Genomic DNA, 115,343 nt, shown 5'->3' with positions numbered 1-115,343 from the left:
AGAAAACGCCTCGCACGAATTGCAGACTCCGCTGGCCATCAGCCTGAACAAACTGGAACTGCTCGCCGAGAGCCAACCCCTGCACGAAGAACAGTTGGTGCAGATTGGTTCAGTGATGGAGAACCTGGAGCGCCTTACCCGCTTGAACAAATCGCTGCTGCTGCTCTCCAAGATAGAGAACCGGCAGTTCGGGCAAGAAGAGGAAGTCTGCGTTTCTGCCCTTCTGCACAAAATTCTGGATGATTTCACCGATCAGCTTTCCTACAAAGGCATCTCCCCGGAGGTACACATCCCCGAAGAGGTTTCGCTCAGGGTGAACCCTGATCTGGCCGCTATGATGGTGCTGAATCTGCTCAAAAACGCCATCGTCCATAACGTGCGAGGGGGCTTCCTGCGGATAGATCTGTCCAAAGAAGCCTTGGTGGTAGAAAACTCGGGCCGGCCTCAGGCTTTGGATGAGGAGAAAGTGTTCACGCGGTTCCACAAAGAAGAGGCGTCAGTTACCTCAACCGGGTTGGGTTTGTCCATTGTGAAAGCCATTTGTGACCTGTACGGTTTCCAGGTAAAATACAGCTTCGGGCAGGGGCATAAGTTTACCGTTACCTTTTAGGGAATCCATTTCTTGTTTCAGGCTTCTTTTTCAGAAAACAGGCTGAAAGTGCGCTTCAATACTTTTTAAACGCAATTCAGCAAGAATTCCTCTGTAGTCTGGCCTATTAAAAAACTCCTGAAAAAAAATCCACTTCTTTTTAGATTCCCAATTCTTTCCTGTTTTGGGTCTGACCTTTGGCTTACAATAACTTGAAAACCGAAGCTTTAGACCTATGAAAACACTCTTTTTAGCCTTTCTGGCAACAAGTAGCAGCCTGTGGAGCTGCAGCCAGAATATCACCCCATCGCAGCTACCATCGCTGGTGCAGAACTCCCTGCAGGCGAAGTTCACCGGAGCCCAGTCCATTGACTGGGAAAAACACGGAAACCTGTACGAGGCAGAATTTGAGATGGCCCAGGTAGAGCACACCGTTCTGCTGGATGCCACCGGCCACATCATCAGCCATAAGCAAGACATCGCGTCTACGGAGCTCCCGGCACCTGTTTCCATGGCCCTGAAGCGCGACTATCCCGCTTTCCTGATGGACGATCTGGAGAAGGTGGAGAAAGACGGCCAGATGTTTTATCAGGTAGAGTTGGAGAACAACAACGAGGAGGTGCACAAGGTATATACTCCCAACGGTGCATTGTCAAACGTAACCTATTGGGAATAAGGCAAGTGATTAATTAACTGAATATCGGGTGGGCTGTTTTAAGCCCCATTTGTCTAAAACTGCCCTTAAGCCCCAAGAACATCTAAAAGTAAAAAGGCAGGAGAACGACTTTCCCGCCGAATGGCAATTTTCTAAAGAACCGAAACTATGAAACGCATTCAAATCCTATGTTTAAGCCTGCTGTTGTCCCTCACCACGCTGGCCTGCGACAACAGCAAAGCCCACGGTTTTGCCGATGAAAAACCCAAAAAAACCAAAAAAAAGAAAACCCCCGAGGTAGCCTCCACCGCCATACATGTGCAGCAGAAGTGGGAAGTGCCCGAGATTCTGAGGGAAGTATCAGGTATCGCTTTCCTGGGAGGCGGACGGTTTGCCTGCGTGCAGGATGAAGCCGGCGTAATCTTTATCTACAACACCGCCACCAATTCCTTGGAAAAACAAGTGACCTTTGGCGCCGCCGGCGATTATGAAGGCATCGCGTTGGTGGGCAGCACCGCCTATGTGCTCCGGAGCGACGGGCACCTGTTTGAGGTAGCCGACTGGCAGTCTCCTGTCCTCAAGATTAAGGAGCATGAAACCGCCCTGAACGAGGGCCACAACGTAGAAGGCCTTACCTATGACCCGCAGCATAACCGCTTGTTGCTGGCCATTAAAGGAGAAGAAACCAACGGCCCCGAGTACAAAGGCGTGTATGCTTTCGATCTCGGTTCCAAATCATTATCGGCGCAGCCTATCTTCAAACTGAGTTTGAAAGACCCTTTGCTGCCCCAGGGCACGGCCAAAACCCTGAGCAAAACCTGGCAACCTTCGGAAATCGCCGTCCATCCGGTGACCGGTGACATTTACCTGACCGAGGCCTCTAATCCGCAGTTGTTCATCTTAAACTCAGATGGCAGCATCAAACAGCGGCACAAGTTAGATGACGCGGCTTTTTACAAGCCAGAGGGAATTGCGTTCAGCCCATCTGGAGAGCTGTACATCTCCAATGAAGGCAAGAAAACCCCGGCCAACATCCTGCGCGTGAACCTGGCCCAAACAAACTAGGCACTCGGGCTGTTCTATTCCTCCAAACCGGCGCGTTATGATTTTAGACAGAAACCTGAAGTGGGAGGTCATCGTCCATTATACCTGGAAAAGCATGCTGTATTACCTGCTGCTTTCGGTGGTGGTGTACCTGCTCCACGATTATTTTGAGGTGCTGCAGCTGCATTTGCCCTTCAGTACCTTAACGGCTTTGAGTACCGCGCTGGCCATTTTCCTGGGTTTCAAGAACAGCAACGCATATGAACGCTGGTGGGAGGCCCGGCAGATCTGGGGACAGCTGGTGAACAGCAGCCGATCCTGGGCCCGCCAGGTTCTGACCATGATCATCCCCACGGATGAGCAGGATGCCGAGTTGGTAAGGAAGCTGCAGCACCGCATGGTGTACCGGCACCTGGCGTTTGTGCACGGGCTGCGGGTTTTTCTGCGCAAACCCAAGCCCTACAACAGCACCAAGCAAGAAGAGATCTTTGAGGAAACAAACGAATACACAGACACCGTGGCCTTTCTCCCGAAGGAAGAGTACGAGGCGTTCTGGCATAAAAACAACCCGCCTAACTTCCTGCTCAACGTGCAGGGCGATGACCTTCGGAAGGCCTTTGAGCGGGGCTGGCTCTCAGATTACCGGTTTGTGCAACTTGAACAGACGCTGGTGGAGTTCAACAACATTCAGGGCCGGAGCGAGCGGATCAAGAACACGCCTTTCCCACGGCAGTACAGCTTTTTCTCGCGGGTATTCGTGTTCATTCACGCGTCCTTGCTGCCTTTTGTGTTTGTGGAGGAGATTGGCTGGGCCAGTATCCCGGTGTCGGTGATCATCTCGTTTGTGTTCCTGTGCCTTGACCTGCTGGGCGAACGCATGGAAGACCCGTTTGAGAACCGCCTGGAAGACGTGCCGCTCACCCAACTTTCGCTCTCCATAGAAACCAACCTCAAAGAACATTGGGGCGATAAAAACTTCCCTCAGGCCAAAGACCTGAAAAAAGGCGTCATGTTGTAAGGCAATTCTGTTTTTACTTCGATTCGGCAAAAAGCAGTTTCCCTGTTTCAGGCCCGTTTTTTCTAAAATGGGCCCGAAACAGGGGAACTGCTTTTTAGGATGTCTAATACCCGGCTTCTGTCCGGTGAACCGTGCCCGGCGTCATTTTGGTCAGAATGGCTTGTCCTACAATCAGCAACCCCACAATGAAGTGCGGCTCCCAGATGTAGTCATGGAAGAAGAAAAGCCACGGAGATAAGGCCAGAAAGAAGCCAATAGCCAGATCGCTAATGATGTGCGCGGGCATGGGAATGATTTTCATAGCTCCGGTTTCATTACGCGTCATGAGGGCCTGTAGTAAAACCACAGCTCCTACTCCAATAGGAAAGTGGCTTTCAATGCCGCCGCGGTAAAAACCAAACAACCAGGGCGACGCAATCAGCAAGCCCGCGATAATATAGTCCATGATGCCATGGACACTGGTAGGGATAATCCGCATAAGAGCCTCCTTTCAGTTAGTAGAACAGTTATCACTCATTTTATACGCGCTTGGAAGAAGTTAGCTAATGGTATATATCCTGATTTTCAAGTATTTGTAAAAGTATTACTACCCTTTGTGAAAACAGGGTTTCCTTTCTCGGTTCTATTTCATATTTTAGGTGATATTAAAATGATATCAAATTAAATTAGATACTATGAAAGCAGAAAAAACATTTCATCCCGCCTCGGGCTATGCCATCCTCATGCTCGTGCTGCTCCTGATAGGGGCTGGGGCAGCCTCCATATATTATTTTGGGCCAGGAGTTCTGGCGCCGTTCTCGTTGGTTTTCGTTTACTTATGCAAGGGCTTCAAGATTGTGAATCCCAATGAATCCAGGGTGCTCACCCTTTTTGGGGAGTACAGCGGCACCATCCGGCAAAACGGGTTCTTCTGGGTGAACCCTTTTCTGGTGGCCAAAAGCATCTCGCTGCGCGCCCGTAACCTTGATACCACACCCATTAAGGTGAATGACAAACTGGGGAACCCTATCATGATTGGGGTGGTGTTGGTGTGGCGCGTAGAAGAGACCTTTAAGGCGGCTTTTGAAGTAGACAACTACGAGACCTTCGTGAAAATCCAGAGCGAATCTGCTATGCGCAAACTGGCCGGGGTATACCCCTATGACAACTTTGAGAACGATGCCGAGATCTCCCTGCGGGCCGGTTCGCAGGAAGTGAACGACGAACTGGAGCGGGAACTCATGGAGCGTCTGGCCATTGCCGGAATCCATGTGCTGGAAGCCAGAATCAGTTACCTGGCCTACGCCCAGGAAATTGCCAGCGCCATGTTGCAGCGCCAGCAAGCCACCGCCATTGTGGCGGCCCGCGCCAAGATAGTGGAAGGCGCTGTAGGTATGGTAGACATGGCCTTGCAACAACTCAACGACAAACGCCTCGTTACACTGGACGATGAACGCAAGGCCGCCATGGTCACCAATCTAATGGTTGTCCTTTGCGCCGACAGAAGCGTACACCCCGTGGTGAATGCCGGAACCTTACATCACTAGCCTATGGCCGAGAAAAAATCATTTGCCCTGCGCATGAACGCAGACATGATGAAAGCAGTGGAGAAGTGGGCCGCAGATGAGTTCAGAAGCACCAACGGGCAGATAGAATGGATTGTGCAGGAAGCCCTCCGGAAATCGGGCCGATTACCTGCCCCAGCACCTACCCCGGAAGAAGGAGAGTCCCCAGCTCAACCAGCAGATGCCTAGTTTCTGGCTTAAATTTTCTAAACGGGCTTAAAACAAGCACATTTCTGTCTGGTTAATGTCCCTGCCAGGCTTCCTTCAGGCTGCCGAACCTTGAACCCTGGAGAGGTTACTCCTTTTTCAGTAGAAATACGGCAATAAATAGCGTATATACATGAAGGCATTTATAGGAAATTCTATATCTTAAGCTTTGGTTTACCCTTAAATTAAAGACATCTATCCAACAAGTTTAAAGTATAGAACTATGGATTACCAAGTTAAGAACGCCGATGGCCGGCTGGGCATTTTGATGCCGGGCCTGGGGGCGGTGGCCACCACGCTGATCGCGGGGGTAGAGGCCATCAAGAAAGGCCTGTCGCAGCCGGTGGGCTCCCTCACCCAGATGGGCCGCATCCGGTTGGGCAAACGCACCGAGGACCGCCATCCCCTCATCAAAGAATTTGTTCCCTTGGCCGGGCTGGAGGACATCGTCTTCGGGGGCTGGGACGTGTACGCCGATAACGTCTTCGAGGCGGCCTCCACGGCCAAGGTGCTCGAGCCCATGCTGCTGCACGCCGTCAAGGCCGAGCTGGAGGCGATCCGGCCCATGAAGGCGGTCTTCGACCGGGCCTACGCCCGCAACCTGGACGGCACCCACGTCAAGGAGGGCGCCGACAAAATGGCTCTGGCCGAGATGCTCATGGACGACATCCGCGAGTTCAAGGAAGCCAACAACTGTGACCGCCTGGTGATGGTGTGGTGCGGCTCCACCGAGATCTACATCGAGGAGTCTGAGGTGCACCAAAGCATCGAGGCCTTCGAGGCAGGTCTGCGCAACAATGACCCAGCCATCGCGCCGAGCATGATCTATGCGTACGCGGCGATCAAGTCCGGGGTGCCCTTCGCCAACGGCGCCCCGAACCTGACCGTGGACATTCCCGCTATTGTGGAGCTGGCTAAAGAGAACGGCATCGCTGTCTCGGGCAAGGACTTCAAGACCGGCCAGACGCTGATGAAAACCATCCTGGCCCCGGGTCTGCATGCCAGAGCCTTGGGCGTGAAAGGCTGGTTCTCCTCCAACATCCTGGGCAACCGCGACGGCTACGTGCTGGACGCCCCTGAGAACTTCAAAACGAAAGAAGTGAGTAAACTGAGCGTGCTGGACGAGATCTTTAAACCGGAATCAAACCCCGAGCTCTACGGCGATATGTACCACAAGGTGCGCATCAACTACTACCCGCCCCACGGCGACAACAAGGAGAGCTGGGACAACATCGACATCTTCGGCTGGCTGGGCTACCAGATGCAGATCAAGATCAACTTCCTGTGCCGCGACTCCATCCTGGCCGCCCCGCTGGTGCTGGACCTGGCCCTATTTACTGATCTCGCGCAAAGAGCCGGCATGTCGGGCATCCAGGAGTGGCTGAGCTTCTACTACAAGTCCCCGCAGACCGCTGAGGGCCTGGCCCCCGAGCACGACATCTTCAAGCAGTTGATGAAACTGCAGAACACCCTGCGCCACATGATGGGCGAGGACCTGATCACCCACCTGGGCCTGGACTACTACCAAGACCTGGTCGACACGCTGTGATCACCCTATGGTTGCTGTAAGTACCCTATGATGCACCTACACAGACTCCTCTCCACCGGCCTGGGCATCGGGTACGTGGGCAAGGGCGGGGGCACGGTGGCCGCCGCGGCCGCCTGCCTTTGCTGGTACCTTTGGCAAGGGGGTGGGGAGGGGCTCGTGCTTTGGCAGGTCAGTGTGACTTTTCTGATCACCGCCATAGGCGTCTGGTCGGCCCATCAGGTGGAGCCCCTCTGGGGCAAGGACGACAAGAAGGTGGTCATCGATGAGGTGGCCGGCATGTGTCTTACTTTGATAGCTATTCCGGTTACTTTTCCGTACTTGGTGGCAGGGCTGGTGCTGTTTCGTTTTTTTGACATCGTAAAACCCCTCGGCATCAGAAAAGCTGAGGAGGTAAAAGGTGGTTGGGGAGTGATGCTGGATGATCTTTTAGCCGGTGTCTGCGCCAACCTCCTTCTTCAAATTTTGGTTTACGTAAAGCTATTTTAGATGCTCACATTTTTAAAGGCTCAGACTGCCTCTGTGGGCGCCACTGTGGTTGATTTTCTGGTGACCGTTCTGGCGGTAGAGTTGTTGGGGAGTTGGTATGTTTTGGCCACGGTGCTAGGTACCGCCTCGGGGGGTATCACCCATTTCGCGCTAGGCAGAGAGTGGGTTTTCAACGCCGAGGATTCCAGTCTGGTGGCCCAGGCCTTCCGGTATTTTATTATCTGGAGCGGCAGCCTGTTTTTAAACGCCGCCGGAGTTTACCTGATCACGCATCACACGGGCGTCAGTTATATTATCTCTAAGGTTATTACCTCGCTGGTGGTAGGAGTGGGGTATAATTACCAGATGCAGAAAAAGTTTGTTTTCAAGAAAGACACCACTTACAGCTAATCGTTTCACGAAGGGAAACAAATGGAAGCAACTGAAAAAATGGGCGTAGATTCTACGGTGAAGAATAAGAAAGCACCTGGCGAGAAAGCCTGGAAAGTGTTCCTGCAGCAGGGGATCTACAAGATTGTAAACCCATTCGTCCGGCTCCTGATCAGGCTGGGGTTCACGCCCAATGCCGTCACCACCACGGGGTTCATCATGAACGTGGGAGTAGCCATCATCTTTGTGATTGGCGGCGAAAGCGAGAACCACAATGATTTCTCCTACGTGGGCTGGGCCGGTTTCCTGATCATGATGGCGGGCCTCTTTGACATGCTAGATGGACAGGTAGCACGCATGGGCAACATGGGCTCCACCTTTGGGGCCTTATATGACTCGGTGCTGGACCGCTACAGCGAACTGGTGATGTTCCTGGGTATCTGTTACTACCTCATGTCGCACCATTACTTTCTCAGCTCGCTTTTCGCGTTTATTGCCATGATCGGGTCCATGATGGTGAGCTATACCCGGGCCCGGGCCGAAGGATTGGGTGTGGAATGCAAGGGAGGCTTCTTCCAGCGGCCTGAGCGGGTGGTGTTGATTGCCTTGGCGGGTATGTTCTGCGGGTTAACGGCCTCACTTATCGGGCCAGACTACAAGCTGTACGTGCCGGGTCTTCCGTTCCACATCTTCGAGACCATGTCTGTCTTCACCATTCCTATCACGGTGCTGGCCATCTTCACCAACATCACGGCCTTTACCCGGCTGATGGAAGCCCGGAAAGCCATTGAACTGAAGGAGCGGAACCAGGCTCTGAACCGATAAGCCACGTTTTTTCTGCTGATTTTCTAGAAAGCGTTTAGGGCCTGTTTTATTAAAAACAGGCCCTAAACGCTTTATTCCCCAACCTGCAAAGTTGATTTAAATAATTCCAGCATCGGCTCTCCCTGGCGTTTCGGAATGGGGAAGCCCAGAAGTTCGGCCATGGTGGCGGCCACGTCTACCTGGGAGCGTGGTTTGCTGGCGAGCGTTCCGGGTTGCACATCGGGGCCCAGCATCAGCAGGCTGATGTGGCGGCAACCCTCGCAGTTATCGCCGTGGTCCTGGAAGCGGCTACCCGTGTGCCGACCGTGGTCGTTGGTGACCAGCAGGGTGGTGGTGTTCTTGTAACCAGGCTGTTTTTGCAGCCATTTCCATAAATCGGCCACTAAACGGTCGCTTTGCCTGATGGCTTTGAGGTAGCCCTCCCAGTTGTCTCCGTGGGCCTCGGTGTCAGGTTCCCGGAGGTTAATGAGCACCAGTTTGGGCTTGTGCTTGGTGAAAATCTGCTTGGCGATCCGGATGGTGGTGGTGTCTGGACGATTGCCGCTTCCGATCCCGTTCTTCCCGCTGCTGGTAGCCGGCGCATAACGGGCCGCCGAGTCTGGGCTGTAGGTGCGGGCCAGTATCTCCAGTTTGTCTTTGCTGGTGATGATCCAGGCATCGGTTTCTGGAGCGCCGGTAAACTGCCGGTAGTAGTGGAAGACCGAGGGGAGCCGGGGCAGTTCGCTGCCGTTGTTGTTGATGTTCTGGTGTTGCCCCGTGGTCAGGGCCACGTGCCCCGGGTTGGTTTTGGTGACCCCTTTGTTAAAGAACTGCGGATGGAAAACCCCTTGAGGTGCCAGTTCGCGGGCCATGCGCGGGATGTTGGCGAACGTGGAGTCTCCCCAGGAATCTGAGTACCGAACTCCGTCAATCACCACCAACACCACATTCTTCGTGGCATACGGCCCGCCAGGCTTCTGCTGAGATACAGCAACCGTAGGCGTGGAGGTTGTAACCGCTGGGATTTTGCTGGTAATGGTAGAAGTTGAAGTAGATTGCTGGCAGGAACCCAAGCCTGCGGTGAAAAGAAAAGACAGAAAATGCAGCGAGAGACGGAGGACCATGTGTTCTGATGTATTGTGTGACCTGCCTACTACGGGTAAAGCAGGTATTTGGCTCTAACTTGTTTGAAATAAGAGAGTTCATCGGCCCAGGTCGATAAAATATCTTTGGGAGAATCACCAGCCTGCAGGCGCTGGCGTGTGACATCGGTTTTCCATAAGCCGTCCAGGCGAGTGTTCTTCCATTCCAGTTGGCTTGGGTAAAGCGTTTTCAGGGCGTGGATGATGTACAGCGTGGCCTTCGCCGATTCAAAATTAGTACGGTCCGTGACGATGGCCTGGGCTCCGGAACAGGTCTGGCCCACAAACTTGGGCGGATAGATCCGGATGCCGTCTATCACGCTGTCTGGTTTGAACTGCACGGGTTTAAAGGTGATGCCGGCCAGTTTGTAGCTGTTGAGTTGTTTGGTCAGTTTTTCGCCGTCAATCCAGGGAGCGCCAATGAACTCGAAGGGCTGCATGGTACCCCGACCCTCCGAAACGTTGGTACCTTCCAAAATGCAGGTGGCCGGGTACAAAGTAGCGGTGGTCAGGTTGATCATGTTGGGCGAGGGCTTGATCCAGGGCAAACCGGTTTGGTCAAACCACTGGCTGCGGGAGTAATGGCGCATGGGTACTACCATCAGCTCGGCTTGGGGAAGCTTTTTGGCAGCGCGTTCGCCGTTGAACATGCGGGCCAGCTCGCCCACCGTCATGCCATGGGTGATGGGCAGAAAGTTGGGGGTAAGTACGGGCTGCTTCGCATTTTTGCCCACGGCGCCATCCACGTAAAGCCCAGTAATTGGGTTAGGACGGTCCAGCACAATCATGGGTTTCTTGTTTTCGGCGGCGGCCTCCAGGACGGCCTGCATGGTAGCGATGTAGGTGTAGTAGCGGGCCCCTACATCCTGGATATCGAAGAGCAGTAGGTCTACATCTTTCAGCATCTCGGGGGTGGGTTTGCGCAGTTTTCCGTAGAGTGAGATTACCTTCAGACCCGTTTTCTGGTCCACGGCATCGGCTACGTGATCATCGGCCTCGCCCCTAATGCCATGCTCCGGGCTGAAAAGTTTCACCACCTTCACGTCGGGGCGGGCGTGAAGCAGATCCACTAGGTGGCCTTTGTCTGGCATCACGCCCGTGTGGTTGGTTAAGATTGCCACGCGCCGGTTCTGGATGAAAGGGAGAAACTCAGGGGTAATCAGGCGTTCAATACCAATGATCACCCGCTGCGCCGGGGCAGTTGTTTTCTGGTCCTTTTTTGCTTGCCCGAGGGCCGTTAGGTGCAGAAGGGAAAGAACTGCTAAAAGCCCGAAAAATGGGGAGGGGAGAAGTCGCTTCATTACAGCAATATAGCAAAAGAAGCAGAGTTTGTACACCCTATTTTATCGGCTGCTTTAAGCCCATTTTACCTGAAACATACCAGAAACAGAAAAGACTGCTACAGCCCGTCGCCGTACTTGAATTGTGAATTCACCGTGACTGGTAGCTTGCCCTGCGGAGAAATATCGCCCATGAGCATTCGGGCGGCGGCGGCCTGTACTGCCGGTAATTGCTGGTAACCTACCAAAAGGGCGGTGGCCTGGTCAATGTCCTGGAATCGGTTCAGGGTATAGGCGTTGTCAAAGAGAACCACTACGCTTCTTTTCTTGCGGATCAGTTCATCTACCAGGTTTCGTTCTTCGGTAGAAAACCCCAGGTTGTTGCTGGGCCTGATGCTGGGACCGTAAATACTGATGAGCAGGAGGTCGTATTTAAGCAGTTCCTTGCGGAGTTTCTCCAGGTATTTTTTGGAGCTTTTGCGGGGCAGGAAGAAGTCCTTGGTAGTGAGCCGGCTGCCCATCTGCTTCTGGAAAAACGTGGTCCTGACGCCGCCTACTGCCAAGCTCGCCACTTTCCGGCGTTTCTTCTCTTCCAGCGGAATCATTTTGCGTTTGTTCTGCAACAGTGTAAGAGAGCCTTCTGATAGCCGCCGCAGCATCTCGTGGGCATGCGGGGCGTGTAAATCCTGGTACAGGCTATCCAGGGGAATGGGCTGGTACTTGTTCAATCCTACCCAGAATTTGGCGGCCAGTACCTTTTTGCAACTGCGGTCAATCTGCTTCTGGCTTAAGCGGCCCTGCCGGATGGCGGCTTTGATGGCCCTTAAGGCCTCGGGTACGCTCACCAGACGTTCCAGCACATCGTTGCCGGCTTCCAGGGCCATGACCTCGGCCTCGCCGGGTTTAAAATACTTCGTCACGCCTTTCATGACCATGGCATCGGTGAAGATGAGGCCGCTGTATTTGAGCTCGTTTTTCAAAATACCCGTCACAATGGGTTTGGAAAGGGAAGCAGGCAGATTGGCGGTAGAGTCTAGCTTGGGCAGGTGGATGTGCCCTACCATGATACCGCCCACGCCGCTCTGGCTGAGGTGCCGGAACGGATGCAGTTCCATGGAATCTAGGCGTTTGCGGTCGTACGTGATGACGGGCAAATCATAATGCGAGTCAACTTCGGTGTCGCCGTGGCCGGGGAAGTGTTTGGCGGTGGCAATGATGCCGTTGTCCTGCATGCCCAGCATCTGAGCCAGGCTTTTGGAGCTGACATCGTCTTTGTTCTCCCCAAAGGCCCGGTAACTGATGATGGGGTTCTTGGGGTTATTGTTCACGTCTACCACCGGCGCGAAGTTGAGGTGCATGCCTAAGCGTTTGAACTCAAAGGCCATCTCGGCCCCCATCTGGTAGATAAGGCTGTCGTTGTTGATGGCCCCCAGCAGCATGGGCAAGGGGTACTGCATGGCGCTGTCCATGCGCATACCAATCCCGTTTTCGGCGTCCATGCCAATCCAGAGCGGAATTTTGGAAACGGCTTGCAGGCGGTTGGTCATCTTGGCTTGGCGCACGGGCCCACCCTGGAAGAAAATAAGCCCGCCCACTTTGTACCGCCGGATGAGCAGTTTCACGTCTTCTTCGTGCTGAGGTCCCTGGTTGGAGAATACCTCAATCATCATCAGCTGCGTGATGCGCTCGTCGGGTGACATCCTACGGAAGACTGAGTCTACCCACTTGTTTTTCCGGTTGAGGGTAGTGATGAGCTCATTGGGATACTTGATGGTATCTTCGGGCGAGATGGGCTCTGGTTTGAACACCACCGTTTCTTCTGCGTGCGGATCTTTCTTTTTACACGCCGGAAAAGCCAGTAAGGTCAGTACCAGCAAAAGGCTATACGTGCATACAAAAAAGTTTCGGGCAGAGGGTGTAAGCATGATGAATGGGCAATAGGTACAAGGCTTAGAGAAGACCCGGGGGATGGGTTCCGCTCTAAAAGCCTTTACCATACGGTATCTACCTGCCTTGGTTGGCGGCATGTTGGTAAACCTCTGGGGAGGACTACTTAAGTATCAATTCAGTTGGCAAGGTGTTACAACTTTAGGGCCATTCTGAGCCTCTTTTTGGAAAATCAGCTTCAAAACAACCTTCGGATTGGATTCTAAGAGAAAAGCCGCTGCGCGAAAGAATCTAGCAGCGGCGTTTCTAAAGAAAAAGTAGGAAGATGTTTTAGGCCTTCTTTCTGAAAATCTCGGCGAAAAACTGTTTCATGTCTTCCCAAGACCTACGGTCCGCGTCGGCGTTGTAAGCGGCTCCTTTGCTGATGTCAGAACCGGCATCTGGGTTGGTGAAGGCGTGTACCGCGCCGCTGTAGGCGTTAAACTGGTAATCTACCTTGGCGTCGTTCATTTCTTTGAAGAACCCGTCTAACTCAGCTTTGGGAACGAAGGGGTCAATGGCTCCGTGTGCTACCAGCACCTTGGCCTTGATGTTAGCCGCATCCGCCGGATTCGGGGTGCCCAACCCTCCGTGGAAACTCACGACCCCGGCGACATCGGCTCCGCTACGGGCCAGTTCCAACACCGTGGTTCCCCCGAAACAATACCCAATGGCCGCTACCCGCGAGGCATCTACGTTGGCCTGTTTTTTTAATTGGGCTAACCCGGCGTTTACCCGTTGACGCAACAGCGGAATGTTGTTTTTGTATTTACCGGCCTCGGCACCCATAGCCTCCGGTGTGGTAGGTCTGACTCCTTTGCCATAGATATCTGCCGCGAAAGCCACGTAGCCCATCTTTGCCAGTTGATCGCACCGTTTTTTGGTGTAGTCGCTGATGCCGTTCCATTCGTGCACGACCAGAACCGCCGGCAGCTTTCCTTTCTTAGAGGCATCGTAGGCCAGGTATCCTTCCAGGGTGGTAGAACCTTCTTTGTACTCCACCAACTGGGTTTTAATCTGTTGGGCCTGCGTGGAGAGGTGGGCCAGGAAAATAAGGGCCAATGCTAGCGTCAGCTTTCTCATAGGAATGTGGTTTTTGGTGTAGGGCAATAGATTGCTTCTTTACTTAAATCAAGTTGAAAAGATCGCCTAAGTCCTTACGAAGGTAGACCTAAAATTGGCTGTAAAACAGCTCAACCCCAGAAATGTTGCCCTAGGCCGTCTTACCTCCAAAATATCGGAATTTGCCGGCAAATAAAGGTCGGAGGCCTTAGAACGTAGATCGCCCCACTTTGCCGGGCTACATTCTTTGGTGCCGGGAAAAGTGGGGCGATTAAGATCTTTAACAGATTTTTGTCAGAACCGGAGGGAAGCATTTACCCCAGCCTGACCCTGCTGCCAGGATGGAGAGACAATCCAGTTGGGTTTCTTGAGCTGCCTTTTCAACCTCTGGAAACCCCAGTAGGTGGCTTTACCGGTGATGTACCCAAGGGCGGCTCCCGCCAGCACATCAGAAGCCCAGTGTTTGTTGTCATTGATGCGTGACAGGCCCACCAGGGTAGCTACGCCGTACGCGAGTTGAGGAACCCATTTGGTGTCTCGGTACACCGAGGCGATGGCCGTGGCCGCGGCAAAGGCGTTGGAGGTGTGCGAAGAAGGAAAAGAGGTGTTTTCGCCATTTCCGTCAGCCCCATCAAACAGGTGACTGTCTTTGGTTTCGCTGGGGCGATGACGCTGGAAGGCTTTCTTCAGTTTGTCGGTGGCCAGGGAGTTGAGGTAGAAGCTACCCAGACCCACAATGGCAGCTTCCCGCATCTTGGGGCGCTTGGCGAAAGCGCCTACCGCAAACATGGTCGCAAACGTGGCATGCAGTGGAACAGCCGTCCCGAAGGGTGACACCAAGCTGGCGGTTGTGTTTGACACAAGGGTACGTCTATCCTGGGACAGTTGCCGGATAGGTCGATCGAGGCGCTCGTAGGAGCTTATAAAAAGGCCTGCCACCGCCAGCGTGGCGGTTGACTTGAGCAGAAGTCGGTGGTGTTGGTGGACCCAGGAAGGTTTGGGTGCGCTTTGAAGGAGGAAAGTGTCTTGTCTTGCTTGTAAAGTATCGGGGGGCAGGAACGCGGCAAACACAGACGCTCTGCTCAAAAAGAGCAATGCTACAAGGAGCAGGATGGAACGCATAAAAGTTTAAAGTCTTAAAAGTCAAAGGGCTAGGTGTAGTAAGAAAGGGCAATTGGATCTTTTTAGTTTCCTGAGTTTTTGTTTTTTCGAGGAAAACCTGAAACAAGGCCACAAACGCGGGGAAATATCCGGCGGAGAGTTAGATAGGACGGCAGAAGAGGAGGGTTGTTTTGTTAACGGATTGACCTTTAAATAATTGCTTAAAAACAAGAAGCCCTTCCGGGTAGGGAAGGGCTTCTTGTTTTTGCGGGAGTTGCCTTGGCAGTTTAAAATCAGAGCTTAGTTATCGCCCTGCATTTTTTTCTGGATAGCTTCCTGCAACTCCATCATGTGGGGCTCAACCTTAGCCTGTCCAATCTGGGCGCTTTTCATAGTGATGGTAGACTGTTTGGCCGCCAGTTTTTTGCCCGTAGGCGTGAGGTAGAAAGTATTCATGTCCTTGAGCTCTTTCTCGGTGAACTCATCCATGTACAATTTAATCAGGTCGCCTTTGATGGCCTCCCAATTCATATATTTCGCGAAAAAGGACCGCACCTCCACCTCCGCAGATTTCATAGCGGGGACCTGTTCCATTTGCATGGTGAGCATCTGCTGAAGGTTGTCGTCAATGGTTTTGGGGCTGCCCATGGTCAGGAGCAGGGTTTCAGCCGCTTTGTAGTGGCTGCTCTGGGCTTGCGCCATGGCACTGCCTGCCGAAACCACCAGCAGAAAAGCCCAAAGAGAAAGTAATTTTTTCATTTTAGAAGCTTGATTTGTTTCATAGGTACGTATTGGAGGTCAGAAAAGCCAGTGAAACCCCTGATTTATTTTGGCCCGTTCTCTCCTTGAACCACCTACCTCAGGCTGCGTACCAGTGGTAGAAATAATTTTCCCAGAAGCATTCTTAGCCTATCCTTTTATGAAAATAACCAAGAAAGAAACTGCCTACCAGGGGCACTACCGCCTGCAGGTGTTTACCGTGGAAGACAAAGGAAACGAGTTTGAGCGCGAGGTGTTCCAGACCGGCAAGGCAGCGGCGGCCCTGGTCTATGACACCAAGAAGCAGAAATTCATTTTCGCCAAGCAGTTCAGGCCCGCGGTGGAGCAGGAAATGGTGGAGGCCGTGGCCGGCATGCTGGACAGCGAGGACGAGAAACCCGCCGATACCATCACACGCGAGATTGAGGAGGAGATCGGCTATGCCGTAGACCACCTGGAGCCCATCTATGAATTCTACCCTTCGCCGGGGGCTTTCTCAGAAAAGATCTACCTGTTCTACGCCGAGGTAAGTAAACAGGTAAGCGAAGGCGGCGGCAAAGACGACGAGAACGAAGACATCAAAACTTTGGAACTCACTCCCCAACAGCTAGCCAAACACTCCTTTATAGACGGAAAAACCCTGTTGGCGGTAGAGTGGGCTAAAGCCAACGTGCTGCCTAAACTGCTGGACCAGAAAAGCAAAGGAAAAGGAAAGTAAAGGTTTGCCTACCGGATATAAGAGCGACCCAACGTTCAAGTTCTGGAGCCGAAAGGCGTTTGTTTTAGGGTCAGTTTCAGGAAAACGGGTCAAAAGCTATCCAAAGCAAAGAAAGGGGGCACTTGCTTGTCAGGTCAACGGCAGGGAAGTGTCCCTTTCTTTTATATAGATGATGGCAAATATTTCAGAGAACAGTTGCCAATGCCGGGGCTTTTCCTCTACCTTAGAATCCTCTGACCAGGAAGAAACCTGGCGTACATTCCTCTGTTCTTTTCCATGAACAAAAGCTACTTTCTTAGTTGTGTGCTCCTTTTGGGAGGTTTAGTGACGGGTTGTGCCCTGCGGCAATCGGCCCAGACAAATAGAAACCAGATACTCGCCAGCACGGTGAACCCCTTCATCGGGACGGGTGGGCACGGACATACCTATCCTGGGGCGGTGATGCCCTTCGGGATGGTGCAACTCTCGCCTGATAACGGAACGCAGGGCTGGGACTGGTGCTCGGGCTACCATTATTCAGACAGCCTGATTGCGGGGTTCAGCCATACCCATTTAAGCGGCACCGGCATTGGTGATTTATGCGATATTTCGGTGATGCCGTATTATGTCGGAACGGTGGAGAAAAAGGAGCGGCAACGATTCAGCCATCAACAGGAAACTGCCACCCCAGGTCTCTACATCGTCACGTTGGAAAACAACATCAAGGTGGCGTTGACAACCACCGAGCGGGTAGGCTTTCACCAATACACTTTCCCCAAGGATTCTGTCAAAGCCATCAGCCTTGACCTGGGATTCGCCATCAACTGGGACAAACCCACCGAAACCCAGATCATGCTGGTCAATGATACGCTGGTCACCGGCTACCGAAAATCTAAAGGATGGGCAGACCAGCAGTGGGTCTATTTTGCGGCCGTTTTCTCCCAACCGGTGCAAAAACAGGTCTTGAAGCGAAACGGACAACGGGTGGCAGGCAAAGAAGTAACAGGGGAGAAGGCTTTGGCTGCTTTCTATTTCCCCCAAGGGGAAAAGCCCCTGCTTTTGAAGGTTTCCATCTCCAGCGCCAGCATAGACGGTGCCCTGCAAAACCTTCAAACTGAAATCCCTGGCTGGGACTTTAACCAAGTAGCGGCGGAGGGGAAAATGAAATGGCAACGGGAATTGCAGAAAATCCAGGCCTCTTTCCTGCACCCCGCCAGGGACACTGTTTTTTACTCGGCCCTTTACCACTCCTTCGTGGCGCCGTCTTTGTTTTCAGATGTAAAAGGCCAGTACAAAGGAAACGCAGACTCAGTGCGCACGGTGGGTTACAACCGCTATACCGTCTTCTCGCTTTGGGATACGTTTCGGGCGGCGCATCCTCTGTACACCATCACCCAACCCAACCGAATGCCTGATTTCCTGAATTCCCTGCTGAGTTCTTACAAAGAATTGGGGCTGCTGCCGGTTTGGGAACTGTCAGGCAACGAAACCAACACCATGACCGGCTACCACGCTGTACCCGTGCTCGCCGATGCCCTTCTGAAAGGGTACTTGCCTGAGAAGTCTGAAGAGATGTACCAAGCCATGGTAGCCAGCGCTTCGCAGAACATTCGGGGTACCGACCTTTACCGCACCTACGGCTACATCCCCGCCGACAAAGACGGCTGGTCGGTGACCAAGACCCTGGAGTACGCCTTTGACGATTGGTGCATTGCGCAAGTAGCCAAGAAACTGGGCAAGGAAGCAGATTACCAGAAATTCAGCAAACGGGCCGCCTCGTATCAACCTTTGTTCGATGCCAGGACGTTATTTATGCGCGGCAAGAACGCAGACGGAAACTGGAAAGCGCCTTTTGACCCCTTCCACTCCGAGCACGGCGAGAAAGGAACCTACATTGAAGGCACCGCCTGGCAACACAGCTGGTTTGTACCGCATGACGTGCAGGGGCTCATTAACCTGTTCGGCTCAGAGAAGCTGTTCGTGCAGCACCTGGATTCCACGTTCAATGTCACGTCTCAGATGACGGGTGAAAACGTGTCGCCGGATATCTCGGGCCTCATCGGGCAGTACGCGCACGGAAACGAACCAAGCCACCATATCGCCTATCTCTACAACTACGCCGGCCAGCCCTGGAAAACCCAAGAGAAAGTGCGCCAGATCATGGACCAGATGTACCGGAACCACCCAGACGGCCTCTCAGGGAACGAAGACTGCGGACAGATGTCGGCTTGGTACGTGTTCAGCGCGCTGGGTTTTTACCCCGTGAACCCGTCAGACGGAAACTATGTGCTGGGGAGCCCGCTGGTGAAAAAAGCCACAATCCAGGTGGGCGAGAAGAAAACCTTTAAAGTAACGGCCGAAAACAACAGCTACCAGAACATCTATGTGCAACAGGTATTCCTGAACGGCAAACCCTTGGCGCGTACGTACATCACCCACGCCGAGCTCATGCAAGGCGGCGACCTAAGGTTTATGATGGGGCCACAGCCCAACAAAGCCTGGGGAGCCGCGCCAGAGGCCTATCCTCCTTCCATGTCTGCGCAGAAGTAAAGGGCAGTCCAGACCTTAAACTTTCCCCTGAAATTAACTCTCCCGGTTTCCTCCCGTAAACAGGTACACAAGTTTGTTACATTTATTTTTAAACCTGACGATACTATGGAAGAGCAAAATAAGAACCAGGGAACGCCTCAGCAAGACGGATCAGGAAGCAACAACAGCCAGGACGGAAATCGCGGAGACGGGGTATTTGCGGATCATAACTATGGTACCAAAGCCGATGGCGGCAACACCGCCAACTATGACGCCGATGGCGATTTCGTGGATTTCAACGGCAAAGAAGACGGCGGAACCCCTCACGTAGATATTAACGGAGGCGGCGAAATCCAGGGCCGCAGAGGTGGCGGGTACGGTGAAAAAGAGCAGGAACTGGGCAAACACCCAACCGGCGACACCAAACAAGCCAAACATGACGCTGAAAGCGACAAAGACACCGGCTACGGAACACACGCCGGTGGTTTAAGCGATAGCCACAGCGGCTTCAAAGGAAATCACAACGGGAACGACGGTACCGGCGGCGGACGCAGCAGCGGACATGCCGGACACGGCGGTGACCCAGATGATGAGAAATACTCGCCTAACAAAGGCGGAAAAGATCAGAACAACGATCCAGACGTAGCGGGCCGCGGGGCCAGAACCAACTAATTGATTGCATATACCAACAGAAAGCCTGTCTCTCATAAAGAGGCAGGCTTTCTGTTTTTTAGCTGTTTCTGTGAAAACACCTTCTAAAACCGCATTTGGCTGAAATGTAGCGTAGAGCAGAATTCTTGCGTAAAAGGGCAAGACCATCATGAGGAAGGCATTTCGCTTTAGGCCTGCTTTTCTCAAATCTAACCTAAAACCAGACCCCACGCCTATGAGCCTCCTAGAACATAACCAGAAAGGCCATTCTAAGGAAAACCCTGAGCCAAAATCCCCTACCAAGGGGAGGGTAAAGAACCAGGAAACGTCGGCTGAGATGCCGCATGACATCGTGCCCATGACTGCCAAACTCACCGATGGTCCTTTTGATGACGAGAACTGGCTGTTTGAGGTGAAGTGGGACGGCTATCGGGCGGTGGCTGAGGTGGCGGAAAACCAGGTGCGCCTCTATTCCCGCAACGGAAAATCTTTTAAAGAGAAATACGCACTCGTAGTCAAAGCTCTGGAGAGTTTGCCGCACCAAGTGGTTTTTGACGGTGAATTGGTGATCCTGGGCCAAAACGGCAAAGCCGATTTCCAGGCACTGCAAAACTATCAGAATACCCCGTCGGAACACCTCTACTACTACATTTTCGATCTGCTGTACGCCGATGGCGAGGACCTTCAGCAATGGCCTTTGATCAGGAGAAAAGAGAAACTTCATGAAATTCTGTCTAAAGCAAAGGACCCGCTGCGCTACAGTGAGCACCGGGTAGGAGAAGGTACTAAGTTTTTCAAGGAAGCCCAGCAAAACGAATGGGAAGGCATTATGGCCAAGGCCGCCCAAAGCAAATACCACGTGGGCAAACGCTCTGACGAGTGGCTCAAGATCAAAACCCATCTACGGCAGGAAGCCATCATTGCCGGGTTCACCGAGCCGCAGGGCAGCCGCGTGCACCTAGGGGCGTTGGTGTTGGGCGTGTACGAAGGCAAAGAGTTGAAATATGTGGGCCAGAGCGGCAGCGGTTTCAACAAAGTAAGCCTGAAAGAACTCAAGGAGAAGCTGGAGCCGCTGGTGCAGGAGAAGTCGCCGTTCAAGGAGAAAGTGCCCCTGAGCCGCGAAGTCACCTGGGTAAAGCCGGAACTAATCTGCGAGCTTTCCTTCGCGGAATGGACCGCCGACGGGCAGATGCGCCAAGCCATCTTCAAAGGCCTGCGGGTAGATAAAAAAGCCAAAGACGTGGTACATGAACGCGCCGAGTCTGCCCAGAAAGTACATCAGGAAAAAACTGCCAAAAATCCGAAAATGAGCCCAAAACAGGAAAACGCCGATGAAACGCTGACTCTGGAACTGGACGGCCAGCAGATTCCTATTTCGCACCCAGATAAACTCTATTGGCCCGAGGAAGGCATCACCAAAAGAGACCTGGTGCTCTACTACCAATCCATGGCCGACGTTCTGCTTCCGTATCTCAAAGATCGGCCAGAATCCCTTTTGCGGCACCCCAACGGCATCACCAAACCGGGATTCTTCCAGAAAGACGCCGGCGAACATGCCCCGGATTGGGTACAAACCACGTCCATAAAAGCGGAATCAACGGGCAAAGATGTGGACTACATTGTGTGCCAAAACAAAGCCACGCTGGCCTACCTGAACAACCTGGGCTGCATTCAGCTCAATCCCTGGAATTCACGCCTGAATAACTTAGAGAAACCCGATTACCTGGTGCTGGACTTGGACCCCGGTGAGAACACGTATGATGAGGTGGTGGAAACGGCTTTAGTCGCGAAACAGATCTTGGATGGACTGGAGATTCCGGTGTATGTGAAAACCTCTGGTGCTACTGGTATGCACCTATATGTACCCCTGGCCGCCAAGTGGCCGTTCGAGCAGGTGAAAGAACTGGCTTATGCGTTGGCCCAGCGGGTGCACGAACAGCTTCCCAACCTCACCAGCCTGGAGCGCAGCCCCAAGGAACGCCGAAACCAGATTTACATTGACTTCCTGCAGAACGCCATCGCGCAGACCATTGCCGCGCCTTATTGCGTGCGGCCCAGAGAAGGGGCTACCGTTTCCACGCCGCTTCAATGGAAAGAAGTTAAAACCGGATTGCACCCTTCGCAGTTTACCATAAAGAACGTGCGGCAACGCGTCCAGAAATTGGGAGATCTTTTCAGCCCGGTGCTGGGCGAAGGAATTGATGTGGCCACCTACCTCAGAAAACTGAAAAAATAAGACCATGCAACAGAAAACCAAAACCTCCCTCTTATTGGGCGGGGCCGCAGTGGGGGCTTTACTTGCCCTGCGGTCCTATTCGCGTCGCAAAAAGGAATTCTCTTTTACAGATCGCACCGTGCTGATCACGGGCGGGAGCCGGGGTCTGGGCCTGGTGCTGGCCCGCATGTTTGCCGAACAGGGCGCCAACATTGCCATCTGCTCCCGCACGCAGCATCAGTTGGACGCCGCCAAGGCCGAACTGGAATCTGGCGGAGCCACGGTGCTGGCGTTCAATTGTGACGTAAGTGACCGGGGGCAGGTACAGGCCATGATCGGGGAGATAAAAGATCGGCTAGGCCCCGTGGAGGTGCTCATCAACAATGCTGGTATCATTGCGGCGGGGCCCTTGGAAGAGATGCGGGTAGAGGATTTCGAGGAAGCCATGAAGGTGCATTACTGGGCCTCGCTGTACACCATGCTAGAGGTCCTTCCGGATATGAAAGCCCGGGGCGAAGGCCGGATCGTGAACATCGCCTCCATTGGAGGCAAGGTGAGCGTTCCGCACCTGGTTCCGTACAGCGGCAGCAAGTTTGCCTTGGTGGGCATGTCTGAGGGATTCCGGTCTGAGTTGCTGAAAGACGGCATTTATGTTACTACCATCAACCCAGGCCTCATGCGTACTGGCAGTGCCCGCAACGCTTTCCTGAAAGGCCAGAACGAGAAAGAATACACCGCCTTCGCTTTGATGGACGCCAACCCCATGATCTCTTTGGCCGCAGACAACGCTGCCCGCAAAATTATGGACGCCTGTCGCTACGGTAAAGCCGAAGTTACCCTAGGCTTGAACGCCAAATTCATCAGTACCCTGCATGGCCTCTTCCCGGGCACCACCGCTGATCTGATGGGGCTGGTGAACATGTTTCTGCCCGGTCCGGGAGGAATAGGTTCGGAAGCCGTGCGGGGTTACGAAAGCGAGACCGAACTCACCCAATCTCCGCTGAATGCCCCCAACCAGAAAGCGGCCAGGGAAAACAATGAAATGTAAGGTTTAGCAAAATTTTTCTTTTAGTCTGATGACCGGCTTCCATTTCTCAGGCCAGGCAGCAGAAAATAATATGTTTCCATTCATCCTCTAACCCATTTCTTTATGAGTGATACCACAGTAACCAAAATTGACGGCGCCTATTCCCCTAAAGGCGAAGACGGCGAGAAATACCTGGCCTCGGGAAAAACCGTGTCCATGCGCCTTTGGGAAAAAGAACAACCCGGCGAGGCAAAACCAGAAGTACGCCGGGAGTACGAGACCGTTGGCTACGTGATCGCCGGTCGGGCAGAGTTGTTGGTAGAAGGCCAGACGGTGATTCTGGAACCCGGCAATTCGTACGTGGTGCCCAAAGGATCTTCGCACACCTATCGAATTCTGGAAGAGTTCACCGCCGTAGAAGCCACTGCCCCGCCCGCCCAGGTAAGAGGCCGTGACGAAGGCTGAGTTTCCCGCAATAACTTCTGAAAGACAAATCTTCCGTTTTATACCTAGCTTTGGTCCGGAAGCAGGCCTCGGGATGGTTGAAACCAACCATCCCGAGGCTTCAAAGGTTGGGTCTGCTTAGTTTGTGTGGTTTTCCCTGGTAAAATGAATAACAGAGAGCAGGAAAATTTCTTTGAAAGCATAGGACGGCTCGATTTTGAGCAGGCCCGGATCAAGCATGTCCTGTTTAAATCAAAGCTGAGGGCCCTGCTTTACGGCGCCTCCATTGACACAGAGCCTGTGCTCTCCACCAGGCAATGCTCGTTGGGCAAATGGATCTATGACGTAGCCATGCCGCGCATTGGGCACCTGCCCGAAGTGAGAGAACTGGAAAGAGTCCATGACGAGATGCACGTGATTGCCCGAAAACTATGGCAATTACACCAACAGGGGCAGGAAGAAAAAGCCTTGGCGCAACTCTCCCAGATAGACGAGACCGCCCAGCGGCTTCTGCGCCTTTTAGACAAAATTGAGCGCAAAGCCGCTGCCTGATTTTCTTTCGATAAACCTTTGAAAGAGCCTTTGGCTGGAAAGCCCACTTTCTTGCAAGAACCTTTTACCTTGGCTTTAGTAAAAGAAGGCAGACCCCGCGTAAAATGGGGAAGATGTTCCACTAACGAAAGACAGACATGCCAGATAACGTAAATAACCCCGGCCCCGACGAAACCAACAACTCGGCAAACAAAATGGAGCAAGGCAAACAGTCAGAGCACCAGCGTCAATACGTCAGTGACAGTGACAGTTACCGCAGATCCATGACCGGATATGACTCCACCAAGCAGGACGAGAATTTCTCCGGAACCGAGAAGGCTGGCGGCGGTAATACCATTGACGAGCGTGACACCAATGACGGCGATTCTAACCAGGAGAATAACTATTAATTAGCTTAAAAAAAGCCTTTAGAAACTTCCTCTAAGGGCTTTTTTGTGTCCTCTCTGGAACTAAAAAAATATTTTCGCTACATCCTCTTGAGGCCGTGTTTAAAGGCTCACTTTTCTAAAACTGGCAGAAAACTTGCTATTAGATAAACACGCAATGATTTGACACGATCAGCGTTGAATCAAATAGCGTGTTCTTCTGTTATAAAACTACATGGAAAAGCATATGAAAAAGGTTCTTTTATCAGTACTTACCGGTCTTTTTCTGACCGGTGCCTCGGTGGCAACACCGGCTGTGGCTGAAACGAAGGGAGGAGCTGCAACCGCATATGCAGCGCCTGCCGCAGTAGGGGCCAGAGATATCATCACTGAGATTATTGACGTGGTTGGGCTGAAGCCTCGGTTCGAGGTGCGCGCGGCCAACGTGCCTAACGCTGCCGCCGTGATCATGAACGGCAAGCGGTACATTCTTTACAACGAAAACTTTGTGAGCACGCTGAACAACGCCCTTCGCACTGACTGGGCCGGGGTAAGTATCCTGGCACACGAGATTGGGCACCACCTGAACGGGCACACGCTCTCTCAAGGCGGCAGCAACCAGCAAGACGAGCTGGAGGCCGATGAGTTCTCAGGGTTTGTGCTCCGTAAAATGGGAGCCAGCTTAAGCGAAGCCCAGGCAGCCATCAAAGCCTTAGCCGAGGAAGAAGATTCGTACACGCACCCGGGCAAAAGTTCCCGCCTTACTGCCATCAGCAGAGGCTGGCGCAATGCCCAGGAGCAGATTTTGGCCAGCGCCAAAGCAGGTACCCCTAACCGTACCGTAGCAGGTGTCAGCCGCCCGATTACTTCTCCCGAGACTATGACTGCGACCACCACCGCCAGACGTTCTTCCTCTACTGGCTCAAGAATGTCTGGGCAGAAAATACTACGTCAGGTGAAACTGCAGAGTGCTCCGCAAGAGCGTATCTACGTGACCACTGCCTATAACCTGGTGCGGGAAACATCAAATGGCCTGGAAGTGATTGGCAAGCTGCAGAAAACAAAAAGCAGCAAATTCCCTTACGTGCTGGAGAGCCGGTACTTCTCTTACCTGTTCGTGAGCACCGACGGATTACTCCTCAACGAAGCCGGTCAACGCGTAGGTGTGTTAACCACCACCTAAGCTGCCGCTTCAGTTTAATATTTACAGAACAGCCACCTTCCTAAAAGAACGGTGGCTGTTCTGTTTTAAGCCGTTTTTCCTGAAAACAGGCCCTAAAACATATAGCTTGTTTTACCTTAGTAAGAACTTCGTTTTTAAGTGTTGCTTTAAAATCCTATCTCGATGAAGGGCATTTCTAAAACCTTCAAATCCCAACTAAGCTTTTCGACTTATTTCCTGAAAAGAGGTCAAAAACGATGCTTTAAAGCTGGGCCGTACAACATTCCAAATTTTGCCGTACCTTTTCACCATGAAGCGTTTTCCTTTTCTGCGTTGCCTGTGTTTGGCCGCCCTTAGCGTAAGTACCCTCAGTTTTACTTCCTGTGCCCAGGAAGTGTATCAACCCAATCAGGTTCTGAAAGATGTAGAAATCCTTTCCGCTGATTCTTTGGGCGGGCGTCTACCTAACACTCCCGGACACGCCAAAGCCCAGCAGTACTTGGTGAAACGTTTCCAGAACATCGGGCTGAAGCCCGTGGGTACCCAGTACCAGCACGTTTTTACCTTCACCCAGCGCAATTCCGCCACCTCGGTGCCTGGCGTGAATCTGGTAGGTATGATTCCGGGGAAATCAGACAAAATCATTATCGTATCCGCCCATTATGACCACGTGGGCACCCGTGACGGAAAGGTCTTCAACGGGGCTGATGACGATGCTTCAGGTATTGGCGCTATCCTGGCATTAGCCACCCACTTCCAGAAACAAAAGCCGCAGCATACGCTGGTGTTTGTGGCTTTCGATGCCGAGGAACAGGGTTTGCAGGGCTCAAAGGCTTTTGTGGCCAACCTGCCCTTCGCCAAGGAGCGCATTCTGCTGGACGTGAACCTGGACATGGTGAGTATCTCCGAGAAGAACGAATTGTACGCCTCAGGTACCTACCACTACCCTGCGTTTAAGCCCCTTCTAGAGCAGGTGAAAGTTCCGCAAGGCTTGAACCTGCGCCTGGGCCATGACCGCCCTGAGCAGGGCCACGACGACTGGACCAAGCAATCTGACCACGGCAGTTTTCACGCCGCCAATATCCCCTTTATTTACTTCGGGGTAGAAGACCACCCGCACTACCACCAGGAAACCGATGAGTTCAGGAACATCCACCAATCCTTTTACCTGAAGGCGGTAGAGACTATTTCTCAAGCGGTACAGCTCCTGGACAAGCAATTGCCCTTGTAAGAACTACATCCCCAGAGGGTTATCTGGTTAACATATAATTCCTTTTTTGACTCATTTGATGAAAATGCGTCAAAAAAGGAATTTTTTATTTACGTGCAATTATTGCTTTAAAGAACATAGGGCAAGTTCTGGCATATAATGTGCTTAGAAGGCCTAATAAATCTAAAATTGTACTAATCAAGGAAAGACAACCCTGTAAAATATAAACCGTTTAAGACCTAGTACCTAAAACGATGTTTCACCAACAACGAAAGCATGGTCAAGAATCAAACGTATGGACTCTTTCTTTTAATAATTTTACCTTTTCTGAAAGAAATTTCAGGATCTACCACGCCGGCTCCAGCCATGCCGGCCATCAATCATCATCCGGTAGCCATGAACGCGCCTGTGAAAGCAGTGGCCGAGGTGAAAGACAACACCGTTCACATTGATGTGGATGCCTCTGTTTATTTTCCCGTTGAGGAGCAGACAGACGAAGATCCCTTCATCACCGCCGACGGTTCCAAGATAAACGAGAAGAACCCCGGACAGCACCGTTGGCTAGCCCTCTCCCGAAATCTACTGGCGAGATGGGGCGGCAAGATTGATTACGGTGACTCGGTGAAGGTGGAAGGGATCTCTCCTAAACTAGATGGAATCTATGTGGTCAGAGACGCCATGCACCACCGCATCAAAAACCGAGTAGATATTCTGGTTGGCCCTAATGACAAGATCATGGGCTACTGGGAAGATGTAAAACTCATTAAATTATAGCCCATACACAGTTCATAAAGCAGAGAGGCCCCGTCTTTTTTAAGGCGGGGCCTCTCTGCTTTATGAACAACACTGAAAATTTTATTAAATATTTAAATTGAAAATCAGGAAGTTAAGACAAGTAATGTGTTGGGCTTAATTCTGGAAGAGGAGAAAGGAAGCGTTTTTGGCACGGTTTTTCCATTTAAGCAGATACAAGCCCAAGCGAGGGTTTTAAGTTGAAAATCCAGAGACATGAAAAAGACATTACTGATAGCGGTGGTTCTGTTGGCAGGACTCCTGAACAAAGGCTTCGCGCAGGATGGCGGCGGAGTAAGAGTAGGAATTAAGGGCGGTTACAGCGTGGCCGGTTGGCAGGGCGAGACGGTGAAAAGCTTCGGCAATCTGTTGGAGTACACCGATGGCAATGTACAGACTAGAATGCGGCAAGGTTTCCATGCGGGGGCTTTCCTGAGCATTCCGCTGGCCAACGGGTTTGAGTTTGAGCCCGGCGTGCAGTACTCCCAGAAAGGAATGGTCCTGGAAGGAAGAATACCTGGTGATGCCGCCCAGTTTGCCAACGCCAAGGTAACGCTTACCAACAAAGCAGAATACATAGATGTACCGTTGCTGGCCAAAGTCTACGTGGGAAGCGGCTTCAATTTCTTCGCAGGTCCGCAGGTGTCTTTCCTGCTTTCCAATAAAGTGAACGTGAATGCCGGAGCCTTCGGGTTTTCAGCTTACAACAATGATTTTGAGTGGCAGAACAGCCAACGGAAAGTGGACTTAGGCCTGTCGGCGGGAGCCGGGTACCAATTCCAGAATGGGTTGAACTTTGGCGGAAGCTATGATATGGGTCTGACTACCATTGACCAAGGGGCCGATTATAAATCATACAACCACGGGTTCAAAGCCTCGGTTGGTTTCAGATTCTAAAGAGTTTTTTAGTTGTAGTGAATGTGTTATAGGATGAGGAAAAACGGCGGACCATGTCCGCCGTTTTTTTTATTTCTAAGTGAGAATTATTGATTAGCGTGGCTTCTGGTTTTGGCGGTAGAACTCTTCCCGTTGTTACCAAATTTGCCTTTGGTAAGGTTAGATACACTTGCAATCAGGCGATCGGTAGGAATTCTTTTGGTGATCAAACCATAGATAAGCGCCGCGCCGGCAGCACCCGCAGCCACGTACAAGGCAGTTCTCCAGGTTTTATTGGGGCTGGAAGAAACAGCGGTAGCGGCGGCAAGTCCGGTTGGGGCTTCTTCTTCGTAGCCGGCTGCTTCCCACAACTGATGTAAATAGGTCAGCACGTCGGTAGAGGCTTCTCTCTGGCGTAGAATGGTACCACGTACCTCGGCAGGTAATTCGTGGTCCAGAGCATCACGGTAGGCTTTCTGAGCCCATTCCTCGCCGTAAATGCAGGAACCTAAAATAGCTTCTTCGTTGCTGCCAGAGATGGTGGCTTTAAAATCCATCCATTGGCGGTAAAGTTTTCCTTTGGCGGTGGTGTCTCGTTGGGGGCTTCCGCCGTGCTGCTGAATCACTTGGTTCAGTTCATTGGCAAAAGCCAGGCGTTGCTGTGAAAAACGGCGGTACGCATCTTGCCGAAGTGAATCAGTGCTCTCCTTGGCGGCGCGCTCATAGCCTTCCAGGCCATCATGGACAAATTCGTTTAGTTCTTGCAGAACCTCCACGACTCTTTGTTTTTCGTTAGTTGACATACGTTCGGATATAGTTTATGAACTTTTATGAACGTGAACTACGGCGGCAGGTTTAGAAAAATACGAGTCTCTCCCTATTGTCATAAATCCTGAGACCCTCTGCGGGTTTTAGCACCTTTTCATCAAAACACGCCTAAAACTTAGCAAGGGAAGTTCAAAGACCTTGAGCATCAAACTACCAGTCACTCCTCATCAACAAAGATTTTTGGCCGGAAATTGGAGCCACGTTTTGGGTCCGATTTCCGGAAAACAAAAGGGAAACAGATTAGCCTTTTAGCTTACTTCAAATTGCCAGGGCAGGTTGAAGGGAAGCTGCCGGCGTTTGCTGCGGCCGTTCAGATCGGTGAGGAAGGTGTTCAATTGCTCCTGGTACTCTAGGTGGTAATCTTCGTGCAGGTGTTTTTGGATGAGCGTCATGGTTCTGAGCACCAGTCGCGCGGTGGCCACATAGAACCCCTTGTAGATGCTCTCGAACTGGCCGGTGAAGTTGTCAAAGATGAGGTTCAACAAATAGAGGTGCAGCTCTACTTCACCTTTCCGGTCTTTGGTGATGCGCTGGTATCGGGCAATCTCCTGGGTGGCCTTTTTCAGTCCTCGGTTCAACGCCTTGCTGAGGGACCTGCCCGAGACGGTGAACAGAATCTCATGGATGGTTTCAGAGCTGCGCTCAAAGAGGGTTTCAAGGGTTACCTCGTCCAGCAATTCAAAGGCAAGGGTATCATAAGCCTCTGCATCTTTCCGGATCAAGCGCAGCACCAAGGCTTCCTTCTCTTTCTCACTTAATCTTTTCAACGCCTGCTTGAAGTCAGCGGAGGGTACGGGCATAATGGTAATTAGGTATTTGGAATCAGTAATTATGAATTGGATCGACTTTTACAGTATGAGGCTCAATTCTTTAGCAAAAGTACGTCATTGTTAGCAATTATAGATATCAAATGTTCCTTTTGGGTTTCAAGGCTGTTTTGACAAAATACCCCCGAAACCAATTAGATGAAATTTTACCCTGAAATCAAAGAAAGCGACCATGCAACTGATTGGGCACAATAAAAAAAGAGCCTCACTATTTGGTAAGACTCTTTTTAAGGTAGAGGTTTTAATTGCTATTTCTGGACTACAAACCTTCTGATAGTAAGGGTATCACCCACTCTGATGTAGACCAGGTACAACCCATGGCTCAGGTTAGAAACATCCAAGGAGGCTTTTAGCTCTTGGTTTGCAATGGATGCCTTTTTAGTGACCATTTTCTGGCCTGCTGCTGAGTACAACGTGATCTCTGCTGTTTTCTCGCCGTTCTTAAAGCCTTTGGCTTCAATGGAAAGCTTGTCAGTTGCTGGGTTTGGCCATAAGGTCAGTTTATGCTCTGGAGAAAGCTCTTTGATGCCATTAGGGTCTTTCATTCTTACAAAAGTTGCACTGCTGGTATTATTGCTTTCATCTACTTCGTCTATCGGTTCATTATGATCCACTTTCGCAATTAAAAAGTCTTTTATGAAGGCATTTAATCTAAACATTGATTGGTAGTGTTTTCCTGTCCCACACACTAGGTGATGTTCAGGAGGTAAGGAACATATTAAACAAATAACCCAACTTGTTGGATTTGTTGAGTAGAATAGGTTGGCTACCCTAATTTTACCAACAAAAAATGATGATCGTTTTAGTGGTCATAGCTAAGTCTAAGTAAATTCCTTATTGGCCACTTTGACGAAAATAGCAGTTGATTCTCCTTTGTTAGCTGATTAAAAGGCTGCATGTACTCCGTGATTTTTAACTAATGGGAGTAGTAAGATCTTAAGCCGTGGAGCCCCAAAACAAAGAGAGGCCGCTTCCTTAGAAGCGGCCTCTCTTTGTTTTGGGGCTGTTTTAAAGAAAATGGCCTTAAAGCAAGGTTATCGTTTCATATAAGCATCGCGCACGGCCTTGAACTCGGAGCCGGTTTTCCAGTTGGGCCATTTTTCCGAAGTAGCCAGCCTTCTTCCCACCTGAAACAGTAACTGAAGATCAGCCACGGCTCCGTCCATCTTGAAAGCGGCGTTTACCTCATCGTTTGGTTTGTGGTAGATGTTGGCCGTGAAGTTCTCCAGCAGTTTTTTGCCTTCGGCTTTGCCTAGTTGCACGTGGTCGGTGCCCATGCCGGTGAATAGGGCTGGTACGCCCATCTTTGCGAAGTTGAAATGATCTGACCGGTAGTAAAGGCCAGCCTCTGGGTTAGGATCACGGGCAAGGTAGCGGCCCACCTTTTTGGCTTCCTCTGAAAGGATGTCCTCCAACTCAGACTGGCCCATGCCAATCAGGACGATGTCTTTGGTTTCCCCGAAGGGGTTGAGCATGTCCATGTTGAGGTTGGCTACGGTTTTCTCCTTCGGGAAGACGGGCTTCTCTGCGTATTGCGCTGAGCCCAGTAACCCTTGTTCCTCGGCGGTCACCGAAAGGAAGACCACCGTTCGGTCAGGTTTTTGTGACTGGCTCTGGAAAGCCTTGGCCACGGCGAGCAGACCGGCGGTGCCGCTGGCATTGTCGGCGGCTCCGTTGTAGATGCTGTCGTTCTGGGCGTCTTTTTTTCCGATGCCCAGGTGATCCCAGTGGCCTGAGTAGACGATGGCCTCATCAGGTCGTTTGCTTCCGGTGATCTTCGCGATGAAGTTGAACGATTTGTCATACCGTACCTTGGCGTTCAGGGAAGTGCTCACAGTCAAGCCCAACGAATTTCCTTTGAAGCCGGGTTTAGCGGCCCTTTGCAGTTCCGTCTGGAAATTCTTGCCGGCGGCAGTGAACAGTTTCTCCGCGACGGGCGTGGTAATCCAGCCTTCCATGGCGCATTTGTTGGTTTCTTTGCCGCGGGTATCCAGGTAAAATTTAGAGGTCTTCCAATTGTTCTGCACCACCTGAAACCCATAGCCAGCGGGTTCGGTGGCATGCACAATTAGGCAGCCTTTGGCACCTTGGCGGGCGGCTTCCTCCAGTTTGTAGGTCCAGCGGCCGTAGTACGTCATGGTGCGGCCCTTGAAGAAGGTAGTATCTGCTGAATAAAACCCCGGATCGCTGACCAGCACCACCACCACTTTGTCTTTCACATTGAGCCCGGCATAGTCGTCCCAGTTGTATTCCGGCGCTACAATCCCGAAACCGGCAAACACCAGTTCGCTGTCTTTGATAGAGACATTTTCTTCGGTGCGCCGCGCCCAGATCACGTAATCGTCCGGCCCTTTCAGTTCCATGGCTTGCTTGCCTTTAACGGTCATGGTAGGGGCGGGCGAAGAGGTGATTTCTACCATGGGCACTTCCTGCAAGAAGCTGCCTTCGTTGCCGGGTTCCAGGCCCAAGGCTCGGGCTTCTTTCTCCAGGTAGGCCAGCGTCTTTTTCTCGCCGTTGGTGAATGGCTTCCGGCCTTCCATGTCATCGGCAGCCAGGGCGGTCACGTACTGCTTGTAGCTTTCCTGCGTGACAGCAGCGTTGGTATCTGAAGCAGAAGTAGCGGCCTCTTTCTTGCTGCTGCTGGACTGGCACCCAGAAAGAAGGCTTAAACTGAGCGGAATAGCCCAGATGTGGATTCGTTTGAACATAGGCGGTTTGTTTAGTAGTCAGGTGGCCGAAAATAGGAGAGTTCCATGGGAAAAAGAAGCTGCCGGAAGAAGTTCAGAAATTAAATCGAATTCACTTTCGGGCAGGCCCGTGCTCAAATAAGTATGTGTGCCGGAAAATAGATGGTGTTTTACCGCTGCTTTTGGAAATAACGGCAGAAAAGGAGAAGCTTCAGATGGCCAAGGCTCATCTAAACGTGTGACGTAGTTGACTGATTCTTCCTGACCTCAACTTCTTCTTCCATTACGAGCTTAATCTTTTATATTCGGGTACATGAATCCCATTTGTAGCGTGTATTTTCGAAGAAGCAGCTATTAAAACGATATGAAAAACGTATTCGAGCAGCGTGACGTGGCGGAAGTCCTCGCTCGTATTGACCATCTAAGCCCTACTTCCCAACCGCTTTGGGGAAAGATGACGGTGGCCCAGATGTTAGCGCATTGCAACGTCATGTATGAGATGGCCTTCGAGAACATCCACGCCAAGCCCAATCCCTTTATGCGGTTAATTCTGAAACTGCTGGTGAAAAGCAAAGTAGTGAATGAAGAGCCTTACCAAAAAAACATACGCACCGCCCCACAGTTTCTCATCAAAGAGACCAAAGACTTCGAGTTAGAGAAAAGTAGGCTGATAGACTACATTCAGAAAACCCGGAAGCTAGGCAAGAACTATTTTGAAGGCAAGGAGTCGCTTTCGTTCGGAAAACTTAACAGCCAGGAGTGGAACAATATGTTCTATAAACACCTGGATCATCATTTAAGGCAGTTTGGGGTGTGAATTCAAGTTTTGGGTTACTTCGGAACGGTTCGATTGCTTACCCTCTTCTTCTGTGGGAATACTACTCCAAACTAGCCCTTAAGAATTCTGCCAGTGGTTTCCGGCGAGTCTGGAGACTCGCTTCATCCCAAATCATGAGACTGGCGTCAAAATGCTTTTGGAAGAAAGTAACTACTAGTTGGTTTAAGTATCTAAAAACAGAAAGGCTGCCCCATAGAGACAGCCTTTCTGTTTTTGCGCTGTTTTCCGCAAAACAGACGCTAAATGTTTCCTATTTCAGATGCTCGTCAAAGTATTGGGTTACCTTTTTGTAGAGGTGCACGCGGTCTTTTCCGCCTACGTTGTGCGGGTGGCCCGGGTACACAAAGTAATCCAGCAGGACACCTTCATCTACGGCTTTTTTCAGGAAGGAAAGGCTGTGCTGCCAGACCACTACATCGTCTACGGTGCCGTGAATCATGAGCAGTTTGCCTTTCAGGTTCTTCACGTGGTTGAGCAGGTTGGCCTGTTCAAAGCCTTGCGGGTTTTCCTGGGGGGTGTCCATGTAACGCTCGGTGTACATAACTTCGTAGAGGCGCCAGTCAATCACGGGGCCGCCGGCAATGCCTACTTTAAAGACACCGGGCTGTTTGAGCATGAGCGACGTGGTCATGAAACCGCCGTAGCTCCAGCCGTGCACGCCCATGCGGTTGACGTCCACATAGGGAAGGTTTTTCAGATAGGCCACGCCTTTCATCTGATCACTGACTTCGGCTAATCCCACTTGCCGGAAGATGGCTTGCTCAAAGGCGCGTCCTCTATCGGCGGAGCCGCGGTTGTCCAGCGAGAAAACAATGTAGCCTTTCTGTGCCATCAATTGCATCCAGAGGTTAGAACCGCCTAGCCAGCTGTTGTTGATCATCTGCAGGTGCGGCCCGCCGTACACGTACATCACCACCGGGTACTTTTTCTTCTCATCGAAGTTGGGCGGCGTGATCATTCGGCAATACAGGTCAGTGCCGTCCTCGGCTTTGATGGGGAAAATGGTGGTCTCGCCTAGTTGGTAGTCTTGCAGCGGGTTCTGCGCAACTAACAATGTTTTGGTCACTCTTCCGGCCTCGGTGTCTAAAATCCGGATGGTGCGGGGTGTCACCGGGCTGCTGTAGTTGTCAATAAAATATTGGCCAGTTGGGCTGAAGGAGATATTGTGCACGCCGCTGCCCTGCGTCAATCGGCCGGTACGGGCGGTGCTTAGTTCCACGGCGTAGAAATGGCGCTCCAGCGGGCTCTCGGCGGTGGAGGTGAAGTACGCTTCACGGCCGCTTTTGTCAAACCCCACCAAATCCTTCACCACCCACTCGCCTTTGGTGAGTTGCCGGATGAGCTTTCCGTTGGTGTCATAGAGGTACAGGTGGTCATAGCCATCGCGCTCGCTGATCCAGACAAACTGATTTGGGTGACCCGGTACAAAGTACATTCCGTGCTCAGGCTCTACCCACTTGTCGTTTTTCTCTTCATACAGGGTTTTCACAAAGGCACCGGTATTGGCATCGTACTGGTTCAGCCACATCTGGTTTTGGGCCCGGTTCACCACGGCCAGGTAAATGGATTTCTCATCGGGGCTCCAGGTCAGATTGGTGAGGTACTGCTCGGCGGGTTCACCGGTTTTCAGGAAAATGGTTTTGCCCGAGGCAACGTTGTACACGCCTACCGTCACATGATGGCTTTTGCCGCCGGCCATAGGGTATTTGATGTTGTTCAATTTGGCCGGAACCGGGTTCACTTCCACCAGCGGATAATCGGTGACCATGGTCTGGTCCATGCGGTAGAACGCTAGGCTGTTGCCGCTGGGGCTCCAAAAGGTGCCTTTGGAAATCCCGAACTCAGACCGGTGTGCTGCCTGTCCGTTGACAATCTCGGGGTTGGTTTCCTGTGTGATCTGCTTGTTTTCGGCCCCATTTTGAGAAAAGAACAGGTTATTGCCTTTGGTGTAGGCGATGCGCTGTTTGTTAGGGGAAAAGTCTTTGTTCTCAGCGGCGGCATCCAGTTTGTAAGAAACCTGGCCGGTTTTGGTCTGGGGATTGTACCGGAATACCGTTCCGTTCTGGGTAAGCAGCACCTCGGTGGCGTTCAGCCATTGCAAGCCATTGACAGAACTTACCTTTGAGATTCCGGCTTTCTCCAGGGCAGCGTTCAGGTCAGTAAGAGAAAGAACGGGCCGGGCATTTTCGCGCACGTTCCCTCTTAACAGCTGATCCATCTTGTCGCTGACATAGCTGAAGTCATTGGTGCCGGGCACCCAGGTGAGCTGGCGGAGGTTGGCAGGGGTAAGGCTGGAATTCAGGAAGGCATCTTCCATGGTAAGTAGTTTCTGCTGGCCAGTGACCGGAACAGCCGAAAGGAAGGAAAGCCAAAGCAAGGCTACCCAGGCAAGGGGTTGTTTATGCATGTTTGTTTTAAGGTTGAAATTGGAAAAACAGGCTCTAAAAGCTGGCCATATAACGGCTTCAGAAGACCGTTCTTCTATCAAAAATAAGGCTAAACTACCTTTTTTTCAGGAACAAGAGGCGCTTTTTAACTGTTTTACTTTTGCTGAGACCCCAGCTGAGAACTTCCTAAACTCAGGTTAATTGCTTAATTTTGCGTTATGGACATTCTAACTGAAATTCTGGAGCAGGAAGACGTGCTGTTATTGGAGGAAACCACCGATGTGCGCGAGCTGGTGGTGTACAACGATGACGTGAATACGTTTGAGCACGTGATCAATACGTTGGTTCAGGTCTGCCGCCACACACAGGAACAGGCCGAGCAATGTACCATGTTGATCCATTACAAAGGGAAGTGCACCGTGAAAATGGGTACCTTCTCTGAACTGGAAATCATGTGCACCGCCATCCACGACCGGGGTATCTCAGCAGATATCGTTTAACCCTGAACTAACTGGATGAATTTCCCTTCTAAGCTGATTGAGAATGCGGTAGAAGAGTTGGCAAAATTACCTGGCGTAGGCAAAAAGACTGCCCTGCGTCTGGTATTGCATTTGCTCAAAGCCGAAACCGAAGATACAAAACAACTTTCTGAGGCCCTGGTACGCATGCGCACCGGCATCCGGTACTGCAAAACCTGCCATAACATCTCTGACCAGGAGGAATGCGGCATTTGCGCCAATCCGCTCCGCGACCGCGCCCTGCTGTGCGTAGTGAGTGACATGCGGGATGTGATTGCTATTGAGAATACATCTCAGTACAAGGGTGTGTACCATGTGCTGGGTGGCGTCATTTCTCCGCTGGAAGGCGTGGGCCCGTCAGACCTGCATATCCAGTCACTGGTGGAGCGGTTGCCTAGTTCCGGGGTGAAAGAGATCATCCTGGCTTTGAGCCCTACCATGGAAGGCGATACCACCGCTTTCTATCTTACCCGCAAACTGAAAGACTACCCGGCCCGCATCTCCAGCATCGCCAGAGGCGTACCGGTAGGCGGCGAATTGGAGTACACCGATGAGATCACCCTGGGGCGCAGTATCTTAGACCGCACAGCATACAGCCAAATCTAGTTTTTGGCTTATTTTTATGAAAACAGGCCCGAAATGGTCAGACAAGCAGGAACATATGTTCCTGCTTTTTTTATGTTTGTAGTTCTTTTCTGAAATTTCCAGGATATTGCCCCGCTACCCTAACCGACCCAACGTTCTCGCTTGAAAGACCTCTCCGTCATCATTGTCAATTACAACGTCAGCTATTTCCTGGAGCAATGCCTGCTTTCTGTTAGAAAGGCCATGCAGAAGCTGCGGGTAGAGGTGTTTGTGGTAGACAATAACTCGGTAGACGGATCAGTGGAGATGGTGCAGCGGCGCTTCCCCGAGGTGATTCTGCTGGCCAACAAAGAGAACCTGGGGTTTTCCAAAGCCAATAACCAGGCTATTCGATTATCGCAGGGCAAGTACGTGTTGCTCCTCAACCCAGACACGGTGGTGGAGGAAGATACCTTTCTCAAGTGCTTTCATTTCATGGAGCAGAACCCCGGGGCCGGGGCCTTGGGTGTGAAAATGATGGATGGCGCGGGCCAGTTCCTGCCAGAATCCAAGCGGGGGCTGCCTACGCCCTGGGTGGCGTTCTCCAAGGTCTTCGGGCTGGCGGCAATGTTCCCTACCTCGGCCTTGTTCAACCGCTACCACCTGGGGCATCTGTCCAAAGATGAGGTGCACAAAATCGATATCCTGGCCGGGGCCTATATGTTCATGCGGGCCGAGGCGCTGGAAAAGGTGGGCTTGCTGGATGAGGATTTCTTCATGTACGGCGAGGACATCGATCTATCTTATCGCATCAAGGAAGGCGGCTATGACGTCATCTACTTCCCCGAGACCCGCATCATCCACTACAAAGGCGAAAGTACCCGCAAAACCAGCGTGAACTACGTGTTCATGTTCTACCGGGCCATGATGGTGTTCGCGGAGAAACATTTCAGCGGTCGGCAGGCCCGGCTGTATTCCTTTTTGATCCGGCTGGCCATTTACCTGCGCGCTGCCATTGCTATTCTATTCCGGGCTTTTCAGCGGGTAACGCCTCTTCTGCTGGATGGACTTTGCCTCGTCTTGGGCGCGATCATAGGGAAGGGAATGGTACCTAATCCCTTGCCTTTGGGCGTGACCCCCATGTGGGGTGCGTACCTGGGCGTCTGGCTGGGCAGTGCTTTCTTCAGCGGAGCCTATGACAAACCCGGACGTTTGTACCGGCTGGTGAGCGGCATGCTGTGGGGCAGTATTTTGCTTATGGCGTTCTCCAGCATCGTCTCCATTGTGGGGGAAACGAATAAAAAGCATTTGCTGGTGGCCGTGTTGGTGGGGCTGGTGGGCATGACCCTTTGGCGCCTTATCTGGCATTTTAGTACGTATGGGCACTGGCGTTTCGGGGAACCGAAGGCCAAGCGCATTGCGGTGGTGGGGAGCGGCAAAGAGGTGAAACGGGCCTCTGTTCTGTTGCGGCAGGCCGGTGCCCAGGTCCCGTTGGCTCGTCTGGAACCTCAGCATACCCCCGCCGACTTAAGGCAGATCAAAGAAGTCATCGAGATTTATAAAATCAACGAACTCATTTTCTGTGGAAAAGACCTGGCTGTATCCCAGATCATTGAGTGGATGGTGCAGATCCATAACAGTGCTGTGGAGTTCAAGATCCTGCCCGAGAACAGCACCTACATCATCGGGTCCTCGTCTAAAAACGCCCGCGGCGATTATTACGCCCTGCACATTGAGGTGAATCTGCTGAACCCGTACCACCGGCGCAACAAGGCGGTGCTGAACTCGCTGGTGAGTGTCCTGCTGTTGGTGTTGGCCCCGTTCCTGATCTGGCGGATCAAAGGAAAAAGGCAGTTTTTGAAAAATTGCCTCGGAAACTTGGTTGGGCTTTATCAATGGGTGGGCCTCAAAGCCACGGCCACTTCAGATTCAAAACCGGCTATTCTCTCGCCAGTGGACAAGATCTCCGGCCGCCGTATCAGCCTGGCCGCGGCTCGGCAGATGGAGGTGGTCTACGCCAAAGACTATACTCCTTATGCAGACCTACTTATCATGGCCCGTAATCTTTCCAACCTGGGCAGACCCGCCTAGAAAAGTAAAACCCTTTCTTCCTGGAGCGGTAGAAGAGGCAGAGAAAGGATGTATTCCATTTCTTAGGATACTGTTTTGTCCCTAGACCCGTTTAAGAAAGGTACAATCTCCTGTTTCTTCGTTTATTTCCAGTAAATGGCCCCAAAATCGTGAAGGATTAATTAAATATTCGCGAATCCGCTATAAAAACAGCAAAAGCACCTATTTTTGAGTTCACACCTTATGTCTTCTCAAGAGATGATTACTACCGAACAAAAAGCACTTTCAGACCGCATTACCTCCCTTGCCGAGTCCCAGACCATAGCCATGGCCAAAAAAGCCCGGGAACTGGCAGCCAAAGGGGTGGATGTGATCAACCTGAGTTTTGGAGAACCAGATTTCCAGACGCCTCAGTACATCAAAGACGCCGCTAAGAAAGCCATTGATGATGGCTACACTTTTTATACGCCGGTAGCCGGTTACCCAGACCTGCGCAAAGCCATCGTGGAGAAACTTCGCCGCGACAACGGTCTGGAGTATGGACCCGAGAACATTGTGGTTTCCACCGGAGCCAAGCAGTCCATCGCCAATGCGGTGATGTGCCTGGTGAACCCCGGCGATGAGGTGATCATCATTTCTCCGTACTGGGTGAGCTACGAGGAAGTGGTGAAACTGGCCGAGGGTATTCCGGTGCCAGTGCAGGGTCCCCTGGAAAACGACTACAAAATCACGGCCCAGCAGTTGGAGGACGCCATCACGCCTAATACTAAATTGGTGATGTATTCCTCGCCCTGCAACCCCACCGGCTCGGTGTTTACCAAAGACGAACTAGCCGCGTTTGCCGCCATCCTGGAGAAACATCCGCAAGTGCACGTCATCGCTGATGAAATCTATGAGTACATCAACTTCACCGGCGAGCACTACAGCCTTGCCCGTTTTGAGGCCATCAAAGACCGCGTGATCACCGTGAACGGTTTCTCCAAAGGCTATGCCATGACCGGCTGGCGCGTGGGCTACATCGCGGCGCACAAAGACATCGCCGATGCCTGCGACAAAATGCAGAGCCAAATCACCAGTGGAACCTGCTCCATTGCTCAGAAAGCCGCCCAGGCAGCTCTGGAAGGTGGAAGAGCTTCGGCGGAAGAAATGAGCGCGTCTTACCTGCGCCGTCGTGACCTGGTATTAAGCCTGATGAACGAAATTCCTGGTATCAAGACCTACGTGCCACAGGGCGCATTCTACATTTTCCCAGATGTGAGTTCTTTCTTCGGAAAGTCGGCCGGCGATATCAAGATTGAGAATGCGAATGACCTGGCCATGTACCTGCTCAACGAAGCGCACGTGTCGTTGGTAGAAGGTGGGGCCTTTGGCGCGCCGCAGTGTATCCGGTTCTCCTTTGCCGCTTCAGACGCAAAGTTGATTGAAGCCTTGGAGCGTATTAAGGCCAGCTTAGCCAAACTAAGCTAAAACCGAGTCTCGATTTTTCTTGTTACTTTTGCCTTACATTGGATAAAGCGCCCGCAAAACAGGTGCTTTATCCAATGTTTTGTTTTTAACCTACATATTTTCCTGAATGTCCATTCAGCGCACGGTTTCGTCTCTATTTAACCGCTTCGGTCAGTTGCGGGTATTGGTTGTGGGTGATGTGATGATTGACGCCTACCTCTGGGGAAAGTCCACGAGATTGTCGCCCGAGGCACCGGTGCCCATCGTGAACCGCATCAAAACCGAGCAGCGCCTGGGCGGAGCCGCCAACGTGGCCTTGAATGTACAGAGCATGGGAGCAACCCCACTGCTGTGCTCAGTAGTGGGAAACGACGCAGATGGAAAAGCCTTGCTTCAACTCTTGCAGGAACAGGGCCAGACCGCCGAGGGTATCGTGCTGAGTTCCGAGCGCCCCACCACCGTAAAACAACGCATCATTTCCGGGGGCCAACAACTGCTCCGGATTGATTCTGAAGTGGAAACGGACTTGTCTTCGGCAGAGCGTCAGGCGTTGGTTCAGCGGTTTAAAGGCTTGCTGGACACTGCCCACGTGGTCATCTTCGAGGATTATGATAAAGGTGTGCTGAGTACCGAGGTAATAAAAGAACTGCTGACCCTGGCCAAACAAGCGGGCGTGCCCACGGTTATAGATCCCAAGAAAAAGAACTTCCTGTCCTACAAAGGCAGCACCCTGTTCAAACCCAACTTGAAAGAACTCAAAGAAGGCTTGAAGGTAGATTTCGCTGATGCGGATTTAAAATCATTTGAAGCCGCTGTGGATCAATTGCAGGAGCAACTAGAATTGGAGAATGTGCTCGTCACCCTTTCAGAACGAGGGGTTTTCTGCCAGGCTTCAGACCAAACCAAAACCTACCTTGATGCTCACATCCGCTCCATATCTGATGTTTCCGGCGCCGGTGATACGGTGGTAAGCATCGCCGCCCTGAGTTTGGCCGCCGGATTGCCGCTGCCTGCCTTAGCCGAGCTGGCTAACCTGGGCGGAGGGTTGGTCTGCGAACACGTTGGAGTGGTGCCTATTGATAAAGAGCAACTCCGTCAGGAAGCCCAAAAATCACAGGTGCTGCAACGTGAGTTAGCTACGTTTGAAGTGACTACCTGAGGATCTTTGTTTAAGGTAATTTTTGGAGGATCAGCTTAAAACAGGGAGGTTATAACGTTCATTCTTCCATTGCCAGGCAGTCTTCGGGATGCTGCTGTAGCAGCAGGCAAGTTGCAAACTTGCCGCCATGGCAACCACAAGTTACGCTTGCGCTAAACTTGCGGTATTTGGATTAGTAAAGGTTTACAACAGCAAATAAGGACTATTAGCCCATTGGCATGGTTCAAGTTTTCAACTTGGACCCAACATGGTCTGAAGTTACTAGATAATACAACACCGAAACGGCCTCTTGCTTATATAAGCAGGAGGCCGTTTTTATATCGTTTTCAGGAAAACAGGCGTGAAACTGTTACCGGTGATTATACTCTTTCACCGTCTGAATAAAACATTTCACCTTCTCGGGATCAGTGTCTGGGTACACACCGTGGCCCAGGTTAGCTATGTGGCGGTTCGGGCCAAAGGATTCCAGCATTTTGTTGGTTTCCCGCTTCACTCCGGCAAAATCATTGTACAGGGCGCAGGGATCCAGGTTGCCTTGCAGGGTTTTGCCGTCCCCGATGGCAGCTCGGGCGTCTTTCACGTCCATGTTCCAGTCAAGGCCTATTACCTGGCAATCAAGTTGGGCGAAATCAGCCAGTGAAAAGAAAGCACCTTTGGCGAAGACCGTTACGGGCACCCCTTGGATGGCCTGACAAATCTCCGCGATATAGCGATAGGAGAATTCTTTGTAATGCGCCGGGGGCAAAATGCCTGCCCAGGAATCGAAAATTTGGATGAGGTTGGCTCCGGCTTCTACCTGGGCTTTGAGGTAGGCGATGGTAGTATGGGTGATCTTGCGCAGTAGTTGATGCGACAATTCTGGCGCCTCGTAAAGCATCTTGCGGGCTTTGGAGAACGTCTTGGAACCGCTGCCTTCCACCATGTAGGCGAAAATGGTCCAGGGAGCACCAGCAAACCCGATGAGCGGCACCCGGCCGTTGAGTTCGCGTTTGGTGACCTTGATGGCCTCCAGCACGTAGTTCAGGTGCTCGTACGGATCGGCTACGCGCACGTTTTCTATATCAGCAGCAGTCTTGATGGTGTTGGGGAAAATAGGACCGCGCTTCTCAATCATCTCGTAGGTGCAACCCATGGCCTCGGGCACTACCAGGATATCGGAGAAAATAATGGCGGCATCCACGTCCAGCAAATCCACCGGCTGAATGGTGACCTCGGCGGCCAGTTCAGGGGTTTCCACCAGTTCCTTGAAACCGGAAAGACGCTCGCGCACGGCGCGGTATTCCGGTAAAATACGGCCTGCCTGACGCATAAGCCACACAGGAGTTCGTTCAGTAGGCTGCCCCATGGCGGCACGCAGGAGCAAGTCGTTCTTTAATTGCATGGCGCAAAGATAAGGCAAATAATGAGTCCTGAGTTCTGAGTCTGGAGTTCTGGGTCAGAAAAATAAGGAGTGATGTCAATAGATAATGGTTGTTTTAGAGCCCATTTCCGGAAAACAGGCCTAAAATAACGGCTACCTAAGGCTGGAAGGAATTACTTGAATAACGCCAGCAAAGCGGTCACAATGAAACTTACGCCAAGGGATAAAACAATGAATCCCATGATCTTGGTGAGGGCAGCAAGACCGGCTTTGCCCATGAAAATCATCAGGCGTGGCGAAAAAAGCAGGATGATGTAACTTACCGCTCCCAGGAGGATGATGCCTAGAATGGTGAGACCCATGTCCAGGAACGTGAGCGATTTGGTGAAAAGGCTGATGACTACCGCAATGGAACCCGGACCCGAAAGGAGGGGCATGGCCAGCGGCGTGAACGAAATGTCTTCTTTCTCCACACCCTCGGCCACTACGTCTTTAGACATTTTCTTACCGTCCTCGCCTTTGGGGTTGAGCAGGTCCAAACCCGCCCGCATGATCATGATGCCGCCCGCGATCCTGAGGTCATGAATCCTGAGCCCGAAAAAGTCCAACACGGCTTGCCCGGCCAGAAAGAACACCGTCAGAATCAAAATCATGTACAGACAAGCCCGAAAAGCCTGCTGGTTCCGGTGCTTGGGCGAGTCATCGTGCGTGAGTGTCAGGAACACCGGCATGGCCCCAAACGGATTCACCACCGAAAACAAAGCCGAAAAGGTTGCGAGTAGAATTTCCATTGGGTCCAATAATACGGAAATTCAGGAAATTACGTACACCTCAGGGAAGTTTGAAAGGAACCCGCCGGTTGGGGCAGAAAGCTCCTGGTTACGCGAAAATCCGGTGCCATATACCAGCCGATTTGGGCTTAGGAGGAGCGTAGGTCCGCTTTTGCTGCACCAACTGCAACCGCAGAATGGCCTTGATCAAGCCAAAATGAGCTTGTTCATTGCGTTCCAAAACACCGCTTACGCCCGGTTGCCAGAGGTTCAGTATTTCTTTTCCGGATACAGCAGGGGTCAGGATAAAGAGATGGGCTCTTTCCAGCCGCGAAACCAATGATTTAAGCAATTGCTCATCGGGTTCATAGCCCAGGGAAGCCCTGCCGCCAAGGATAATTAGCTCACGGGTAGAGTTTCGGCCCATGCCAAACTGGTTCTCGAAGGTCTCATAGCTGAGCGCCTGAATTTCCACCCGTTGGGCGTATTGATTTTGTTTATTTAACGCTTGGACAAGTGAACCAGCCAGTGTTTGGTCATCTTCCAGCAATAAAAGCCTGTAGGAAGTATTCATAGATTTAGTAAAATTAATACTATTTTATTTCCTGCAAAGAAGATGCTGTAAGATTCTTTAAACTTTATGTATTTAAAGGGTAATTTTGGCAAAATGAGCCATTTTTGAAGAGGATTATTCTTGAAAATGTTTTTCCAGAAGGAGTTCTTTCACCAGAAAAAGATAAACCTGAAAGAAAATCTGCTTCTTGCTGCCGCAAAACTTGTAGCTTACCCGCATAACTGAGAGATTTGGGGCTCGGGCAGCACAGGTCCCTTTCAGGTCACCGCTGTTTCTTTTACTTGTGATTTCAGCAAAGATGAACAATATAAAATTAGGTATTCTGGGGGGAGGCCAACTGGGCCGCATGTTGCTACAGGCTGGCCTTGACTTCAACCTCTATACGTTGGTCCTGGACCCCGATGAACACGCGCCTTGCCGTCACCTCTGCGAGGAATTTGTGCACGGTGATTTCAAAGACTATGACACGGTCTACGCGTTCGGGAAAAAGTGTACGCACGTCACCATTGAGATTGAGCACGTGAACGTGGAGGCGCTGTTTGCCCTGGAAAGGGAAGGAGTTCACGTATATCCCAAGCCTGCCTCGCTGCAGACCATTCAGGACAAAGGCCTGCAAAAAGAGTTCTTCCAGAAGCACAGTATTCCTACTTCTGATTTCCGGTTGCTGCAAGATGCCTCTGAATTAGAGAAGAACCAGGATTTCATGCCCGCTTTCCAGAAACTCCGCCGCGGCGGCTATGACGGAAACGGTGTAACGAGAATCGCTTCTTCCGATGATTTCCAGAAGGCCTTCCAGGCACCCACGGTACTGGAGAAACTGGTGGAGTTTGAAACTGAGATCTCGGTGATTTGCGCCCGAAACGTGCAAGGCGAGGTGAAAGCGTTCCCGGTGGTGGAACAGGTTATGCACCCGGCCCACAACCTGGTTGATTATCTGCTCGCACCCGCTCAAATTGCCTACAAACTACAGCGCATGGCCATTGAGATTGCCACGCACGTAACCACTGCCCTGGATATTGTAGGGCTGCTGGCCGTGGAGATGTTTGTGACCCGTGACGGACAGATTTTGGTGAACGAGGTTGCGCCGCGTCCGCATAACAGCGGGCACCATACCATGAAAGCCAACGCCACCTCACAGTTTGAGCAGCATTTGCGCGCCATTCTTGGGTTGCCTTTAGGCGACACCGAGCCTCATTGCCCGGCCGTGTTGGTCAACCTCTTAGGCGAGGCCGGTTATTCCGGCGAGGCGGTGTATGAAGGGTTAGAAGCTACGTTGCAGGAGCCCGGCGTGCACATCCATTTATACGGGAAGAAGTTTACGCGCCCTTTTCGGAAAATGGGCCATTTAACGGTGCTGGCCCCAACCATTGAAGAAGTAAAACAAAAAGCAGATACCATCAAGAACCGCTTAAAAATCATTGCATGAGCCAAACTCCTGAGCAAAGCACGGCCCTCGTAGGCATTATCATGGGCAGTCAGTCAGACCTGAAAGTGATGTCAGGCGCTGCCGATATCCTGGAACAACTGAACGTCCCGTTTGAAGTAACCATCGTTTCGGCGCACCGCACGCCCCACCGCATGCTGGAGTACGCCGAAGGTGCCCGCAAGAAAGGCCTGAAAGTGATCATTGCCGGAGCTGGCGGGGCCGCCCACTTGCCGGGCATGGTGGCTGCCCTGACCACGTTGCCGGTCATTGGGGTTCCGGTAAAATCAAGCAACTCCATTGACGGTTGGGATTCCATTCTTTCCATCCTGCAGATGCCGTCTGGGGTGCCGGTGGCTACCGTTGCTCTGAACGGCGCTACCAACGCAGGAATTCTGGCCGCCCAGATTCTTGGAAGCACCAATGCCGTAGTGGCAGATGCCCTGGAGAAACACCGCGCTACCCAACGTGACAAAGTGATGCGCTCTGTGGAGCAACTCCGCCGCGGCGACCTGGAAATGGACTAGCCTTTGCTTTCACTAGAGCCTATACTAAATACTGCCACGCCCGAGTTCTCTTGGGCGTGGGCTTTGTATGAAGAGGCTTTTCCGGTGGAGGAGCGGCGTTCCTTACACCAGCAAAGGAACTTGCTCGGTAATCCGGCTTATCAATTTGCTTCTATACTTTATCTAGATGAATTCGCGGGATTGTTCGGGATTTGGCACCTGCCAGGGGTTACTTTTCTGGAGCACTTTGCCATACTGCCAAACTTACGGGGGAAAGGAGTAGGCCAGGAAGCCCTGCAACATCTGATAAAAAAATCTTCCCCAATTTCAATTCTGGAAGTGGAGCCTCCGCTCACCGATACAGCCAAACGCCGGATCAGTTTTTATGAGCGTGCCGGTTTTCACCTCAACCCTTTTGAATATTGGCAACCTCCTTATGAGGAAAACAAGCCATGGGTAAAATTACAACTCATGTCTTCTCCAAATTTTCTAAAGGCTAACGAATTCGAGGCGATGAAAGGTCAATTGTATAAATCTGTTTACCTCCAGGACCCAACCTAGCCTCTCGCTGGATTTAGCACTGATTTGCTAAAACAGGCCCAAAACCCAGAAGGCTTTCTTTGCCTAGGCTCGGTATTTCCACTCCAAAATAAAGCAATAGGCCATGGCCAGGGCGCAGATAAGGAGTCCTAATGATTCCCGCGCCTCTTCAATGCCCGGAGAGTGGCTCATGTCCATGGTGATGCCTTGGTAAACGGGAGGCCAGAGCATAAATGCCCCCACCGAGAAAGCCAGGAAAGCCACCGCGTACACCCACCTGAAGAGTTTCCTTTTGTAGGCCAGAAAGCACAACACCGCTGCCGATAGGTACACCGGAACCCAGATTTCAGGGTCTGGGTCATTCCATTGCACCAAGGCAAATAGCACAAACATCAACATCAGTACAAGCAGCAGAATAACACGGAGTCTCATAGGAGTTTGGGGCAATTTTCCCCCTTTCTAAAATTCTTTACTAAAGTAAAAGTTTCTTGGGAAGGTGCAAAGGCAACCCTTTTCTTTGCAAGTGGTATTTAGGAAAGAGTCTTTCCTGTAAAATGCCTATGAAGATACTTTTCCGCGTCCTTCCTTTTGCCTTGCTGTTGTTTTCCGGGTGTTACAAGCTAAAAGGCCACTATGGCGGACCCAAAAGCTTTGAGCCTTTAACCCGCAGCCTGCAGCCCCAAGATGTAGCCTTGCCCGCCGGGTACACCATTGAACCCGTCACCAGCAATCTAACCTATCCCACGGGCATCACTTTTGACGAGCAGGGTACGCCTTACGTGACCGAAGCCGGTTATGCCTACGGCGAAATCTGGTTGCCTCCCAAACTTCTGCGCCTGAACCCAGACGGCTCCACTACCCAAATTGCCGCCGGAGACAAAAACGGACCCTGGACGGGCGCCGCTTACCACAACGGATTCTTTTATGTGTCTGAAGGTGGAGAACTGGAAGGCGGCCGTATCCTGAAGATCTCAAAAGCAGGCCAGATCACCCGCCTAGTGGAAAATCTCCCCAGTATGGGCGACCACCACACCGATGCTCCCGTGGTAGGGCAAGACGGTTACCTGTACTTCGGGCAGGGAACGGCCACCAACTCGGGCGTAGTAGGCACAGATAACTACCATTACGGCTGGCTTAAACGCAATCCTTCTTTCCACGATATTCCCTGCGAAGACATCGTCCTGACGGGGCAGAACTTCACCACCTACAATCCCCTGACTGAGGACGACAAAGACGAAGTCACGACCGGCGCCTACCTGCCTTTCGGGACACCCAGCACGCCTAACCAGACCATCAAAGGTGCCATTCCTTGTTCAGGGGCTATTTTTAGGGTACCCTTGCAGGGTGGGCCTTTAGAACTGGTGGCGTGGGGATTGCGCAACCCCTACGGATTGGCTTTCTCGCAAAACGGGCAGCTCTACGTCACCGATAACGGCTATGATACCCGCGGAAGTCGGCCGGGATACGGTGCCGGCGATGTTCTGTGGGCCGTGCAACCCGGGCAATGGTTCGGCTGGCCCGATTTCGCCAACGGTCAGCCCATGGCCTCAGATGACTACAAAACGCCGCATGATGACCCCAAATTCCTGTTGGCCAAACACCCGGGTACACCTCCTAAACCCGCCGCTATTCTTGGCGTGCATTCCTCCTCCAACGGACTGGACTTTTCCCGCAACGCCGGTTTCGGGCACGTGGGTGAGGCGTTTATTGCCCAGTTTGGCGATATGACCCCCGAAGTAGGCCATGCCTACGGACCCATTGGTTTCAAGGTAGTGCGGGTGAATACTAGTAACGGCGTGGTGGAAGATTTCGCTGTGAACAAAAGCAAGACCAACGGACCTGCCTCCATCATGAAAAACGGCGGCCTGGAAAGACCCATCTCCGTAAAGTTCAACCCCGCCGGTACCGAGTTGTATGTGGTAGATTTCGGGATCATGCCCATGACCGAGAAGGGACCCGCGCCGAAACAGAAGACAGGGGTTATTTGGAAAATCACGAAAACCGCAGCCAAATGAGACAGCTTCCCAAAAAATACAGAATCCTTAAGGCAGTCGTTTGCGGACTTTGTCTGGTGCTAAGCAGCTGCGGCACAGCCCGGCGCAGCGAACCCATCATGGGACCTTTGACGGTGCAGACCCAGCAACTGGAGAACGGCCGAGTGGTGTTCATGCAGAACTGCCATCGGTGCCATCCCTTAGGCGAGGCGGGCTTGGGGCCTTCCATCAACAACATTCCCCTGCCAGGGGTGGCCTTACGGTTCAGGGTGCGCAGCAAAGCCTTTTTTCTGGGCATCGGCCGCATGCCTTCTTTCAAGAAACACGAGATCTCCCGGGAGCAGATGGATGAACTGGTGGTATACCTGAAAGCGCTTCGGCGGCATAAAGGCAATGAGGCGGTAGCTGCTACTAAATGAAATCCGGGAATGGGATAAGCTGGGTAATATTGTAGCTGAAAAATGCTTTTGAGGTTGATCTACTGCAAAAAGCAAGAATCCGTTTTAAAGCTGTTTCCAGAAAGATAGCTTTAAAACGGATTCTTGCTTCTATGGACCTAAGTATTCTCGTTTTTAGAAAGAGATGCCAAGCAAAAAGTAGAACTGGTCTGTGGTAGTGCCTATCGTGGTGATTTTTGAGAACCCGTTTCCTTTCTCATATCTTCCTTCCACTGAAAGTTGGTGGTTGGACGAAATAGGGAAGAGGACACCGCCTCCAACTGCAAAGCTCTGAGCGTACTTCCTGAAATCTTCCATGTAGGATTCCTTCTTGACAGAGGTGTTTTCCTGTACTGAATTGGAACTGGTGGTAGTGAGTTCCTGGGTAAACTTAACAGCGTAAGAGTTAATGAAACCGGCACTCAGAAACGGATTGATTTTCTTGATTGGGAATGAATACCGTGCCAGAATGGGAAGTTTCACATAATGAAGGTCTAAAGCCAAATCATAGTCTCTTCTGAAGGTGTTTACCTGTTCTGAAAAACTTTTGGCGTATTGGTTACGGGTATACTGCAGTTCAACCTGCAAAGACAGCTTTGGGTTAATCCAAGGCAGGGTGCTATTTACAAATAAACCAACCGCGGGTACAAAAGAAGAGGTGAGCCTCTGGTCCTGGTTTTGGATTGAAGGGCCTCCCTTCACCTGAAGCGTAGAAGTGGAGCCTCCCGCTACAATGCCCCAAGTGAAAATGGATTTTGTGGGGGTTTCCACATAGGTCAAGGAGGCGGGGTTGCTACATTGGTTGTAGCGCACAACAAGGTTTATCAAGGCTTTTTGGGTAAAAGGAAGTCCCCTGGTACCTGCCATCTCAGCAGGGCAATCTTTAAAGGCTTGGTTCAAGGTTCCCCGGTACAAATGGTAAGGGACCAGCACCTTTCGGCCTTGCCGTTCTTCCGATACCGAGTAAGAGATAAGTTCCTGTAATGAATCGTTTTTAAGCAGGTAAAAGTGATCTTTAGAGTCCTTGTCCCGGAAGGAGTAAAGACTAGCTTTTCCCTTTACCAAAAGGGTGAAAAAATGGGTCTTAGTACTGTCTCCCGTAGCTACTTGCCTGGTCTCATACTTAAACCCTTCCTTAAGGCCGTAGCCTTCAATCTGTAAAGGGCTGAATGTTTCAATTGAGGCACTTTCTGATTTTTTGAAATTTACTTTTGACCCGCTTAGACGATCTCCTTTATGATCAACCAGCCCCCAGATTGTATCATTTTGTTGGATGATATAGCCCGGTTTGAAATTATGTTGGGCTAAAACAGAAAGGCTGCCAAGCAGTAAAAAGAGGGATAGTAAAGTTTTTTTCATTTAAATATTGGATAGCATACAAAGGTATAAATAACCCGTAAACTTCAATAAGTATAATTTTAGGAGAATCGTAGCCGAGTACTTCAAGTAATTGTCATTATTATATGTTAACCCCACCTGTGCACATTTACCTCATCCGTCACGCCCGGCCCCTCATCAACCAGAAGGGCTTTTTCACGAAAGCCCAGGCAGAGCAGTACATGCAGGACTATAATGTGGCGGAAGTGGAGAAGATCATTGAGCGCAGTGAGCACCTGCCTCTGGCCCGCATCAAGCGGGTTTTCTGCAGTACCCTGCCCCGCGCCAAAACCACCGCGCTCATGTTGTTTGGCGCAGAGGTGGAACTCCTAGAAGACGCCACCTTCAAGGAGTTTGAGAACCGCATCTGGGGCTTGCCATTGGGGAAGTTTCCTTTGAAGTGGTGGCAGGTAACCTCCCGGATTTTGTGGCTGCTGGGGATGAACCAAAAAGACATTGAAAGCTTCCGGCAGGCCAAAGTTCGCGCAGACCAGGCTGCTGAACATCTAGTGCGCGAAGCTGAAGTTCAAGGTCTGGCCGTTTTGGTAGCACACGGTTTCCTGAACGAATTCATCAAACGAGCCCTAAAGAAGCGCGGCTGGAAAGTAGTGCGGGACGGTGGCCGAGGCTACGTGGGCGTAACCCAACTGGAGAAATGAACCTGCCGTTTTGAGCCTTTTTTAAGGAAATTAGCCTTGAAACAGAAAGCGAGTGGATTACTAAGAAAAGAAGCCGTGCATTAAGCGGTGACTGTTTTGGGCTGATGTGGTGCGGTTTCTTTTCTCTCCAACGCCGCTTGCCGGAGGGAAAAGAAGTGAAGGGTATAGGCCAGCGGCACCAGGAAAGCCGGGAGCAGCATTACCGGAAAAGTAGTAAGGATGGTGGCGCCGGGCTTATCAAAGAACACCTGAACCGGAGTGGGCAACGTGAGCAAGCCGTTGGCCACAATGTTAAGGAGCAGTCCCAGGCCCAACAAGTGATAAAGCATCGCCAGTTTTGGGTTGTACCGGTGACCAGCATAGCAAAGTACCGCGAAAACCGGCCCGAAAAGGCCTGACAGGATATCCCAGTTCCGGCCTTCAAACGTCAAGCGCTCTGGTATTGCATTCGCCAGGAACAGCCACCACAGGAAAATCTCCACCGGTATTCTGAAGGCCTGAAGATAAAGCAAACCCGCCGGAGGTAAATGCCGGAGGAAGTTCTGGGTTCCAGGGTGAAACGTAATCATCAGCACCGCAACTAGAGGCGGAAGCAAAGCCGGAGCCATGTTCAGGGGTGCGATGTCGAAGTTGGAAGTTAAGCCGCTCAGAGCCAGGAAACTGACCAGCAAGAGCCAACCGGTGAGCAATCCGCCAATAATCCAGGTTTTCTTAGAGGCCTGAGCCGTGGAGAAGCCCATCCGCAGGAACGTGTGGCGGGTGCCGGCTAATAGCAGGGCCAGGCACAGAATACTCAGGGCGGCAAACCCCAGTTGGGCGAGAAATAAATAGTTTGCTTTCATGACAGTAAGATTGTTTCTACGGCATAAAGATGCAGCCTCAAAAGCCTGAACTGTTTGACAGAAATTGCTAATTTCTCTCTTTCCGGTACAAAGCCGGCGAGCAGCCCATCACTTTCCGGAAGGTCCGGCTGAACATGGAAATCTCGGGATATCCGCATTGGAGCGCCACTTCGCCAATGGTCATCCTGGTTTTCTGCAACAGTGGCAGACTGCGCCCAATGCGGTGTTGCAACAGAAACTGATGCGGCGTGCTGCCGTGGATTTGGGTAAACGCCCGCAGAAAATGGAACTTGGAAAGGCAGGCCACCTGGGCCAGTTCGTCTAAAGAAGAGGCATAATCAGGGTAGGCCAGAAGATAATCGGTGGCGAGGGAAATGCGCTTGAACAGCTCGGCTCGGGCGCTGGCTTTGGCGGCCGTCAGGTTCTGGAGTCGCTGGGTTAGTTCTTTTTTCTGCTGCAAGAGGGCTTGTAGTAGGGGTGCCAGGTGCTCCTGCAACTCCAGTTCTGAAACACTGGAAGAGGAACCCAAGTGATGCAGTTGGTGCAACGCCTGCGATATCGTTGGGGTTTTGCGTTGAAGCAGGTTCGGGAAATCAGAAAGGCCTGTGTTAAGTGCCGGGGTGAAAGGATTATCTAACAGATAACCCGAGGGGTGATTGCTGGCTTTGAGGTAGTCTTCCCAAAGATTCTGGCCCAGGTGAAGGTTAAAAGTCTCCACGGGCTGGTCTTTGCTGTCAATGGTAAGGGAGTAATGCTGCGCCCGGTTTGTGAGGAAAAAGCAATCATCAGGCACGGCCACTTTCTTGCTGCCCGCACTCACGTAAGAAGTTCCGGTGACGTTGGTGAAAAGAGAGAATGGCCCTTTGATATCTGGACGATAGCAGTGCTGGGTATGGGCGTTAAGAATGACCAGCGGCCACTCAAATCTTTCCTTCGGCGGAGTGTTTGGATTTGGCCCGTTCTCTTCCTGAAAAGCCGTTTCGGCTCTTGCCTTCAACTGCTGGTAGTCAGGAAATTCTTTCAGAAACATTTTAAAGCTGTTTTCAGAAATTTAGCCTAAAAACAGGAAAGATGAAACAGTTGTAAGAATTTGAATTTTAGTGGCTTATGGCAATATTAAAATAGGTAAACGCAGCTTCATCCAATAGATAAGTCACAAGCAGTTGTAGAAATATACACGTCGAATTTTAATTTAATGGAACTGTTTTTAAGTAAAATTAGATTGTGAAGTTCTACTAGTAAATTATTACATTTAAGTTCTTAGGGTTTGTAAATAAAGTATATGACTTAATTTCAACAGCTTAGAACCCAGTTTATATTGAAATACATTTTAAATTTTATTCATAAACTTACTTCCCCCTCATGAAAAAATCAACATTTGCCCTGTTGTGCCTTGCGGTAGGTTTCGCCGCCACTTCCTGTGAAAACCAGATGGATGAGATGAACCTGACATCTGCCACCAAGTCACAGAATGTTAGTGCTTTATCTGATTCTACGCTGGAAATCCCCCAAAGCCTGGCGCTCACCGTTCCTGCCAATTATGCAGCCCCAGGTGAGAACCTTAGAAATCTCTTCACCTACGATGCCGTGGCCCCCAGTACCTGCGGTCCCACAGAGTTCGTGGCGGTGCAGAATAAGTATTTAGCCCCCCTCGGCAAAGATCTGATCTCCCTTTTCGGAACGGCGCAGGCTGCAAATTCAATCCTGAACCTGTACATGACCTTGAACCAGTACTCGGCTTACTTTGATACCTCTAAGCAGTATTTCGGCAAGAACGGCGAGTATACTGAGTTGATGGCCAAGCGGAAGAGAGACTTGGAGGCTTTCTGGGGCATGCCTAACCTGATTCAACTCAACGGACAGCACACCGCTACCCTGAACGACCGGGAGAAACTGGCAGATGTCTATGAGATCGTGGGCGCCAACGTACAGACTCGTGAGCAGGCCTATGCCGCCGCCGATCAGCTTCTCTACTTCAACACCTTCTCGCCTTATCTTCCAGAATCGCCTTTTTTCGCCCTTGATGGATTTGCGACTACCTACCGGAACCTGATCGTGATTGGCGATGGTATTGTAGAGATGCTCTCCGAGACCGGAGTGGAGCCAAACATCATTTGGACAGGCATTCTGGCGCATGAGTGGGCGCATCAGGTACAATTCAAAAACATGGCTGCCTGGTACCCTAATGGAGCCGCAGCAGATCAAGCAGAAGCAACCCGCTACACAGAACTGGAGGCAGACTTCATGGCGGCGTATTATATGACGCACAAACGCGGCGCTACCTACAACAGCAAGCGCGTAGAAGAATTCCTTACGCTGTTCTTCCAGATTGGGGATTGCGGATTCTCCAGCACAGGGCACCACGGCACTCCCGCACAGCGAATGGCTGCTGCCCGCTTGGGCTTCGAGTTGGCAGATCAAGCCCAAAAGCAGGGCCACATCTTAACCCAACAGCAGGTGCACGAGATCTTTGTTTCCAAAATCGGAACGGTTATCTAATTGAGGATTGAACCTGCTTAGAAAAGGCTCAGAAACAACCAGTGCCCTTGCTGCGTGTTTTCACCAGCAAGCGGATTGGCTCCGGAAGTTGACTTGTTGGTGATAACACTAACAGGGGTGCTGGGTTTCTTCTTTTATCATACTTCACTAAACCGGTTCAATTACTTCAGAAACAAAAAGAGGCTGCCTTTGAAAGGCAGCCTCTTTTTGTTTCTGAAGTAAAATGCATTTCAGCTTTCTAAAAAGGGAACGACTTCTTCTTTTTTGCCTCTTTCCGAACGGAGGATGCTGCGTAGCCGCCCTCAAACAATCGCCCGAAATTGATTTTAAGCTTCTCAGGGAATTCTTCTAAACAAAGACAATTGGTGTGCTCCAACGCTCGAAGCGTCAATTCGGCGCAGGCGTAAGAATCAGCGGCGGCGCGGTGGTGCTTAAATTGGATGCCGTGGCGATTACACAGCGATTTTAGGTCATATTGCGGCAACCCTTGCCACACCTGTTTGGAGAACTGCACGCTGCAGGCGTAGTTCAGTTCCGGGAAAGGCAGGCCATAGGTGTTTAACGTAGCCCGCAGTACGCTCATATCAAAGCTGGCATTGTGGGCTATTACCAGTTGATTCTGCAGCATCGGCTGTAGTTCCTGCCAGACTTGGTCAAAGGTAGGGCTGTTTTGAACATCCTTCGGTTTAATGCCATGGATGGCGATGTTCCAGCTGTTGAAGTAGGGGTAGGATTTTGGTTTGATAAGCCAGGCCAGGGTGTCTGCAATCTGCCCGTTTTTCACAAACGTCAAACCAATCTCACAGGGGCTGTCACGGTCAGAGGTGGCCGTCTCAAAATCTAGGGTAATAAAATCCATTCTCGTCCTGCACTTAGCGTTTCAGGTGCAAGTTACAACCATTTGGGGCAATGCCCTGCAAGCCTTGCAAGAAGTTGACCCGATAAGCTGTTTGAAGCGCCTTTAATCTGGAGGAGAAAGGCAGAGGTGAGATTAAAAAAAAGCCACTCTTTTTAGAGTGGCCTTATATGCTGGTGTTGAACCTTTATTTCAATCCAATTGGATTTAAAACTTTCTTAAAATCCAGATCAAGATAATCCGCAGCAAGCAAGGCCTCTTCCAAGGGTTTATGCCCTTTCTGTTGGATCGGGTATAAACATCCTTCTTCATCTAACAACGCAACGGGGCTAACTTCGGGCAGCACCTTTAGGGTGCTCTTTGCTAGTACCAAGGTTTCCTCTTCTAAAAAGGCGGGGGTACCATTTCGGGAGTAGATAGCGTAATACATGATGATACATTATTTAAGCCAAACATAATGGTAAGGTAACCTATTGAGTAGTAAGTTGTACGGTTTTGGTAACATTTTCAGTAAAAGACTCTTAAAATGCCGTAGAACTCGTAAGTAACTAGGACTAATCTTTGGGTAATTTGAATTAAAACAAAAAAGCCCTACCGCAACGCGATAGGGCTTTCTCAACTAAACCTATTATAAATTACTTAACTTCTTCGTAGTCTACGTCGGTCACGTTATCTGTACCGGCAGATTGAGTAGCACCACCTTGTCCGTCAGAACCTGGCTGTCCAGCTCCGCCGAATCCGGCGTCAGCACCTGGTTGTCCGGCTCCGCCAGTGGCTGCGTACATCTCCTGAGAGGCCGCCTGCCAGGCGTTGTTGATGCTTTCCATGGCACTGTCAATCGCGGCTAAGTCTTTAGACTCATGCGCTTTCTTCAGGTCAGCCAGGGCACCTTCAACCGCAGTTCTGTTTCCGGCAGACAGTTTGTCGCCGTACTCTTTCAGCTGCTTCTCGGTCTGGAAGATCATAGAGTCAGCCTGGTTTACTTTCTCAACCTGCTCTTTCGCTACGCGGTCAGACTCGGCGTTGGCCTCAGCCTCTTTCCGCATGCGCTCGATTTCCTGCTCAGACAGACCAGAAGAAGCCTCAATTCTGATTTTCTGCTCTTTACCAGTTCCTTTGTCTTTGGCAGACACGTGCAGGATACCGTTGGCGTCAATGTCGAAGGTTACCTCGATTTGAGGAACGCCGCGTGGTGCTGGTGGAATGTCTGACAAGTGGAAACGACCGATGGTGCGGTTGTCGCGGGCCATTGGGCGCTCACCTTGCAATACGTGGATCTCCACGCTTGGCTGGTTGTCAGATGCGGTTGAGAAGGTCTCAGACTTCTTGGTTGGGATAGTTGTGTTGGACTCAATCAGCTTGGTCATCACACCACCCATGGTCTCGATACCGAGTGAAAGCGGAGTCACGTCAAGCAACAGAACGTCTTTCACCTCACCGGTCAATACACCACCCTGGATAGCGGCTCCAATCGCTACTACCTCATCTGGGTTCACACCCTTAGATGGCTTCTTACCGAAGAATTTCTCTACTTCTTCCTGAATTCTTGGGATACGGGTAGAACCACCCACCAAGATTACTTCGTCAATGTCTGACGGCTGCAAGCCAGCGTCTTGTAACGCCTTGCGAACCGGTTCCATAGAACGACGTACCAGGTCATCGGCTAACTGCTCAAACTTGGCACGAGACAGTCTGCGCACTAAGTGCTTAGGACCAGTCTGAGTAGCGGTGATGTATGGCAAGTTAATTTCAGTCTCAGAAGAAGAGGAAAGCTCAATTTTAGCTTTCTCAGCCGCTTCTTTCAAGCGCTGTAATGCCATTGGGTCATTGCGTAAGTCCATGCCTTCTTCGGCTTTGAACTCATCGGCTAACCAGGCAATGATTACTTGGTCGAAGTCGTCACCACCAAGGTGGGTATCACCGTTGGTAGACAATACTTCAAATACGCCATCACCTAACTCCAGAACAGAGATATCGAAGGTACCACCACCTAAGTCGTATACCGCGATTTTCTGGTCAGCGTGTTTTTTATCTAAACCGTACGCCAACGCAGCGGCAGTAGGCTCGTTGATGATACGTTTTACATCCAAACCGGCAATCTGTCCGGCTTCTTTCGTAGCCTGACGTTGTGCGTCGTTGAAGTAAGCAGGAACTGTGATAACGGCCTCGGTTACGGTAGTACCCAGGTAGTCTTCAGCAGTTTGCTTCATTTTTTGCAAAACCATGGCAGAAATCTCCTGCGGCGTGAACTGGCGGTCGCCAATCTGTACGCGTACGGTGTTATTGCTGCCAGACTGCACGTTGTAAGAAACGTGGCTGGTTTCGTCTTTTACTTCTGAGAAGCCGCGACCCATAAAACGCTTGATGGACGCGATGGTATTTTGTGGGTTAGTGATAGCTTGACGCTTGGCAGGATCACCTACTTTACGCTCACCGTTCCCGTTGTCCAGGAATGCCACGATGGACGGAGTAGTCCGGCGGCCTTCGCTGTTCGGAATCACCACTGGTTCGTTACCCTCCATTACCGCAACGCAAGAGTTGGTAGTTCCTAAGTCAATGCCTATGATTTTTCCCATTGTCTATAGTTTTATTTTAGTAGTTCCTAGTTTAAACTTGATGTTCTCTCATTAACAAGAGATGTGCCAAGGCCATAATTCTGCCTTTTTGTGACACAATGTCATTTCAGCCGAAAGACAATAAAAAAGCTATACGATGTTTAGGCAGAAGGTGACAGCCGAAGCGGCGATTTTGGCTTGTTTTTAAGGAGAGGAAGGTTGGAGGAGGGAAATATTGGCTGTTTCAGGCCCGTTTTTTTATAAAGAGCAGAAATGTAGCGGCGTTATCCTTTATCGCCGTGGGGCGAGGCAGCGATACCAGCGCTTTCCAGTAGAACCAATCCTTGCAAAGCCGTCTGGCAATCTCCCGGGGGAGGGGAGAACAGCTATCTCAGAACAGAAATTACCTTTTCTTATATGGTCTTACAAAGGTATTCACCGGTTTGGCTAATCCTTTCAGTTGTTTTACTTCCTCACTGGTAAGCGCCCTGAACTCACCAGGCTGCAAAGAATCCAGTTTAAGGGTGCCAATCGCCACGCGCACCAGCCGCAACGTTGGGTGGCCAACCGCCGCCGTCATTTTGCGCACCTGACGGTTCATGCCCTGGCTTATTTTGATCTCCACCCACGTGGTAGGAATGTTGGCCCGGAACCGGATAGGCTTGGAGCGTTCCCACATATTTACTTCTTCCAGGAGCCTTGCCTTGGCGGGAGTGGTCTTTTTTCCTTGAATGAGAACGCCTCTTTCAAGATGGTCCAGCGCCTCATCGGTTGGAATGCCTTCTACCTGCACCCAATAGGTTTTCTCCACCTTGAACTTTGGGTCAGACAGGCGGTGCTGCAGTTGCTTGTCATCGGTGAGCAGTACCAGACCTTCGCTGTCATAGTCTAACCGGCCCACGGGGTACACATTAGGGATAGGCACAAAGTCCTTCAGGGTGCTTCGGCCGGTCTCATCGGTGAACTGGGTGAGAACTTCAAAGGGCTTGTTGAGGAGGAAATACTGCAAAGGACAAAAACGTAGGTGGAGGGTAAAATTACGGAAATGCTTTTGTTTTAGTGCTCCTTTCTCTAAAACGGCCTGAAAATGGATTTCCTCCCCTGATTCAACAGTGCTTGTTACCACAGGGAAGCAAAAAAATTCGGGGCCCAAAAAAGGTAGATTTGGGTGTTTCCATCCACTGTGGGCAGAATACGTATAGAGGGTGAACGTGAACCGTTTATGGGTTTCATCCGCCGATTTTTAGGCGCATAAGCCCGTAAACTCCTACTGCACCAAAACCGATAGCTATGAAAAAGAGCCTCATTCTTTGCGCCGCTTTGCCGCTGTTCTTCCTGGCGAGCTGTAATTCCGCTACCAAACCTAAGGAGGGAGATGTGGAGCCCACCGCCACCGAGGACCGGGACCCCAGTGTACGGGCCCAGGATTATGAAACCGGGGGTGCCGACAACCGCGCCGATACCATTCCGCCGGCGGTTGACTCTACCGGAACTGGGGGAAATCAATAGCTTCCAACAGAAAAGGCTGCCTAAAGTAGGCAGCCTTTTCTGTTAAGTCCGAAACTTGTTTTGAGGCTTCTTTTTACAAACTGCCGTAAAAACGGCGCAGGGCCCACTCAGCACAGGCCAAACCCAGAAGCAGGAAATAGAACCAAGGTTGTTCCAGAAGGTCTTTTTCCTCTTCGTAGCTGCGCAAAATGGTTTTGAAGTTGGCCTTCAGTAAGTCCTGCTCTAGTTGGGCCAGTTGGGCGGGATAATAGAGCCGCGTCTCAGAGCGGGCCGCCACCTGGCTCAGCAGGCTATGGTCGGCCACGGCCATGAGCGATTCCAGGTTTTGTTCCTGCACCATAAATTCGCCGGTATCGGAATGGGTTTGGTTTTCTACTCGGGTAGAGGCGGTGTAGCGGTAAACGCCTACGGGCAGGTTTCCCAGGCGCAGGCCTTCGCCGCCCTGTTCATGCCGGAAACGGTGTTGCGTTTGTTTGCCGCCTTCGTGGGTAAGGGTAAGCGAAATGGTCTGCCCAAAGATCTCTTCCTGCACCGCATTGAAGACATCGGCTTGCAGGGTGACGCCCTCCGAGGTTTCGAACTCGTCTTTGACCGGGTATACGTGCAGGCGCTTCTGGTTCCGGCGGTTGGCCAGCAGTTGCACCAGGTGCGTCATGAGCTCGTCATAGATCTGGGAAGTGCCATGGTCCGCAGATTCGGTGAGGCGCCACTGCCAGCTTCCGTCGGTGAGGAGTACTGCCGAGGGAGTAGGAGCCGCCGGTTTGTACACCAGCAAGGGTTTGGTGGTGCGTACGCTGCCCACCTGTTGTTGCAGAATGACTTCGGCCGCAGGCGCAATCCTCCAGTCCCCGAAAGTAACGGCCGTTGGAGGCCAGGCTTTGATGCGGCTTTGGGCAATAGGCTCGGTGGAAAATCGTTGGAAAGCGTTGTTCAGCAGGGGCTGCACCTCGTCAAACTGCGGCGAAGGCCGGTTTAACTGAACTCCCGCCTGTAAGGTGTTGAAGGCATTGAAATCGGTCTGGGCACCCAATATGTAGAACGAGGGAACCTTCGCGGACCTTAATCGGCGCAGCCAATCGGTGCCCACCCCGGCGGCGTTGGGGATCTGGTGCAGGATGGCGGCGTCATACGGCGTTTTGAACGTAGGATCCTGAAAAGGGCCCAAAACTACCTCCACGTCCAGCAAGGGATTGGTGCGTAGCGCGCTGCGCAGGGCTTTGATGTCGGGGTGCGGGGCGGCGGCGGCCACCAGTACTTTCAGTTTCCCTTTGATGATTTCCAGGTAAGCGTGCCGACGGTTGTTGAGGTTGGTGAACTCGCCGGTGATGGGCTGCACCAGGACCTGGTAATGTTTCTTGCCGGCCTGGGCGGCGGTTACCTGAAAAGAGGTTTCAATGGCGCCGCTGCGCGGCAGGTTGATGGATTTCCGCTGGATGGTTTTGCCGTTTTCCTGAAGCAGCACCGTGGCGGCCGTTCCTCCGAAACCGGTATGCCGAACTCGGGCCACCACCGGAAATGAGGTGCCCGTGTAGTTGATTTTGTTGTATTGCACTTCCTCCAGTACTACATCGCGCTTGGCTACGGTATCGCCCAACGCCAAAGGGTAGATTGGGGCGCCGTATAGTTGGAAGGTTGGGGTAGGGCCTTGGTTATGGATTCCGTCTGTGATAAGCACCGTAGCGGCCAGGTTCTGGGTACGGTAGGCGCGTTCCCCTTTTTCTACCAGGGCATGCAGGTTGGTGATAGGGGCTTTGAACGGAGCTTGCGCAAAAGCAGTAACCGCGGTGTCTCCCTCCTGAAAGGTTTGTTTTACTACTTCCAGTCCGTTGTCCTGCAACCGTTGGGCAAGCGCATCCAGTCCCTGCAAGGTGCGGTTCAAATCGTCCTTTCCGGTGAACAGCCCCACCGATTGGGAGTTGTCCAGGGCCAGTACTACTTTAGGTTTCACTTCCTCCTGCCGGATGCGGCGGGTGTAGGGCTCCAGCAGCAGAAAGCACACCAAGGCTACCAGTAGTGCCCGCAAAGAGGCTAACAGCCAACGCAGACCCGTGGGCCAGGGGCCGCCCCGGCGGTACATAAACCAGGATACACCTATTCCTACTGCCAGGCAAAGCAATGCATACCAAGGGGAATAAGCCGTGTGGAGTTGGAGTGATTGCACAAACGGTGAGTTAGGTCACAGGATCAAAGGGCAAGATAAAAGAACTCCGGCATATTTAAGGTGAATCGCTTAAAGTCAGGCTCTTTATTTCTTTTAACTGACTGCTTACCCATGTTATTGCCTTTCTAGGGTTTTAGGCATGTTTTCGGAAAAGGACCGCTAAAAGGAATGGCCCCGACAATAAAAAAACAAAGCCGATGTCAGTCTTCACCAACATCGGCTTAATATCATAGGTGATTCCTGATTCTTAATGAAAGTTAGGTAAGCATTCCGCCGTCTACCTGCAGGGTTTGGCCGGTTACGTAAGCAGATAAATCAGAAGCCAGGAATACAGCGGCATTGGCCACATCGTCTGGGGAACCTCCGCGTTTCAGCGGAATGGCTTTGCGCCACTCGGCTACCACGGCGGCATCCAGCTCATCGGTCATATCGGTTTCAATGAAGCCCGGCGCGATGGCGTTGCTGCGGATGTTTCTAGAGCCTAACTCCAAGGCCACTGATTTCGTGAACCCGATGATGCCGGCTTTAGAAGCGGCGTAGTTGGCCTGTCCGGCGTTGCCTTTAATGCCTACCACAGAAGTCATGTTAATGATAGAGCCGCTCTTGGCCCGCATCATGTGCTTGGTGGCGGCTTTGGTCAGGTTGAAAACCGATTTAAGGTTGGTGTTGATTACGGCATCCCATTGGTCTTCGCTCATGCGCATCAGCAAACCGTCTTTGGTGATACCGGCGTTGTTCACCAGCACATCCAGTTTGCCGAAGTCTTTTACCACAGATTCCACCAATTGCTCAGCCTGGGTAAAATCAGAGGCATCTGAACGGTAACCTTTGGCCTGGATGCCGTACTCGGCTAATTCCTGCTCCAGGGCCTGTCCTTTCTCCACGCTGGAGAGATAGGTGAAGGCCACATTGGCACCCATTTCGGCATATTTCTTCGCGATGGCCCGGCCAATGCCTTTGGAGGCCCCGGTTACTAAGGCAATTTTTCCTTCCAGTAATTTCATAAAGCTTCTTTAAAGGGCCACCACCTGTTTGGAGATGCTCCCCGGTTCTCGGAGCCAAATATACTAATTGCGGGCGGGAGCCAAAGAAACACCCCAAGCTTTTCACAGAGAAGATCCGTTTACAGCCTCTTTTCAGGAAAGCTGCCTCTAAACGCAATTAGATTTCTGCGGCTATTAAAAGAATAGGAAAAATTGGGTGATATAAAGGAAAGTTTCCCTTGAAGGGCGAGAGAATGCGGGTATAGCTAAATATTCGTCTGAAACTTACTTACAGAAGCGGTTAAGGAGGTTGCTGGCTTCGGGGGAACCCAGTTCAAAGGCTCTTTGCCAGTCCTGGCAGGCACCCTTGCGGTTCTTGAGGGTATGTTTCAGCACGCCGCGGTTGTAGAAGGCTTGCACCATGTTAGGGTCTAGGGAAATGGCGCGGTCATAGTCTTCCATGGCCGGGGTGTACTGCTTCTGGCGCATGCGTAGGTTCGCTCGGTTCAGGTATGCCACGGCATAGTCTTCCTGCAAAGTAATGGCTTGGGTGAAATCCTGTACCGCTCCTTTTATGTCTTTAAGGCGCGCGCGGGTGAGGCCCCGGTTGTTGTAAGCCTTGGCGTAGTTGGGTTGGTGCGTGATGGCCTGGTTGTAGTCCTCGATGGCTTGTTTGTACTGGCCCCGGTTCTGCTTGATATCGCCCCGGAATTTAAAGGACTCGGCATCGTTGGGCACCAAAAGGATAGCCTGGCTGAAATCTGCGAAAGCGCCGTCAAAATCGTCCATCTCGTATTTGGCTACCCCACGCAGGCGGTACAGGCTGCCGTCATCGGGTTTCTTGGCGATGGCGGCATCGTACTCCCGCACGGCTCCTATGTAATCGTCTTTGCTGGCCCGCTCCAGCCCTTCGCGGTAATGGGTCTTGGCGGTTTTACAGCCTCCGGCCGCCAACAGCAGCAACAGGGAAAAAAGGGGAATACGGGCGAAAAGTCGGGGTTGGAAAAGCAGTTGCATAAATAGGTTCTAACTTCTGCTACATACTGATTTTAATAAATATAGTTTTAGCCAAATATTTTACGCTTTTGTTCGTTTTGCATCCGAATTTTGGTAGAAGCCTGAAAAACAAACCGAAAGTCAACGCAAAGCTCCCCAAAAGAAAATTTCAGACCCAGATTTCTCCGCTTTCGCCTTTCTTCTTCGTTTTCCTTTATATGCTGTAGATATGGACCAACCCAACGTAAAGAACATCAAAACCGAGCTCCTTTCAGACAATTGGTACACCCTGAACAAGGTTACCTTTGATTACCGGAAACCCGACGGCGCCTGGGAAACCCAAAGCCGCGAAGCCTATGACCGGGGCAACGGAGCCACCATTCTGCTCTATAACGCCTCTACCAACTCCGTCATTTTAACCCGGCAGTTCAGGATGCCCACGTACCTCAACGACAACGCAGACGGCATGCTGCTGGAGACCTGCGCCGGCCTGCTGGACCAGGATGACCCCACTGAGTGCATCAAGCGCGAGACCGAAGAAGAGACCGGCTACCGGGTTTCTGACGTTAGAAAAGTAATGGAGGCCTACATGTCGCCGGGATCGGTGACCGAGAAACTCTTCTTCTTTGTGGCCGAATACAGCAAAGACATGAAGGTCACGGAGGGCGGCGGCCATGCCGAGGAACAGGAAAACATTGAGGTGCTGGAGCTCCCGTTTCAGGAGGCGCTCCGGCTGATGGAAACCGGCGAGATCAAAGATGCCAAGACCATTATGCTACTGCAGTACGCCCAGATACACCGCCTGCTGGTCTTTTAGACTTGTTTTGCCAAAAAGAGCCCCTAAACGGGAGCGTTGTTGATTTAGGGAATTTCTTCCTACCTTGATTTGACTTACCCTTCTTGAACGCTATGAAACAGATCAAATCTCTATTTCTGCTGGGAATATGCTTCCTGGCTACTTTCTCCATGTTCCACTGCTCGGCCCAGAATACCCCCACTGGAACAGGCAAAAAAGGAAGTGCCGCCCGGCAAACCGTGGTCTACCTGGTGCGCCACGCCGAAAAAGCCGCTAACAACGGCACCATGACCGATGACCCGGATTTATCTGAGGCAGGCCGCGCCCGCGCCGAGGTGTTACGCACCCAACTAGCCTCTGTTCCAGTGGCCGGGTTCTTCGCCACCCAATACAAACGTACCCAGCAGACCCTGCAGCCGCTCGCAACCGCCAAAAAAGCCACCGTACAGTCCTACGATGCCAAAGACCCGGCCGGACTGGTGCAGAAAATAAAGCAGGATTTCGCCGGTAAAACCGTGGTGGTGGCGGGCCACTCCAATACCGTCCTTCCCTTGATTGAAGCCCTGGGAGGCATAAAGCCCTTCGCCGAGATCACCGACAGCCAATATGACTTCCTGTTCAAAGTGACCCTGAACGAAGGAAAAGAACCAACGGTGGAAGTCCAGAAATACGGCGCCCCGTCATCGGCTTCCACTAACTAGAGTTTAGCCAAAAGTGTATAGAACAAATAACCCGCGTTTAGAGGCCGCTTTCCCGAAAGGAGCCTCTAAACGCGGGTTTGTTTTGCGCACTGTTTATTGGAGAAAGAGATAATTGGTGTCGGAAAGCTCAGTTACCCCATAGTTTGGGAAAAGCCGATGCCTTGTTTGTAGCAATTCCGGTTTTATGCTTTTGATACGCTAGGTTTCCTTTCTACTGATCAAACTTTTTTGTTTTCCAGCACCGAGGCGGATGGATCGTTTTAGGGCAGGTTTTGGGAAAATCAACTTAAAACGAAGCTCCTTTCCTAGCTCACAACTGGAGTTGCAACGGACTTGGAACGCATAAACACCAGATGCAGCACCAGGGCCAAGCTGGAGAAAAGCAACCCGACGGCGACCACCCCGTTCCATTTCCACAGGTGCCAGGCCTGGCTGGCGATGAACGTGCCAGAAGCCCCGCCTATAAAATAAGTAACCATGTAAACCGTATTGAGGCGGTTACGGGCCTCGGGCAGGATAGAGAAAATAAACGTCTGGTTGGAGATGTGCGTAGCCTGAATGCCTAAGTCCAACAGGATGACCCCAATGACCAAGCCTACGATGCTGCTTCCGGAGAACCCAAACACCACGTACGACACCACAATAAGCGCAATGCTCACGGTGGTGACGGTAAAGGGATCCCCTTTGTCGGTGAGGCGGCCCATGAAGGAGGCACCCAGCGCCCCGGCGGCTCCAACCAATCCGAACAGACCGGCGGCATCGCTGCCCAGGTTAAAGGGCGGTTCTTCCAGCAGAAACACCAGCGTAGTCCAGAACGCCCCAAAGGTGGCGTAGCACAAAGCCCCGCGCAACGAAACCCATCGCAACATAGGCTGCTCTTTGATCAGGTGCACCAGTGATTTCATCAGGTTCTTATAATTGCCCTTGAAATGCGGATGCACCTCTGGTAAAAGAAAATAGAGGGCGGCCCACAACATCAACATCATTCCGGCGGCAATGAAGAACATGGCCCGCCAGCCCAGATGGGCACCTACAAAGCCGCTCACGGTTCTGGAAAGCAGGATGCCAATCAAAAGACCGCTCATCACAAAGCCCACCGTTCGGCCGCGGGTCTCGGGTTTTGCCAGGTGAGCCGCCATGGGAATCAGCAGCTGAGGCACCACCGAGGTGGCCCCGATCAGGAAACTAGCCACCATCAACGACTCTATGTTCACCGCGAAGCCCGCCAGAAGCAAGGCCATGATAATGGCCGCGAAATCTACCATGATCAGGCGCTTGCGGCGCAGCATGTCGCCCAGCGGAATAATAAAGAGCATGCCCACCGCATACCCGATCTGTGTGAGCATGGCCAGGCTTCCGGCTTTGGCCTCTGATACCTGGAACGTGGCGGCAATACGCCCCAGCAGTGGCTGGTTGTAGTAAAGGTTGGCCACCACCATACCTGTAGCGATGGTCATAACCCAAAGGTGCAGTTTGGTAAACGCGGGGTGAGTGGGGGAAGAATGGGGAGTAGTAGTCATGATAAAAGGAAGGCCGTTCACAGGAAAATTTTGACAGATGGTTTCTGGGGCGGCCAATTAAAGTGCGAGTATACGGCTGTTCTATATGTTTGTCTAGGGCAAGGCCAATACTTTCGCTTTCCTCCAGGGAATCAAGAATGGGAGGAGATATCTGTTTTAGAAACCTTTTCCCAATACCGCTCCATAATCTGCCTGATTAGTTGCATGCGTATTTTCAACCTGGGGTTCTGCAACAGCGGGAGAAAGTGGTCATGGGTGGCATAGAAGCCTTGGTAAAATACCCAGAAACCCAAGGCCAGGTAGGGCATGGCAGCCAGTTCTTCCTCAGAAAGGTGGCGTACCTCGCGGTAAGCAGACAGGAAGGTAGCAAAGGCCTGGTCAGCGGTTTCCTGCGTCATTTTACCATGGTGCACGTCAAGGCACAAGTGTTGCCAAAAGACCATAACATCGTTCACCAGATACCCTCGGGCCAGAAAATCGAAGTCAAAGAGGGTGAGTTTCTCATCGCCGTCAATGTGGAAGTTCTTCGGGAAGATATCATAGTGGCAATAGCCAAAGGAGAAGGAACTGGTGTTGAATTGCTCCAGGTGCTGCTGGGCTTTCTGAGCCGCTTCTTGTAGCCATAGATAGTCTTCCTGGTTTTCAGAAAAGAAGTCCTTTATGGCTTGGATAGGCTTGGAAAGCGTGGTTTCAGCATCCAGGATCCACCGGGCGTTACTCAGGGGAATGGAGGCAGAAACGTTATGAAACCTGGCCATCTCTCTACCCAGGAGCTGTAATTGTTTCTCATTCAGGAGGGACACCCTGCGGCCCGGCGCAAAGGTGAACAACACGGCACACCGGTTTCCCTCGGCAGCGGGTAAGGTTTGGATCACGTGACCGGCGGCATCTGAAATTGGGTAGGAGACGGAAACATCGGCTTGCTTTAAGGCGAGGAGCAAATCGGTTTCAGCTTGGACCTGGGCGTAGTTTCTATGCGAGGCGCGGTACACCCGCAGGATATAACGGGCATCGGGCGAGGTGATCAGATAGGTATCGTTCACGCCTCTGGTCAGGAGCTTGCCTTGTACAGTGCCCAGGTGGTACTGCTCTGAGACAAAGGAGGCAAGCGCGTCTGCACGTAAGGTTGAATAGGCGGTGGGGAATACTGGAGCCATGGCAGGGTAATATTAGAAATTAATACCAGGATTTTCCCATGATGTTTTCTGATTAAGTTAAAATTGATTTCTACAGTAAATAGAAGTTCAACCCTTTGCCTTTGCACTCGTTTCAAAATGAGTGTTACGTTCCAACCATGTAGAAACTATGAACCACGAAGAAGAAAACAAGCAGCAAGACCCTACCAAAAAATTTGATGCGCCCCCTTTCTCAGAGTCCACGCAAAGTGAGCCGGGCGAAGAGTCAGAAATGAAAATCAAACCCGACCACGGCGAGGAAAGCTACAAAGGGTCTGGGAAACTGGCCGGGAGAAAAGCCATCATCACAGGCGGAGACTCAGGAATTGGGAAAGCGGTAGCCATCGCGTTCGCCCGCGAAGGGGCCGATGTGCTGATCTCGTACCTCAACGAGGAAGAAGACGCCCAGGACACCGCCAAATGGATTGAACAGGAAGGCCGCAAAGCAGTCTTGGTACCCGGCGACATCAGCGACGAAGCCCACTGTAAAACCATTGTACAACGTGCGGTAGACGAGTTCGGGCAGATTGACATTCTGGTGAACAACGCCGCCTTTCAGATGGCCCGTGAAAGTTTGCAGGATATTCCCAGCGAGGAATTTGACAAGACGTTCAGGACCAACGTGTACGCCATGTTCTACCTGTGCAAAGCCGCGGAGCCGCACATGAAACCCGGCAGCACCATCATCAACACGACATCGGTGAACGCCTACAAGCCATCGCCCATGCTGCTGGCTTACGCCGCCACCAAAGGGGCCATTCAGAACTTTACTGCCAACCTGGGCCAGATCCTCGCCGAGAAAGGCATTCGGGTGAACTGCGTAGCCCCAGGCCCCATCTGGACGCCGCTCATTCCGGCCACTATGCCCGAGGAACAGGTGAAAACCTTCGGGAAAGACACGCCCCTGAAACGACCTGGCCAGCCGGTGGAGTTGTCAGCCATTTATGTGTTGCTTGCTTCGGAGGGCTCCAGCTACATGACCGGTTCTACGGTACAAGTGACCGGCGGTACCCCTACGATTTAGACCTTATTTAGGGAAAATACATAAAAAACGCTCCTTCCGGTTTAGCCTGAAGGAGCGTTTTAGTTTTGGGCAAGTTTTAGGGAAACGGCCTGAAAGTCTTCTTCTTACCCTCCTTTGTCATCTTGAAAGGATTTTGTGAGCGAACTAGAAAGGCGCTTGCTAAACGTTATTATTGTTGGCCCACAAGATCCTTTCAGGATGACGAAGTGGGGATAGCGTTATTCCGCCGTAATCACATAGATGTGGCTGGTAAGGGCCGCGGCATCTGGGGAGATGGGCAGGCCTACTTTCATGAGGTAATCGCCGGAGAAAGTTTTGCCATTGGCCGCGAAGTTGGATTTGGTGCCCGGGAAAAGATTGGTTTCCTCTATTTTGTATTTCTTCTGCGGGTCAAGGCCTTGCAAGGTCACGGGGAACATGGTCTCGTTGAAGCGCGTGTGCAGATTGTAGGAGTACAGAACGGCTTTGTCTTTGGCCGGGGCCACGTACATGACGGCGGCACGGTTGCCCTCGTACGGCGAGAGCAGCCGGTAATGGTCGCCTTTCCAGATGATCTCGCTCAACTGCTTGTAGGTCTTCACGGCCTGTTGGCTAAAAGCTAGTTCGTCTTTGCTCCACTTATCTATTTCCTGATCGAAGCCCAGTTTGCCCATCATGGCGACATCGGTCCTGAATTTCAGGGACTGCTTTCCCCAGGAGGTCACGTGGCTGGAGAGCGCGATGGACGGGAAGAAGTACGAGTAGCCCCACTGGATGAAAATGCGCTCCACGCCATCGGTGTTGTCGCTGGGCCAGAACGAGGTGAAGTAGGGAAGGGCGCCGTAATCGGTGCGGCCGCCGCCGCCGGAGCAGAGCATGATGGGCAGGTGCGGGTATTTCTGGCGCAGACGGTCCAGTACTTTGTAGAGGCTTCGGGTGTACTCAATATATAGGTGCGACTGGTTTTCCTTGAGGTACGGCGAGTAGGCGTTGGTCATCATGCGGTTGTTGTCCCACTTGATGTAGGCGATGTTGGGGTGCTTGGTCAGCAGCTTGTCTACCACGTCATAGACGAAATCCTGCACTTTAGGATTGACCAGGTCCAGGATAAGTTGGTTACGATAGAGGTGCTCCTCGCGGTTGGGCAGTTTCAGGATCCAATCGGGGTGTTTTTCGTAGAGCTCGCTTTTAGGGTTCACCATCTCAGGCTCCAGCCATATGCCGAATTTCACGCCTTTGCTTTCCGCTTCCTTGATCAGGTCGCCTATTCCGTTGGGGAGTTTCTCTTTGTTTTCCTGCCAGTCACCCAGTCCGGCGCCGTCGCTGTTGCGGGGGTATTTGTTTGCGAACCAGCCATCGTCCAGCAGAAACAAGTCTACGCCTAGTTTAGCGGCATCTTCAAACAAACCGGCCAGTTTCACCTCGTTAAAGTCAAAGTACGTGGCCTCCCAGTTGTTGAGCAGCGTGTAGCGGGGTTCATTTCCGTCCAGGATGCCATAGTTACGTCCCCACCGGTGGAAGTTGCGGCTGGCAGTGCCTTTGCCCTGGGTGCTGTAGGTGAAGATGAACGCGGGTGTGGTGAAGGTCTGGTTTTTGGGAAGCTTGTACTCAGAGGCGTACGGATTCATGCCGGCTACCATGCGTAGCGATTGTTTCTCGTCCATGTCAAACGCAAAGCGAAAGTTCCCGGTCCAGGCCAGCGTACCGGCCAGCACCTCGCCGGTGGTTTCATCGGAGAGTTTGTTTTTGGAAAGGAAAAACACGGGTGTCTGGTACATGTTGGCGCGGCTGCCCAGTTTGCTGTCCAGGACTTTGGTGCCGTTGGTGAGCTTACTTTCCTCCATGCGCATTTCCTCGGCCCAATCACCGTGGAACTGGGTGAGCCAGTACTGCGGCGCGTCAAAGTGCAGCATCGCCGAGGCGTACTGCGTGAGCACCACCGGTTTCTTTTCCTGGTGCCTGATCTCGGTCCACGTTTTAATGACGTCTTCCTGAAAATAGGCCGAAAAATGCAGCGTCACCTCCACGGGGTACTTGGGATCTTTGAGCGTGATGTGGGAGGTGGTGACATTGCCGTGCTTCTCGGATTTGCTGAAGGCGTACCGCAAATCCAGCGACGGGTTGCCGTCATTGTGCTGCACCCGGATGGCGGGTTCAAAAAGGTTGTCAGTACCGGCGGGCACGTAGGCTTCGTGTTCGGGTTGCAGTTGAGCGAACTCGGGGGTATTGGAAAGTTTGGGCCCCAGATAGCTTTGATAGAGTTTCTGGTTTTCGGCCACGGTTAGAACCAGGTTGACGTGCTGGGTTTCGATGACAATTTCACGTCGGGTCTGGGCCTGGGCACTGCCCACCAGGGCCGTTAAGAAAAGAAGTAACAATCGCTTCATCTGAAGAAGTAGAGGTGGAGAAAGAAAGCAATATACATCATCTCCCTGAACTCTGTGAGAGAAGCCAGGCAGGTTTTTAAACAGATGCAGCCCAAAGGTGAAAAGGGCTTTTAGAACGGTTTTCAGGAGCCGGTCTAGACCTGTTTTAGCGCTGTTTTGCTTAAAATACCCTCAAAGGGGCTTCTCTTTTATAAACTTGGCAAAAGACCATTTATGATGTAGCTTTGCCGGTACATAACCTTACATCCAGACACATGGCATCAAAATATGATTTGATAGTGGTGGGTAGCGGCCCCGGTGGTTACGTAGCCGCCATCCGCGCATCACAATTAGGTATGAAAGTGGGCGTGGTAGAGAAAGCTGAGTTAGGCGGTATCTGCCTGAACTGGGGCTGTATCCCTACCAAAGCCCTGCTGAAAAGCGCCCAGGTATTTGAGTACATCCAACACGCAAAAGATTACGGAATCAACGTTTCTGACGCCAGTGCTGATTTCGGTGCCGTAGTGGCCCGTAGCCGGGGCGTGGCCCAGGGCATGAGCAAAGGCATCCAGTTCTTGTTCCGCAAAAACAAGATTGACCATATCGCCGGTTACGGCAAACTGAAGGCCCCAGGTCAACTGGAGGTGACTTCCGAAGACGGCAAAGCCGAAATCTACGAGGCTGCCCACATCATCCTGGCAACCGGTGCCCGTTCGCGCGAGCTGCCTAATTTACCTATCGATGGCAAAAAGATCATCGGGTACCGTCAGGCCATGGTGCTGGAGCAGGCGCCAAAGAAAATGGTAGTAGTAGGTTCCGGTGCCATTGGTATTGAGTTCGCCTATTTCTACAACGCCATGGGTACCGAGGTAACCGTGGTGGAGTACCTGCCTAACATTGTCCCGATTGAGGACGAAGAGGTTTCCAAGCAGTTGGAGAAATCCTTCAAGAAAGCCGGCGTGACCATCATGACCAACTCTGAGGTGTTGAGCGTGGACACTTCCGGCGAAGGCTGCGTGGTGAAAATCAAAACCGCCAAAGGCGAGGAAACCGTAGAGGCCGACATCGTGCTGTCTGCGGTGGGTATCCAAACCAACCTGGAGAACCTGGGCCTTGAGGAGCTGGGCGTTGCCGTTGAGCGCGGCCGTGTAATCACCGATGATTTCTACCGCACTAACGTACCGGGCGTGTACGCCATCGGTGACATCGTGAAAGGCCCTGCTTTGGCGCACGTTGCCTCAGCAGAGGGTATCATCTGCGTGGAAGCTATCACCGGACACAACCCAGAGCCGTTGGACTACAAAAACATCCCGGGTTGTACGTACTGCATCCCAGAGATTGCCTCTGTAGGATATACTGAGAAGGAGTGCCGCGAATTGGGCCGCGAGATCAAAGTGGGTAAATTCCCGTTCTCCGCGTCTGGTAAAGCCAGCGCCAGCGGTGCCAAAGATGGTTTCGTGAAAGTGATCTTTGATGCCAAGTACGGCGAGTTCCTGGGTGCCCACATGATTGGTGCCGGTGTAACCGATATGATTGCCGAGGTTGTGGTAGCCCGTAAACTGGAGACCACCGGCCACGAGATCATCAAAGCCGTTCACCCGCACCCCACCATGTCTGAAGCCGTGATGGAAGCCGCCGCGGCTGCCTACGGCGAGGTGATCCACTTGTAAGCATTTTCACATCTGAATTTGAAAGGCCCGGGCTCTGTCCGGGCCTTTTCTTTTTTAAGGCGCTTTTTTTAAGAAAAACAGGTCTAAAACAGAAAGCGGTTGAGGTTGTTTTCAGAAAAGAATTGGGGAGGTTTTAAACCTTTGCCAGAGTCCAGACTCTAATTAGTCTAGCTTCCCTGACACAAAAGCTGTCCTTGCCCGTTTCTAAATTAGAGTTCTTTGACCAGCGAAATCTTTCCTTCCCCCATGAAATACCTTCTCCTTCTACTCTCCATTATCACATTTCCAGTCGGGACAGTTCTGGCGCAGGGTAAAATAAGCGGTAAGCTGCAGGACCTTACCACCAAACAACCGGTGGGCTACGCCACGGCTGCGCTGCTCTCGGGGCGTGATTCTTCCATTGTCAATAGTGCCTTGGTAGAGGGGGATGGTTCTTTTGTGTTAACTCCGGTGGCAGAGGGCCGCTATCATCTGAAGATTTCCTTTGTGGGCTATGCTACCCGCGTGATGCCAAACATACAGGTCACTTCCGCAAACCCAAATGTAGACTTGGGCGTGATTGGCTTGCGCTCCGCGAGTACGCAGTTAAAGGCCGTGGAGGTAGTGGGCCAAAGGGAGCAGGTGGAATACGCGCTGGACCGAAGGGTGTACAACGTAGGGCAGGATCTCTCTACCGTGGGCGGCACGGCCGTTGATGTGATGCAGAACGTTCCCTCGGTGACGGTAGACCAGGACGGGACGGTGAGCATGCGCGGCACTTCCAATATCACCATTCTCATTGACGGTAAACCATCGGCTTTGAGCGGATTGGGATTAGACCAGATTCCGGCCAGTACCATTGAACGGGTAGAGGTGATCACCAACCCATCGTCTAAATTCGACCCCAGCGGTACGGGCGGCGTGTTGAACATCATCCTGAAAAAAGAAAAGCAACGCGGCCTGAACGGGGTAGTGTCGGCCAATGCGGGTATGGGCAACCGGTATAATACCTCGGTGAACCTGAACTACCGACTGGGCAAGTTGAACCTGTTCACCAACTATGATTTCAGGCAAGATTATAGAAAAGGCACTGGAAACGTGTTCAGGACTAACCGCCCGGAAGGGGAGGCGGTGACATTCCAGCGGCAGAACTCCCGCAACAGTAACCTCAATCGGAACCACAACATCCGGTTCGGGGCTGATTATCAGCTGACAGAATTCCAGAGTTTGACCGGATCCGTGCTGTACCGTAACGGCATGCGGGAGAACGAGGGCCAAACGTTCTATGAGTTCCTGAACCGCGAAGGTACCCTGGACAGCACCTCTACCCGCCAGTCGTTGGGCAGCGAGACCCGTGACCTGTGGGAATATTCCCTCAGCTACCGCAAAACCTTCACCCAGCCGGGCCGTGAGCTCACCGCCGATGCCGTTTTCAACCAGGAACGTGAACCTGGCCAAGACGCCTTCAGCCAACGTTTCCTTTACCCCGATGGCACCCCTAGCCTGTACCAGCCTACCTTGCTGCAGCGGAACCAAGCCCTGGAACGCGAGCGCGAGTTCTCCCTCCAAGCCGATTATGTGCAACCCATAGGCGAGAAAGGCAAATGGGAAGCCGGTTACCGCAGCACGTTTGAACGCAGCGATGTAGATGTGCAGGCCTCAGACCTTAATCCTGAAACGGGCCGGTACGAGAACAACGTGGGCCGCACGAACCATTTTGTGTATGACGAATGGGTGCACGCCGTGTACGGCAACTATGGCAATGCTATCCAGAAATTCAGTTACCAACTGGGAGCGCGGCTGGAGCAAACCAACATTATCACAAACCAGATCACCCAGGCCCGCCGCAATACCCGTGATTACCTCAACCTGTTTCCCAGCCTGTTCCTGACCTATGAATTCTCGGAGGAGCAGAAAGTGCAGACCAGTTACAGCCGCCGCATTGACCGGCCCGGGTCCCGGCAGTTGAACCCCTTCCTGGATATCTCTGACCTGTATAACCAGCGCCAAGGAAACCCCAACCTGAACCCCGAGTTCATCAACTCCTACGAGGTCAACTACCTGCATTTCTGGAAACACGCGACTGCTACGGCGGGGGTATTCTACCGGCAAATGAACGATGTGGTGCAGTCGGTTCGGCAGTTGCTGCCGGCCGGGGAGGGGAATGACCGCCAGATCACCTATACCACGTTCCAGAACATTGGGCAGGGTTCTTCCTACGGAATAGAGCTGACCGGATCAGCCACGCTGACGCCCTGGTGGCGTTTGAACGTAAATGCATCGGGCTTTAGGTACACCATTGACGGCTCTGAGCAGGGCCTGCAATCTAACAGCAGGCTTTCCTGGACCAGCCGTCTGAATTCCAGCTTTACCTTGCCGCACAAAACCGAGGTGCAACTGGCCGTAAACTACCGTTCTCCTACCGCTACCGTACAGGGCGAGCGCTCTTCTTTCTTCATGACCAGCCTAAGCGCCCGCAAAGAAATCCTGAAAGGAAAGGGCAACGTTATCCTGCGCGTGCAGGACTTGTTTAACACCATGCGCTTTAACTCCACCAGTTTCGGGAATGAGTTTGAGGAAGTGGCCCGTTACAAGCCGCAAAGCCAGATTGTGTACGTGGGCTTTAGCTACCGTTTCGGGAATACGGCCCAGAAAAAGGAACGCGAGGAGAGAGACGCAGAAACACCCACCGGCCCTGAAACGGAGCAGTATTAAGTTCGGGTAAAACTGGAAAGGAGTAAGTTGTTTTAACGGTGTTTTCTCTAAAACGCCGCTAAAACCATCTAGGTGCTGAAAGTAGGTGAAGGAAGGCAAAAAAGAAGGCTTCTCTCGTAGGAGAGAAGCCTTCTTCCGGGCTTAAAAGTATAGGAGGTTAGTTATTGTTTTTCTTGGCGTACTGATCGTAACGTTTCGGGTCTTTTTTCCGGTCTTTCTTTCTACCTATTGCCCCTCCGGCCACCGTACCGGCTGCGGCCCCAATAATGGCGCCTTTAGTACCGCCTACAATGGCTCCGGCTGTCGCGCCGCCGGCCCCGCCAATCACAGCGCCTTTGGCTTTCTTACTCCAGCCTTTCTTTTCTTTCTTTACTTCCTGGGCTTGTGCCTCGTTCGTCACGCTGCCGCCTAATACAAACACAGAGTACAGCATGACCATAGATATCTTCAGATTCTTCATGATCTTCTCTTGGTTGATGTTTTGTATTTTACGAGGTGAAAAAGCTGTTGTTATGTATATTAAAAAAGAAGATAATAGTATTAAGGAAAGGATAGTCTCTGCTGCTCTACCTTCTTGACAGATCAGCAATCGCACAAAATTAGGCTTAACCTATTAAAACCTTATTGCTTGCGGCAGACGACTTGCAAAATGAAATGGGGCCAGAAACACCTGTGGAAAGCTGTTTCTGGCCCCATTTCTTGAAAACACTCCTTAAACAGATTACATTTTTTCGTCGTGCTGGGAAAGGTCAAGGCCTAGTTGTTCTTCCTCGCAGGTTACCCGAAGCGGGGAGATCAGGTTCGTCAGTTTCAGCAGAAGCCAAGAACCGCCAAACGCGAAGAGAGACACGCCCACCATGGCCCCTAATTGCGCCAGGAAAAGCTTGGTTTCCCCGAAAAGGAGGCCCTGGTCAGCGATGGCTGGGTTAACGCTTTTGGTGGCAAACACCCCCGTCAGCAACATGCCTACCATTCCGCCTACGCCGTGGCAGGGGAACACGTCCAGGGTATCGTCAATGCTGGTGCGGGTGCGCACCTCAACCAATAGGTTGCTCACCACGGCGGCAATAACCCCAATGGCGATGGAATGAGGAAGGGTCACAAAACCGGCGGCAGGGGTGATGGCCACGAGACCTACCACGGCACCAATACAGGTTCCCATGGCCGAGGGCTTGCGTCCTTTCAGGCCATCAAAGAAAATCCAGGCCAGGGCCGCCGCCGCCGAAGCAGCCATGGTGGTTGCCAGAGCCGTAGTAGCCAGAGAATTCGCGCCCATGGCAGATCCGGCGTTGAACCCGAACCAGCCAAACCACAAAAGACCAGTACCCAGCAGCACAAAGGTGATCATGGCCGGAGAGTGCGTAGGTTCGTTTCTTCTTTTCAGGAAAATGGCCGAAGCCAGCGCCGCCCACCCCGCCGACATGTGTACCACGGTTCCTCCGGCAAAGTCCAGGACGCCCAGTTGGAACAGAATCCCTTCAGGGTGCCAGGTGGCGTGGGCCAAGGGCGCATAGATAAACACAAAGAACAGCAGGATGAAGACCGTGTAAGAAGTAAACCGAATGCGCTCGGCAAAAGCCCCGGTAATCAAAGCGGGCGTGATGATGGCGAATTTTAATTGGAACATGGCAAACAAAACCAGCGGAATGCTAGGAGCCAAAGACCACGGCGCACCGTCCAGTACGTTCTGCATCATGAAAAACGTAGCGGGGTTCCCTATAATCCCGCCTAGAGAATCACCAAAGGCCAGACTGAACCCGAAAACCACCCAAATCACCGTCAGCATGGCCATACAGATAAAGCTCTGCAGCATGGTGGAGATCACATTCTTGCGGTTCACCATGCCGCCGTAGAAAAAGGCCAGACCTGGGGTCATCAGCAAGACAAACGCGGTGGCGGTGAGCATCCAGGCAATGTCTGCGGGATTCAGTTCAGCAGGAGAAACCGCCTTCGGGACGGCCGGGAACACAAAGGTCAGCCCCACCACAATCAGCAGCAGAATGAAGGGAATCTTGGAAAGCTTATGGACCGGAGGGGCTTTGACGGACTTGGCAGTCGTGGTTGGTGTCGCGGTAGAAGTGAGCATAAGTAACCTGAGTTTTTGTTTGAAATGAGTTTGGTATTCTAATATGATAAGAAAATTTTAAGTTTAAAACAGAGTAGGTGTAAGAAATGTAAGGAATAAGCTATTGTGTTAGTAAATTGTAAATCAATGGTTTGTTAATTCCTCAACAGGCACTTCCAGACTTTAGCTGTTCCTGACACTTTCATAACTTTGATTTGAATCCTTTCTTAAATTCTTAATTTTAATGCGCTTCCGGCCTTTGAAAAAAAATGTGGCAGCAGGGCATATTTTTCTCTCCTGAAAAGAGCGAGATTTCCTGCCTTTAGCCTAATCTCATTCGAACGGTTTTCTCGTACTAGCACCTGTACCTTTTACTCACCTATAGATATGCGTTTATCTTCCGCCTTTTCAAAATACACTTTTTGGGTCATCTGCCTGGGAATTCTGTTTGGCTGCCAAAAAAGCCAGGAGCAGGTGCAGGAGCGAACCCCGGAAACCACCCAGGAACAGGCCACCCAAAACGGATACAAGGTGATCGGGATCAAAGACGGTGACACGGTTGAATTGCTGAAAGACGGGAAACCCCTCACCGTGCGGCTACAGGGTGTGGATTGCCCCGAAAAGAACCAGGATTTCGGCACCCGGGCACGGCAGTTTACTTCAGATCTGGTTTTCGGGAAGTATGTGGAGTTGGTGGTGGAGAATGTGGACCGTTACGGCCGCACCGTGGGAGAAATTATTCTGCCCGATGGCCGTAACCTGAACCAGGAACTGGTGAAGAACGGATTTGCCTGGCATTACACCGCCTACTCCAAAGACCAGGAACTGGCTCGGCTGGAAGCAGAGGCCCGCGCCGAAAAACGTGGCCTTTGGGAAGGCCCTTCTCCGCAGGCTCCCTGGGAGTTTCGGCAAAGCCGCCGGGGAAAAGGAGCTGCTTCTGCCAATACCGCCTCTACTAAAACGAAAACCCCTAAAACAAAGGCAACGGCCATTGCAAAAGGAGGAAAGGTATACATCTGCCAGAGCAAAGGTTCCAAGACTTTTCACACTGATCAAAATTGCTACCTGATGGAGCAATGCAAAAGCCCCACCGCTGCCATCACGCTAGCGCAAGCCCAAAAAGAAAAGCGCACTCCCTGCAAAACCTGCGCCGATTAAGAGAGCAGCTGTTTAGCGGCCGATTTCAGGAAATGAAGCCTAAAAAAAGGTGGCAGATATCAATACAAATTAGCCAAAAAGCGGAAGGCTTCTCCTGTTCAAGGGGAAGCCTTCCGCTTTTTGGTAGTTTATGTTGCTACACTGCAAACACATTCCCGCTCATTATCCTGATCTGGCTGCGGCCACCAGCTTGCTTCTCCACTACAATTTGCGTGCTGATGCGCTCCTTCAGGGCTTCTACGTGCGAGATAATCCCGATCACCTTGCCGCTGGCCTGCAGACTTTCCAAAGCATCCATGGCCACATCCAGCGTTTCGGCATCCAGGGTCCCGAAGCCTTCATCAATAAAGAGAGAATGTATCTGGGCCTTGTGGCTCGCCAGGTCTGATAACCCGAGGGCTAATGCCAGGCTCACCAGGAAACTCTCACCCCCGGAAAGGGAATTCACCGACCGGACGGCATCGCCCTGGTACGTGTCCAGAATCTGTAGATCCAGTTCGTTCTCGCTGCTCTTCAGGATACGGTAGCGGTCATTGAGGCGGTGCAGGTGGCGGTTGCCCAGTTCTACCAGCCGGGCCAGGGTGAGACTTTGCGCATATTTGCTGAACTTCTTGCCATCGGCGGAGCCGATGAGCCGGGAAAGGCTGTCCCAACGGTCGGCTTCGCCTTTTTGCAAGTCCAATTGCTGGGTGAGCTGACGGTGCCGCTCCCGCAGATCGGTGTCTTGCTGTAATTGCATCTCCAGGCGCGCAATCTGCGCTAGTTGTTGGTTTTTCTCTTCCTCCAGCGCCTGGATAAGCGGATGAAGTTCTTCCAGCGTTAATTCAGTTAGGTGACGTTCCTTCTCAGATTGGTATTCCTGTTTGGTTTGCTCCAGGCTGTGCTCCAGTTCGGTCAGCGTTTTTTGCAGCCTTTCCTGTTCCTGGCGCAGCCTTTGTGCTTCTTCCTGTGACAGGAGTTGAGCCTGCAGTTCTGCCAGGGAGGCATAACCCAACGGCTGAATCTTCTGCAGCAGGGAATTCTTTAACTCTGATTGTAACTGCCGGTTGGTCTGCTGTTCTTTCTGCCGCTCGGTTAACTGGTGCCGAAGCAGGTTTAATTGTTCCTGCTCCCGCTGTAAACCAACCTCCGCTGATTGCAAGGCTTGGGCGGCTTGTTGCAGGGTTTGCTGTAGTCGCTGTTTCTCAGCCTGCGGCTGGAGGTTTTCGGGCAGCAAATGGTTTCGCTGGGCGCGGAGTTCCCGCAAATGCGCTTGGGCTTTCTGAAGGTGCTCTTGCCGCAGTTTAACCTCTGTTTGCTTTTCTTCCAGTGATTTCTGGCTGTTTTCTGCCTCGGTTTTGGCCTGGATAAACTTTTCCCGGAGTTCCGGCAACTGGGCTTTCTTCTGTTCATAGACTTGCCGACGCTCGTCTAGTTGTGCCAACAGGGCAGGACCGTTAGAGCCAGAGAAGGAGAGTCCGTAGGTACTGAAAAAAGAGGCCAAGGTTTGAGAGAAGACTTTTTCCTGTTCGGCGAGGTCTTGCAGTTCTTCCTCAAGGCGCTCCATCTGAGCACGGGCCGATGCGTGTTTTTCGGTTGTTTTCTCGATTTCGTGCCGAAAACGTTGTTGCTCCGTCAAAAGCCTTTGTTCTGCCTGATGCGCGGCCTCGGTTTGGGTGCGCAGGGTGCGGAGTTTCTCCAGAGTAGCGGCGGCTTGTTCCAGTTCGGTTTTCCGTGTTTTCCAGGATTCGTCAATCAGGTCAGTCGCGGTAATTTCATGGGCTACTGCCAGAAGGGAATTCAGCTGCGTGAACTGGGTATGCAAGTTCTGGGCTTGCGTTGCCAACTCCTGTACCTGCTCCTGGGTGTGCTGTTCCTCGATTTCCAGTTTGTGGACCGCCGCTGCTTGTTCCCGTTCCTGAATATCCAGTTGCTGTAATTGCGCTTGCTGGTATTGCAGATTTTGCTCTGCCTCACTTAGAGTCTGCGGCTGATGTTCCTCCACAAACGGGTGGTGCGTGGAGCCGCACAGAGGGCAAGGCTGCTCGGGCTGTAATTGGGTGCGGGCTTCTTCGTACTTCTGGATCTGCCGTTGCAGGTCCACGATGTGCTGTAGATCCTTTTGTTTGTCAAAGGCCTGGGCGCGGTTTGCCTGCGTTTGGGCAAAATCCCTCCGAAGCTGGTGCAGGTGCTGCGAGGTTTGGGTTAATTGGGTTTGCAGGTTCTGGCGACGCGCCTCCAGTTGCAGGTAGTTTCTGCTTACATCCAGTTGCTTCTCCAATTGACTGCACACTTGCGGAAGGCTGCGGCACAGGTGTTCCAACGTTTCATGCTGTTGGCCCTGTAAAGCGGAAGTGGCCTGGTTTTGTAACTGGCTTAAAAGCGCGCGCTGTTCTTTCAGGTGACTTTCAGTGGTTGCCAATCGGCTTTGCCAGGAAGCCGTATTTTTTCCTTCGTTTTCCAAAACCAGCCTAAAATCAGCTTGCTCTTTGCGGAGCTTCGTTTGCTGCTTCTGGACCTCCTCTAGGTTTCTGAACTCTGATTTTCCTTCGTGCAGCATGTGGGTCAGTTCTTCGTCCTGGGCATGTTCCTGCAGCCAAGTCTTAAAAGAGAGTCCCTGTTCCTGAATTTGCTTAAATGTAGCCTGCTGCTGCTGCAGGGTAGCGGTAAGCTGATTGACCTGTACCTGTAGACCAGCTGCGGCTTCCTCGTCTCTGGTGTACTGCGCTTGTTGCGCTGCCAGGTGCGTGTCTTGCTGCATGACCCGATCTAACCGTGGTTCTGCCTCGGTTAAAGTTTGCTGCGCCTGTGCGTAGGCTGCTCGAGCGGTTTCAGCGGATTTGGTTTGCGTGGATACCAGTTGTTCCTGGGCGGGTATCTGTTCCTGTAAACGAACAACGGTTTGATCTACCATTTGCCCCTGCCGATTTACTTCCGAGAGGCGTGCCAACTCAGATTGAAATGGCTGGGCTTGTTCGTGGCGCTGTAATTTTTCGCGGTTAGATTGTCCTGCCAGTTGTTCTATCTGCGCTTGGGCAACTTGCGTGTGAAGTTGAGCTTCTTTCTGGATAAGTTTCTGGAGATGGGTCAGCCAGGTTTGTTGCTGATGGTGCTGCTGTACCTGCTGGTGCGCCAACCGTACGGCTGCTTTCAATTCAGAGACTTTCTGGGCTAAGGCCAATCGCTGCTCTTCGGGCAGAAGCTGGTCTACCTGCAGCAATCGTTCCAGGTCCTGGAGTCTCTGCTTTTCGGCTTTGGCCTTCTCGTAGGCCGCCATGGAAATCTGGGAGTAAATGCGGGTATCGGTGAGTTTCTCCAGGAGTTCGCTGCGCTCGCTTTCACTGGCTTTCAGAAAACGGGTGAAGTCACCCTGCGAAAGCATCACCGAGCGGAGGAACTGCTGAAAATCCAATCCGCACAGGTCCATGATGCGTTGTCGGGTTTCAGAAAGGCGCGATTCCAGGACTTCCTGCGTGGCAGCGTCCATGAGTTCCATCACGGGACTTTGCAGCTTGCCATCGGCTTTGCCACGGCTCCGGCGGAGGTTCCAGCGGGCTCTGTAGGTTTTTCCCTGGGCCTCAAACTCCACCTCAGACCAGCACTCACCCGTGTGGCGGGTCATAATCTCTGAAACATCTCTACCATGGCGGGGCACCTGTCCATACAGCGCCACCGTGATGGCATCCAGAATGGTAGTCTTGCCCGCGCCGGTGGGTCCGGTAATGGCAAACAAACCCGATTCGCTCAAAGGCGGCTCATTGAAGCGAATAAGATGCTCGCCCTGGAGCGAGTTCAGGTTAAGGAAACGAACAGAAGTTATCTTCACGGGATTGGAATCTATGCGAGATAGTAAAGATAACAGGTTTTGGGGAAGGGGAGGAGATGTAGCGTTTCTGTTATTAGTCTGTTTTTGAAAAAACAAGCAGGAACCGGTAATCTTTTTTCAAATCAAGAGATGGTACTGCAACGAAAGATTTTCTGATTAATGCGTCACATAATACAAGAACTCACCCATCCGTTTTCCGAATTGAAAAATAGAAAAAGTTGCAAGAGCTATTAAGAAATACTTGGTGTACTTGTTCTGGAGAAGTGAGATAATTTTCAACATTATTCAAATCATTTCTTTGTGAATGTGTTAGCAATACTTTTGAAGGCCTTCAAATTGTTGTCAAAGTCAGCAGAGGCTGAACCATGAATAAGAAAGTAGTCCCCAGTGGGGTCAAATAAAATCATAAGGTATTTAAGCTCCTTACTCCCCTTGGCATCATTACCTTCCGCTACTATTTCATAACCATTTAACCAAACGTGAAAATAGATATTAAAAGCAGAGGAAGTAGTAGTCTGAGTCTCACAATTTTTTTATTTAAAGATAGACTAATTTGTTTTCGGTAAAGCTCTAGGCTTTATAAAAACTGTTTAGAACCTACTTTAAAATAGATATGCTTCAGATAAGTTTGCTTTTAGAGAAGCTTCCTTTCCTTATGGGCTTCTAGTTTTCCCAAACCCAATAGAAGCTTTAAGGCATTGATTAACAGCTTTATTCATCCCAAATTATAAGTGCTAAAGTACGCTCGTTAAATATCTCTGTATCTAAATATTCCTAAATCCGTTTTAGCACCAGATAAGCCCATAAGGGCGTTCCATTGAAGTTGATGAAAAATTAAAAAGCCAGAATTTGTCTGTAGCGTGATTTTAGTTGGTTTTGTTTTTGGCACGGAAGTTGAAATGAGACAAAACATAAGAGATAAACTTTTACAGACTCTAAAAAGTACTAACATGAAAAAGCTAAGTTTGATATTCGCCCTGATGTTCTTAGTGACTGTTGCTTTCAACAATGCCCAGGCGCAAGAGCGTAAAAAATGGAGCCCACAAGCAAAAGGTGCGGTGATTGGAGCTGGTACCGGTGCTGCGGCAGGTGCTATCATCAACAAACGTAACCGCGTAGTAGGTGGTGTAGTTGGAGGTGTTGTTGGTGGAGCCGCCGGATACGGTGTAGGTAAAATCGTTGATAACAAGAGAAAGAAAAGAGCTGCAGAGCAAGAAGCTGAGTTCAACAGAACCGTAGCCGCTAACCGCGCTTATTCTTACAACTCTTCTAACAGGTCTTCTGGTTCTGCTAAGAGATCCTCTACTTCCACAGCCGCTAAAACAGCTGCTGTTGCCGCCCCTGCTACTATGGCTTACACTGGTTATACTGCTGGTCAGCCACAGATCATGAGCATGTCTAACTTGTCTTTCTTACCGAACGAAAACTACGGTGACTATTCAAAACCGTACGCAGATTCTGAATACAGAAGAAAAAGCTGGTAAGCTGGGCTTAAGCCAAATATAAATGAAAGCCCAAGCCCTGAGCTTGGGCTTTTTTGGACCAAATCTTAAAATATTTGAAACTCCTAATATTCTAAAGGAGTATGTGGGTTAGTCATACACAAAACCAATTACTATGAAACCATACCTGTTAATGTTTGTATTTGCTGCTTTGCTTTCTTCCTGCACTAAAACCGAGAAGAAGGAGTCAGTGAACGTGCAGCAATTGAATCAGCAGTTTATAGGAGCCTGGAACAGCAAGAATTCAGCCCAATTAGATACCCTTTTAGCCGATGATGTGCACTTTGTGCAAGGCGAAGTACACTATAATGGAAAATCAGAAGTATCACAGAAGTGGGTTCGGGAAACCATGGGCACCATTGAGAACCTGCGCACTTTCCCCGTAAGCTCCGGGGCCGATGAAAACATCGCTTTCGAGGGCGGTACCTTTACTGTAGATGTTATTCCTTCTGACCGCCAGTTGCCTAAAGGCGAAGGCGAAGGTAACTTCATGTTGCTATGGAAGAAGAACGAAAAAGGTGCTTGGAAACTACACTATGCCCAGTTGGAAGACCATCCCGTGCAGGTAGCCAGATAATCTTTTCATCATTTGCGTTAGTTTCATGTGAGCCTGGAGATTTGATTCTCCAGGCTCTTTCTTTTGCTGATCCAACTAACTTGCTGTGTGTTGAAGTAGTGGCAGCGGTCTATGCACTACCGGAGACCCAATCTCTTGATTGGCGTTAATGCGAAGAGCAAATGTTTTGAAGATGTTTTCAGAAAAACGTGTTGGAAAAGGACCTTTGTATTTGGCTGCAGAGTTTCACCAATCAATAGATTGGATGTCTAATAGTGGCGTAGTCAGAGACTACGCCCAACAAAAGCGCAACCAAGAAGTGAGCGACGGAAAGCAGAGCCAAGTTTACAGCAGTCTTTTAGGGGTAATTTTCTGAAAACAGGCCAAAAGCAAAAAGGCACCGCATGCGGTGCCTTTTTGCTTTAATAATAAGTTCGTGCTGCTTACACAGAGAAACTGTCGCCGCAGCCGCAGGTACGGCTGGCGTTGGGGTTGTTGAAGAAGAAGCCTTTGCCGTTCAGTCCGTCAGAGAAGTCCAACTCGGTGCCGGCCAGGTAGAGGAAGCTTTTCATGTCTACCACTACCTTCACGCCTTTGTCTTCAAACTCCTGGTCCATGGGCTTTACCTCGTCATCGAAGTCCAACTTGTAGGACAAGCCGGAGCATCCGCCACCGGCTACAGAAGCTCTTAAACGGAAGCTGTCATCTATGTTAGAATCGTGCTTCAGCTTTTCTACTTTTTCTTTTGCTTTATCAGAAACGGTAATCATACGCGTGTCCTTTCTTTATTTTAGGAGACCGGATTCAGCACTACACTGAAAACCGTAATGGTGTTGATGTCTCGGCCGTAATATAGTTTATCCAACGCATCATACATGTTGGTCGCCCGGAAATAGGAGGTGTTCAGCTCGCGCTCGCCCCGCGCCACCCATTGGATGGTGAAAGAGCTTTCTTGGTCACGCGACTGCCGCACATAGTCCAGCATTTTCCGAAGCGCATCCACCCGGTCATAGCCTGTTACCGTATGGAACAGGAACGACTGGTGGTGCCGCGGGTTCACCGTAATCAAATCAAGGCGCATCCGGTCTTCCATAGGGCGGAAGTCAAACAGAAGCTGACTTCCCTCCATGCCTAAATGCTCTTCAATCTGCTTTTGAATCCGGGCGCTCTCTACGTGCACATTGGTGGATACATCCATGCGCTCGCAGAAATCTTAGTGGTGCGACTTGGCCTCTACCAATGGCTCCAGACCGTTTTTCACGCGGTAGTCATTGATAGCAGATTTGATGGCGTCCTCGGCTAAAACAGAGCAGTGAATTTTTACCGGCGGTAAGGCCAATTCTTCCACAATCTCCATGTTGTCAATAGCCAGAGCCTCATCAACGGTTTTGCCTTTCAACCACTCCGTTGCCAGAGAAGAAGAAGCGATGGCAGAACCACAGCCAAAGGTTTTGAACTTGGCATCAGTGATTACCTGGTTCTCATCTACCTCAATCTGAAGACGCATTACGTCACCGCACTCAGGGGCACCTACTAAACCAGTACCCACGTTTGATTTTGATTTGTCCAGCGTACCTACGTTACGTGGGTTGCTGTAATGATCGATTACTTTATCTGAATAAGCCATGGCTTTGTTTAATTACGAATGAATATTTTGAAATCAAGAATTAGGGTAAGTAACTAGTTTATACGCTTTTAAACCAAAGCCGATAACATTCTGTTACTAATCCCCAATTCCTAATTAAGATCTTAGTGTTCTGCCCACTCTACCGAGTCAAGGTCAATACCTTCTTTGAACATTTCCCACAGCGGGCTTAGTTCACGAAGTTTGGTTACGGCTTCTTTCACGTGGCTGATGGCGTAATCCACTTCCTCATCAGTAGTGAAACGGCTCAAACCGAAACGCAGGGAAGAATGTGCCAGGTCATCGCTCATGCCCATGGCTTTTAACACGTAAGAAGGCTCCAGAGAAGCAGAAGTACAGGCTGAACCAGAAGATACAGCAATGTCTTTCACACCCATCATAAGGCCTTCACCTTCTACATATTTAAAGGAAATGTTGCTTACGTGTGGCAGACGGCTCTCTTTGTTTCCGTTCAAGTAAGACTCTTCCATTTGCAGCAACTCGCGCTCTAAGCGATCACGCATAGCGATGATACGAGCGGTATCAGAGGCCATGTCGGTGCGGCAGATCTCGGCGGCTTTGCCTAAACCTACAATACCAGGCACGTTCAGAGTACCGGAACGCATACCGCGCTCGTGTCCGCCACCGTCCATCTGGGCAGTAACTTTCACCCGTGGGTTTTTACGGCGTACGTACAAGGCACCAACGCCTTTAGGTCCGTACATTTTGTGACCGGAGAAGGCCATCAGGTCAATACCGTCGGCTTCTACGTCTACCGGAATTTTACCAACGGCTTGGGTAGCATCTGAGAAGAAAAGAACGCCATGCTTCTTGGCAATTCTTCCAATCTCTCTGATAGGCTGTACTACACCTACCTCGTTGTTACCATACATGATAGAGATCAGGATGGTCTTGTCGGTGATGGCGGCTTCCAGTTCTTCCAGGTTAATCAAGCCTTCTGAGTCTACCTGCAGATAAGTTACCTGTCCGCCTAGTTTCTCAATGTGCTTACACGTATCCAACACTGCTTTGTGCTCAGTAGTGGCCGTGATGATATGGTTTCCTTTAGAGGCATACATCTCAAACACACCCTTGATAGCAAGGTTGTCTGACTCCGTAGCGCCTGAAGTGAAAATCAATTCCTTGGGGTTACAGTTGATCAACGCCGCGATCTGCTCACGGGCATAATCTACCGCTTCTTCGGCGGCCCAGCCGAACGGGTGGTTACGGGACGCAGCGTTCCCGAAATGGTTAGTGAAGTACGGCAACATGGCCTCCAACACGCGCGGGTCCATGGGCGTGGTGGCATTATTATCTAGATAAATCGGAAATTTCAGCATCTTCGTCAGTAGTTTTCCTTTGTTGGCTTATCAAAAAAACAGATTTTCTCTCCAGTTAGTTTGATTTACACGCAAAAATACACAAAAATCGTCATTTAGAATACCTTTAAATAAACCGTATGCATGTAGAACATATTGGCATTGCCGTGAAAAATTGCCAAGACGCAAATCAGTTATTTGCCAAATTGTTAGGTGCAGAGCCCTATAAGGCCGAAAAAGTGGAAAGCGAAGCCGTAAACACCTCCTTTTTTCACGTAGGAAACACCAAAATCGAGCTTCTGGAAGCCACCGCCGAGCACAGTGCCATTGCCAAGTTTATTGAGAAGAAAGGGGAGGGAATCCACCACATCGCCTTTGAAGTGGAAGACATTGTAGCCGAGATGGAGCGCCTCAAAGCCCAAGGTTTCCAACTCCTGAACGAGGCCCCCAAACGTGGCGCCGATAACAAACTAGTCTGCTTTGTACACCCAAAATCAGCCAACGGGGTCCTGGTGGAATTGTGCCAGGAGATTAAAGAATAGTGGTTTTGATTGTTTTAAGGCTGTTTTTGGTGAAACGGGCTGGAAACGGAACGGGCGCAGACGCTCGCAGGTCCCCCGGACGCTACGAGGTCTTTTGAGTTGGCGGGAAGGTGGTTTTTAGAGCTCCTGATATTTTGTTAGTAGATATTCATTTTCATGAATTGCCATTCCTTGTGTCTTTTTCCCTAGCACTATCCTGAAAGATACCAAGTGTAAAAGAAGTATATGGAAAAGACAGGCCGTTGAGTAGGCAATGTCGCATACTCAAAAGACCTCGTAACGTCCGAAAGACCTGCGAGCGTCTGCGCCTACTGCCGTGCAAGCAAAAAGGTCCCTTTCGTTTTAACCCCGCTTTCCCAAAATTAACCCTAAACCACGTTTCCACGACTTTCCGCTTTGCTGTAGTAGGGCAGTGAGGCGCTTCATTTGCCAAAGGCACCGGCTTCGTCTACCTTTGCAGCCTCATACGCAGCCGATTGGCGAAGGCGCATGTGCCTCGTATAAAAAAGAATCAATTCAATGCCCATGACTACCCCGGATATTACCCTTCCTGAGCATCCCGTTTTTTCCGTAGTGGCCCAAGCCGCGAAGGAGTTGAATACCGAAGCGTACGTCATCGGCGGTTTTGTAAGAGATTTGGTACTCAAACGAGCATCAAAAGACATTGATGTGGTGTGCATTGGCAGCGGAATTGAGCTAGCTCAGTTAGTAGCAAGCAAACTTCCCAATAAACCTAAAGTAGCCGTGTTCAAGAACTTCGGGACGGCAATGCTTAAAACTGAGGATGGCTGGGAAGTAGAGTTTGTGGGCGCCCGCAAAGAGTCTTACCGATCTGATTCCCGGAAACCGGAGGTGGAGCAGGGAACGCTGGAAGATGACCTCAACCGCCGCGATTTCACCATCAATGCCATGGGCATCAGTCTGAACGAAGGAAGTTTCGGGGAGTTGATCGATCGGTTCGAGGGAATGAAGGACCTGCGCCGAAAGAACATCAAAACGCCGTTGGAGCCGGGTATCACCTTTTCTGATGACCCGCTGCGGATGATGCGCGCCATCAGGTTCGCCTCGCAACTGAACTTCGACATCGACCCAGATACGTTTGACGCCATCGGGGAGAACAAGGAGCGCATCAAGATTGTGTCGCAGGAGCGGATCACCGACGAACTGAACAAGATCGTGCTCTCCAAAAAGCCTTCCTACGGCTTCAAGCTGCTGTTTCAGACGGGTTTGCTGCACCTCATCTTCCCGAAGATGGTGAAACTGCACGGCGTGGAGACCATCAACAAGAACTCGCACAAAGATAATTTCTACCATACCCTGCAGGTGCTAGACAACGTGGCTGAAGTCTCTGATGACCTATGGCTCCGCTGGGCCGCCATCCTGCACGACATCGCCAAACCCGAAACCAAGCGCTACAACGAAAAAGTAGGCTGGACTTTCCACGGCCATGAAGACCGCGGTGCCCGCCAGGTGCCCAAGATCTTCGCAGATCTAAAGTTGCCGCTGAACGAGCACATGAAGATGGTGCAGAAATTAGTGAGGCTTCATTTAAGACCCATCGCGTTGGTGAAGGAAACCGTCACTGACTCGGCCATTAGAAGGTTGCTTTTTGAGGCAGGAGATGACATCGATCTGCTCATGCAACTCTGCAAAGCCGATATCACCTCAAAGAACCACGACAAAGTGAAGCGGTATCTGCAGAACTTTGAAAAGGTGGAACAGAAGCTGAAAGAAGTGGAGGAGAAAGACAGCCTGCGTAACTTCCAGCCAGTAATCACCGGCGACTTGATTATGCAGACCTTCGGGATTTCACCTTCTAAGGAGGTGGGTGTCCTGAAAAATGCCATCACCGAGGCTATTCTGGAAGGTGAGATCCGGAACGAATATGAAGAGGCGTTTGCGTTTCTGCTAAAGCAAGGGAAAAAGCTGGGGTTAGAACCAGTAGTTTCTTAATCTGCAACTACATCTAGCAACCAAAGATTTGGAACCCGATAAAGTTAATAAGCAGAAAGTAAAAAGTGGGCTAGGGTTCCTAGTATTAACTATTGGTATGTTGGTTGGGTTAGGCTTGTTAGGGATCTTGACTGAATGGAATGAGCGGCAAGGACCAGATAATGGCTTCATCAACTTTCTGTCTATTTTGCTGTTTCCCGGCTTTATTTTATATGTGCTAACTACCGGAGATATTCATGGTTGGCAACCAGGGCCAATCGGACAAACTGGAAGAGTGATGGTCACAGTTTTAGGATCTTGGATATTTTGGTCAGTGATTTCTTACCTGATAAATAGGAAGAGGAAGTAAACTAATCTAATCCTCGAACAGAGGGAATACAGGAATCCGTTTAGAGCCTGCTTTCCTTAAAACAGGCTCTAAACGGATGCTTCTTATTTTATCGCTTGGTTCTTTTTGCTCAGAGCACACTTTAACGCCTCGGCTTGCATAGGAACGTGGTTGCGGCCCACCACCGCCAGTACTCGTTCTCCCCTGAGAACTGCCTCTGAGAGCAGGCGGTACATGTGTAGATCTCGGTTCTCGCTGTTAAGCCGGTTGATTTCATGGGTGAATTTGCCTCCTGTTTCCTGGCCATCTCCGGTAGGGGTGAACCAGTTGGCCGGGGCCTCCCACCAATTGGCGGGCGAGGTCCAGTATTTTTGGTAGGCCACCTGCAGAGAAGCCACATCTGGAATCACCTGGTCAAAGCCTTTGATCATGGAATTTGCCTTAGGCAATAATTGTCCTATCGCAGCTTTGAGCTGTTCTTCATTTAAGTTCTTGCGGTCCCGTAGGCGGCTGGCTTCCCGCAGAAGGAAAAACAGTTTTACCTGCTCTTTGCTAAAACGGCCCGTTTTCAGGAGTTGGTCTACTTCGTCTTGGGGCGACATCTCCAGGGATTGGGTTTTGATCCCATCGGCTTGGGCCAGGAACCGCACAAACCCAGATTCTCCCATTTCCCGGATGGTCTCATCCTCTGAAGGGGAAGTGCCTCGGTTTGGGCCTTCAAAAAAGACCAGGGTGGGTTGTTGGATGTCCCAGGTCATTTCTATTTGGGCAAACTGTTCATGGACAGGATCGGTGGAATGAGACGCCCCGATGTACTGTAAATTTCCGCTCTCCGGCGTTCCCAAAGACAAGGTCCACTGGGTAGAACAGGTTTCCTTCCAGTCTTTGTAGGACAGCAATCTGCTGTCGCACTCAGAAGCCGCGGGTTGAGCCATGCTTCGGGAAGACAGGAAGAGAAGAAATAGGATGGGTAGTAGGCGTAGGAAAAGTTTCATGGTGTTTTGCCTTTAGATGGATTATCAAAAAGAGGATAATGACCTGCACATTCTTTACCCTTAGAACCGATGCTTTTTCGAGCACCTCTATTTTCTAAGCAACACTGCTTCCTCCACCACTTCGCCGTTCTCCCGAACCACCATTTTAGGTGTTTCTTTGCCCCGGATGAACTCAAAGGTGAGGTCGCGATCCTGGGCGAAGAACCGGTTGCTGCTCTCAGGGAGGAGGGCCATCTTCTGGCCTTTGGTCAACAACACCAAGGCATTGTTTTCCTTTTTAATGGTGAGTTTCCCGGCTTTGGGACCGTCGTATTCCCCGGTGAAGTGACTCAGGGTATTACTTGGCACCTGAATGGCTTTTCGGGCATTACGGTAGGGCACGGGGCCGTGGTCATAGCTTAGAACACGGGCCATTTTCCAGGTGCCGTCTTTCAGAAGCCACAGGTTGGAAAATTTTGCCTGTCCGGCGAGGATCTCTTTCTGCCCCTTGGTCTGGTTGTAAAACAGGTGGTCACCCGAGATGATGGCGCCGTACAGGCTATCTCCTTTGTGCAAGGGGTACACTTTTATGGTTTTCCGCATCGGTTCTCTTCTCACCCTGAAATTCTCATTACCGCACAGGTTCTTCTGGACGCTGGAAATGAAATCAGTTTTACCCAGGGTGATGCCGCCTTTGTCATGGTAAAACTCCAGGTCATCGGTGACAAACTGTTTCATTCGCTCGGTGTCGCAGTGATTATAGGTAACCCAGAAAAGGCTGTCGGCGGGGAGGAGGGTTTGGGTAAAATTGGGTTTCTTCGTTTGGGCCGCAGTTTGGGAAAAAGAGGCCAAAAACATAGCCACCACCAAAGCGGCCATGGGAAAGATCTGCTTTTGCATAAAAGGAATGCGTTTGGAGAACTGAAGTCTAAGTCAGGAACAGAGCTCACTGGAACGTGAGGGAGGAAAGGCTGATTAGCGTAGGAAAATTCAGCACCTTAGAAGTCAACGCAAAAGAGGGGAAAGAAAGGAGGACTTTGCCAGTAGCGCGTCCTCCTTATACAAAAGCTTCTCAAGAAATCCAGAAAGAGAGCTTTTGGTGTCTATCTGTTTAGGCCTGTTTTAGCAAAACCGGCCCTAAACAGCACTTATCTGCGGCGGCTAATGCGAGAGCCGCCAGACTGGTTCATTTCTACTTGTTGCACCTCGCCCAGATATTGGACTGAGCTGGCGCCACTGGCATCGGCTCTCAGGTGTTTCTGCACATTTACCACGCTTTGGCTTGCGCCGCTTACGTCTACAGAAGCGCCCTGGGCCACTAACTGCGAAGCCTCAATTCTGCTGGCGCCGCTTGCATCAATGGAGAGTTCGTCAACAAAACCTTTCAGGTTGGTTCTTGCAGCTCCGCTCAGGTCAATGTCCAGATGGCTGGTGCTGATATTGATAGCCAATTCGCTGGCTCCCGTTTGCTTGATGGAGAAGTTATCTGGGGCAAACCCGATGATCTCGGCTTTGGCGGCTCCGCCGAAGTCAACTGAATTCAGGTCTGGGGTTTCCACCTCAATGAGAACAGCGTTTTTGTTTGTATCCCAAAGGCGGAGGAACTCACTTTCACGGTTGATCTTCAATACGCCGTTCTGCACGCGCAACTGCAGCTTCTCCAGTTCACTTTCTGATCCGGTTACCCGAACAGAGTGGCGGGGAGACATCCGTACTCTGATGTGGTAGGCGCCACCGGCCTCAATCTCGCTGAAATCCCGCACGTTGTAGATCTTTGAGATGCCCGCGTATTCGTCTTTCAGAATGGTTAAGTCATCGTCTAATCCACCGGCAGGGCGTCTGGTTGATGTTCCGGCGGTGGTGTCTACCACGCTGCAGGTAAGGCATCTGAGGCGTCCGTTTCTCATCTCCCAGGTGTTGCCCGCCAGGTCACCAGAGTAGTATTCGCCGTTGGTGATCTCATCCGAGAAGTGGTCAGCGTATCCTTCAGAGAACCGAAGCTTCTTGCCCTCGGGAATCATCACGGTCAACTCCAGGTTCTGATCCCGGAAGATGGCGTTTGGCTTGAAGGTGAACGCATCATCGAACCGAATCACCGAGTCTTGCTGCACCATTTTGTAGGCAATCATCTGGGCGTTCTTGATAGCGTCTTCCTCATTCAGGCCGTGTGATTTGTAGGTCTGCACCACTTTAATGTCGGTGCCGTTGTATCCTTCCAGCCGTACGTTCATGCGGTGTCCGTAGCTGTGGTTCGTGTCTCTGATGTTGAAAACCATGGTAGGATAGGCAGCGGCCGGGAACGTCTGTTCGGTGGCGTATTCACCAGATTCCTGGAAATGACGCGCCGTTAACGCGATACCGCTAAGCAAGGCAGCCACGGCCAGAAGCCATACGCCCAGCATGGACCAACCCACGGTGGGGCGCAACAGGAAGCGTCTCGCCAGCAAGCCCACACCCAGCAAGAACAGGAGCAAGGCTGGAATGATACCTGCGAAGAATGCAGCCCAGATTAACCAGGAAGGCACCGCATTTAAGAAAGCCGTTACCGGAATCTCGCCAAAGTTGACATAGTCAGGCTGATCAAAGATGCCTAATCCGGTCATAAGAGCGGTAAGCAGGGCCACCATAAAGGCTCCGGAAACCACCATCATCAAGAGGCCGGCAAATACCCGCACCAACGTTATCAGAAAGCCCAGGATCGGGTTCAATATTCTGGACAAAGCCTGGATGACCTGAGACACCAAACGTACCGGGAACAAAAGGACTTTGGCTAAGGTGCTCTCCTGCCCGTTAGCGTCCTGCATGTTCAAGTTGTTTTTAACCGATTCTTCTATACTGGAGAGCGTGACGGGGTTTCCCTGCATTTGCACCCGCTCTGTTATGGTTTTGGCCTCAGGAACAGCAATCCAAAGGATGATATAAGGGATAAGCCCGAAACCACCAACCAGGAACAGCACTAGGAACAGTAACCGGATGATGGCTACATCTGTGCCGAAGTAGATGGCCATACCGCTGGCAACTCCACCCAGTTTCTTGTCTACCGGGTCACGGAACAGTTTGCGTACGGGTACATCTGGCAAAGCGGCGTTTTTAGGCAAAGCCGCCCAGCATATGGCATAAAGTATAACCCCAAATAAGGTAAAGCCACCGGTAAACGGCACACCTAACACCAGCACCACAAAGGCCAGTCTTACCCAAAGCGGATCCATTTGCAGGTAATTGGCGATTCCTGCGGCCACTCCGGCTAGCATTTTGCGGTTTATGTCGCGGTAAAGGCGTTTATGCTCTTTAGGGGCAGCCTCAAACGTAGGCGGGGTGGTGTTGCCGTGTGCTCTGGCGGAGGCAGCTTCGGCCTCTTCGGCTTCCACGGTTTCAAAATCGGCGATGGTTCCCATCTGAGCGATGAGCCCCTGCACGTCTTCGCGGGTGATGACCTGCTTGCCAGGGTTCAGGCGGGCGAAGAAGATCTCCGCGATGCGTGACTCAATGTCTGCCACAATCTCCTCGTGCCCCTCATACGTGGAGAAGTACGTCTTTATGGCGGCAAGGTACTGGCTCAACATCTCGTAGCCGTCTTCCTCCACGTGGAAGATCATGCCTTGCAAGTTGACACTTATATTCTTTTTCATGGCTAGTTGGATTTCTTGCGGTTGATGATGAAGGTGGTGGAGTCTACCAGTTCCAGCCAGGTAAGGCGGAGTTGCTCTAGAAACTCGGTACCGGTGGTGGTGAGTTTGTAATACTTGCGGGGTGGCCCTGAGGTGGATTCCACCCAGGAATAGTCTAAGAGGCCGGCGTTCTTCAATCTGGTCAGTAATGGGTAAAGCGTCCCTTCCACTACAATCATCTTGGCAGCAGTCAGCTCCTCCAGCATGTCAGAGGCGTAGGCCTCTCCGCGGGCGATGATTTCCAGAATGCAGTACTCCAGAATCCCTTTCCGCATCTGCACTTGTGTGTTTTCTACTTTCATGGTCTGTGAGTCTGAATTATTGATACAAATATATAAGAAGGTACTATGTAAAACAAGGTACTGGTGAAATTTATTTTTTGTTGTTGTTTAGGAGTGGAAAAAGCATGCGGGAAGTACTGAAAGAGGCTTTGCTTTCAATAGGCGGGGAACAAAGAAGAAAATAGGAGAATAATGGAACAGAACTTGCTCAGAGAGTGTATTAAGCGCTAAAGTAATGTTGTTATAATGTAGGCGGATAGCACTATCTTTACATGTTAATTCCGTATATGACGTATAACTATATTTTATGGTCAAAAAACTAGTACCCCTCTTTTGCCTTCTTACTTACCTCCTTTTTCCTGATCCTGTCCAGGCTCAGAAAATCTCTGCGCCAAAGTACAGCAACGAATTCCTCAATATTGGGGTAGGGGCCAGAGCCCTGGGGATGGGTAGCGTGCAGTCAGCCATCGTGCGTGATGCCACCGCCGGTTTCTGGAACCCGGCTGGGTTGGTGGGTTTGCCCAAACGCCACAATGCCGTGTACATGCACTCTGAGCTTTTCGCCGGCATCATCAAAAACGACTACGGTTCTTACGCCACTAATCTGGACTCCACCAGCGCGCTGGCTTTCTCGGTGATTCGGGTGGGGGTTGATGACATCGCCGACACCAGACGTCTTCAGAATGAGTACGGCGCCATTCAGTATGACAGCATTGAGTTCTTCTCCGTGGCTGATTATGCCTTTCTCGCTTCCTACGCCCGCCAAAGCAACCTCATCAAAGGCCTTACTTTGGGTGCGAGTGCTAAAATCATCTACCGCAACGTAGGAAAGTTCGCCAACGCCTGGGGCTTCGGGATCGATGCCGGTGCCCAACTTCGTCGGGGGAACTGGCAATTTGGTTTGATGGCCAAAGATATCACCACCACCTTTACTGCCTGGAAACTGAACCCCGATGAATTGGAAGCCACCTACCTGCAAGAAGAGGAGTCGTTCAACGCCAACAGCATAGAGGTAACCCTGCCTCGCCTGATTCTGGGGGTTGGCCGTTCCTTCCAATTCGCCAATAAGTTTTCTGCCCTGGTAGCCACTGATCTGGAAGTAACCACCGATGGGAAAAGAAATACGTTGATTTCAAGCGGAGTGGTATCTGTTGACCCAAAAGTAGGTTTGGAGGTAGGTTATGCCAATTCTGTGTTTCTGCGCGGAGGTTTCAATAACGTGCAGGAAATAGAAGACCTCAACGGAAAAAGCAGTTGGAAAGTGCAACCCAACTTCGGGATAGGCGTGGCCACTCGCGGCCTGCAATTGGACCTTGCCTTGTCCAAAGTTTCCGACAATTCCCAGGTCTCCTCCGTGATTGTTTCTTTGGCCTATAGTTTTGATTGATTTTCGTGTGCGAACCTTTATGAAGACACCTTACTCCTTTAAGTATTTTCTTTTAGCCACTTTCTTTTCTCTTGTTCTGCTGGGTTCCACCCAACATGCCTCAGCGCAGCAGGTGGTCTATGGAAATGAGTGGATCAACTACAGCCAGAAGTACTACAAAATAAAAGTGCCCACCACCGGCATTTACCGCTTAGACAAAGCCTATCTGCAAGCCGCCGGCATCAACGGGGTAGACCCGCGTAACTTCCAACTCTACCGCCGCGGCCAAGAAGTCTCCATTCATGTGGAGGGCGAGGCAGACGGTTCTTTTGACGCCAATGACTTCATTGAGTTTTATGGGGAGCAGAATGACGGGGCCCTGGACAAGGAGTTGTATAAAAATCCCGAACATCAGGTTAATCCATTCTACAGTCTTTATACAGATACAGCTGCCTATTTTTTAACTTGGTCAGGTGCTGGTGTGAAGAATCGTATGCAAATTCAAAGTACTTCACCAACCGGACTCACAGCTGAGCCTTGGCTATGGCAAACTCGCTTGGTTCAACTTACTGATCAATACTCTAGGGGTAAACGATATGGAGAGAATTACATGTCTTGGTCAGATGAAGGTGAGGGTTTTATGTCAACTTCCTCTTCTGGTACCCGCAATGTGACTGTTGACGGTATTGTCAATTTAAATAGCCAAGGCTCTAAACCTAATGTTGAAGTGTCAGTTGCAGGCTCTAATGCTACTGTCCCAGACGTGGAGGTGTATGCTGTGAATGGTTCAACCTCAAGATTATTGGGAAATGTTCAAACTGCTTTATACTCTTCCGCTAAGCGTACCTTTACGTTGGAGTTTTCAGACATACCAGCTAATGGTTCTCTTGTCATCAGGTTTATTCCGAAAAGTGGGACTGGAGCCTATAGAGTTGCTTATGTGAAGGTTTCATATCCGCAGCGGACTGTAATTTCTACATCTTCACTATCCTTTGCATCTGCAACTACTGGTACTTCAACCCCCTTGTATTATACTTTTGAAGGAACAATGGCAGGGAATGCTATAGGTTATGATGTGACCACCCCTACCAATGTACATAGGATAGAGGGCGTGATGAATGGAACACAGAAAGGGTTTGTTTTTCCATCTACTTCTAATACTCCAAGAAAAGGATTTCTTTGGTCAGGACCGGCCTTGATTCCGTCATCAGTCCAAGAAGTTAAATTTAAAACTTTTGCTAATAACGCTGCAGAATATATAATTGTTACCCATAAAAGGCTGATGCAAGCGATTGGATCTTCTTCTAATCCGGTTTTAGAGTACGCTTCTTATAGAGCATCGATAGCGGGAGGTGGTTATGATACCATGGTGGTTGATGTCAATAGTATTTATGACCAGTTTTTTTATGGTGATAAATCATCTGCAGCCATTAGGCGGTTCATGAAATACATGTTGGCGAATGGTAAGCCCCAGTATTTGTTTTTACTAGGTAAAGGGTTAGAGGCGGATAATATCAATGTAAGGAAAAATCCTTCCTCTCTTGCGTATCAAGATTTGGTGCCCACTGGTGGAACTCCAGGATCCGACGTGTTCTATACTTCTGATTGGGAAGCAGGAAACTATGTACCTAAAGTGGCAACAGGACGTCTCCCCGCAAGTACTCCGCAAGAAGTTTTGGATTATCTCTCTAAGGTTAAAACGCATGAAAGCCTTCCTTACAATCTTGATTGGAGAAAAAATATGCTTCACTTGGTAGGAAGTAGTGGAGAGGAGCAACGTACCCTTCTTTCATATATGCGGGGTTTTGAGCGTATCGCGGAAGGTGTATGGTTAGGAGCTAATGTATTAACTAAAATCAGAAGCTCTTCAGGTGGTTTAGATACACTTAACATTGCCAGGGAACTGAATTCGGGTCTTTCCTTAATTACATTTTTTGGGCATAGCTCTTCTACTGTGTCTGATCTAGATATTGGAAGGGTATCGGATGTGGTAAACGGATATAATAACAACGGCAAATACCCAATGATTTTAATGAACGGGTGTAACGCTGGAAATACCTTTACCAATGGCCGAACTTTTGGAGAAGACTGGTTATTAACAGCCAATAAAGGTGCAATCTCCTTTTTGGCCCATGATAGTTATGGTTATCCCTCCCTATTGAATATCTTTTCTACTAACTTCTATACCACTGCTTATGGAGATTCTTCCTACCTCTCCAAACCTTTGGGTGATCAACATCAGAGGGCCATTGAATTAACCTCAGATCGGATAAGTGGAGAAAATGCCGTTGCGATGAACATGCAAATGGTATTACAAGCAGATCCAGCTTTGCGCTTGATTGGTCCTCAAAAAGCCGATTATGCTGTTGCAAATGGAGGTGCTACCCTTCATTCAGTTGATGGATCTAAAGTAACAGCAAGTTCAGAAAAGTTTATTCTAAAACTAGACATCCGGAACTATGGTAGAGTAAACCTAGATACCTTCTATGTTTCAATAAACAGGAAATTAGAAAATGGGGTGGAATATTTATATGACACAATCAAAGTAGCCCCCATTTACTACCGGGATACCGTACAGGTAGAATTAGAATCTAAGACCCTAGACGGAGCAGGTGTAAATACATTCACCATTGCATTGGATCATTCCAATTTAATCGATGAGCTAAACGAAGAAAATAACGTCTCTACCATTGAATATTTCTTTTCAAAAAGCGGGGTATTGGCTTTAGGTCCCCAGGAGTATTCCATTGTAAAGGACAGAACCGTGAAGTTGATAGCCCAATCAACGGATTTGTTGACTCGGCCGCGCGGATACCAATTTGAAATTGATACCGTTCATACCTTCTCTAGTGCATGGAAAAAATCTCAGGTGGTGCAAGCCGCATTAATGCCATTATGGGAATTTACTCTTCCAGAAAATACAACTTCTAAAGATAGTGCGGTTTATTATTGGAGAGTGCGTTATGAGACTAGTACCAATGAAGAAGATACCCTTTGGACCGCTAGTTCTTTTAGGTACATCCCTGATAGCCCTTCTGGTTGGTCTCAGAAAGGATTTGGCCAGGTGCAAAAAGCTGAAAAGCAGAACCTGGTAGAACAAGTTCAAAGCAAAACGTTCGCATTTGCTCCAACTTTCAGAGTATTTGAGGTAAAAGGCGTGGGCGGAGGCCAACCCTTCAATTATCCACCGTACGGAATCTTCTTAGATAATTTTAAAACCATTGAGGCAGATTGTAATACAAATCGTCCAAACATGATGGCCATAGTATTGAACGATAAAACCCTAGAGCCTTTAGATGCTCCTTCAGGATTTGCTTCAATCTGTGGAACTGATCCAAAGTTTGTGTACCATTTCAACGATTTGAGGCAAGCAGCCAATCTAACCAAACTCGAGAACTTTCTAAACACTATCCCTGAAGGATACCATGTAGCAATGGTTGGGATGAGCAATGTTCCTTATTCTACCATGAGTGCGAGTCTCAAAGCAGCCTTTAAGACAATTGGCTCCTCCTTGATTGATCAGCTAATTACGGGTGATCCCTTTGCAATCGTCGGTCGGAAAGGAAGTGCCCCCGGCACTGCCACTGAGATGAGTTATACTCCAACTGATCTTACTCCTCGGAACATGCAGACCGTGAGGATAGAGAAACAAATCAATTCTCAGGAATCTCAAGGTGGTTTAACCTCCACCATCATCGGGCCGGCCAAAGAATGGAAGTCGCTGCATCACCAGATGAAATTGGAGCCATCAGACAGCTACCAGCTAGATGTGATAGGGGTTGACCAAAATTCGCAGGAAACCGTTCTTTCTTCTAATGTAACTTCCTCAAACTTCAGTTTAGCGGGAGTAAGCGCTACTACGTATCCATACCTGAGATTGAAACTGACGTTGAAAGACGCAACGCAGAGAACGGCTCCTCAGCTGAAAGAGTGGACCGTGTTGTACGAGGGAGTTCCGGAAGGGCTCATTCGTCCTGATTTGGTTGGGCTGGATAAGTATGAAAAGCTCTCTGAGCAGGCGGCCAACGGTGAAGTAAATCTGCGGTACGCTTTCCACAATATCAGTCAAGTGAATTTTGATGATTCACTTACGGTAGAAACCACTCTGTTTGAGGAGAACGGCGTAAAAACGGTAAAAACCTTTAAGGTGGAGGCTTTGCAAAAAGAAGACACGGTTTTCTTTAACCATAAATTCTCTACCCTGAACATGAAAGGAGCCAATAGACTGCGCGTAACGGTAAACCCACGGATTCTACCGGAGCAATCCTACTTCAATAACACGTTGGAGGTGCCTTTCAATGTAAGCCTTTCCGCGGGGATGCCTCCGGTGCTGGATGTGGTTTTTGATGGGGTACGAATCCTGGATGGTGACATCGTTTCTCCAAGCCCTTTGATCAGCATGGTCCTGAAAGACAACTACCGCAAAATCCCGATCACTGATCCAGCTTCCATGAAAGTGTACCTGAAGAAGGACGGGGGCCAGTTCGAGGAAATTGATGTTAGCACTGATTCTAAGATCCAGTGGTATCCGGCCGATGATAAAAACGATTTCCGGGTAGAGTATCACCCCGAAAAACTGGCGGACGGGAAGTACACGCTGGAAGTACAAGGGTTTGACGCCTTAGGTCAACGGGCCGGAAGCGAGCGGTACAGTGTGAACTTTGAGGTAGTAAATGCTTCCACCATTACCAGCTTCTATCCGTACCCTAACCCATTCTCGTCAAAAACCAGGTTCGTTTTCACCCTGACGGGCAGCTCTGTTCCTGATAAGATGAAGCTCCAGATCATGACCATGACGGGTAAAGTGATCAGGGAGATCCAGAAAGAGGAACTAGGGCCGATCAAAATTGGCAACAACGTGTCTGAGTTCGCCTGGGACGGAACCGATGAGTTCGGGGACAAACTGGCTAACGGCGTGTACCTCTACCGGGTGGTGATGGAAAACAGTGCCGAGGAAACGAAACACCGTTACACTGCCGGAGACAAAGCCTTTAAGAACGGCTACGGAAAGATTTACATCCTGAGATAGAGAGAGCGATTTGAGGCTATTTTCCCTTAATCGGCTTTAAGATAGAACACCTAATAAATAAAACGCCTGCTGTTTGTACAGCAGGCGTTTTATTTATTAGGGATTAAGAATCTAAATGTGGAATAGGCTAATGTTTAGTTAGCCAGCCATTAACGAATCATTTTTTGTTTTAGACCTGTTTTCACGAAAAAGGCTGTAAAACAAGGCTGGGAACCCGTACCTTTTAGTTCTTGCTGAAACCAGCTTTCCTTCTAAAAGTGAAAAAGGTAAACGGATAGGCATGGCGTTCGTCGGGGAGGTGTTCTTCCTGATCGGTGACTTCCCAAGCATCTGCCTCTAATTCGGGGAAAAAGACATCGCCTTCAAAGGATTCATGTACCAGGGTAAGATACACCACTTCGGCCAAGGGCAGGGCTTGTTGGTAGATTTCGCCGCCGCCCACTACTAATACGTTCTCATCTAAAGCAAGGCCTTGTTGCAAGGCTTCCTCCAGCGAAGAAGTAACCAGACATCCCTCAGGAGCGGCATAATCAGGTTGACGGGTGACGATGACGGTGGTGCGGCCCGGCAAAGGTTTCCCGATGGCCTCGAAAGTTTTTCGGCCCATCACCATAGGGTGTCCCATGGTCAACTTTTTGAAATGCTGCAGGTCTTTGGGCAAATGCCAGATGAGTTGGTTGTTTTTCCCGATGACGCGGTTCTCCGCGATGGCTACTACTAAGGCAATCATACAGTTGGTTGAAAAGTGAAACCCCGCAGAAAGTCCTGGATCTTCATCCGCTTTTTACCTTCCATCTGCAATTCTTCAATGGCATAAGCGGTTTGGTGGCCGCATTGCAGATGCAGGTATGTTTTGTTATCAGTGGTGAAAGAGCCGGGTTCTGTTTCGGCGGCGTTTTCCAGAACTCGGCCCGAAAACACCTTGAATTGTTTGTCCTCCAGAACAGTCCAGGCCGCTGGGTACGGCGAAAGGCCACGCACGAAGTTGTGCACCTGTTGGGCGGATTGCTCCCAATTTATCTGACAGGTCTGCTTGAAGATCTTGGGTGCCATGCGCAATGGTTCCTCGGGTTGCGGCTGCGGATACGGCTGTACGCGTTCCTCAGCGATGGCATCCACGGTCTCTAACAAAAGTTCAGCACCGGCGTGTTTCAGCTTTTCGTACAGCGTCCCGAAGTTGTCTTCTGGTTCAATGGCTACTTTCTTTTGCAGGATGATATCGCCGGTGTCAATCTCGTGTTGCAGGAAAAAGGAAGTGACACCGGTTTCCTGGTCACCGTGGATGAGCGCCCAGTTAATGGGGGCGGCTCCGCGATAATGCGGCAGCAAAGAGGCGTGGATGTTCAGGGAACCCATGGCTGGCATGTTCCAGACGGCTTCGGGCAGCATCCTGAAGGCTACAATCACTTGCAAGGAGGCGTTATAGCTTCTGAGTTCTTCCTGAAAAGCGGGATCCTTGAGGTTGGTGGGCTGAAGCACGGGAAGGTTGTGCTGCAAGGCAGTTTCCTTTACTGGCGAGTGCACCAGTTTGAGGCCACGTCCGGCGGGTTTATCTGGGGCGGTGATGACGGCCACCACGTTCCAGTTGTTTTCCACTAAGGCTTGGAGGGCGGGCACCGCAAAGTCAGGGGTGCCCATAAAGATAATCCGGAGGTCTTCTTTCCGCATGGTTTATTCAAAATCAGGGTAAAGCAGGTACTGCTTGCGCATTTTTTTGTAGGCTTCCAGCTCTGGTTTCCAGGATGCCCGAATCTCTTTTTCGCTCATGCCGGCCATAATCTGCTTCTGCAGTTCATCGGTGCCGGCCAGGCTTTTGAAGAAGTTGTTGAAGAATTTCTCCTTTTGCCCTGATTTCTGATAAAAGTCGAGTAAATAGCTCAGGGTGAAGTTCTCTTTCAACTGCAGTTTGGTCAAATCTTTTCCGAAGCACACCTGGTTTTTATAAGGCGGATCCATGGACATACTAGGAATAGGCACCGGAGTAAAGGAGAAAGATTTGTCCGGGTAATACGGGGCCCCAATCACCTGAAACGGCGTCTGCGTGCCGCGGCCCTGGCTCACAGTCGTTCCTTCAAACAGGCAAAGGAACGGGTATAGCTTGATGGATTGGTCGTTGGGCAGGTTGGGCGATGGCTTAATGGGCAGAGAATAGAACATCTTATGGGTGTAGCCTTTCACCGGAATGGTCTTCACTTGCGCCTGCACGTCGTTTTTAAGCCATTTTTCGCCATTGATCATCAAAGCGTACTCGCCTAGGGTTAAGCCGTGCGCAATTGGAATGGTGTTCATGCCCACAAATGATTTGAAGGCAGGCTTCAGCACAGGGCCGTCAATGAGATAGCCCACTGGGTTGGGGCGGTCCAGTAACAGCATGGGTTTATTCTGCTCAGCGCACGCCTCCATTACGTAATGCATGGTGCTACTATAAGTATAGAACCGAACGCCCACGTCCTGGATATCGAAGAGGAGCACATCTACGTTCTTCAATTGCTCCGCCGATGGCTTTTTGTTCTTGCCATACAGCGAAAGAATGGGAATGCCGGTTTTGGAATCAGTGGAGTTGCTGATGTGAGCCCCGGCATCGGCATCGCCCCGGAACCCATGCTCCGGTGCAAAGATCATGGTAATGTTGACGCCGCGGCTCAGAAGCGTATCCACCAGGTGCGTTTTCCCAATGGTGGAGGTTTGGTTTACCACCATGCCCACGCGTTTGCCCTGCAGGTACGGTAAATATAACTCTGTCTGCTGTGCGCCCGTTAGGAGAGGGGCCTGTACAGCCGGGCCCGAGGTTGCCTTAGTGGTAGGAGCCTGGGTGCTTTGAACAACCGGACTTGCCGAAGAAACAGATTCCGCTTGTTTGCAACTGGCCAGCGTGGCACAGAGCACCGCCGTACGGAGGAGGAGTGAGAGCATAGGTTTAGTTTAAGAACAGATAGCTATCTTTAAGCACAAAATAGACGAAGTGAATCTTTCCCGATACATTGCCAGTCGGTTGACTGGTGCCCGTTCAGACTCTTTTACCGCCTCGGTCACAAAAATAGCAAAGTTCAGCGTAGGGCTGGGCATTGCCATCATGATTGTGTCCTTTGCCATCCTGGAAGGTTTCCGGTACGAAATACAGGCCAAGATCTTCAGTTTCGGTGGACACCTGCAAATTAGCAAATTTGACACCAACAATTCGTTCGAAGGCTACCCCATGGGCACTTCCACCGGCTTGGGGGACTACAAAAACATTCCCGGGGTGGCACACCTGCAGCCCTTCGCCCGTAAAACGGCCATCATCAAAACCGAGGACGAGGTGCTGGGCGTGGTCTTGAAAGGGGTAGACACTACCTATGATTTCCGGGGGATGCGTGCCAACCTGGTCTCGGGTTCGGTGATGGAATTCAATGACACCGCCGCTTCCAACCAGATCATGATGAGCCAGCTCATGGCCGACAAACTGCGCCTGAAGGTAGGGGAGAAGGTGCTGTTCTACTTTATCCAGAACCCGCCGCGTATGCGCCGCTTCGAGGTGAAAGGCATTTTCAAGACCGGTTTGGAGGAGTTCGATAACGTGTACGTGCTAGGTGATCTGCAGCAGATACGCGATCTGAACCAATGGCCCGATACGCTGGTGGGTGGCTACGAAATCCTGCTCAATGATTTCACCCAGATAGACACCGTCACGAGCCAGGTCTTTGACAAGATGAATTATGACCTGCAACTGGAGAAAATCACCGACACCTACGCCCAGCTCTTCGATTGGCTTGAACTTCTTAAACGGAACGTCATTATTTTCCTGGTGCTGATTGTCTTTGTGGCCACCTTCAACATGGTGTCCACGCTCTTCATCATGATTCTGGAACGAACCAATATGATTGGCGCGCTGAAAGCCATGGGTGCCACCAACGGGCAAATACGAGGGATTTTCCTGCACCGCGGTCTTCGGCTCACCATTGCCGGACTCATCGGTGGAAACCTGCTGGCCTTGTTTTTCTGCGTGGTGCAGGACTATTTCAAACTCATCCCGCTGGACCCCGAGAACTACTACATGGACACCGTTCCTATTCATTGGGACTGGCGCATTTGGGTAGGCATCAACGGCATCACTTTCCTCTTAACCATGTTGTCCATTCTGCTGCCAACTTTGCTTATTGCCAGAATACACCCGGTGAAAGCCATCAAGTTCGATTAAAAGCAGAAAGCTGTTTCAGGCCTCCTTTAAGAAAAACAGCCCTGAAACAGCTTTTTGCTTTTGGTTTACGCTTTTTTATAAAGCTTTGGAATTTCCTGTTCTAAAACTTAGGAAGATAGCCCCAGTCTTATTTCAATGTGATTTCTTCCTGTTCAAACGCTTCTTTTACCTTCTCATTCAGAGCCTCGGAAACCTGCTGGAACCGGTAATCGCCCCGTTGTACCCAAACTTTCACGGAGATGGTCATGGTCTGGGCTGCCAGTTTCTCAACCCCGACACTTGGTTCCGGCTCTTTCAGGATACGGTCGTCTGTGGCGATGACGCGCTGTATTACCTCCCGAATTTTCGCTAAGGAAATTGCGGAGTCAACAGTGTAGGCAATGTCAAGACGGCGATTGTTCTCCACATCGTAATTCACCACTACTGCTGAGGCTAATGGACCATTAGGCAGATAGATGGTCTTGTTGTCCTCGGTGGTGATGACGGTGTTAAAAATGTTGATCAGGGAAACGGTTCCTTTCTGGCCCTGCGCCTCAATAAAGTCTCCTACCCTGAAGGGCTTTATGGCGAGAATCAGTACCCCACCCGCAAAGTTTGAAAGGCTTCCTTGCAAGGCCAAACCCACTGCCAAACCCGCAGAGCCTAGTAAGGCAATAAAGGAAGTCACTTCCAGACCTACTTGGGCGATGACCACCAAAATGAGCATGACCAGCAACACAATTTTAAGGATGTTCTTAAGGAACGGCCGCAAAGAGGGGTCCACGTTTTTGCGGGTCATCAACTGGTATGTGAAATCAGTGATGCGCCGGATAAACCAAAGCCCAATCAATAAGATAATGATGGCTACCAGAATCTTGATGCCATACAAAAGGGCAAAATCCTGAAGCCGGACTAAAAAGCGTTCTGCGTCAAACATGGTGGAGAGAGGATTAATTTAGGAATAGCAGCAAAAGTTGTTTCTTGTAAAGCCCATGCGCCAAGGCAAGAAAGTACAGCAGGGTAATAGGCTTTTGAATCTTTTGGAGTAAGGAATTTCTATGCTCTGCTGCTAGATAAGAATGGAGAAAAATCAAAAACAAAAAGGTTGAGGGGGTTAACAATCTGAAATCAAACATGTCGAATTTCATGAAAAATCGCAGAATCACCATGGTGAGCCAGTAACTCATTCCAACAAAGGCAATAGTTAAAGGAAGCGTATCTGATGTTTTTGGACTTAGGATGGCCTTCAAAGAGTCTAATTTCCTTACTTGTTGCAAGGCGAACAACATCACCCCTAACTGAACAAATAAAAATATTACAGCCAGGTAATCTATTTTCTGAAAATCAAGCTTTCTGATTAGAAGCACTTCATTGAACTGCGTCTGTCCTAATCTTTTTAAAAGGTATAAAAAAGGCTCGTCTGCTGGTATACGGGTTGTACCAGAATAATAACCTGTATGCTCGTGAACAAACCAAAAGTAACAAAGAATAAAGCCCACAACGCCCACCGCTATTCCTAACAAAAGGCCTACTTCCTTCCAGTTTCTCTTCCAAAGAAAGTAAACCCCAAACTGGGAAAGGACCCCTAAAAGGAATGCCCCAAAATAGCGGTATAAGAAAGATCCCAAAATAGCAAACAGCAGTTGACACGCCCATTCAACCCGTTCATTGGGTTTGAACAGGAAATGATGCAAGGCAACGCTAAACCATAGCATAATGACCATCATCCCCGGTTCTGACCAGGTGTAAGAAAAAATGTCTAGAAGGGAATGCATGCAGAAGACCAACCCCACCCAGAAAGCATTCTTAGGAAACAGTTTGTGGAAGAGGACCAACGTAAAGGCAATCCATAGGAGATTAACTAGTTTAGAGTTCCAGAAGATGGAAAAAGGGGATAAATTAGAAATACTAGCTATGGAAAAGGAATATCCTAAGGGCCAGATGGTTAATGTGGTAATCTCCCCATCTGCCGTTGTATACCTTAGGTTTCCATGCTCAACTAAAGCTTCGGCGCCCTTAATGTAATGAAAGGAATCTGGGGTAGTAAAGCCATCAGGTTCTAATGCGACCCGCACTAAAATCACGAACGAAATAGCTGCGAAAAGGAGTAGAAGCTTTAGACTTTCCGGCATTTTAATTTTGGTCCTTTTTACAAATAGTTGGTAAACTCTCTTTGAACTATTATCTTACCTTAAATGCCGTGATTTCAAAATCAAATTAGGATCCAGGCAGATCTGGCGGTAAAAGGCTTCTTCTGAAGGGGCACATACTCCTGGAAAATCACCTGATTTGCCCAAAAGGTCTGTCATGAGTTGGAAGTGCAGGTGCGGGGGCCAGTCACCGTTCTCTGGGTAAGGACCCATGGTAGCCACTTGTTCGCCGGCCAAAATGGATCTACCAACAAATAACTCTTCAAGTGATGTGCGGCTGAGGTGTCCGTACAGGGTGTAGAATGGAATGCCTTCCAGTTCATGCTGTAGGATGATGGTTGGCCCGTAGTCCCCGAAGTTGGCATTGTCCTGAAAACTGTGAAACGTTCCGGCAATGGGAGCATAAATGGGAATACCAGCCGGAGCCCAGATATCCACGCCCAAATGGATAGATCTTGCTTCCCCTAACCCTTCAAAATGCTCGCTCCGGCGGTATATGACCCGGTTTTCAAAATACCCACCCACACCCACTTTAGCATTTTGCTGTTGCAGCATGCCTAATACGAACTGCTCAAAAGAGGCGGTATCCCGCAGTTCGGCGTCCTGAAGGCCGGTGTTAGCAGAAGTGAAATCTAGGCGCTTAACATCCTCTGCGTTTAGATCATGGTCTAAAAGAGGGGAAAACGAAGCAGCGTGAGCAGTCAGGAGGGTAATCAGTTTGGAAGGGTTTTCCATAAAAAGCCTCTAAAACGGAAACTGGTGAAGATTTAATTTGGAAAGATAGGGGAAAAACAAACGTCCGGCTGCTTTTTTTAGCCTATGTTCGGGATGGAATATGAAATGTTGTAACTTTCCTCCCATATTAAAAGTTAGTCAACCCGAAACACCTACGTCTTTCGTATATAAACTATGAGCAACGCTTATTACAACATGAAAGTGGTGGACATCACCCAAGAGACCTCAGATGCCATCACGCTTCATTTAGACCACCCCGATAAAAAAAGCATCCCCTATATCCCTGGCCAGTTCCTGACGTTGATTCTGCCGGTAAACGGCCAGAAAGTGCGCAGATCGTATTCTTTGTGCAGCATCCCGGAAGACCCGTATTTCTCCGTGACTGTAAAGCGGGTAGAAGGCGGGCTGGTATCTAACTTTCTGGCCGAGAGAGCCCAGATTGGCCAAACCATTGAAGTAATGGCCCCCATTGGGAACTTCAACCTAAAGCCAGAACCTTCCCAGAAGCGCCATATCTTCTTGTTTGGCGGCGGAAGCGGCATCACCCCGCTGATGTCTATGCTGAGAAGCACCCTCAAATACGAACCACAGAGCCGGATTACCCTCGTGTACGGAAACCGCAACGTAGACTCGGTTATCTTCAAAGACCAACTAGCCCAACTGGAGCAGCAGCACCCAGAGAAACTGAAGGTGGTGCACGTGTTCAACGAAGCCCTGGTAGATGCAACGGAGAAGCAAGAACACATCGGGTTGCTGGATCGTACCATGGTGCTGCGCCTCCTGGATGATCTTAGGTTGCCCGGCTACCAGCAGGAAAGCTTTTACATGTGCGGCCCTGAAGGCATGATGAACGAGGTGCGCGAAGCCCTCCACTTCAAAAGTGTGCCCGCCGCCAATATTTACAAGGAAAGTTTCACCGCCCCAACCGGTCCGGAGGCCCATTCCGCGGATGTGAGTGCCGCACCGGAATCAGACGAGATCATCGCCCGCACGGTCACCATCATCTACGAAGGCCAGGAGTATCAGGTAGAAGTGAAACCTACCGAAACCATTCTGGAAGCTGGCCTGAAAGCCGATATAGACTTACCTTATTCCTGCCAGGCCGGCCTGTGTACCGCCTGTATGGGCAAGTGCATTAGCGGTCGCGTGCATTTAGACGAGCGCGAAGGCCTGTCAGATGCAGAAATTGCCCAAGGATACGTTCTAAACTGCGTAGGCCATCCGCTCACCGCCGATGTGGTGATTGAGATTGGTTAATCGTTTTTGACCTCTTTTATGGAAAACACCTCCCAAACGCTCGCGTTGCCAGAACGCAAAACCCGCCAGTACCTTCCCGCCGATTTTGAAGTTGGGGATTGGGAATCGCTGGAGTCTTATTTCGAGGAACTGAAAACCCGTGAGATCAACTCGCAGGAAGACCTGGAAAAGTGGATCGCTGACCGAAGTGAACTGGAGAGCGTGCTCTCTGAGAACTTGGCCTGGCGGTACATCAAAATGACCTGCGATACCCAAGACGAGGCGCTCACCCAGGCGTTCCAGTTCTTCGTCACCGAAATTGAGCCTAAAGCCTCACCGTATGACGATGCCTTCAACCGCAAGCTGGTGGAGTCGCCGTACATTGACGGGCTTGACGAGCAGAAATTCCGCATTTACCTGCGGGGCGTTCGGCGGGCCATTGAGTTGTTCCGGGAGGAGAATATTCCACTGCAGACCGAGATTAGCACCAAGCAGCAGCAGTACGGCCCCATCGCCGGGGCCATGATGGTGACCCTGGACGGCGAGGAGATGACCCTGCAACGCGCCGCTGACCGCCTCAAGCAAACTGACCGCGCCGTACGCGAGGAAGCTTATATAGCCATCCAAAACCGACGTCTGGAAGACAAGGAAAAACTGGATGAGCTTTATACCGAGTTGATCCAGCTGCGCCACCAGGTAGCCTTGAACGCTGGCTTTGAGAACTTCCGGGATTACATGTTCGCCGCCCTGGGCCGGTTTGATTACGGTCCCGAGGATACCTTTTCGTTCCACCAGGCCATCAAAGAGAAGGTGGTGCCGGTGACCCGCCAGATAGACCAGGAACATAAAAAGAAACTGGGTTTGGATTCGCTTCGGCCCTGGGACATGGACGTAGACCCCAGTCAACTGCCTCCGCTGGAGCCGTTTAAAACTGGTGACCAACTGCTTTCCCAAACCATTGAGTGCTTCTACCGCCTTGATTCATTCCTGGGCGATTGCCTGGTAACCATGCGCGAAATGGGGCACTTGGATCTGGAGTCTCGCAAAGGCAAAGCACCGGGCGGCTACAACTATCCGCTGGATGAAATCGGCGTGCCGTTTATCTTCATGAATGCGACGTCCTCGCTCCGCGATGTGGTGACGTTGCTGCACGAAGGTGGCCACGCGGTCCACTCGTTTCTGACCCGTGACCTGCCCCTGAACGCCGCCAAACACCCACCTTCCGAGGTAGCCGAGCTCGCCTCCATGTCCATGGAGTTATTGACCATCGACCATTGGGATATTTTCTTCCCAAACCAAGATGATCTGGTGCGCGCCAAACGTCAGCACTTGGAGGGCGTTCTGGAAACCTTCCCGTGGGTAGCCACCATTGACAAGTTCCAGCATTGGGTCTACGAAAACCCGAACCACACCGTAGAAGAGCGCCACCAGAACTGGGTGCGTATTTTCGAGGAGTTCAACCTGCAGGAAGTAGACTGGAGCGGATTGGAGCACATCAAGCCTTACATCTGGCAGAAGCAGCTGCACCTCTACGAAGTGCCTTTCTACTATGTAGAGTATGCCATGGCCCAACTAGGCGCCGTCGCCGTTTGGAAACGCTACAAATCTGAACCCGAAGCGGCACTGGAAGGCTACAAAAAAGCCCTTAGCCTGGGGTACACTGCCACCATCGGGGAGATCTATGATGCCGCCGGTATCCGCTTTGATTTCTCCAGCGAGTACATCCAGTCCTTGGTTGACTTCGTGAAAGACGAATTGGCGCAACTTGGCTGAGAAAAGTAATTTTAATTAAAGGTGTGTTTACCGGCCAATAAGCTGAAAACAGCCTTAAAACAGGAAAGCCTCAGATGAACTCTGAGGCTTTCCTGTTTTCTAGGAAATCGATCAAATAAATTCCTGGGCTAGATTCAAGAGGAGCGCTTTCCTTGTTTAGCCATTAAATCCGGAAAACACGCCGGAAGCAGGTTTACTGATTTTCTCCTGTTTCCTCTTGGGTAAGTTTGGCGTCCTTGTCTACCCACTGGAACAGAGGGGCAGGTTGCAGGGTGTCGTATGGTTTGCCCAGTTTAGGCACCTGTTTTTTGTAGCGCCGAAGCAGGGTGTTCAGTTCTTTGGCGGTTTGGTCGTAGCGGCCGCGGTAAAAAACGGTTTCAGTTTGATGGGCGGTGATGGATTGGTTCAGGGAATCAACCCGGGCCACACCGGTTGGGCCGCTCTCTGGTAAAAAGGCGCGCAGAGCGTTCCAAACCGAGTCTTGGGCGGCATCATAGGCGTCTATGCGGTCAGAGTCCCGGACGGAAATGCGGTCATAGCGCAAGGTGCGCAACCGGCGGATGGCCTGTTGCAAGTCGGCCCGTTTCTGGGCTTCCATGGCCCCGGGCGGAATAGCGGCCAGCATCTCTTCCATCTGCTGGGTTTTCACGCTGTCGCTCCACATCATCACGTTCCATTTACCGTTGAGGGTGTCTGAAAGGACGGTGAGTTGCTCTTTTAACTGTTCATTGGAAATGGGCCGGGCCAGCGGACCCGACTTACCTGCGTCTTTGGAGCAGCCTGCTACGCCCAACAGAAATGCCATGGTAAGCCCAAAGAGTATATTCTTTTTCATGTTTCTACTGTAAATGGAACAGACGGATGCCTGTTGTTTTGCCTGTGCCGGGTTTTAGACACCCAACCACCCTGCAAACGTATCCGGTCCCCTTCCCGTTACACCGCAAATCACCGGTTAAGCACTTCTTTTAGGGGATTTGGGCACCGGGTAGGCAGCCGCTTCCCCCAAGGAACGTCATGACACATGTGAAATTATAAAGCGGCCGTAGAAACAGCCAGAATCAAAAGTTTTTCAGCCCGTTAAGCAAAAGATTGGAAAGGAACTCGGCAATCTCGTCTGGGCTCATCTTGCCTTCGGGTTTATACCACATGTGCAACCAGTTCAGGCTGGAGAGGAGCGTCAGTACCACAAATTTCTCATCGGTGACTTTGAACTCGCCGCTGGCGATGCCCTGGCGCACAATCTCCCGCAGGCTTTCCTCATACTGGTAACGCATGTCATGGAACTTGCTCAGGGAAGGCTCACTCAGGTGACGCCATTCGTTCAGGAACACGCCCGCCGCCGGAGGGTTCTTGGTCAATACCCGCACGTGAGAGGCTACCGCCAGCCGAAGCTTTTCGCCCGCCGGTACGTCTTGGTTTTTCACCTCGTCAAAGGCCGCGTTGAATTCATCGGCCATTTTGAAACAGACGCGCTGCAGAATATCTTCCTTGGATTTAATGTGCGAATACAGGCTGCCAGCCTCAATGCCTAGTTCAAGCGCCAGGTCGCGCATGGTGGTAGCGGCGAAGCCCCTGGATTTGAAAAGCGAAGTGGCAACTTGGTCTATTTGTTCTTTGCGCGATAATTGGGTGCTGGACATAGAGGTACTGTTTACAGTCAAAGCTACTAATGCGAACGCCCGTTAGCAAATTTTCTTTACTCCCGGTGCTGTGGCGGCAATGCAATGAAAGGTGCCCGGGAAAAGCTATCTTTGCGTTTCGGGCAAGTTTTTCTAAAAATAAGACGAAAACGTATATCTCCTATTATATAGGACGAAAAAGTACGATAAGAAGCTACAATATGTCAGAATATACCTCTTTAGACACCCTGGGCGAGTTCGGGTTGATTCGCCGTTTGCAGGAAAATATTGAAACCCACCAAACCTCAACCGTCTTAGGCATCGGGGACGATGCCGCCGTGCTGGAGCCCGGCCAAAAGCAGATTGTGGTCTCTACCGATATGCTGGTGGAGAACGTGCACTTTGACCTCACTTTCTGCCCCTTAAAACACCTGGGCTACAAAGCAGTGGCCGTGAACGTGTCTGATATTGCCGCCATGAACGCCGTTCCTACCCAGATTGTGGTGAGTCTGGCCATTGGCGCACGCTACACCGTAGAGGCCATTGAGGAACTGTACGCCGGCATGCGCCTGGCCTGCGAGAACTACAAAGTAGACCTGGTGGGCGGCGACACCACAGCCTCGCGCGGTGGCCTGGTGATCAGTGTCACGGCGCTGGGCGAAGTAGAAAAAGGCAAAGCGGTCCTGCGCAGCACGGCCCAACTGAATGACCTCATCTGCGTGACCGGAGACCTGGGCGGCGCTTACCTGGGCCTGCAACTGCTTGAGCGCGAAAAACAAGCATTCTTAGCTGATCCTGAGACCCAACCAGAATTGGAGGGCAAAGACTACGTGATCGGGCGGCAACTTCGGCCCGAGGCCCGCATGGATGTCATCCATGAACTGAAGGAACTGGGCGTGCATCCCACAGCCATGATCGATATCTCTGACGGATTGGGCTCTGAACTGCTCCACATCTGCTCGCAGAGCCGGGTGGGGGCCGCTATCTACCAGGACAAACTCCCCGCCGACCAGCAGACCCTGGAAACTGCCGAGGAATTCAAACTAGACCCCGTGACCTGTATCCTTAACGGCGGCGAAGACTACGAACTGCTCTTCACCGTGAAAATGGCCGACTTCGATAAAATCAGGAACCACCCAGATATCACCATCATCGGGAGCATCACCGATGCCGGCGAGGGTGTGCGGCTGGTGACCCCAAGCGGCAACACCTTCCCCATCAAAGCCCAAGGCTGGAACCACTTCGGTTAATTCTGCCAGATAGGGTAAAAGAGAAGGGCAAGGTGGTATCATCTCGCCCTTCTCTTTTACAGTTAAAGGATCAACCGGAATTGCCTGTTTTAGGATTAACTTCTCAAAACTAGGCCCAAAACAAATCAGAGGGTTAAAAGCGGAGGTACCGAGACTTTTAAGATGTTTATTAATTCCTCATCCATGTAGGCGTAGTCATCTGGGATGTCCAGTACGTGTATTTGCTTGTCTCTGGCTTCTGTTCCGAATTTGGCGATGAGCAGCTGCTTGTGCTTTTTCTCCATCACTAGAACCACATCGGCCCAGGCCAGCAGTTTGGCGGACATCCTGATGCGGGCGCTGTCTGAGGTACCCGCTGACCGGCAGTTATAGCCTTCAACGGTCTGGAAAACCTTCTCGGCGGTGGGGCTGCGCCACTGGTTACGGCTGCAAACGAAAAGTACGTTCATGCTGGCCGATTAATCCTCTGGATACGGCACGAACACGAAATTCATAAAATCGCGGTCAATCACGAAGAGGCAGCAATATTCATCGGCATCACGGTAGGCCTGCTGGAAATCCTCTATTTTGTCTTCCAGCACCAGCTTGCGGCCCACGAAATCCTCCAGGTAAGAAGCGTTTATGTTCCAGTCCAGATAACGTTCCTCGGCGGCAATGATGAGCCCGCCAATCTTAGTGACCTCTTTGGAGAACACGAAAATCGGGTATTTGGAGATGTCTCGCTTTCTAATGAGGTAAGAAGCCTCTTTTAACGTATCAGACACCTGTACAAAGTCTTTGGTGATGGTGCCCAGGTATTTACCGTTCAGTTCTGGATCGTTTTGCATAATGGTAGCACGTATGGCGTATCAAGTATCACGTAACCCGATGTAAGTTGTTTTGTGCACCTGTTGTTTTGAGGCTGATTTT

General features: G+C 50.9%; 103 protein-coding genes (1 of these 103 only partly in view). 53 read left to right on the top strand and 50 right to left on the bottom strand.

The window, feature by feature from the left end; genetic code table 11:
- The 4 genes from EFB08_RS12765 to EFB08_RS12750 form a co-directional block, all read left to right on the top strand.
- Positions 1–610 carry the 3' end of a sensor histidine kinase gene (locus EFB08_RS12765; RefSeq protein WP_123127349.1) on the top strand. Its footprint begins 653 nt before the window's first position, so the window shows 610 of its 1,263 coding nt (coding positions 654–1,263); its start codon lies beyond the left edge, outside the window; the stop codon is at positions 608–610.
- A gap of 214 nt (positions 611–824) precedes the next feature.
- The gene (locus EFB08_RS12760; protein WP_123127348.1) at positions 825–1,265 is read left to right on the top strand and encodes a PepSY-like domain-containing protein; all 441 of its coding nucleotides are present in this window, start codon (positions 825–827) and stop codon (positions 1,263–1,265) included.
- Positions 1,266–1,412: 147 nt separating this feature from the next.
- Positions 1,413–2,309 carry a hypothetical protein gene (locus EFB08_RS12755; protein WP_123127347.1) on the top strand — a complete coding sequence of 299 codons (897 nt, stop codon included), beginning with the start codon at positions 1,413–1,415 and terminating at the stop codon, positions 2,307–2,309.
- 37 nt (positions 2,310–2,346) lie between these two features.
- Positions 2,347–3,306 (top strand): bestrophin family protein, encoded by a 960-nt coding sequence (locus tag EFB08_RS12750; protein WP_123127346.1) that lies wholly within the window; start codon positions 2,347–2,349, stop codon positions 3,304–3,306.
- Between the two features lie 103 nt (positions 3,307–3,409).
- On the opposite strand, the gene EFB08_RS12745 is transcribed toward EFB08_RS12750, so the two are convergent.
- Positions 3,410–3,784: an SPW repeat domain-containing protein gene (locus EFB08_RS12745; RefSeq protein ID WP_123127345.1), complete on the bottom strand. Its 375-nt coding sequence runs from the start codon at positions 3,782–3,784 to the stop codon at positions 3,410–3,412.
- 196 nt (positions 3,785–3,980) lie between these two features.
- Here EFB08_RS12745 and EFB08_RS12740 point away from each other — a divergent pair, with 196 nt between their 5' ends.
- The 6 genes from EFB08_RS12740 to EFB08_RS12715 all read left to right on the top strand — a co-directional run bounded on the left by EFB08_RS12740 (position 3,981) and on the right by EFB08_RS12715 (position 8,286).
- A complete protein-coding gene (locus EFB08_RS12740; RefSeq protein WP_123127344.1) occupies positions 3,981–4,832 on the top strand; it encodes an SPFH domain-containing protein in 852 nt (283 codons plus the stop codon).
- Positions 4,833–4,835: 3 nt separating this feature from the next.
- A complete protein-coding gene (locus EFB08_RS12735) occupies positions 4,836–5,039 on the top strand; it encodes an Arc family DNA-binding protein (protein WP_123127343.1) in 204 nt (67 codons plus the stop codon).
- Positions 5,040–5,280: 241 nt separating this feature from the next.
- Entirely contained in the window at positions 5,281–6,606 is a 1,326-nt protein-coding gene (locus EFB08_RS12730) for an inositol-3-phosphate synthase (RefSeq protein WP_123127342.1), read from the top strand.
- 27 nt (positions 6,607–6,633) lie between these two features.
- A complete protein-coding gene (locus tag EFB08_RS12725; RefSeq protein ID WP_123127341.1) occupies positions 6,634–7,092 on the top strand; it encodes a phosphatidylglycerophosphatase A family protein in 459 nt (152 codons plus the stop codon).
- A complete protein-coding gene (locus EFB08_RS12720) occupies positions 7,093–7,482 on the top strand; it encodes a GtrA family protein (protein WP_123127340.1) in 390 nt (129 codons plus the stop codon).
- A 21-nt stretch (positions 7,483–7,503) separates the two neighbouring features.
- Positions 7,504–8,286 (top strand): CDP-alcohol phosphatidyltransferase family protein, encoded by a 783-nt coding sequence (locus EFB08_RS12715; protein ID WP_227006327.1) that lies wholly within the window; start codon positions 7,504–7,506, stop codon positions 8,284–8,286.
- A 71-nt stretch (positions 8,287–8,357) separates the two neighbouring features.
- Here the strand turns inward: EFB08_RS12715 and EFB08_RS12710 are convergent, their stop codons facing one another.
- The 6 genes from EFB08_RS12710 to EFB08_RS12685 form a co-directional block, all read right to left on the bottom strand.
- Positions 8,358–9,389, bottom strand: coding sequence for a sulfatase-like hydrolase/transferase (locus tag EFB08_RS12710; RefSeq protein WP_123127339.1), 1,032 nt, complete (start codon positions 9,387–9,389; stop codon positions 8,358–8,360).
- 29 nt (positions 9,390–9,418) lie between these two features.
- Complete coding sequence (locus EFB08_RS12705; RefSeq protein ID WP_123127338.1) at positions 9,419–10,708, bottom strand: exo-beta-N-acetylmuramidase NamZ family protein; 1,290 nt, start codon at positions 10,706–10,708, stop codon at positions 9,419–9,421.
- A 98-nt stretch (positions 10,709–10,806) separates the two neighbouring features.
- Entirely contained in the window at positions 10,807–12,612 is a 1,806-nt protein-coding gene (locus EFB08_RS12700) for a glycoside hydrolase family 3 protein (RefSeq protein WP_123127337.1), read from the bottom strand.
- A 292-nt stretch (positions 12,613–12,904) separates the two neighbouring features.
- Positions 12,905–13,696: a dienelactone hydrolase family protein gene (locus tag EFB08_RS12695; RefSeq protein ID WP_123127939.1), complete on the bottom strand. Its 792-nt coding sequence runs from the start codon at positions 13,694–13,696 to the stop codon at positions 12,905–12,907.
- 273 nt (positions 13,697–13,969) lie between these two features.
- Positions 13,970–14,797 (bottom strand): phosphatase PAP2 family protein, encoded by an 828-nt coding sequence (locus tag EFB08_RS12690; RefSeq protein ID WP_123127336.1) that lies wholly within the window; start codon positions 14,795–14,797, stop codon positions 13,970–13,972.
- Between the two features lie 279 nt (positions 14,798–15,076).
- Positions 15,077–15,535 (bottom strand): DUF2059 domain-containing protein, encoded by a 459-nt coding sequence (locus EFB08_RS12685; RefSeq protein ID WP_123127335.1) that lies wholly within the window; start codon positions 15,533–15,535, stop codon positions 15,077–15,079.
- Positions 15,536–15,695: 160 nt separating this feature from the next.
- Between EFB08_RS12685 and EFB08_RS12680 the strand changes: the two genes are divergently transcribed.
- The 12 genes from EFB08_RS12680 to EFB08_RS12625 all read left to right on the top strand — a co-directional run bounded on the left by EFB08_RS12680 (position 15,696) and on the right by EFB08_RS12625 (position 28,076).
- Positions 15,696–16,253, top strand: a complete 558-nt coding sequence (locus tag EFB08_RS12680) for an NUDIX domain-containing protein (RefSeq protein WP_123127938.1) — start codon at positions 15,696–15,698, stop codon at positions 16,251–16,253.
- A gap of 276 nt (positions 16,254–16,529) precedes the next feature.
- The gene (locus tag EFB08_RS12675; protein WP_123127334.1) at positions 16,530–18,782 is read left to right on the top strand and encodes a GH92 family glycosyl hydrolase; all 2,253 of its coding nucleotides are present in this window, start codon (positions 16,530–16,532) and stop codon (positions 18,780–18,782) included.
- 105 nt (positions 18,783–18,887) lie between these two features.
- Positions 18,888–19,433, top strand: coding sequence for a hypothetical protein (locus EFB08_RS12670; RefSeq protein ID WP_123127333.1), 546 nt, complete (start codon positions 18,888–18,890; stop codon positions 19,431–19,433).
- Positions 19,434–19,647: 214 nt separating this feature from the next.
- Positions 19,648–21,648 carry a DNA ligase D gene (gene ligD, locus EFB08_RS12665; protein WP_165864885.1) on the top strand — a complete coding sequence of 667 codons (2,001 nt, stop codon included), beginning with the start codon at positions 19,648–19,650 and terminating at the stop codon, positions 21,646–21,648.
- 4 nt (positions 21,649–21,652) lie between these two features.
- A complete protein-coding gene (locus EFB08_RS12660; RefSeq protein WP_123127331.1) occupies positions 21,653–22,675 on the top strand; it encodes an SDR family NAD(P)-dependent oxidoreductase in 1,023 nt (340 codons plus the stop codon).
- 102 nt (positions 22,676–22,777) lie between these two features.
- Positions 22,778–23,119, top strand: coding sequence for a cupin domain-containing protein (locus EFB08_RS12655; RefSeq protein WP_123127330.1), 342 nt, complete (start codon positions 22,778–22,780; stop codon positions 23,117–23,119).
- Positions 23,120–23,263: 144 nt separating this feature from the next.
- On the top strand, positions 23,264–23,650 hold the full coding sequence (locus tag EFB08_RS12650; RefSeq protein WP_123127329.1) for a CZB domain-containing protein: 387 nt from the start codon (positions 23,264–23,266) through the stop codon (positions 23,648–23,650).
- Between the two features lie 137 nt (positions 23,651–23,787).
- Entirely contained in the window at positions 23,788–24,039 is a 252-nt protein-coding gene (locus EFB08_RS12645; RefSeq protein WP_123127328.1) for a hypothetical protein, read from the top strand.
- A gap of 211 nt (positions 24,040–24,250) precedes the next feature.
- Complete coding sequence (locus EFB08_RS12640; protein ID WP_227006326.1) at positions 24,251–25,198, top strand: M48 family metalloprotease; 948 nt, start codon at positions 24,251–24,253, stop codon at positions 25,196–25,198.
- 289 nt (positions 25,199–25,487) lie between these two features.
- The gene (locus tag EFB08_RS12635) at positions 25,488–26,408 is read left to right on the top strand and encodes a M20/M25/M40 family metallo-hydrolase (RefSeq protein ID WP_123127936.1); all 921 of its coding nucleotides are present in this window, start codon (positions 25,488–25,490) and stop codon (positions 26,406–26,408) included.
- 345 nt (positions 26,409–26,753) lie between these two features.
- The gene (locus EFB08_RS12630) at positions 26,754–27,161 is read left to right on the top strand and encodes an RlpA-like double-psi beta-barrel domain-containing protein (protein ID WP_125077734.1); all 408 of its coding nucleotides are present in this window, start codon (positions 26,754–26,756) and stop codon (positions 27,159–27,161) included.
- A 234-nt stretch (positions 27,162–27,395) separates the two neighbouring features.
- Complete coding sequence (locus EFB08_RS12625) at positions 27,396–28,076, top strand: porin family protein (protein WP_123127326.1); 681 nt, start codon at positions 27,396–27,398, stop codon at positions 28,074–28,076.
- An 86-nt stretch (positions 28,077–28,162) separates the two neighbouring features.
- Here EFB08_RS12625 and EFB08_RS12620 read toward each other — a convergent pair whose 3' ends face one another.
- The 4 genes from EFB08_RS12620 to EFB08_RS12605 all read right to left on the bottom strand — a co-directional run bounded on the left by EFB08_RS12620 (position 28,163) and on the right by EFB08_RS12605 (position 32,418).
- Positions 28,163–28,858, bottom strand: a complete 696-nt coding sequence (locus tag EFB08_RS12620; protein WP_123127325.1) for a ferritin-like domain-containing protein — start codon at positions 28,856–28,858, stop codon at positions 28,163–28,165.
- A gap of 273 nt (positions 28,859–29,131) precedes the next feature.
- A complete protein-coding gene (locus EFB08_RS12615) occupies positions 29,132–29,683 on the bottom strand; it encodes a hypothetical protein (RefSeq protein WP_123127324.1) in 552 nt (183 codons plus the stop codon).
- A 275-nt stretch (positions 29,684–29,958) separates the two neighbouring features.
- Positions 29,959–30,369 (bottom strand): T9SS type A sorting domain-containing protein, encoded by a 411-nt coding sequence (locus EFB08_RS12610; protein WP_123127323.1) that lies wholly within the window; start codon positions 30,367–30,369, stop codon positions 29,959–29,961.
- A 375-nt stretch (positions 30,370–30,744) separates the two neighbouring features.
- The gene (locus EFB08_RS12605; protein ID WP_123127322.1) at positions 30,745–32,418 is read right to left on the bottom strand and encodes a M28 family metallopeptidase; all 1,674 of its coding nucleotides are present in this window, start codon (positions 32,416–32,418) and stop codon (positions 30,745–30,747) included.
- Positions 32,419–32,761: 343 nt separating this feature from the next.
- Here EFB08_RS12605 and EFB08_RS12600 point away from each other — a divergent pair, with 343 nt between their 5' ends.
- Complete coding sequence (locus tag EFB08_RS12600; RefSeq protein WP_123127321.1) at positions 32,762–33,214, top strand: DUF1569 domain-containing protein; 453 nt, start codon at positions 32,762–32,764, stop codon at positions 33,212–33,214.
- Between the two features lie 271 nt (positions 33,215–33,485).
- Here EFB08_RS12600 and EFB08_RS12595 read toward each other — a convergent pair whose 3' ends face one another.
- Positions 33,486–35,642 (bottom strand): S9 family peptidase, encoded by a 2,157-nt coding sequence (locus tag EFB08_RS12595; RefSeq protein ID WP_123127320.1) that lies wholly within the window; start codon positions 35,640–35,642, stop codon positions 33,486–33,488.
- A 198-nt stretch (positions 35,643–35,840) separates the two neighbouring features.
- Between EFB08_RS12595 and EFB08_RS12585 the strand changes: the two genes are divergently transcribed.
- The 5 genes from EFB08_RS12585 to EFB08_RS12565 all read left to right on the top strand — a co-directional run bounded on the left by EFB08_RS12585 (position 35,841) and on the right by EFB08_RS12565 (position 41,379).
- Complete coding sequence (locus tag EFB08_RS12585; protein ID WP_123127318.1) at positions 35,841–36,122, top strand: ATP-dependent Clp protease adaptor ClpS; 282 nt, start codon at positions 35,841–35,843, stop codon at positions 36,120–36,122.
- 15 nt (positions 36,123–36,137) lie between these two features.
- Positions 36,138–36,746, top strand: coding sequence for a recombination mediator RecR (gene recR, locus EFB08_RS12580; RefSeq protein ID WP_123127317.1), 609 nt, complete (start codon positions 36,138–36,140; stop codon positions 36,744–36,746).
- A gap of 141 nt (positions 36,747–36,887) precedes the next feature.
- Positions 36,888–38,795: a glycosyltransferase family 2 protein gene (locus EFB08_RS12575; RefSeq protein WP_123127316.1), complete on the top strand. Its 1,908-nt coding sequence runs from the start codon at positions 36,888–36,890 to the stop codon at positions 38,793–38,795.
- Positions 38,796–39,032: 237 nt separating this feature from the next.
- Positions 39,033–40,241: a pyridoxal phosphate-dependent aminotransferase gene (locus tag EFB08_RS12570; protein ID WP_123127935.1), complete on the top strand. Its 1,209-nt coding sequence runs from the start codon at positions 39,033–39,035 to the stop codon at positions 40,239–40,241.
- A gap of 106 nt (positions 40,242–40,347) precedes the next feature.
- A complete protein-coding gene (locus EFB08_RS12565; RefSeq protein WP_123127315.1) occupies positions 40,348–41,379 on the top strand; it encodes a bifunctional heptose 7-phosphate kinase/heptose 1-phosphate adenyltransferase in 1,032 nt (343 codons plus the stop codon).
- Positions 41,380–41,728: 349 nt separating this feature from the next.
- On the opposite strand, the gene hemE is transcribed toward EFB08_RS12565, so the two are convergent.
- The 3 genes from hemE to EFB08_RS12550 form a co-directional block, all read right to left on the bottom strand.
- Positions 41,729–42,760, bottom strand: coding sequence for a uroporphyrinogen decarboxylase (hemE, locus tag EFB08_RS12560; protein ID WP_123127314.1), 1,032 nt, complete (start codon positions 42,758–42,760; stop codon positions 41,729–41,731).
- Between the two features lie 152 nt (positions 42,761–42,912).
- Complete coding sequence (locus EFB08_RS12555) at positions 42,913–43,530, bottom strand: MarC family protein (protein WP_123127313.1); 618 nt, start codon at positions 43,528–43,530, stop codon at positions 42,913–42,915.
- Positions 43,531–43,618: 88 nt separating this feature from the next.
- Positions 43,619–44,083 carry a hypothetical protein gene (locus tag EFB08_RS12550; protein ID WP_123127312.1) on the bottom strand — a complete coding sequence of 155 codons (465 nt, stop codon included), beginning with the start codon at positions 44,081–44,083 and terminating at the stop codon, positions 43,619–43,621.
- Between the two features lie 298 nt (positions 44,084–44,381).
- Between EFB08_RS12550 and EFB08_RS12545 the strand changes: the two genes are divergently transcribed.
- From EFB08_RS12545 to EFB08_RS12535, 3 genes are read left to right on the top strand one after another with little or no spacing between them, the layout of a single operon-like run.
- On the top strand, positions 44,382–45,509 hold the full coding sequence (locus EFB08_RS12545; RefSeq protein ID WP_123127311.1) for a 5-(carboxyamino)imidazole ribonucleotide synthase: 1,128 nt from the start codon (positions 44,382–44,384) through the stop codon (positions 45,507–45,509).
- A complete protein-coding gene (purE, locus tag EFB08_RS12540) occupies positions 45,506–46,033 on the top strand; it encodes a 5-(carboxyamino)imidazole ribonucleotide mutase (RefSeq protein WP_123127310.1) in 528 nt (175 codons plus the stop codon). Before EFB08_RS12545 ends, purE begins: the two co-directional genes overlap by 4 nt.
- A gap of 3 nt (positions 46,034–46,036) precedes the next feature.
- A complete protein-coding gene (locus tag EFB08_RS12535) occupies positions 46,037–46,573 on the top strand; it encodes a GNAT family N-acetyltransferase (RefSeq protein WP_123127309.1) in 537 nt (178 codons plus the stop codon).
- 63 nt (positions 46,574–46,636) lie between these two features.
- Here the strand turns inward: EFB08_RS12535 and EFB08_RS12530 are convergent, their stop codons facing one another.
- The gene (locus EFB08_RS12530) at positions 46,637–46,984 is read right to left on the bottom strand and encodes a transmembrane 220 family protein (RefSeq protein WP_123127308.1); all 348 of its coding nucleotides are present in this window, start codon (positions 46,982–46,984) and stop codon (positions 46,637–46,639) included.
- Positions 46,985–47,112: 128 nt separating this feature from the next.
- On the opposite strand from EFB08_RS12530, the gene EFB08_RS12525 reads away from it, so the two are divergent.
- Positions 47,113–48,567 (top strand): PQQ-dependent sugar dehydrogenase, encoded by a 1,455-nt coding sequence (locus EFB08_RS12525; RefSeq protein ID WP_123127307.1) that lies wholly within the window; start codon positions 47,113–47,115, stop codon positions 48,565–48,567.
- The gene (locus EFB08_RS12520; protein ID WP_123127306.1) at positions 48,564–48,965 is read left to right on the top strand and encodes a c-type cytochrome; all 402 of its coding nucleotides are present in this window, start codon (positions 48,564–48,566) and stop codon (positions 48,963–48,965) included. The genes EFB08_RS12525 and EFB08_RS12520 overlap by 4 nt, the downstream gene beginning before the upstream one ends.
- Before the next feature lie 153 nt (positions 48,966–49,118).
- On the opposite strand, the gene EFB08_RS23520 is transcribed toward EFB08_RS12520, so the two are convergent.
- Positions 49,119–49,811 (bottom strand): porin family protein, encoded by a 693-nt coding sequence (locus tag EFB08_RS23520; protein WP_165864883.1) that lies wholly within the window; start codon positions 49,809–49,811, stop codon positions 49,119–49,121.
- Between the two features lie 635 nt (positions 49,812–50,446).
- Here EFB08_RS23520 and EFB08_RS12510 point away from each other — a divergent pair.
- Positions 50,447–51,019, top strand: a complete 573-nt coding sequence (locus EFB08_RS12510) for a histidine phosphatase family protein (protein WP_123127304.1) — start codon at positions 50,447–50,449, stop codon at positions 51,017–51,019.
- A gap of 80 nt (positions 51,020–51,099) precedes the next feature.
- Here the strand turns inward: EFB08_RS12510 and EFB08_RS12505 are convergent, their stop codons facing one another.
- Positions 51,100–51,861: a hypothetical protein gene (locus tag EFB08_RS12505; protein ID WP_123127303.1), complete on the bottom strand. Its 762-nt coding sequence runs from the start codon at positions 51,859–51,861 to the stop codon at positions 51,100–51,102.
- A 67-nt stretch (positions 51,862–51,928) separates the two neighbouring features.
- On the bottom strand, positions 51,929–52,891 hold the full coding sequence (locus EFB08_RS12500; protein ID WP_123127302.1) for a helix-turn-helix domain-containing protein: 963 nt from the start codon (positions 52,889–52,891) through the stop codon (positions 51,929–51,931).
- Between the two features lie 332 nt (positions 52,892–53,223).
- On the opposite strand from EFB08_RS12500, the gene EFB08_RS12495 reads away from it, so the two are divergent.
- Positions 53,224–54,360 (top strand): neutral zinc metallopeptidase, encoded by a 1,137-nt coding sequence (locus EFB08_RS12495; RefSeq protein WP_123127301.1) that lies wholly within the window; start codon positions 53,224–53,226, stop codon positions 54,358–54,360.
- Positions 54,361–54,598: 238 nt separating this feature from the next.
- Here the strand turns inward: EFB08_RS12495 and EFB08_RS12490 are convergent, their stop codons facing one another.
- The 4 genes from EFB08_RS12490 to EFB08_RS12475 all read right to left on the bottom strand — a co-directional run bounded on the left by EFB08_RS12490 (position 54,599) and on the right by EFB08_RS12475 (position 58,780).
- Positions 54,599–55,219, bottom strand: a complete 621-nt coding sequence (locus EFB08_RS12490; RefSeq protein WP_123127300.1) for a 3'-5' exonuclease — start codon at positions 55,217–55,219, stop codon at positions 54,599–54,601.
- 184 nt (positions 55,220–55,403) lie between these two features.
- Positions 55,404–55,646 (bottom strand): hypothetical protein, encoded by a 243-nt coding sequence (locus EFB08_RS12485; protein WP_123127299.1) that lies wholly within the window; start codon positions 55,644–55,646, stop codon positions 55,404–55,406.
- A gap of 205 nt (positions 55,647–55,851) precedes the next feature.
- The gene (gene dnaK / locus EFB08_RS12480) at positions 55,852–57,792 is read right to left on the bottom strand and encodes a molecular chaperone DnaK (RefSeq protein WP_123127298.1); all 1,941 of its coding nucleotides are present in this window, start codon (positions 57,790–57,792) and stop codon (positions 55,852–55,854) included.
- 382 nt (positions 57,793–58,174) lie between these two features.
- Positions 58,175–58,780 carry a pseudouridine synthase gene (locus EFB08_RS12475; RefSeq protein ID WP_123127934.1) on the bottom strand — a complete coding sequence of 202 codons (606 nt, stop codon included), beginning with the start codon at positions 58,778–58,780 and terminating at the stop codon, positions 58,175–58,177.
- Between the two features lie 281 nt (positions 58,781–59,061).
- Between EFB08_RS12475 and EFB08_RS12470 the strand changes: the two genes are divergently transcribed.
- Entirely contained in the window at positions 59,062–59,280 is a 219-nt protein-coding gene (locus tag EFB08_RS12470; RefSeq protein WP_123127297.1) for a YajG family lipoprotein, read from the top strand.
- Positions 59,281–59,353: 73 nt separating this feature from the next.
- Here EFB08_RS12470 and EFB08_RS12465 read toward each other — a convergent pair whose 3' ends face one another.
- The 3 genes from EFB08_RS12465 to EFB08_RS12455 form a co-directional block, all read right to left on the bottom strand.
- On the bottom strand, positions 59,354–61,441 hold the full coding sequence (locus EFB08_RS12465; protein ID WP_125077733.1) for a vWA domain-containing protein: 2,088 nt from the start codon (positions 61,439–61,441) through the stop codon (positions 59,354–59,356).
- A 257-nt stretch (positions 61,442–61,698) separates the two neighbouring features.
- The gene (fabG, locus tag EFB08_RS12460; protein ID WP_123127295.1) at positions 61,699–62,445 is read right to left on the bottom strand and encodes a 3-oxoacyl-[acyl-carrier-protein] reductase; all 747 of its coding nucleotides are present in this window, start codon (positions 62,443–62,445) and stop codon (positions 61,699–61,701) included.
- A gap of 264 nt (positions 62,446–62,709) precedes the next feature.
- A complete protein-coding gene (locus EFB08_RS12455) occupies positions 62,710–63,441 on the bottom strand; it encodes a tetratricopeptide repeat protein (protein ID WP_123127294.1) in 732 nt (243 codons plus the stop codon).
- A gap of 208 nt (positions 63,442–63,649) precedes the next feature.
- Here EFB08_RS12455 and nudK point away from each other — a divergent pair, with 208 nt between their 5' ends.
- The gene (gene nudK, locus EFB08_RS12450; protein WP_123127293.1) at positions 63,650–64,237 is read left to right on the top strand and encodes a GDP-mannose pyrophosphatase NudK; all 588 of its coding nucleotides are present in this window, start codon (positions 63,650–63,652) and stop codon (positions 64,235–64,237) included.
- A gap of 92 nt (positions 64,238–64,329) precedes the next feature.
- Positions 64,330–64,917, top strand: a complete 588-nt coding sequence (locus tag EFB08_RS12445; protein WP_123127292.1) for a histidine phosphatase family protein — start codon at positions 64,330–64,332, stop codon at positions 64,915–64,917.
- Positions 64,918–65,222: 305 nt separating this feature from the next.
- Here EFB08_RS12445 and EFB08_RS12440 read toward each other — a convergent pair whose 3' ends face one another.
- Both EFB08_RS12440 and EFB08_RS12435 read right to left on the bottom strand, forming a co-directional pair.
- Positions 65,223–66,437 (bottom strand): MFS transporter, encoded by a 1,215-nt coding sequence (locus EFB08_RS12440; RefSeq protein ID WP_227006325.1) that lies wholly within the window; start codon positions 66,435–66,437, stop codon positions 65,223–65,225.
- 131 nt (positions 66,438–66,568) lie between these two features.
- Positions 66,569–67,594, bottom strand: coding sequence for a phosphotransferase enzyme family protein (locus EFB08_RS12435; RefSeq protein ID WP_123127291.1), 1,026 nt, complete (start codon positions 67,592–67,594; stop codon positions 66,569–66,571).
- Between the two features lie 148 nt (positions 67,595–67,742).
- Between EFB08_RS12435 and EFB08_RS12430 the strand changes: the two genes are divergently transcribed.
- Positions 67,743–68,636, top strand: coding sequence for an SDR family oxidoreductase (locus tag EFB08_RS12430; RefSeq protein WP_123127290.1), 894 nt, complete (start codon positions 67,743–67,745; stop codon positions 68,634–68,636).
- 218 nt (positions 68,637–68,854) lie between these two features.
- Here EFB08_RS12430 and EFB08_RS12425 read toward each other — a convergent pair whose 3' ends face one another.
- A complete protein-coding gene (locus tag EFB08_RS12425) occupies positions 68,855–71,002 on the bottom strand; it encodes an alpha-galactosidase (RefSeq protein ID WP_123127289.1) in 2,148 nt (715 codons plus the stop codon).
- 254 nt (positions 71,003–71,256) lie between these two features.
- On the opposite strand from EFB08_RS12425, the gene lpdA reads away from it, so the two are divergent.
- Complete coding sequence (gene lpdA, locus EFB08_RS12420; RefSeq protein ID WP_123127288.1) at positions 71,257–72,651, top strand: dihydrolipoyl dehydrogenase; 1,395 nt, start codon at positions 71,257–71,259, stop codon at positions 72,649–72,651.
- Positions 72,652–72,897: 246 nt separating this feature from the next.
- Positions 72,898–75,345 (top strand): TonB-dependent receptor domain-containing protein, encoded by a 2,448-nt coding sequence (locus EFB08_RS12415; RefSeq protein WP_125077732.1) that lies wholly within the window; start codon positions 72,898–72,900, stop codon positions 75,343–75,345.
- Between the two features lie 157 nt (positions 75,346–75,502).
- Here the strand turns inward: EFB08_RS12415 and EFB08_RS12410 are convergent, their stop codons facing one another.
- Complete coding sequence (locus EFB08_RS12410) at positions 75,503–75,805, bottom strand: glycine zipper domain-containing protein (RefSeq protein WP_193553973.1); 303 nt, start codon at positions 75,803–75,805, stop codon at positions 75,503–75,505.
- A 261-nt stretch (positions 75,806–76,066) separates the two neighbouring features.
- Complete coding sequence (locus EFB08_RS12405) at positions 76,067–77,431, bottom strand: ammonium transporter (RefSeq protein ID WP_123127285.1); 1,365 nt, start codon at positions 77,429–77,431, stop codon at positions 76,067–76,069.
- A 366-nt stretch (positions 77,432–77,797) separates the two neighbouring features.
- Here EFB08_RS12405 and EFB08_RS12400 point away from each other — a divergent pair, with 366 nt between their 5' ends.
- On the top strand, positions 77,798–78,568 hold the full coding sequence (locus EFB08_RS12400) for a thermonuclease family protein (protein ID WP_123127284.1): 771 nt from the start codon (positions 77,798–77,800) through the stop codon (positions 78,566–78,568).
- 136 nt (positions 78,569–78,704) lie between these two features.
- Here EFB08_RS12400 and EFB08_RS12395 read toward each other — a convergent pair whose 3' ends face one another.
- A complete protein-coding gene (locus EFB08_RS12395) occupies positions 78,705–82,373 on the bottom strand; it encodes an AAA family ATPase (RefSeq protein WP_125077731.1) in 3,669 nt (1,222 codons plus the stop codon).
- An 860-nt stretch (positions 82,374–83,233) separates the two neighbouring features.
- Here EFB08_RS12395 and EFB08_RS12390 point away from each other — a divergent pair.
- Entirely contained in the window at positions 83,234–83,857 is a 624-nt protein-coding gene (locus EFB08_RS12390) for a YMGG-like glycine zipper-containing protein (protein WP_227006324.1), read from the top strand.
- A gap of 133 nt (positions 83,858–83,990) precedes the next feature.
- Positions 83,991–84,452, top strand: a complete 462-nt coding sequence (locus tag EFB08_RS12385; RefSeq protein ID WP_123127281.1) for a YybH family protein — start codon at positions 83,991–83,993, stop codon at positions 84,450–84,452.
- 422 nt (positions 84,453–84,874) lie between these two features.
- Here the strand turns inward: EFB08_RS12385 and EFB08_RS12380 are convergent, their stop codons facing one another.
- The 4 genes from EFB08_RS12380 to EFB08_RS12365 all read right to left on the bottom strand — a co-directional run bounded on the left by EFB08_RS12380 (position 84,875) and on the right by EFB08_RS12365 (position 87,395).
- Positions 84,875–85,201: a HesB/IscA family protein gene (locus tag EFB08_RS12380; RefSeq protein WP_123127280.1), complete on the bottom strand. Its 327-nt coding sequence runs from the start codon at positions 85,199–85,201 to the stop codon at positions 84,875–84,877.
- Positions 85,202–85,221: 20 nt separating this feature from the next.
- On the bottom strand, positions 85,222–85,629 hold the full coding sequence (locus EFB08_RS12375; RefSeq protein ID WP_123127279.1) for a hypothetical protein: 408 nt from the start codon (positions 85,627–85,629) through the stop codon (positions 85,222–85,224).
- 15 nt (positions 85,630–85,644) lie between these two features.
- Positions 85,645–86,058 carry a Fe-S cluster assembly scaffold IscU gene (gene iscU / locus EFB08_RS12370; RefSeq protein ID WP_062544368.1) on the bottom strand — a complete coding sequence of 138 codons (414 nt, stop codon included), beginning with the start codon at positions 86,056–86,058 and terminating at the stop codon, positions 85,645–85,647.
- 122 nt (positions 86,059–86,180) lie between these two features.
- Positions 86,181–87,395, bottom strand: coding sequence for an IscS subfamily cysteine desulfurase (locus EFB08_RS12365; RefSeq protein ID WP_317125597.1), 1,215 nt, complete (start codon positions 87,393–87,395; stop codon positions 86,181–86,183).
- A gap of 119 nt (positions 87,396–87,514) precedes the next feature.
- Between EFB08_RS12365 and mce the strand changes: the two genes are divergently transcribed.
- From mce to EFB08_RS12350, 3 genes are all read left to right on the top strand, one after another.
- Positions 87,515–87,916 (top strand): methylmalonyl-CoA epimerase, encoded by a 402-nt coding sequence (gene mce, locus EFB08_RS12360; protein ID WP_123127278.1) that lies wholly within the window; start codon positions 87,515–87,517, stop codon positions 87,914–87,916.
- A gap of 525 nt (positions 87,917–88,441) precedes the next feature.
- Positions 88,442–89,869 (top strand): CCA tRNA nucleotidyltransferase, encoded by a 1,428-nt coding sequence (locus EFB08_RS12355; protein WP_123127277.1) that lies wholly within the window; start codon positions 88,442–88,444, stop codon positions 89,867–89,869.
- A gap of 28 nt (positions 89,870–89,897) precedes the next feature.
- Complete coding sequence (locus tag EFB08_RS12350) at positions 89,898–90,218, top strand: hypothetical protein (RefSeq protein WP_123127276.1); 321 nt, start codon at positions 89,898–89,900, stop codon at positions 90,216–90,218.
- 83 nt (positions 90,219–90,301) lie between these two features.
- On the opposite strand, the gene EFB08_RS12345 is transcribed toward EFB08_RS12350, so the two are convergent.
- The 4 genes from EFB08_RS12345 to EFB08_RS12330 form a co-directional block, all read right to left on the bottom strand.
- Positions 90,302–91,192: a hypothetical protein gene (locus EFB08_RS12345; RefSeq protein WP_123127275.1), complete on the bottom strand. Its 891-nt coding sequence runs from the start codon at positions 91,190–91,192 to the stop codon at positions 90,302–90,304.
- 87 nt (positions 91,193–91,279) lie between these two features.
- Positions 91,280–92,071 (bottom strand): nuclear transport factor 2 family protein, encoded by a 792-nt coding sequence (locus tag EFB08_RS12340; protein ID WP_123127274.1) that lies wholly within the window; start codon positions 92,069–92,071, stop codon positions 91,280–91,282.
- Between the two features lie 248 nt (positions 92,072–92,319).
- Positions 92,320–94,800, bottom strand: a complete 2,481-nt coding sequence (locus tag EFB08_RS12335) for a PspC domain-containing protein (RefSeq protein ID WP_123127273.1) — start codon at positions 94,798–94,800, stop codon at positions 92,320–92,322.
- Between the two features lie 2 nt (positions 94,801–94,802).
- Positions 94,803–95,141: a PadR family transcriptional regulator gene (locus EFB08_RS12330; protein WP_123127272.1), complete on the bottom strand. Its 339-nt coding sequence runs from the start codon at positions 95,139–95,141 to the stop codon at positions 94,803–94,805.
- 286 nt (positions 95,142–95,427) lie between these two features.
- Here EFB08_RS12330 and EFB08_RS12325 point away from each other — a divergent pair, with 286 nt between their 5' ends.
- Complete coding sequence (locus EFB08_RS12325) at positions 95,428–96,507, top strand: putative type IX sorting system protein PorV2 (protein WP_125077730.1); 1,080 nt, start codon at positions 95,428–95,430, stop codon at positions 96,505–96,507.
- Between the two features lie 19 nt (positions 96,508–96,526).
- On the top strand, positions 96,527–101,515 hold the full coding sequence (porU2, locus tag EFB08_RS12320; protein ID WP_123127271.1) for a putative type IX secretion system sortase PorU2: 4,989 nt from the start codon (positions 96,527–96,529) through the stop codon (positions 101,513–101,515).
- A gap of 223 nt (positions 101,516–101,738) precedes the next feature.
- Here porU2 and EFB08_RS12315 read toward each other — a convergent pair whose 3' ends face one another.
- Genes EFB08_RS12315 through EFB08_RS12305 form a run of 3 tightly spaced genes read right to left on the bottom strand, consistent with a single transcriptional unit; the run spans position 101,739 to position 104,428 of the window.
- Positions 101,739–102,245, bottom strand: a complete 507-nt coding sequence (locus tag EFB08_RS12315) for a dihydrofolate reductase (protein WP_123127270.1) — start codon at positions 102,243–102,245, stop codon at positions 101,739–101,741.
- Positions 102,242–103,183, bottom strand: a complete 942-nt coding sequence (gene fmt / locus EFB08_RS12310; RefSeq protein ID WP_123127269.1) for a methionyl-tRNA formyltransferase — start codon at positions 103,181–103,183, stop codon at positions 102,242–102,244. The genes EFB08_RS12315 and fmt overlap by 4 nt, the downstream gene beginning before the upstream one ends.
- Positions 103,184–103,186: 3 nt before the next feature.
- A complete protein-coding gene (locus EFB08_RS12305) occupies positions 103,187–104,428 on the bottom strand; it encodes an exo-beta-N-acetylmuramidase NamZ family protein (protein WP_123127268.1) in 1,242 nt (413 codons plus the stop codon).
- Positions 104,429–104,477: 49 nt separating this feature from the next.
- Here EFB08_RS12305 and EFB08_RS12300 point away from each other — a divergent pair, with 49 nt between their 5' ends.
- The gene (locus EFB08_RS12300; protein WP_123127267.1) at positions 104,478–105,692 is read left to right on the top strand and encodes an ABC transporter permease; all 1,215 of its coding nucleotides are present in this window, start codon (positions 104,478–104,480) and stop codon (positions 105,690–105,692) included.
- Positions 105,693–105,819: 127 nt separating this feature from the next.
- Here EFB08_RS12300 and EFB08_RS12295 read toward each other — a convergent pair whose 3' ends face one another.
- From EFB08_RS12295 to EFB08_RS12285, 3 genes are read right to left on the bottom strand one after another with little or no spacing between them, the layout of a single operon-like run.
- Positions 105,820–106,608 (bottom strand): mechanosensitive ion channel family protein, encoded by a 789-nt coding sequence (locus EFB08_RS12295; RefSeq protein ID WP_123127266.1) that lies wholly within the window; start codon positions 106,606–106,608, stop codon positions 105,820–105,822.
- Positions 106,609–106,621: 13 nt separating this feature from the next.
- Positions 106,622–107,803: a hypothetical protein gene (locus EFB08_RS12290; RefSeq protein ID WP_123127265.1), complete on the bottom strand. Its 1,182-nt coding sequence runs from the start codon at positions 107,801–107,803 to the stop codon at positions 106,622–106,624.
- Positions 107,804–107,857: 54 nt separating this feature from the next.
- On the bottom strand, positions 107,858–108,556 hold the full coding sequence (locus tag EFB08_RS12285) for a peptidoglycan DD-metalloendopeptidase family protein (RefSeq protein WP_123127264.1): 699 nt from the start codon (positions 108,554–108,556) through the stop codon (positions 107,858–107,860).
- A 174-nt stretch (positions 108,557–108,730) separates the two neighbouring features.
- On the opposite strand from EFB08_RS12285, the gene EFB08_RS12280 reads away from it, so the two are divergent.
- Positions 108,731–109,813 (top strand): ferredoxin--NADP reductase, encoded by a 1,083-nt coding sequence (locus EFB08_RS12280; RefSeq protein WP_123127263.1) that lies wholly within the window; start codon positions 108,731–108,733, stop codon positions 109,811–109,813.
- A gap of 18 nt (positions 109,814–109,831) precedes the next feature.
- Complete coding sequence (locus EFB08_RS12275) at positions 109,832–111,565, top strand: M3 family oligoendopeptidase (protein ID WP_123127262.1); 1,734 nt, start codon at positions 109,832–109,834, stop codon at positions 111,563–111,565.
- Between the two features lie 193 nt (positions 111,566–111,758).
- Here EFB08_RS12275 and EFB08_RS12270 read toward each other — a convergent pair whose 3' ends face one another.
- Together EFB08_RS12270 and EFB08_RS12265 are read right to left on the bottom strand one after the other, a co-directional pair.
- A complete protein-coding gene (locus EFB08_RS12270) occupies positions 111,759–112,400 on the bottom strand; it encodes a hypothetical protein (protein WP_125077729.1) in 642 nt (213 codons plus the stop codon).
- A gap of 223 nt (positions 112,401–112,623) precedes the next feature.
- Entirely contained in the window at positions 112,624–113,205 is a 582-nt protein-coding gene (locus tag EFB08_RS12265) for a TetR/AcrR family transcriptional regulator (RefSeq protein WP_123127260.1), read from the bottom strand.
- Between the two features lie 200 nt (positions 113,206–113,405).
- Between EFB08_RS12265 and thiL the strand changes: the two genes are divergently transcribed.
- Positions 113,406–114,434 carry a thiamine-phosphate kinase gene (thiL, locus tag EFB08_RS12260; protein ID WP_123127259.1) on the top strand — a complete coding sequence of 343 codons (1,029 nt, stop codon included), beginning with the start codon at positions 113,406–113,408 and terminating at the stop codon, positions 114,432–114,434.
- Between the two features lie 125 nt (positions 114,435–114,559).
- Here thiL and EFB08_RS12255 read toward each other — a convergent pair whose 3' ends face one another.
- Both EFB08_RS12255 and EFB08_RS12250 read right to left on the bottom strand, forming a co-directional pair.
- Complete coding sequence (locus EFB08_RS12255) at positions 114,560–114,883, bottom strand: low molecular weight protein tyrosine phosphatase family protein (RefSeq protein ID WP_123127258.1); 324 nt, start codon at positions 114,881–114,883, stop codon at positions 114,560–114,562.
- A gap of 9 nt (positions 114,884–114,892) precedes the next feature.
- Positions 114,893–115,261: a hypothetical protein gene (locus tag EFB08_RS12250; RefSeq protein ID WP_123127257.1), complete on the bottom strand. Its 369-nt coding sequence runs from the start codon at positions 115,259–115,261 to the stop codon at positions 114,893–114,895.
- Positions 115,262–115,343 lie beyond the last annotated feature (82 nt).

Source organism: Rufibacter latericius, from assembly GCF_003721515.1.
In the GTDB taxonomy this organism is placed as follows: domain Bacteria; phylum Bacteroidota; class Bacteroidia; order Cytophagales; family Hymenobacteraceae; genus Nibribacter; species Nibribacter latericius.
The sequence above is the reverse complement of the archived record's forward strand: the minus strand, read 5'-3'. Positions and strand labels throughout refer to the sequence as shown.

Excerpts from the sequence above, each read along its gene's own strand:
- EFB08_RS12605 (WP_123127322.1), bottom strand. The coding sequence starts at position 32,418 with ATGTTCAAACGAATCCACATCTGGGCTATTCCGCTCAGTTTAAGCCTT.
- EFB08_RS12750 (WP_123127346.1), top strand. The coding sequence starts at position 2,347 with ATGATTTTAGACAGAAACCTGAAGTGGGAGGTCATCGTCCATTATACC.
- EFB08_RS12650 (WP_123127329.1), top strand. The coding sequence starts at position 23,264 with ATGAATAACAGAGAGCAGGAAAATTTCTTTGAAAGCATAGGACGGCTC.
- EFB08_RS12635 (WP_123127936.1), top strand. The coding sequence starts at position 25,488 with ATGAAGCGTTTTCCTTTTCTGCGTTGCCTGTGTTTGGCCGCCCTTAGC.
- EFB08_RS12740 (WP_123127344.1), top strand. The coding sequence starts at position 3,981 with ATGAAAGCAGAAAAAACATTTCATCCCGCCTCGGGCTATGCCATCCTC.
- EFB08_RS12600 (WP_123127321.1), top strand. The coding sequence starts at position 32,762 with ATGAAAAACGTATTCGAGCAGCGTGACGTGGCGGAAGTCCTCGCTCGT.
- EFB08_RS12760 (WP_123127348.1), top strand. The coding sequence starts at position 825 with ATGAAAACACTCTTTTTAGCCTTTCTGGCAACAAGTAGCAGCCTGTGG.
- ligD (WP_165864885.1), top strand. The coding sequence starts at position 19,648 with ATGAGCCTCCTAGAACATAACCAGAAAGGCCATTCTAAGGAAAACCCT.
- EFB08_RS12520 (WP_123127306.1), top strand. The coding sequence starts at position 48,564 with ATGAGACAGCTTCCCAAAAAATACAGAATCCTTAAGGCAGTCGTTTGC.
- hemE (WP_123127314.1), bottom strand. The coding sequence starts at position 42,760 with ATGCAATTAAAGAACGACTTGCTCCTGCGTGCCGCCATGGGGCAGCCT.
- EFB08_RS12305 (WP_123127268.1), bottom strand. The coding sequence starts at position 104,428 with ATGCTCTCACTCCTCCTCCGTACGGCGGTGCTCTGTGCCACGCTGGCC.
- EFB08_RS12510 (WP_123127304.1), top strand. The coding sequence starts at position 50,447 with ATGTTAACCCCACCTGTGCACATTTACCTCATCCGTCACGCCCGGCCC.
- EFB08_RS12730 (WP_123127342.1), top strand. The coding sequence starts at position 5,281 with ATGGATTACCAAGTTAAGAACGCCGATGGCCGGCTGGGCATTTTGATG.
- EFB08_RS12550 (WP_123127312.1), bottom strand. The coding sequence starts at position 44,083 with ATGAATACTTCCTACAGGCTTTTATTGCTGGAAGATGACCAAACACTG.
- EFB08_RS12445 (WP_123127292.1), top strand. The coding sequence starts at position 64,330 with ATGAAACAGATCAAATCTCTATTTCTGCTGGGAATATGCTTCCTGGCT.
- EFB08_RS12720 (WP_123127340.1), top strand. The coding sequence starts at position 7,093 with ATGCTCACATTTTTAAAGGCTCAGACTGCCTCTGTGGGCGCCACTGTG.
- EFB08_RS12715 (WP_227006327.1), top strand. The coding sequence starts at position 7,504 with ATGGAAGCAACTGAAAAAATGGGCGTAGATTCTACGGTGAAGAATAAG.
- iscU (WP_062544368.1), bottom strand. The coding sequence starts at position 86,058 with ATGGCTTATTCAGATAAAGTAATCGATCATTACAGCAACCCACGTAAC.
- EFB08_RS12280 (WP_123127263.1), top strand. The coding sequence starts at position 108,731 with ATGAGCAACGCTTATTACAACATGAAAGTGGTGGACATCACCCAAGAG.
- EFB08_RS12570 (WP_123127935.1), top strand. The coding sequence starts at position 39,033 with ATGATTACTACCGAACAAAAAGCACTTTCAGACCGCATTACCTCCCTT.
- EFB08_RS12340 (WP_123127274.1), bottom strand. The coding sequence starts at position 92,071 with ATGCAAAAGCAGATCTTTCCCATGGCCGCTTTGGTGGTGGCTATGTTT.
- EFB08_RS12455 (WP_123127294.1), bottom strand. The coding sequence starts at position 63,441 with ATGCAACTGCTTTTCCAACCCCGACTTTTCGCCCGTATTCCCCTTTTT.
- EFB08_RS12745 (WP_123127345.1), bottom strand. The coding sequence starts at position 3,784 with ATGCGGATTATCCCTACCAGTGTCCATGGCATCATGGACTATATTATC.
- EFB08_RS12295 (WP_123127266.1), bottom strand. The coding sequence starts at position 106,608 with ATGTTTGACGCAGAACGCTTTTTAGTCCGGCTTCAGGATTTTGCCCTT.
- thiL (WP_123127259.1), top strand. The coding sequence starts at position 113,406 with ATGTCAGAATATACCTCTTTAGACACCCTGGGCGAGTTCGGGTTGATT.
- EFB08_RS12355 (WP_123127277.1), top strand. The coding sequence starts at position 88,442 with ATGACTACCCCGGATATTACCCTTCCTGAGCATCCCGTTTTTTCCGTA.
- nudK (WP_123127293.1), top strand. The coding sequence starts at position 63,650 with ATGGACCAACCCAACGTAAAGAACATCAAAACCGAGCTCCTTTCAGAC.
- EFB08_RS12385 (WP_123127281.1), top strand. The coding sequence starts at position 83,991 with ATGAAACCATACCTGTTAATGTTTGTATTTGCTGCTTTGCTTTCTTCC.
- EFB08_RS12630 (WP_125077734.1), top strand. The coding sequence starts at position 26,754 with ATGCCGGCCATCAATCATCATCCGGTAGCCATGAACGCGCCTGTGAAA.
- mce (WP_123127278.1), top strand. The coding sequence starts at position 87,515 with ATGCATGTAGAACATATTGGCATTGCCGTGAAAAATTGCCAAGACGCA.
- EFB08_RS12435 (WP_123127291.1), bottom strand. The coding sequence starts at position 67,594 with ATGGCTCCAGTATTCCCCACCGCCTATTCAACCTTACGTGCAGACGCG.
- EFB08_RS12565 (WP_123127315.1), top strand. The coding sequence starts at position 40,348 with ATGTCCATTCAGCGCACGGTTTCGTCTCTATTTAACCGCTTCGGTCAG.
- EFB08_RS12315 (WP_123127270.1), bottom strand. The coding sequence starts at position 102,245 with ATGATTGCCTTAGTAGTAGCCATCGCGGAGAACCGCGTCATCGGGAAA.
- fmt (WP_123127269.1), bottom strand. The coding sequence starts at position 103,183 with ATGCGGAAAGAAGACCTCCGGATTATCTTTATGGGCACCCCTGACTTT.
- EFB08_RS12400 (WP_123127284.1), top strand. The coding sequence starts at position 77,798 with ATGCGTTTATCTTCCGCCTTTTCAAAATACACTTTTTGGGTCATCTGC.
- EFB08_RS12700 (WP_123127337.1), bottom strand. The coding sequence starts at position 12,612 with ATGCTTACACCCTCTGCCCGAAACTTTTTTGTATGCACGTATAGCCTT.
- EFB08_RS12405 (WP_123127285.1), bottom strand. The coding sequence starts at position 77,431 with ATGCTCACTTCTACCGCGACACCAACCACGACTGCCAAGTCCGTCAAA.
- EFB08_RS12415 (WP_125077732.1), top strand. The coding sequence starts at position 72,898 with ATGAAATACCTTCTCCTTCTACTCTCCATTATCACATTTCCAGTCGGG.
- EFB08_RS12470 (WP_123127297.1), top strand. The coding sequence starts at position 59,062 with ATGAAAAAGAGCCTCATTCTTTGCGCCGCTTTGCCGCTGTTCTTCCTG.
- EFB08_RS12645 (WP_123127328.1), top strand. The coding sequence starts at position 23,788 with ATGCCAGATAACGTAAATAACCCCGGCCCCGACGAAACCAACAACTCG.
- EFB08_RS12625 (WP_123127326.1), top strand. The coding sequence starts at position 27,396 with ATGAAAAAGACATTACTGATAGCGGTGGTTCTGTTGGCAGGACTCCTG.
- EFB08_RS12525 (WP_123127307.1), top strand. The coding sequence starts at position 47,113 with ATGAAGATACTTTTCCGCGTCCTTCCTTTTGCCTTGCTGTTGTTTTCC.
- EFB08_RS12275 (WP_123127262.1), top strand. The coding sequence starts at position 109,832 with ATGGAAAACACCTCCCAAACGCTCGCGTTGCCAGAACGCAAAACCCGC.
- EFB08_RS12690 (WP_123127336.1), bottom strand. The coding sequence starts at position 14,797 with ATGCGTTCCATCCTGCTCCTTGTAGCATTGCTCTTTTTGAGCAGAGCG.
- EFB08_RS12685 (WP_123127335.1), bottom strand. The coding sequence starts at position 15,535 with ATGAAAAAATTACTTTCTCTTTGGGCTTTTCTGCTGGTGGTTTCGGCA.
- EFB08_RS12670 (WP_123127333.1), top strand. The coding sequence starts at position 18,888 with ATGGAAGAGCAAAATAAGAACCAGGGAACGCCTCAGCAAGACGGATCA.
- EFB08_RS12335 (WP_123127273.1), bottom strand. The coding sequence starts at position 94,800 with ATGAAAAAGAATATAAGTGTCAACTTGCAAGGCATGATCTTCCACGTG.
- recR (WP_123127317.1), top strand. The coding sequence starts at position 36,138 with ATGAATTTCCCTTCTAAGCTGATTGAGAATGCGGTAGAAGAGTTGGCA.
- EFB08_RS12255 (WP_123127258.1), bottom strand. The coding sequence starts at position 114,883 with ATGAACGTACTTTTCGTTTGCAGCCGTAACCAGTGGCGCAGCCCCACC.
- EFB08_RS12500 (WP_123127302.1), bottom strand. The coding sequence starts at position 52,891 with ATGTTTCTGAAAGAATTTCCTGACTACCAGCAGTTGAAGGCAAGAGCC.
- EFB08_RS12285 (WP_123127264.1), bottom strand. The coding sequence starts at position 108,556 with ATGGAAAACCCTTCCAAACTGATTACCCTCCTGACTGCTCACGCTGCT.
- EFB08_RS12250 (WP_123127257.1), bottom strand. The coding sequence starts at position 115,261 with ATGCAAAACGATCCAGAACTGAACGGTAAATACCTGGGCACCATCACC.
- EFB08_RS12380 (WP_123127280.1), bottom strand. The coding sequence starts at position 85,201 with ATGATTACCGTTTCTGATAAAGCAAAAGAAAAAGTAGAAAAGCTGAAG.
- EFB08_RS12620 (WP_123127325.1), bottom strand. The coding sequence starts at position 28,858 with ATGTCAACTAACGAAAAACAAAGAGTCGTGGAGGTTCTGCAAGAACTA.
- EFB08_RS12505 (WP_123127303.1), bottom strand. The coding sequence starts at position 51,861 with ATGAAAGCAAACTATTTATTTCTCGCCCAACTGGGGTTTGCCGCCCTG.
- EFB08_RS12705 (WP_123127338.1), bottom strand. The coding sequence starts at position 10,708 with ATGAAGCGACTTCTCCCCTCCCCATTTTTCGGGCTTTTAGCAGTTCTT.
- EFB08_RS12485 (WP_123127299.1), bottom strand. The coding sequence starts at position 55,646 with ATGTATTACGCTATCTACTCCCGAAATGGTACCCCCGCCTTTTTAGAA.
- EFB08_RS12675 (WP_123127334.1), top strand. The coding sequence starts at position 16,530 with ATGAACAAAAGCTACTTTCTTAGTTGTGTGCTCCTTTTGGGAGGTTTA.
- fabG (WP_123127295.1), bottom strand. The coding sequence starts at position 62,445 with ATGAAATTACTGGAAGGAAAAATTGCCTTAGTAACCGGGGCCTCCAAA.
- EFB08_RS12640 (WP_227006326.1), top strand. The coding sequence starts at position 24,251 with ATGGAAAAGCATATGAAAAAGGTTCTTTTATCAGTACTTACCGGTCTT.
- EFB08_RS12365 (WP_317125597.1), bottom strand. The coding sequence starts at position 87,395 with ATGCTGAAATTTCCGATTTATCTAGATAATAATGCCACCACGCCCATG.
- porU2 (WP_123127271.1), top strand. The coding sequence starts at position 96,527 with ATGAAGACACCTTACTCCTTTAAGTATTTTCTTTTAGCCACTTTCTTT.
- EFB08_RS12425 (WP_123127289.1), bottom strand. The coding sequence starts at position 71,002 with ATGAAGCGATTGTTACTTCTTTTCTTAACGGCCCTGGTGGGCAGTGCC.
- EFB08_RS12270 (WP_125077729.1), bottom strand. The coding sequence starts at position 112,400 with ATGAAAAAGAATATACTCTTTGGGCTTACCATGGCATTTCTGTTGGGC.
- EFB08_RS12680 (WP_123127938.1), top strand. The coding sequence starts at position 15,696 with ATGAAAATAACCAAGAAAGAAACTGCCTACCAGGGGCACTACCGCCTG.
- purE (WP_123127310.1), top strand. The coding sequence starts at position 45,506 with ATGAGCCAAACTCCTGAGCAAAGCACGGCCCTCGTAGGCATTATCATG.
- EFB08_RS12555 (WP_123127313.1), bottom strand. The coding sequence starts at position 43,530 with ATGGAAATTCTACTCGCAACCTTTTCGGCTTTGTTTTCGGTGGTGAAT.
- lpdA (WP_123127288.1), top strand. The coding sequence starts at position 71,257 with ATGGCATCAAAATATGATTTGATAGTGGTGGGTAGCGGCCCCGGTGGT.
- EFB08_RS12410 (WP_193553973.1), bottom strand. The coding sequence starts at position 75,805 with ATGAAGAATCTGAAGATATCTATGGTCATGCTGTACTCTGTGTTTGTA.
- EFB08_RS12615 (WP_123127324.1), bottom strand. The coding sequence starts at position 29,683 with ATGCCCGTACCCTCCGCTGACTTCAAGCAGGCGTTGAAAAGATTAAGT.
- EFB08_RS12430 (WP_123127290.1), top strand. The coding sequence starts at position 67,743 with ATGAACCACGAAGAAGAAAACAAGCAGCAAGACCCTACCAAAAAATTT.
- EFB08_RS12610 (WP_123127323.1), bottom strand. The coding sequence starts at position 30,369 with ATGTTTAGATTAAATGCCTTCATAAAAGACTTTTTAATTGCGAAAGTG.
- EFB08_RS12440 (WP_227006325.1), bottom strand. The coding sequence starts at position 66,437 with ATGACTACTACTCCCCATTCTTCCCCCACTCACCCCGCGTTTACCAAA.
- EFB08_RS12495 (WP_123127301.1), top strand. The coding sequence starts at position 53,224 with ATGAAAAAATCAACATTTGCCCTGTTGTGCCTTGCGGTAGGTTTCGCC.
- dnaK (WP_123127298.1), bottom strand. The coding sequence starts at position 57,792 with ATGGGAAAAATCATAGGCATTGACTTAGGAACTACCAACTCTTGCGTT.
- EFB08_RS12375 (WP_123127279.1), bottom strand. The coding sequence starts at position 85,629 with ATGGATGTATCCACCAATGTGCACGTAGAGAGCGCCCGGATTCAAAAG.
- EFB08_RS12545 (WP_123127311.1), top strand. The coding sequence starts at position 44,382 with ATGAACAATATAAAATTAGGTATTCTGGGGGGAGGCCAACTGGGCCGC.
- EFB08_RS12585 (WP_123127318.1), top strand. The coding sequence starts at position 35,841 with ATGGACATTCTAACTGAAATTCTGGAGCAGGAAGACGTGCTGTTATTG.
- EFB08_RS12595 (WP_123127320.1), bottom strand. The coding sequence starts at position 35,642 with ATGCATAAACAACCCCTTGCCTGGGTAGCCTTGCTTTGGCTTTCCTTC.
- EFB08_RS12735 (WP_123127343.1), top strand. The coding sequence starts at position 4,836 with ATGGCCGAGAAAAAATCATTTGCCCTGCGCATGAACGCAGACATGATG.
- EFB08_RS12265 (WP_123127260.1), bottom strand. The coding sequence starts at position 113,205 with ATGTCCAGCACCCAATTATCGCGCAAAGAACAAATAGACCAAGTTGCC.
- EFB08_RS12695 (WP_123127939.1), bottom strand. The coding sequence starts at position 13,696 with ATGAGAAAGCTGACGCTAGCATTGGCCCTTATTTTCCTGGCCCACCTC.
- EFB08_RS12290 (WP_123127265.1), bottom strand. The coding sequence starts at position 107,803 with ATGCCGGAAAGTCTAAAGCTTCTACTCCTTTTCGCAGCTATTTCGTTC.
- EFB08_RS12755 (WP_123127347.1), top strand. The coding sequence starts at position 1,413 with ATGAAACGCATTCAAATCCTATGTTTAAGCCTGCTGTTGTCCCTCACC.
- EFB08_RS12330 (WP_123127272.1), bottom strand. The coding sequence starts at position 95,141 with ATGAAAGTAGAAAACACACAAGTGCAGATGCGGAAAGGGATTCTGGAG.
- EFB08_RS12725 (WP_123127341.1), top strand. The coding sequence starts at position 6,634 with ATGATGCACCTACACAGACTCCTCTCCACCGGCCTGGGCATCGGGTAC.
- EFB08_RS12325 (WP_125077730.1), top strand. The coding sequence starts at position 95,428 with ATGGTCAAAAAACTAGTACCCCTCTTTTGCCTTCTTACTTACCTCCTT.
- EFB08_RS12660 (WP_123127331.1), top strand. The coding sequence starts at position 21,653 with ATGCAACAGAAAACCAAAACCTCCCTCTTATTGGGCGGGGCCGCAGTG.
- EFB08_RS12655 (WP_123127330.1), top strand. The coding sequence starts at position 22,778 with ATGAGTGATACCACAGTAACCAAAATTGACGGCGCCTATTCCCCTAAA.
- EFB08_RS12490 (WP_123127300.1), bottom strand. The coding sequence starts at position 55,219 with ATGGATTTTATTACCCTAGATTTTGAGACGGCCACCTCTGACCGTGAC.
- EFB08_RS12530 (WP_123127308.1), bottom strand. The coding sequence starts at position 46,984 with ATGAGACTCCGTGTTATTCTGCTGCTTGTACTGATGTTGATGTTTGTG.
- EFB08_RS12345 (WP_123127275.1), bottom strand. The coding sequence starts at position 91,192 with ATGAAACTTTTCCTACGCCTACTACCCATCCTATTTCTTCTCTTCCTG.
- EFB08_RS12710 (WP_123127339.1), bottom strand. The coding sequence starts at position 9,389 with ATGGTCCTCCGTCTCTCGCTGCATTTTCTGTCTTTTCTTTTCACCGCA.